The organism is Acinetobacter corruptisaponis (genome assembly GCF_030053775.1).
Taxonomy (GTDB): domain Bacteria; phylum Pseudomonadota; class Gammaproteobacteria; order Pseudomonadales; family Moraxellaceae; genus Acinetobacter; species Acinetobacter corruptisaponis.
In genome coordinates this window covers 3170412-3285754 of sequence record NZ_CP125669.1, presented here as the reverse complement: position 1 = coordinate 3285754, position 115343 = coordinate 3170412, and the positions used below count along the sequence as shown (strand labels likewise).

114 protein-coding genes, 6 tRNA genes, 1 other RNA gene and 1 riboswitch (2 of these 122 cut by a window edge) are annotated in these 115343 nt (G+C 42.2%); of the genes, 53 read left to right on the top strand and 68 right to left on the bottom strand.

The features are described 5' to 3' along the window. Nucleotides 1-6 carry the start of a helix-turn-helix domain-containing protein gene (locus tag QLH32_RS15645; RefSeq protein ID WP_283266969.1) on the bottom strand. 225 nt of this gene lie to the left of the window's left edge, so 6 of the gene's 231 nt are visible here — the first part of the coding sequence; the start codon lies at nt 4-6; its stop codon lies beyond the left edge, outside the window. A gap of 103 nt (nt 7-109) precedes the next feature. On the opposite strand from QLH32_RS15645, the gene QLH32_RS15640 reads away from it, so the two are divergent. The 3 genes from QLH32_RS15640 to QLH32_RS15630 all read left to right on the top strand — a co-directional run bounded on the left by QLH32_RS15640 (nt 110) and on the right by QLH32_RS15630 (nt 2488). After that, nucleotides 110-445, top strand: a complete 336-nt coding sequence (locus QLH32_RS15640) for a hypothetical protein (protein ID WP_283266968.1) — start codon at nt 110-112, stop codon at nt 443-445. 706 nt (nt 446-1151) lie between these two features. Next, a complete protein-coding gene (locus QLH32_RS15635; RefSeq protein WP_283266967.1) occupies nt 1152-1916 on the top strand; it encodes a hypothetical protein in 765 nt (254 codons plus the stop codon). A 128-nt stretch (nt 1917-2044) separates the two neighbouring features. After that, the gene (locus QLH32_RS15630) at nt 2045-2488 is read left to right on the top strand and encodes a hypothetical protein (protein ID WP_283266965.1); all 444 of its coding nucleotides are present in this window, start codon (nt 2045-2047) and stop codon (nt 2486-2488) included. A 111-nt stretch (nt 2489-2599) separates the two neighbouring features. On the opposite strand, the gene QLH32_RS15625 is transcribed toward QLH32_RS15630, so the two are convergent. From QLH32_RS15625 to QLH32_RS15615, 3 genes are all read right to left on the bottom strand, one after another. Beyond that, nucleotides 2600-4126 (bottom strand): DHA2 family efflux MFS transporter permease subunit, encoded by a 1527-nt coding sequence (locus QLH32_RS15625; protein WP_283266964.1) that lies wholly within the window; start codon nt 4124-4126, stop codon nt 2600-2602. 6 nt (nt 4127-4132) lie between these two features. After that, on the bottom strand, nt 4133-5281 hold the full coding sequence (locus QLH32_RS15620) for an HlyD family efflux transporter periplasmic adaptor subunit (protein ID WP_283266963.1): 1149 nt from the start codon (nt 5279-5281) through the stop codon (nt 4133-4135). A 269-nt stretch (nt 5282-5550) separates the two neighbouring features. Beyond that, nucleotides 5551-6048 carry a thioesterase family protein gene (locus QLH32_RS15615; protein ID WP_267980254.1) on the bottom strand — a complete coding sequence of 166 codons (498 nt, stop codon included), beginning with the start codon at nt 6046-6048 and terminating at the stop codon, nt 5551-5553. Between the two features lie 171 nt (nt 6049-6219). On the opposite strand from QLH32_RS15615, the gene hemB reads away from it, so the two are divergent. After that, nucleotides 6220-7233, top strand: coding sequence for a porphobilinogen synthase (gene hemB / locus QLH32_RS15610; RefSeq protein ID WP_283266962.1), 1014 nt, complete (start codon nt 6220-6222; stop codon nt 7231-7233). A 313-nt stretch (nt 7234-7546) separates the two neighbouring features. Next, nucleotides 7547-8668 carry a glycine oxidase ThiO gene (gene thiO / locus QLH32_RS15605; protein WP_283266960.1) on the top strand — a complete coding sequence of 374 codons (1122 nt, stop codon included), beginning with the start codon at nt 7547-7549 and terminating at the stop codon, nt 8666-8668. Here the strand turns inward: thiO and QLH32_RS15600 are convergent. After that, nucleotides 8654-9559 carry a TIGR01777 family oxidoreductase gene (locus tag QLH32_RS15600; RefSeq protein WP_283266958.1) on the bottom strand — a complete coding sequence of 302 codons (906 nt, stop codon included), beginning with the start codon at nt 9557-9559 and terminating at the stop codon, nt 8654-8656. The genes thiO and QLH32_RS15600 overlap by 15 nt on opposite strands. 75 nt (nt 9560-9634) lie before the next feature. Beyond that, nucleotides 9635-10081, bottom strand: a complete 447-nt coding sequence (locus tag QLH32_RS15595; RefSeq protein WP_283266957.1) for an ABZJ_00895 family protein — start codon at nt 10079-10081, stop codon at nt 9635-9637. Nucleotides 10082-10502: 421 nt separating this feature from the next. Here QLH32_RS15595 and QLH32_RS15590 point away from each other — a divergent pair, with 421 nt between their 5' ends. Continuing rightward, on the top strand, nt 10503-11156 hold the full coding sequence (locus QLH32_RS15590; protein WP_283266956.1) for a hypothetical protein: 654 nt from the start codon (nt 10503-10505) through the stop codon (nt 11154-11156). Between the two features lie 59 nt (nt 11157-11215). On the opposite strand, the gene QLH32_RS15585 is transcribed toward QLH32_RS15590, so the two are convergent. Continuing rightward, nucleotides 11216-11998, bottom strand: coding sequence for a crotonase/enoyl-CoA hydratase family protein (locus QLH32_RS15585; RefSeq protein WP_283266955.1), 783 nt, complete (start codon nt 11996-11998; stop codon nt 11216-11218). 166 nt (nt 11999-12164) lie between these two features. Between QLH32_RS15585 and QLH32_RS15580 the strand changes: the two genes are divergently transcribed. From QLH32_RS15580 to QLH32_RS15570, 3 genes are all read left to right on the top strand, one after another. Next, nucleotides 12165-13415 (top strand): exonuclease SbcCD subunit D C-terminal domain-containing protein, encoded by a 1251-nt coding sequence (locus QLH32_RS15580; protein ID WP_432442288.1) that lies wholly within the window; start codon nt 12165-12167, stop codon nt 13413-13415. Between the two features lie 9 nt (nt 13416-13424). Continuing rightward, nucleotides 13425-17021 (top strand): AAA family ATPase, encoded by a 3597-nt coding sequence (locus tag QLH32_RS15575; protein ID WP_283266954.1) that lies wholly within the window; start codon nt 13425-13427, stop codon nt 17019-17021. Between the two features lie 105 nt (nt 17022-17126). Continuing rightward, complete coding sequence (locus tag QLH32_RS15570) at nt 17127-17918, top strand: transglutaminase-like domain-containing protein (protein WP_283266952.1); 792 nt, start codon at nt 17127-17129, stop codon at nt 17916-17918. Here the strand turns inward: QLH32_RS15570 and QLH32_RS15565 are convergent. Then, complete coding sequence (locus QLH32_RS15565) at nt 17915-18601, bottom strand: YggS family pyridoxal phosphate-dependent enzyme (protein WP_283266951.1); 687 nt, start codon at nt 18599-18601, stop codon at nt 17915-17917. The two genes, QLH32_RS15570 and QLH32_RS15565, sit on opposite strands and share 4 nt — an antisense overlap. Nucleotides 18602-18727: 126 nt before the next feature. Here QLH32_RS15565 and QLH32_RS15560 point away from each other — a divergent pair, with 126 nt between their 5' ends. Then, nucleotides 18728-19765 carry a type IV pilus twitching motility protein PilT gene (locus tag QLH32_RS15560; RefSeq protein WP_267980244.1) on the top strand — a complete coding sequence of 346 codons (1038 nt, stop codon included), beginning with the start codon at nt 18728-18730 and terminating at the stop codon, nt 19763-19765. A gap of 25 nt (nt 19766-19790) precedes the next feature. Further along, nucleotides 19791-20909 (top strand): PilT/PilU family type 4a pilus ATPase, encoded by a 1119-nt coding sequence (locus tag QLH32_RS15555; protein WP_279959583.1) that lies wholly within the window; start codon nt 19791-19793, stop codon nt 20907-20909. A 101-nt stretch (nt 20910-21010) separates the two neighbouring features. Here the strand turns inward: QLH32_RS15555 and fur are convergent, their stop codons facing one another. Then, nucleotides 21011-21448, bottom strand: coding sequence for a ferric iron uptake transcriptional regulator (gene fur, locus QLH32_RS15550; protein ID WP_004682786.1), 438 nt, complete (start codon nt 21446-21448; stop codon nt 21011-21013). 111 nt (nt 21449-21559) lie between these two features. On the opposite strand from fur, the gene QLH32_RS15545 reads away from it, so the two are divergent. Beyond that, the gene (locus QLH32_RS15545) at nt 21560-21958 is read left to right on the top strand and encodes an outer membrane protein assembly factor BamE (RefSeq protein ID WP_004676608.1); all 399 of its coding nucleotides are present in this window, start codon (nt 21560-21562) and stop codon (nt 21956-21958) included. A gap of 53 nt (nt 21959-22011) precedes the next feature. On the opposite strand, the gene QLH32_RS15540 is transcribed toward QLH32_RS15545, so the two are convergent. The 11 genes from QLH32_RS15540 to QLH32_RS15490 form a co-directional block, all read right to left on the bottom strand. Next, nucleotides 22012-22335 carry an RnfH family protein gene (locus QLH32_RS15540; RefSeq protein ID WP_283266950.1) on the bottom strand — a complete coding sequence of 108 codons (324 nt, stop codon included), beginning with the start codon at nt 22333-22335 and terminating at the stop codon, nt 22012-22014. Next, complete coding sequence (locus QLH32_RS15535; protein WP_283266949.1) at nt 22335-23417, bottom strand: hypothetical protein; 1083 nt, start codon at nt 23415-23417, stop codon at nt 22335-22337. Before QLH32_RS15535 ends, QLH32_RS15540 begins: the two co-directional genes overlap by 1 nt. A gap of 249 nt (nt 23418-23666) precedes the next feature. Then, on the bottom strand, nt 23667-24122 hold the full coding sequence (locus QLH32_RS15530; RefSeq protein ID WP_267980240.1) for a bacteriohemerythrin: 456 nt from the start codon (nt 24120-24122) through the stop codon (nt 23667-23669). Nucleotides 24123-24371: 249 nt separating this feature from the next. Beyond that, nucleotides 24372-24788 (bottom strand): zinc ABC transporter substrate-binding protein, encoded by a 417-nt coding sequence (locus QLH32_RS15525; RefSeq protein WP_283266947.1) that lies wholly within the window; start codon nt 24786-24788, stop codon nt 24372-24374. A gap of 2 nt (nt 24789-24790) precedes the next feature. Further along, the gene (locus QLH32_RS15520; RefSeq protein ID WP_283266946.1) at nt 24791-25639 is read right to left on the bottom strand and encodes a class II glutamine amidotransferase; all 849 of its coding nucleotides are present in this window, start codon (nt 25637-25639) and stop codon (nt 24791-24793) included. Between the two features lie 98 nt (nt 25640-25737). Then, the gene (locus QLH32_RS15515) at nt 25738-26514 is read right to left on the bottom strand and encodes a GNAT family N-acetyltransferase (protein WP_279961241.1); all 777 of its coding nucleotides are present in this window, start codon (nt 26512-26514) and stop codon (nt 25738-25740) included. Between the two features lie 123 nt (nt 26515-26637). Continuing rightward, on the bottom strand, nt 26638-27537 hold the full coding sequence (argB, locus tag QLH32_RS15510; protein ID WP_004682793.1) for an acetylglutamate kinase: 900 nt from the start codon (nt 27535-27537) through the stop codon (nt 26638-26640). A gap of 14 nt (nt 27538-27551) precedes the next feature. After that, nucleotides 27552-28970 carry a phosphomannomutase/phosphoglucomutase gene (locus QLH32_RS15505; protein WP_283266943.1) on the bottom strand — a complete coding sequence of 473 codons (1419 nt, stop codon included), beginning with the start codon at nt 28968-28970 and terminating at the stop codon, nt 27552-27554. A 151-nt stretch (nt 28971-29121) separates the two neighbouring features. Then, nucleotides 29122-29574: a dUTP diphosphatase gene (dut, locus tag QLH32_RS15500; protein WP_283266942.1), complete on the bottom strand. Its 453-nt coding sequence runs from the start codon at nt 29572-29574 to the stop codon at nt 29122-29124. Nucleotides 29575-29597: 23 nt separating this feature from the next. Continuing rightward, nucleotides 29598-31637, bottom strand: coding sequence for a UvrD-helicase domain-containing protein (locus tag QLH32_RS15495; RefSeq protein ID WP_283266941.1), 2040 nt, complete (start codon nt 31635-31637; stop codon nt 29598-29600). Nucleotides 31638-31861: 224 nt separating this feature from the next. Continuing rightward, on the bottom strand, nt 31862-32515 hold the full coding sequence (locus QLH32_RS15490) for a YiaD family glycine zipper/OmpA-like lipoprotein (protein ID WP_279961236.1): 654 nt from the start codon (nt 32513-32515) through the stop codon (nt 31862-31864). Between the two features lie 387 nt (nt 32516-32902). Here QLH32_RS15490 and yihG point away from each other — a divergent pair, with 387 nt between their 5' ends. From yihG to QLH32_RS15455, 7 genes are all read left to right on the top strand, one after another. Further along, on the top strand, nt 32903-33820 hold the full coding sequence (gene yihG, locus QLH32_RS15485; protein ID WP_283266938.1) for a 1-acylglycerol-3-phosphate O-acyltransferase, YihG family: 918 nt from the start codon (nt 32903-32905) through the stop codon (nt 33818-33820). Between the two features lie 24 nt (nt 33821-33844). Continuing rightward, nucleotides 33845-34906: a preprotein translocase subunit SecA gene (locus QLH32_RS15480; protein WP_283266937.1), complete on the top strand. Its 1062-nt coding sequence runs from the start codon at nt 33845-33847 to the stop codon at nt 34904-34906. Between the two features lie 128 nt (nt 34907-35034). Continuing rightward, the gene (minC, locus tag QLH32_RS15475) at nt 35035-35754 is read left to right on the top strand and encodes a septum site-determining protein MinC (protein WP_283266936.1); all 720 of its coding nucleotides are present in this window, start codon (nt 35035-35037) and stop codon (nt 35752-35754) included. 73 nt (nt 35755-35827) lie between these two features. After that, nucleotides 35828-36640 carry a septum site-determining protein MinD gene (minD, locus tag QLH32_RS15470; protein ID WP_004682801.1) on the top strand — a complete coding sequence of 271 codons (813 nt, stop codon included), beginning with the start codon at nt 35828-35830 and terminating at the stop codon, nt 36638-36640. Between the two features lie 2 nt (nt 36641-36642). Further along, nucleotides 36643-36915: a cell division topological specificity factor MinE gene (gene minE / locus QLH32_RS15465; protein WP_279961232.1), complete on the top strand. Its 273-nt coding sequence runs from the start codon at nt 36643-36645 to the stop codon at nt 36913-36915. A 123-nt stretch (nt 36916-37038) separates the two neighbouring features. Further along, nucleotides 37039-37326: a PA4642 family protein gene (locus tag QLH32_RS15460; protein WP_004676583.1), complete on the top strand. Its 288-nt coding sequence runs from the start codon at nt 37039-37041 to the stop codon at nt 37324-37326. Between the two features lie 287 nt (nt 37327-37613). Next, on the top strand, nt 37614-39596 hold the full coding sequence (locus tag QLH32_RS15455) for a hypothetical protein (RefSeq protein WP_283266933.1): 1983 nt from the start codon (nt 37614-37616) through the stop codon (nt 39594-39596). Between the two features lie 68 nt (nt 39597-39664). Here the strand turns inward: QLH32_RS15455 and rhtC are convergent, their stop codons facing one another. Then, entirely contained in the window at nt 39665-40282 is a 618-nt protein-coding gene (gene rhtC / locus QLH32_RS15450; protein ID WP_283266931.1) for a threonine export protein RhtC, read from the bottom strand. A 126-nt stretch (nt 40283-40408) separates the two neighbouring features. Then, on the bottom strand, nt 40409-43486 hold the full coding sequence (locus QLH32_RS15445; RefSeq protein ID WP_283266929.1) for a DNA translocase FtsK: 3078 nt from the start codon (nt 43484-43486) through the stop codon (nt 40409-40411). Between the two features lie 303 nt (nt 43487-43789). Between QLH32_RS15445 and trxB the strand changes: the two genes are divergently transcribed. The 3 genes from trxB (at nt 43790) to QLH32_RS15430 (ending at nt 46409) form a co-directional block, all read left to right on the top strand. Beyond that, entirely contained in the window at nt 43790-44740 is a 951-nt protein-coding gene (gene trxB, locus QLH32_RS15440) for a thioredoxin-disulfide reductase (protein ID WP_004761805.1), read from the top strand. 93 nt (nt 44741-44833) lie between these two features. After that, nucleotides 44834-45565 (top strand): leucyl/phenylalanyl-tRNA--protein transferase, encoded by a 732-nt coding sequence (gene aat, locus QLH32_RS15435; protein WP_283266928.1) that lies wholly within the window; start codon nt 44834-44836, stop codon nt 45563-45565. Between the two features lie 28 nt (nt 45566-45593). Beyond that, nucleotides 45594-46409 carry an arginyltransferase gene (locus QLH32_RS15430; RefSeq protein WP_279961226.1) on the top strand — a complete coding sequence of 272 codons (816 nt, stop codon included), beginning with the start codon at nt 45594-45596 and terminating at the stop codon, nt 46407-46409. Between the two features lie 2 nt (nt 46410-46411). Here the strand turns inward: QLH32_RS15430 and rimI are convergent, their stop codons facing one another. From rimI to QLH32_RS15390, 8 genes are all read right to left on the bottom strand, one after another. Then, entirely contained in the window at nt 46412-46870 is a 459-nt protein-coding gene (gene rimI / locus QLH32_RS15425; protein ID WP_283266926.1) for a ribosomal protein S18-alanine N-acetyltransferase, read from the bottom strand. A gap of 102 nt (nt 46871-46972) precedes the next feature. Next, nucleotides 46973-47857: a metal-dependent hydrolase gene (locus QLH32_RS15420; protein WP_283266924.1), complete on the bottom strand. Its 885-nt coding sequence runs from the start codon at nt 47855-47857 to the stop codon at nt 46973-46975. A gap of 397 nt (nt 47858-48254) precedes the next feature. Beyond that, nucleotides 48255-49136 (bottom strand): metal-dependent hydrolase, encoded by an 882-nt coding sequence (locus QLH32_RS15415; protein WP_283266922.1) that lies wholly within the window; start codon nt 49134-49136, stop codon nt 48255-48257. 282 nt (nt 49137-49418) lie between these two features. Next, nucleotides 49419-50609, bottom strand: a complete 1191-nt coding sequence (tuf, locus tag QLH32_RS15410) for an elongation factor Tu (RefSeq protein WP_283266921.1) — start codon at nt 50607-50609, stop codon at nt 49419-49421. 93 nt (nt 50610-50702) lie between these two features. After that, nucleotides 50703-52841: an elongation factor G gene (fusA, locus tag QLH32_RS15405; RefSeq protein ID WP_267980222.1), complete on the bottom strand. Its 2139-nt coding sequence runs from the start codon at nt 52839-52841 to the stop codon at nt 50703-50705. A 178-nt stretch (nt 52842-53019) separates the two neighbouring features. Continuing rightward, nucleotides 53020-53490 (bottom strand): 30S ribosomal protein S7, encoded by a 471-nt coding sequence (gene rpsG, locus QLH32_RS15400; protein WP_004638185.1) that lies wholly within the window; start codon nt 53488-53490, stop codon nt 53020-53022. 160 nt (nt 53491-53650) lie between these two features. Continuing rightward, the gene (rpsL, locus tag QLH32_RS15395) at nt 53651-54025 is read right to left on the bottom strand and encodes a 30S ribosomal protein S12 (RefSeq protein WP_004638184.1); all 375 of its coding nucleotides are present in this window, start codon (nt 54023-54025) and stop codon (nt 53651-53653) included. Nucleotides 54026-54195: 170 nt separating this feature from the next. Next, nucleotides 54196-55545, bottom strand: a complete 1350-nt coding sequence (locus tag QLH32_RS15390; protein ID WP_283266915.1) for an EcsC family protein — start codon at nt 55543-55545, stop codon at nt 54196-54198. 290 nt (nt 55546-55835) lie between these two features. Between QLH32_RS15390 and QLH32_RS15385 the strand changes: the two genes are divergently transcribed. Together QLH32_RS15385 and hemJ are read left to right on the top strand one after the other, a co-directional pair. Further along, complete coding sequence (locus tag QLH32_RS15385) at nt 55836-57065, top strand: beta-ketoacyl-ACP synthase II (protein WP_283266914.1); 1230 nt, start codon at nt 55836-55838, stop codon at nt 57063-57065. A gap of 18 nt (nt 57066-57083) precedes the next feature. Continuing rightward, nucleotides 57084-57536: a protoporphyrinogen oxidase HemJ gene (hemJ, locus tag QLH32_RS15380; RefSeq protein ID WP_004805133.1), complete on the top strand. Its 453-nt coding sequence runs from the start codon at nt 57084-57086 to the stop codon at nt 57534-57536. Between the two features lie 23 nt (nt 57537-57559). On the opposite strand, the gene QLH32_RS15375 is transcribed toward hemJ, so the two are convergent. Then, on the bottom strand, nt 57560-58774 hold the full coding sequence (locus QLH32_RS15375) for a hypothetical protein (protein WP_283266913.1): 1215 nt from the start codon (nt 58772-58774) through the stop codon (nt 57560-57562). 203 nt (nt 58775-58977) lie between these two features. Here QLH32_RS15375 and QLH32_RS15370 point away from each other — a divergent pair, with 203 nt between their 5' ends. Further along, nucleotides 58978-59499, top strand: coding sequence for a hypothetical protein (locus QLH32_RS15370; RefSeq protein ID WP_283269363.1), 522 nt, complete (start codon nt 58978-58980; stop codon nt 59497-59499). Between the two features lie 55 nt (nt 59500-59554). Here QLH32_RS15370 and QLH32_RS15365 read toward each other — a convergent pair whose 3' ends face one another. Then, the gene (locus QLH32_RS15365; protein WP_267980216.1) at nt 59555-59725 is read right to left on the bottom strand and encodes a hypothetical protein; all 171 of its coding nucleotides are present in this window, start codon (nt 59723-59725) and stop codon (nt 59555-59557) included. Nucleotides 59726-61133: 1408 nt separating this feature from the next. On the opposite strand from QLH32_RS15365, the gene QLH32_RS15360 reads away from it, so the two are divergent. Both QLH32_RS15360 and QLH32_RS15355 read left to right on the top strand, forming a co-directional pair. Beyond that, complete coding sequence (locus QLH32_RS15360) at nt 61134-62759, top strand: NAD+ synthase (RefSeq protein WP_283266912.1); 1626 nt, start codon at nt 61134-61136, stop codon at nt 62757-62759. Then, complete coding sequence (locus QLH32_RS15355) at nt 62752-63783, top strand: hypothetical protein (RefSeq protein ID WP_283266911.1); 1032 nt, start codon at nt 62752-62754, stop codon at nt 63781-63783. Before QLH32_RS15360 ends, QLH32_RS15355 begins: the two co-directional genes overlap by 8 nt. 106 nt (nt 63784-63889) lie before the next feature. On the opposite strand, the gene QLH32_RS15350 is transcribed toward QLH32_RS15355, so the two are convergent. From QLH32_RS15350 to coaD, 5 genes are all read right to left on the bottom strand, one after another. Then, a tRNA-Met gene (locus QLH32_RS15350) sits at nt 63890-63966 on the bottom strand. A gap of 252 nt (nt 63967-64218) precedes the next feature. Beyond that, nucleotides 64219-64295: transfer RNA gene (locus QLH32_RS15345), tRNA-Met, on the bottom strand. A gap of 61 nt (nt 64296-64356) precedes the next feature. Then, an RNA gene (rnpB, locus tag QLH32_RS15340) (RNase P RNA component class A) lies at nt 64357-64752 on the bottom strand. Between the two features lie 26 nt (nt 64753-64778). Continuing rightward, nucleotides 64779-65042: a YfhL family 4Fe-4S dicluster ferredoxin gene (locus QLH32_RS15335; protein ID WP_283266909.1), complete on the bottom strand. Its 264-nt coding sequence runs from the start codon at nt 65040-65042 to the stop codon at nt 64779-64781. Continuing rightward, nucleotides 65043-65534, bottom strand: coding sequence for a pantetheine-phosphate adenylyltransferase (gene coaD / locus QLH32_RS15330; RefSeq protein ID WP_004676544.1), 492 nt, complete (start codon nt 65532-65534; stop codon nt 65043-65045). 129 nt (nt 65535-65663) lie between these two features. Between coaD and smpB the strand changes: the two genes are divergently transcribed. Next, complete coding sequence (gene smpB, locus QLH32_RS15325; RefSeq protein WP_004682825.1) at nt 65664-66140, top strand: SsrA-binding protein SmpB; 477 nt, start codon at nt 65664-65666, stop codon at nt 66138-66140. A 51-nt stretch (nt 66141-66191) separates the two neighbouring features. Here smpB and QLH32_RS15320 read toward each other — a convergent pair whose 3' ends face one another. From QLH32_RS15320 to rluD, 7 genes are all read right to left on the bottom strand, one after another. Continuing rightward, nucleotides 66192-66854, bottom strand: a complete 663-nt coding sequence (locus tag QLH32_RS15320) for a hypothetical protein (protein WP_283266907.1) — start codon at nt 66852-66854, stop codon at nt 66192-66194. A 32-nt stretch (nt 66855-66886) separates the two neighbouring features. After that, nucleotides 66887-67654, bottom strand: coding sequence for a PDDEXK-like family protein (locus tag QLH32_RS15315; protein ID WP_283266906.1), 768 nt, complete (start codon nt 67652-67654; stop codon nt 66887-66889). A gap of 98 nt (nt 67655-67752) precedes the next feature. Further along, nucleotides 67753-68409, bottom strand: coding sequence for a hypothetical protein (locus QLH32_RS15310; protein WP_283266905.1), 657 nt, complete (start codon nt 68407-68409; stop codon nt 67753-67755). Then, nucleotides 68402-69625: a helix-turn-helix transcriptional regulator gene (locus QLH32_RS15305; RefSeq protein WP_283266904.1), complete on the bottom strand. Its 1224-nt coding sequence runs from the start codon at nt 69623-69625 to the stop codon at nt 68402-68404. The genes QLH32_RS15310 and QLH32_RS15305 overlap by 8 nt, the downstream gene beginning before the upstream one ends. Nucleotides 69626-69729: 104 nt before the next feature. Next, nucleotides 69730-70296: a flavodoxin family protein gene (locus QLH32_RS15300; protein ID WP_283266902.1), complete on the bottom strand. Its 567-nt coding sequence runs from the start codon at nt 70294-70296 to the stop codon at nt 69730-69732. Between the two features lie 82 nt (nt 70297-70378). Then, nucleotides 70379-71119: a peptidoglycan editing factor PgeF gene (gene pgeF, locus QLH32_RS15295; protein ID WP_283266900.1), complete on the bottom strand. Its 741-nt coding sequence runs from the start codon at nt 71117-71119 to the stop codon at nt 70379-70381. Between the two features lie 20 nt (nt 71120-71139). Continuing rightward, nucleotides 71140-72189, bottom strand: a complete 1050-nt coding sequence (gene rluD / locus QLH32_RS15290) for a 23S rRNA pseudouridine(1911/1915/1917) synthase RluD (RefSeq protein WP_283266899.1) — start codon at nt 72187-72189, stop codon at nt 71140-71142. A gap of 70 nt (nt 72190-72259) precedes the next feature. On the opposite strand from rluD, the gene QLH32_RS15285 reads away from it, so the two are divergent. The 3 genes from QLH32_RS15285 (at nt 72260) to QLH32_RS15275 (ending at nt 75997) form a co-directional block, all read left to right on the top strand. Beyond that, the gene (locus QLH32_RS15285) at nt 72260-73312 is read left to right on the top strand and encodes an outer membrane protein assembly factor BamD (RefSeq protein WP_283266898.1); all 1053 of its coding nucleotides are present in this window, start codon (nt 72260-72262) and stop codon (nt 73310-73312) included. Nucleotides 73313-73430: 118 nt separating this feature from the next. Further along, the gene (locus QLH32_RS15280; protein ID WP_283266897.1) at nt 73431-75311 is read left to right on the top strand and encodes a DNA primase; all 1881 of its coding nucleotides are present in this window, start codon (nt 73431-73433) and stop codon (nt 75309-75311) included. 80 nt (nt 75312-75391) lie between these two features. Then, the gene (locus QLH32_RS15275; RefSeq protein WP_432442287.1) at nt 75392-75997 is read left to right on the top strand and encodes a Uma2 family endonuclease; all 606 of its coding nucleotides are present in this window, start codon (nt 75392-75394) and stop codon (nt 75995-75997) included. 5 nt (nt 75998-76002) lie between these two features. Here the strand turns inward: QLH32_RS15275 and hemA are convergent, their stop codons facing one another. Further along, nucleotides 76003-77286 (bottom strand): glutamyl-tRNA reductase, encoded by a 1284-nt coding sequence (gene hemA / locus QLH32_RS15270; RefSeq protein WP_283266894.1) that lies wholly within the window; start codon nt 77284-77286, stop codon nt 76003-76005. Nucleotides 77287-77365: 79 nt separating this feature from the next. Between hemA and QLH32_RS15265 the strand changes: the two genes are divergently transcribed. The 14 genes from QLH32_RS15265 (at nt 77366) to QLH32_RS15200 (ending at nt 86384) form a co-directional block, all read left to right on the top strand. Then, nucleotides 77366-79084 carry a tetratricopeptide repeat protein gene (locus QLH32_RS15265; RefSeq protein WP_283266892.1) on the top strand — a complete coding sequence of 573 codons (1719 nt, stop codon included), beginning with the start codon at nt 77366-77368 and terminating at the stop codon, nt 79082-79084. A gap of 4 nt (nt 79085-79088) precedes the next feature. Next, nucleotides 79089-79670, top strand: coding sequence for a lipoprotein insertase outer membrane protein LolB (gene lolB, locus QLH32_RS15260; RefSeq protein WP_283266891.1), 582 nt, complete (start codon nt 79089-79091; stop codon nt 79668-79670). Between the two features lie 60 nt (nt 79671-79730). Beyond that, nucleotides 79731-79964, top strand: coding sequence for a type II toxin-antitoxin system VapB family antitoxin (gene vapB, locus QLH32_RS15255; RefSeq protein ID WP_283266889.1), 234 nt, complete (start codon nt 79731-79733; stop codon nt 79962-79964). Nucleotides 79965-79978: 14 nt separating this feature from the next. After that, entirely contained in the window at nt 79979-80374 is a 396-nt protein-coding gene (vapC, locus tag QLH32_RS15250; RefSeq protein ID WP_004761825.1) for a type II toxin-antitoxin system tRNA(fMet)-specific endonuclease VapC, read from the top strand. A gap of 23 nt (nt 80375-80397) precedes the next feature. Beyond that, nucleotides 80398-81231 (top strand): 4-(cytidine 5'-diphospho)-2-C-methyl-D-erythritol kinase, encoded by an 834-nt coding sequence (gene ispE, locus QLH32_RS15245; protein ID WP_283269362.1) that lies wholly within the window; start codon nt 80398-80400, stop codon nt 81229-81231. Next, a tRNA-Gln gene (locus QLH32_RS15240) sits at nt 81230-81304 on the top strand. The genes ispE and QLH32_RS15240 overlap by 2 nt, the downstream gene beginning before the upstream one ends. Nucleotides 81305-81330: 26 nt before the next feature. Beyond that, nucleotides 81331-81405: transfer RNA gene (locus QLH32_RS15235), tRNA-Gln, on the top strand. Between the two features lie 18 nt (nt 81406-81423). Then, nucleotides 81424-81498, top strand: a tRNA-Gln gene (locus QLH32_RS15230). Between the two features lie 90 nt (nt 81499-81588). Then, nucleotides 81589-81663: transfer RNA gene (locus QLH32_RS15225), tRNA-Gln, on the top strand. Nucleotides 81664-81944: 281 nt separating this feature from the next. Continuing rightward, nucleotides 81945-82898 carry a ribose-phosphate pyrophosphokinase gene (locus QLH32_RS15220; protein ID WP_004676510.1) on the top strand — a complete coding sequence of 318 codons (954 nt, stop codon included), beginning with the start codon at nt 81945-81947 and terminating at the stop codon, nt 82896-82898. Between the two features lie 96 nt (nt 82899-82994). After that, a complete protein-coding gene (gene rplY, locus QLH32_RS15215) occupies nt 82995-83291 on the top strand; it encodes a 50S ribosomal protein L25 (protein ID WP_004676507.1) in 297 nt (98 codons plus the stop codon). 19 nt (nt 83292-83310) lie between these two features. After that, nucleotides 83311-83892: an aminoacyl-tRNA hydrolase gene (gene pth / locus QLH32_RS15210; protein WP_004676505.1), complete on the top strand. Its 582-nt coding sequence runs from the start codon at nt 83311-83313 to the stop codon at nt 83890-83892. A 145-nt stretch (nt 83893-84037) separates the two neighbouring features. Continuing rightward, a complete protein-coding gene (gene panD / locus QLH32_RS15205; RefSeq protein WP_004655255.1) occupies nt 84038-84418 on the top strand; it encodes an aspartate 1-decarboxylase in 381 nt (126 codons plus the stop codon). A 175-nt stretch (nt 84419-84593) separates the two neighbouring features. Beyond that, entirely contained in the window at nt 84594-86384 is a 1791-nt protein-coding gene (locus tag QLH32_RS15200) for a patatin-like phospholipase family protein (protein WP_283266886.1), read from the top strand. A gap of 9 nt (nt 86385-86393) precedes the next feature. Here QLH32_RS15200 and QLH32_RS15195 read toward each other — a convergent pair whose 3' ends face one another. Both QLH32_RS15195 and QLH32_RS15190 read right to left on the bottom strand, forming a co-directional pair. Further along, the gene (locus QLH32_RS15195) at nt 86394-87575 is read right to left on the bottom strand and encodes a hypothetical protein (RefSeq protein WP_283266885.1); all 1182 of its coding nucleotides are present in this window, start codon (nt 87573-87575) and stop codon (nt 86394-86396) included. Nucleotides 87576-87586: 11 nt separating this feature from the next. Further along, nucleotides 87587-87802: a hypothetical protein gene (locus QLH32_RS15190; protein WP_267980175.1), complete on the bottom strand. Its 216-nt coding sequence runs from the start codon at nt 87800-87802 to the stop codon at nt 87587-87589. 186 nt (nt 87803-87988) lie between these two features. Beyond that, a riboswitch (FMN riboswitch) is annotated at nt 87989-88147 on the top strand. Nucleotides 88148-88243: 96 nt separating this feature from the next. On the opposite strand from QLH32_RS15190, the gene ribB reads away from it, so the two are divergent. After that, a complete protein-coding gene (gene ribB, locus QLH32_RS15185) occupies nt 88244-88903 on the top strand; it encodes a 3,4-dihydroxy-2-butanone-4-phosphate synthase (protein ID WP_283266884.1) in 660 nt (219 codons plus the stop codon). A 51-nt stretch (nt 88904-88954) separates the two neighbouring features. Here the strand turns inward: ribB and QLH32_RS15180 are convergent, their stop codons facing one another. Beyond that, nucleotides 88955-89629: an HAD-IA family hydrolase gene (locus QLH32_RS15180; protein WP_283266883.1), complete on the bottom strand. Its 675-nt coding sequence runs from the start codon at nt 89627-89629 to the stop codon at nt 88955-88957. A gap of 93 nt (nt 89630-89722) precedes the next feature. Here QLH32_RS15180 and QLH32_RS15175 point away from each other — a divergent pair, with 93 nt between their 5' ends. After that, nucleotides 89723-90490, top strand: a complete 768-nt coding sequence (locus QLH32_RS15175) for a hydroxymethylpyrimidine/phosphomethylpyrimidine kinase (RefSeq protein ID WP_283266882.1) — start codon at nt 89723-89725, stop codon at nt 90488-90490. A gap of 78 nt (nt 90491-90568) precedes the next feature. Here the strand turns inward: QLH32_RS15175 and lysM are convergent, their stop codons facing one another. From lysM to QLH32_RS15140, 7 genes are all read right to left on the bottom strand, one after another. Next, entirely contained in the window at nt 90569-91042 is a 474-nt protein-coding gene (lysM, locus tag QLH32_RS15170; protein WP_283266881.1) for a peptidoglycan-binding protein LysM, read from the bottom strand. Between the two features lie 217 nt (nt 91043-91259). After that, entirely contained in the window at nt 91260-91502 is a 243-nt protein-coding gene (acpP, locus tag QLH32_RS15165) for an acyl carrier protein (protein WP_279959463.1), read from the bottom strand. 187 nt (nt 91503-91689) lie between these two features. Continuing rightward, nucleotides 91690-91926, bottom strand: coding sequence for an acyl carrier protein (acpP, locus tag QLH32_RS15160; RefSeq protein ID WP_004655272.1), 237 nt, complete (start codon nt 91924-91926; stop codon nt 91690-91692). An 86-nt stretch (nt 91927-92012) separates the two neighbouring features. Next, entirely contained in the window at nt 92013-92747 is a 735-nt protein-coding gene (gene fabG, locus QLH32_RS15155) for a 3-oxoacyl-ACP reductase FabG (protein ID WP_267980169.1), read from the bottom strand. Then, a complete protein-coding gene (fabD, locus tag QLH32_RS15150; RefSeq protein WP_283266880.1) occupies nt 92744-93730 on the bottom strand; it encodes an ACP S-malonyltransferase in 987 nt (328 codons plus the stop codon). Before fabD ends, fabG begins: the two co-directional genes overlap by 4 nt. Before the next feature lie 197 nt (nt 93731-93927). Continuing rightward, nucleotides 93928-94113, bottom strand: a complete 186-nt coding sequence (gene rpmF / locus QLH32_RS15145) for a 50S ribosomal protein L32 (protein WP_004638135.1) — start codon at nt 94111-94113, stop codon at nt 93928-93930. A 79-nt stretch (nt 94114-94192) separates the two neighbouring features. Further along, nucleotides 94193-94753: a YceD family protein gene (locus tag QLH32_RS15140; RefSeq protein ID WP_283266879.1), complete on the bottom strand. Its 561-nt coding sequence runs from the start codon at nt 94751-94753 to the stop codon at nt 94193-94195. Between the two features lie 96 nt (nt 94754-94849). Between QLH32_RS15140 and QLH32_RS15135 the strand changes: the two genes are divergently transcribed. Next, nucleotides 94850-95512, top strand: a complete 663-nt coding sequence (locus QLH32_RS15135; RefSeq protein ID WP_283266877.1) for an elongation factor P hydroxylase — start codon at nt 94850-94852, stop codon at nt 95510-95512. Nucleotides 95513-95599: 87 nt separating this feature from the next. Beyond that, on the top strand, nt 95600-96217 hold the full coding sequence (locus tag QLH32_RS15130; protein WP_283266876.1) for an L-threonylcarbamoyladenylate synthase: 618 nt from the start codon (nt 95600-95602) through the stop codon (nt 96215-96217). A 15-nt stretch (nt 96218-96232) separates the two neighbouring features. Here the strand turns inward: QLH32_RS15130 and QLH32_RS15125 are convergent, their stop codons facing one another. Beyond that, nucleotides 96233-96793: a hypothetical protein gene (locus tag QLH32_RS15125; protein ID WP_283266875.1), complete on the bottom strand. Its 561-nt coding sequence runs from the start codon at nt 96791-96793 to the stop codon at nt 96233-96235. Nucleotides 96794-96846: 53 nt separating this feature from the next. Next, nucleotides 96847-97323: a hypothetical protein gene (locus tag QLH32_RS15120; RefSeq protein ID WP_283266874.1), complete on the bottom strand. Its 477-nt coding sequence runs from the start codon at nt 97321-97323 to the stop codon at nt 96847-96849. Between the two features lie 308 nt (nt 97324-97631). On the opposite strand from QLH32_RS15120, the gene QLH32_RS15115 reads away from it, so the two are divergent. Next, the gene (locus QLH32_RS15115) at nt 97632-98390 is read left to right on the top strand and encodes a hypothetical protein (protein WP_283266873.1); all 759 of its coding nucleotides are present in this window, start codon (nt 97632-97634) and stop codon (nt 98388-98390) included. On the opposite strand, the gene QLH32_RS15110 is transcribed toward QLH32_RS15115, so the two are convergent. Then, nucleotides 98382-99107, bottom strand: a complete 726-nt coding sequence (locus QLH32_RS15110) for a GNAT family N-acetyltransferase (RefSeq protein ID WP_283266871.1) — start codon at nt 99105-99107, stop codon at nt 98382-98384. The genes QLH32_RS15115 and QLH32_RS15110 overlap by 9 nt on opposite strands. A gap of 243 nt (nt 99108-99350) precedes the next feature. Here QLH32_RS15110 and QLH32_RS15105 point away from each other — a divergent pair, with 243 nt between their 5' ends. The 3 genes from QLH32_RS15105 to rluB are packed head-to-tail and all read left to right on the top strand — an operon-like array spanning nt 99351 to nt 101725. Continuing rightward, entirely contained in the window at nt 99351-100145 is a 795-nt protein-coding gene (locus QLH32_RS15105; protein ID WP_283266869.1) for a segregation and condensation protein A, read from the top strand. Then, the gene (gene scpB / locus QLH32_RS15100; RefSeq protein WP_283266867.1) at nt 100142-100741 is read left to right on the top strand and encodes an SMC-Scp complex subunit ScpB; all 600 of its coding nucleotides are present in this window, start codon (nt 100142-100144) and stop codon (nt 100739-100741) included. Before QLH32_RS15105 ends, scpB begins: the two co-directional genes overlap by 4 nt. Before the next feature lie 42 nt (nt 100742-100783). After that, nucleotides 100784-101725 (top strand): 23S rRNA pseudouridine(2605) synthase RluB, encoded by a 942-nt coding sequence (gene rluB, locus QLH32_RS15095; RefSeq protein WP_283266865.1) that lies wholly within the window; start codon nt 100784-100786, stop codon nt 101723-101725. Nucleotides 101726-101782: 57 nt separating this feature from the next. Here the strand turns inward: rluB and QLH32_RS15090 are convergent, their stop codons facing one another. From QLH32_RS15090 to QLH32_RS15045, 10 genes are all read right to left on the bottom strand, one after another. After that, on the bottom strand, nt 101783-103513 hold the full coding sequence (locus QLH32_RS15090; RefSeq protein ID WP_283266864.1) for an ABC transporter ATP-binding protein: 1731 nt from the start codon (nt 103511-103513) through the stop codon (nt 101783-101785). A gap of 12 nt (nt 103514-103525) precedes the next feature. Further along, nucleotides 103526-104662, bottom strand: a complete 1137-nt coding sequence (locus QLH32_RS15085; protein ID WP_283266862.1) for an ABC transporter permease — start codon at nt 104660-104662, stop codon at nt 103526-103528. A 9-nt stretch (nt 104663-104671) separates the two neighbouring features. After that, nucleotides 104672-105610, bottom strand: a complete 939-nt coding sequence (locus QLH32_RS15080; RefSeq protein ID WP_283266861.1) for an ABC transporter permease — start codon at nt 105608-105610, stop codon at nt 104672-104674. Nucleotides 105611-105622: 12 nt separating this feature from the next. After that, nucleotides 105623-107653 carry a M3 family metallopeptidase gene (locus tag QLH32_RS15075; protein ID WP_283266860.1) on the bottom strand — a complete coding sequence of 677 codons (2031 nt, stop codon included), beginning with the start codon at nt 107651-107653 and terminating at the stop codon, nt 105623-105625. Nucleotides 107654-108228: 575 nt separating this feature from the next. Further along, entirely contained in the window at nt 108229-110040 is a 1812-nt protein-coding gene (locus tag QLH32_RS15070; protein ID WP_283266859.1) for an ABC transporter substrate-binding protein, read from the bottom strand. Nucleotides 110041-110051: 11 nt separating this feature from the next. After that, nucleotides 110052-111848, bottom strand: a complete 1797-nt coding sequence (locus QLH32_RS15065; protein ID WP_283266858.1) for an ABC transporter substrate-binding protein — start codon at nt 111846-111848, stop codon at nt 110052-110054. Nucleotides 111849-112009: 161 nt separating this feature from the next. Further along, nucleotides 112010-112675 (bottom strand): hypothetical protein, encoded by a 666-nt coding sequence (locus QLH32_RS15060; RefSeq protein ID WP_283266856.1) that lies wholly within the window; start codon nt 112673-112675, stop codon nt 112010-112012. A gap of 245 nt (nt 112676-112920) precedes the next feature. Continuing rightward, entirely contained in the window at nt 112921-113571 is a 651-nt protein-coding gene (gene bioD / locus QLH32_RS15055; protein ID WP_283266855.1) for a dethiobiotin synthase, read from the bottom strand. Beyond that, nucleotides 113568-114320, bottom strand: a complete 753-nt coding sequence (gene bioC, locus QLH32_RS15050) for a malonyl-ACP O-methyltransferase BioC (protein WP_283266853.1) — start codon at nt 114318-114320, stop codon at nt 113568-113570. The genes bioD and bioC overlap by 4 nt, the downstream gene beginning before the upstream one ends. Beyond that, a protein-coding gene (locus QLH32_RS15045) for an 8-amino-7-oxononanoate synthase (RefSeq protein ID WP_283266852.1) crosses the window boundary here: on the bottom strand, nt 114317-115343 show its 3' portion. The gene runs 128 nt beyond the window's last position; only the last 1027 of its 1155 coding nucleotides appear in the window; its start codon lies beyond the right edge, outside the window — the gene reads right to left on this strand; the stop codon is at nt 114317-114319. Before QLH32_RS15045 ends, bioC begins: the two co-directional genes overlap by 4 nt.

Below are 115343 nucleotides of genomic sequence, written 5' to 3'. Positions count from 1 at the left end.
GCGCATGACAAGAATATCAAGCAGGAAACATAATACACCAACTTGGTGTATTATTCCTTTTCCACACCTAAAATTCTGAGTGTTAATTTAATAAATAAGGTTTTCCAATATGAAAAAACTTCTACTAGCTACTCTATTTTTTATTAGCTCTAATGTTATGGCTAACAATCATGTTGCTGATGATTGTGATACTTATGGAGATTTTGCAGAGTCAGTAATGCACGCTAGACAATACAAAACAAAAACTAAACAACAGTTAATGGATCTCTCGACAAAAGTAATTTTAAAAGAAAAGAAAAATGCAAATAACTACAGAGTAGCCATATCAATGATTGATACGGCTTATAAAACACCAATTGAAAAAAATAATGATGATAAAAATATGGTCATCAGATTATTCTCATATACATATTGGAAAGCTTGCAATAATCAAGTTCAAAAATAACTTTACTCGTATTACAACAAAGGGCGATCAAGATGCCCTTTCATCAACATTCAACACAACCTAGCTTTTGACTCTCCGAGTCTCATACCATTCACATAATTCTTGACGATCAAAATACACGGCAGCTCTTTGTGATGTACCCATTTTTATCGGGCATGGAAATATAGTAAAGTATTCATTTTGAAATATCACCTTTTGAGTTCAATTCCAAAAGATGAAAATATAGCCCAAAATATTGAAGTACTTTTTGCTAGAAAAACATGTAACAAATACGACTTTGTATAGTGTGTTGTATAGTGGTGAAGAACATTAAATAATTATTTATTTTAATTCAATAACATGAACTCATAGTTCAGTAGTCGCCACCCCACCAAATACCTAAATTTATATGCTATCACATGATGGTATATAAAAGAAAAAGGCTTAAGCTATAATGGTTTAAGCCTTTTTTCTTATCTGTAAAAAATTATTAGGCAATATGTTCAACGATTCACATCATTAGCAAATAATTGAATTATTTAACTAAAAAAGCTGATGAATAGATTGCAACGACAGAAAATGACGTACTTTTTAAAGTAATAATCTGTTATATAGCAAGTATAATTTATAATCGTTTTGTTAAGTCTAGGTTGGCTTCCGAAAGTCTGATACCCAATCGGATTGGCTTAACTATTTTATTGGGATGTTATGGGAGGCTAATAATAAAATGGCAACATTAAAAGAACTGCATAATTTGAGAGGAAGCCCTGACTTCACACACTGGAATACTGTTAAGTTATTTTCTATTGCTGAGGCTAGTTTATTAACTGCTGGGCTTGAACCTTGCGAATATAATCATCTTGCTGATTATGAGCTTCGCCAAAAATTACTTAATGACAAGCCTATAAATTGGCAACATGCTCTAATGTTAATAAGGTCATTGATAGAGGCTCTTTGCACACAAGAAATTAAATCGCCATTAATACGAATTGAGCGTCTGGATTACAATAGCTGTTGGAGCGAAACAATAGAGCAAGCTAAAATTAGCCTTGATGATACTGGCTCAATAATTGCAAATGAAACGAAAATTCATCGGGAAGAACTCTTTAAATGGCTTAAAAAAAATGGCTATTTTGAGCAACCTCAAAAAAATAGTACTACTGCTCAACAAGTCACACATCAACAACCAGAACCAGCACAATATAACAATGTAATCTTATTACCCGAACAGCCTTATACCACTCCACCACTTGAAGCACTGCACGGGGTTATAAATGAGTTTTGGATTAATTATGACCCTGATAAAAATCAACCACCACCCAAACAGGATACTGTAGCAAGTTGGATAAAGGCAAATTACCCAGATGTACAAGGTAAAGAATTATGTGTCTATATAGATAAAATTTGCCGTCACCCCAAAGTTAAAACAGGCGGCAATACTAAGCTAAACCCATCCAACAATATGAAAGACACCACTCCAAAAAAACAATAAAAATCATAATTTTGCTTTGGGGGTATGGCAATTTTTTGAATTTGCTATGCCCCCTTTACTTATTCCTGACCCCAATATCTTTTTGCTTTTATTAATTCCGTTAAATATCACTAAACGGAGCAAAATAAATGCAACCCATCCGAATTACCTACAACCAAGCATGTGAACTTTTAAATATCAATCCTGATACTTTACGCTTGCTCGTTCAACAAGATTCATCATTCCCACGCCCTATCAAATACCATACTCACCGTCAATCCTCTGTGTACTTCGACTATGCCAACTTATTGACATGGCATAATGTACAGGAGCTAAAAAAATTAAATATTTCGAATGCAAATTTTTCGGAATTAATCAGAATTATTTGCAAAATTTATGCTTACTCAGCAAAACAAGAAGCGTATGAAGAATTAAATCTTTTGCACTTGCAAGCAAAAATTCAGAAAGCAATTGGGTCATTTCACGGTAGGGGTTTAAATCAGCATAAATCCACAATGAAATATTTAAATCAAAAAATATCGAAATGTGAGGAAGATTTACAGCTAAAACTTTGGGAAAATATAGGGGAGTAAAACTGTGATGCGTATAAAAAACCCAAAGACCAAATAAACCTCATGTCAGATTTAAATAAAAAAACTCGGATTAATAAGTCCGAGTTTTTTGGAAATAATCATCTATTTAAGTTAATGCGGTGCTGGCCCACCTGTAATCTGCTTCGGTTTGGGACTCATCCAGATCAGGGCACTGGCAAAGATAAATACAATCGCCAAAATCATAAACACATGGTTGGCTGAAATGGTAATTGCCTCTTTATCAACGAGATTCGCAATCACACCTAAGGTCGCATCAGGAGAGAAACCATTTTGCAGCAAGGTATTCTGCACTTCCTGTGGATGTAAGGTATTCACCATTTCACTACGTGCCACTTTGGCATGATCATCCCAAATTGTCACCGCAATTGATGCACCAATCGCCCCTGCCATGGTTCTTAGGAAGTTCATCAGACCTGCGGCAGATGCCATTTCCTGTGGCAGCACCGAACCCATGGCAATATTCGACAGTGGAATAAAGAAGAATGGCACTGCAAAGCCCTGTAAAATCTGCGGCCAGGCCAATGCCATGAAGTCGGCATCGGTCACCCAGAATGCACGCATGACCGTGACAATACCCAACAAGGCCAAACCAAAACTCGCCAATGCCCGTGGATCATATTTGGTTGCCAGTTTTGCCACAATCGGTGACATGGTTAGACTACCAAAACCCATCGTGGCGGTGAGATAGCCTGCCCATGTTGCGGTATAACCAAGATTGATCTGTAGCCACTGAGGAATAAGCACAATACTGCCAAAGAATGAACCAAAGCCAAAGGCCAGTGCCAACACGGAAACCGCAAAGCCCCGATGTCGAAATACATATAAATTAACAACGGGGTGCTTATCAGTCAGTTCCCAAATCATAAAGACAATAAAGCCAACCACCGCCACCAAGGCAAGCATGATAATACTCGTACTATTAAACCAGTCGCGTTCATGTCCAAGGTCAAGCATGAGCTGCAAGGCACCAATCCATAGCACCAATAGCCCCAAACCAACCGCATCAATCCGCAATTTTTCAGTTTTGGTTTCAGCCACAGACAATAGGCGAATTGCAGCCAGGGCACAGAAAATCCCCACAGGAATATTGATAAAGAAAATCCAGTGCCAGGATAAATTATCACTAATCAGGCCACCGAGAATCGGCCCCAGGATTGGCCCAACCACGGTGGTCATGGCCCACATGCCCATCGCCTGTGAATGCTTTTCAGGTGGGAAAATTCGCATGAGCAAGGTTTGGCTCAGTGGCATTAACGGGCCACCGCAAAGCCCTTGTCCAATACGGAAAAAAACCAGCATTTCCAGTGAGGTCGCCAAACCACAGAGGAATGAAAAGATGGTGAAACCAATCAGTCCAAAAACAAAGACCCGAACCGTTCCAAAACGCCCTGCCAGCCAGCCCGTTAAAGGTACACAGATGGCTTCCGCAACGGCATAGGAGGTAATGACCCATGTGCCCTGCGAGCTAGAAACAGCCAGATTGCCTGTAATATGTGGAACGGAAACGTTGGCGATAGTGGTATCCAGTACCACCATAAAATTTGAAAGTGCAATCACAAAAGCTGCAAGTAGTAATCGCCCGCCACTGAGTTCTGCAAAAGGTGTTTGCGTTTTCATGGCTGTTTACTTCGATGCAAGATCAATATCCGCCTGCATCGACAAGCCCACTCGCAATGGATGTTCTGCAAGTTCTTTAGGATCAAGGCTAATGCGCACAGGCAAACGCTGCACCACCTTAATCCAGTTGCCTGTCGCATTCTGGGCTGGAATCAAGGCGAATGCCGCACCTGTGCCGCCTGAGAAACCCTGTACCACGCCGTGATAGACCACATCATCACCATATAGATCAGAGGTTAAGGTGACTTTCTGCCCTGCCTTGACTTTGGCAAGCTGGCTTTCTTTATAGTTGGCATCAACATAGAGTGCTGATACAGGCACCACCGACATCATCACCGTACCTGGTGCGACACGTTGCCCAATCTGAATATTCTTGCGCGTGATGACTCCATCCACTGGCGCGCGAATCACAGTGCGTTCCAGATCAAGCTGCGCCTGCTCCACATGCGCCTTTGCCACCAATACATCAGGCGTGGAGGCTTCGTTGAAGCCTTGAATCAATGCTTCATTGGCAGCCAATGTGCTTTCTGCCGCTTTACGACTTGATGTTGCCTGCGCCAAGCCTGCCTGTGCCAACTCAAGGCTAGCTTTGGCCGTAGATACCGCACTTTGTGCCTTGCTCAGTTCTTCTTTAGAAATCGCACCCGTTGCTGCCAGCTCATTACGGCGTTTGAGTTCCAATGCGGCACGGTCATAATCGGCCTGAGCTTTGGTGACCTGCGCCTGCGCGCTGGTGATTTCATCATTACGCACCACAACCTGAGAGTTCAGGGAACTACTGTTGGCCTGACTCTGTTTGTATTGACGCTGTGCCTTTGCCAGTTCAGCCTGTGCCTGCGCCAGTTGAATCTTGGCATCACGCTCATCAATACGAACCAGCACATCACCCTGCTTAACTTGCTGAGTATCCTTGACCAAAACTTCAGCCACCTGTCCACTGACCATTGAGGTAATCTGCGCGGTTTCCGCACCGACATAGGCATTGTCAGTATTGACCGAATGGTTGAAGAACATCGCCCAAATACCATACAGAATTGCTGCAAGAATGAGAATGAGCGCGAAAAATCCTAAAAACTTTTTACGTTTTGCTTTCATTGCATCATCTGCTGCCAAGTTTGAAGCAGCATCCTGTTGATTTGCCTGGGCGTCAGTCATAAGTTATTCCTGAAAATTAAAGAGACTTTTAACTTTTGGTTTAATCAGCCGATCAGTTTAATTTTAAAAACTTAACCGAATGTTAAAACAAAAGATCAAAATACAAACAAAAATCCAGAAAACATTCTAACGACAAAAAATCATATATCGAGAATAAAAAAAATAACTGATGCGTTCAATTCTCATATTTTGATAATTATTTTTTATATCAACCTTATTTCACATATAAAAAAAGCGTCCAATGACGCTTTAAATGTTTGCTCAATGCCCTAGTACGCATAAGAGGCAATTGCGGTTGCGATTGGCTTGTCTTCATCATTGACCATGGTCATGCGCATGGTACAGCCCTTACGCCCCAGACGTAATGTTTCAGCACGCGCAATAAAGAACTGGCCACGCCCTGGTGCCAGATAATCCACACGCATATCGACGGTTGCCAAACGGGAAACTTTTTTGATGGTATCAGGCAAATTCTCAGGGGTTGAATGACGATAAAGCTGTTCCATCGCGACAATCCCGCCAATACTATCGAGTATGGTTGCAGCCACCCCGCCATGCAGGATTTGAAAAGCCAGGTTCCCCACCAGCTCAGGCTTCATTTCCACATAGGCTTCAATCTGGTCATCGACCACACGCATCACCATGCCACTGTATTTAAAGAATGGACAGGCATTAAAGGATTTACAAAGTTGCTTTAACACCACAGCATGATCTACTTCCACACCCAACTGAATATTACCCGTCCAGTTTTTCTTTACATCATTCATACGCTGCCAACATCCAAAGGAACGATAAACATCCCATTATTTTGTACAAATCTAAAATTATGGGGCTACAATAGTGAGGTTTTTTCATTGGTTCAGGCTGCCAAGCTCTCCCCAGCATGCCTTAAATGAGCCAATTATTCCTATAGTGTAATACTGAACATCGAGATTGTTATGACTTATACGTTCAATCGTCCAGCTTTCCCTGCGACTCGCATGCGCCGTATCCGTAAAAATGACCAGCTCCGTGCCATGGTCAGCGAAACACAACTCACTGCTAATCACTTGATTTATCCAGTATTTGTACTACCAGGACAACAACAAAGCCAGGACATTCCAAGCATGCCAAATGTGCAGCGTCTGTCTGCCGATTTATTGCTCAAAAAGGCGGAAAGCCTGCTGGAACTTGGCGTATCCAAACTTGCCCTATTCCCCGTAACACCACAACAAGATAAAAGTTTAACCGCTGAAGCAGCCTGGCATGAAGATGGTCTGGTTCAAAACACCTGCCGCCTGCTTAAAAAAGAATTGCCTGAAATGGTGCTGATCACCGATGGCGCGCTTGACCCATACACCACACATGGTCAGGACGGTATTATTGATAATACAGGCTATGTACTGAATGATGAAACGGTGGAATGCCTGATCAAACAGGCACTCAGCCATGCCGCAGCAGGTGCGGATGTGGTCGCGCCAAGTGACATGATGGATGGGCGTATTGGTGCGATTCGTCAGACACTTGAACAAAATGGCTTTATCTATACCAACATCATGGCCTATTCAGCCAAATATGCATCCAGCTTTTATGGCCCATTCCGTGATGCAGTCGGTTCAGCCAGCAACCTCAAAGGTGGAAATAAATATAATTACCAGATGGATATAGGCAACCGTGCGGAAGCACTGCATGAAATCGCCCTTGATATTCAGGAGGGTGCAGACATGGTGATTGTAAAGCCTGGTATGCCATATCTGGATATTGTGCGTGAAGTCAAAGATACCTTTGGTGTTCCAACCTTTATTTATCAGGTCAGTGGTGAATATGCGATGCTTGCAGGCGCAATTCAAAATGGCTGGTTATCAGACAGTGTGATTTTAGAGTCCTTAATGTGCTGCCGTCGCGCAGGTGCTGATGGGATCTGGACCTATTTTGCAGAAGAAGCGGCACGTAAACTAAAAGAGATGAAATGATTGATCTGATTTTGGTATAAAACCTTATACTGAAATTGGATACTCGGAAACGTCATCCGCAATTGTTCGAGACAGGACAACATTAAAAGAATGGTGTTTCTGCGATTAACTAAACGAGTTGATGGCAAACAACGAGTTTTGCGGATGACAATGCCTTTGCTTACTTTGGGCGAAACCAAAGTAAGTCCAGCCGAAGGCTTATCCTGAAATATAATGAGAACTCGGCAAGACTCCGCCATGCATATCATTAATAGTAATTCTAAAATAGTTTAAATTAAGCTGAAATTAAACTATGACTTTGGTTTAGATTTTTATGCATATTGCCATCATTGGTGCAGGCATTAGTGGCTTAATGACTGCACTGGAGCTTGCTGAACAAGGCTGCTCAGTGGATATTTTTGATCAGCATCAAGCGGGTCAGGCTGCTTCATGGGCGGGTGGCGGTATCCTTTCCCCCATGTATCCGTGGCGATATGCGTCTGAAGTCAATCAACTCGCCCAATATGGCAAATCACTGTATCAAATGTGGAATGAAAAACTGCTGCCGATCACAGGCATTGATTTTCAAATCCACGATACGGGCATGCTGATTTTTGACCAAGAAGATTTTGCCACTGGGTTAAACTACGCAATCCAATTCAATGAGCCAATGCAGCAATGCGACCTGCTCAATCACAAACAACTTGAACAAGTTAATCCACATATTTCAACACAATTCCAGCAAGCCATTTATTTTCCCCAGCTTTCCAACGTTCGTAATCCACGTTTATTGCAATCGCTGATTGGCTATTTAAAACAGCATCCCTCCGTGCGTTTTTTTGAACATTGTCCCGTTGAAAAATTGATTATTCAAAATAAAAAAATACAAGGCATTCAACTAGAAGATAGCAGAAATCTCTTTGCCGATCATGTCGTGATTACATCAGGCGCATGGAGCCAGCACTGGGCAGAACAGGTACGACGAAAAATCCCTGTGCATCCTGTACAAGGCCAAATGTTGCTATTTAAAACGCCTGAAAATTGGTTGCCTACCATGTGTATGAATCGGGTGATGTACCTGATTCCACGTCAGGATGGCCATATCGTCTGTGGTTCCAGCATGGCGGATTGTGGCTTTAACACCGCAGTGGATGAGCAAACGCAGCAGGATATTTTAACGGCGTGTCTGGAAATGGTGCCTGAGCTGGAACAGTTCCCGATTGTGCAACGCTGGGCTGGGTTACGTCCAAGTTCGCCACACGGTATTCCGTATATTGGCGCAATGCCTGAAATTGAAAACCTGTGGGCCAATTTTGGACATTTCCGTAACGGGCTGTGTATGGGTGCGAGTTCGGCACGTTTACTGCGTCAGTTAATGCTAGGACAAAAAACCCTTGTTTCGCCAATCGCCTATTCACCAGAACGCTTAAAAAAACAGGATTTAATCTCTTCCTAAAATTTCGCTCAAGGCCGATTTTAGGTCAGGATACTGAAACTGGAAACCTTGGTCCAGCAATGCCTTAGACGCTACAAATTGACCATTTAGAATCAATTGGGATTGCTCACCCAAAGCCAGTTCAAAGACACATTTTGGCATTCGAATAAAAGGCTTACGTTTTAAAATCCGCCCTGTGACCTGAACAAATTTTTGCTGATTCGATTGCTCAGGCGCAACCAGATTATAAACCTTTTGCTTACTATTCGATTGCAGCAGAAAAACCATTGCATTGAGTACATCCTGAATATGAATCCAGACAACGGGCTGGCGTCCTGAACCAATCTTCCCTACCACATTTAAGCGAATGGGTAACAGCATTTGCGGTAAAATCCCTCCGTTTCCAAACACAACGCCCAATCGAATAATCCTGGTATTTTGCTGACTAAATTTCAGCGCGGCTTGTTCCCATGCCTGACAAAGTTCAGACATAAAAATTGTTTGAGGCGGTGTGTTTTCATCACAGATGGCAGTCCATTGTTCTTGTGGATCAATGCCATAATAGCCAATCGCTGAACCTGAAAGAATGCATTGCGGGAAAATCTGCTTTTGCTCCAGCCACTCATATAACCTTTGGGTCACAGAAACCCGACTTTCAATGAGTTGTTGCTTCCTCTGTTCTGTCCAGCGTTTTTGCCCAATATTTTCCCCTGCCAGATTGATCACATAATCAATCTGTTGGGAACTCATCTGTTCAAAGTCATTTACCCAAGTTAAATCTGGATGATCAGAAACTTTATTCTTTTGCCGAGTGAAAGCAATGACCTTGTATTGCCTTTCCAATAAAAATGGCAATAGATGGGAACCGATAAAACCACTGGCGCCCGTGACCAGGACAGTCAATTTTTGCATCACACAACCTTTATAAAATGATATGCATCCTAGTCTTGGCAAAATTGGCATGAATTACAAGTGAAGTTTTTTATCCTAATCAAACATCTTGTTTACCATTCTTTGCGCCTGTGGACCATAGAACCAGTAGGTCATTAGAAATAGTGGAATAGCAAGCATCGCCCACATGCCTAACACCGCGATGAGAAATTGCGGCTGTTTTAGATAGAGCAGAAAATTCTGCCAGATTTCAGGGTCTTTACGGGCAAAGATAAATAAACCGAGTAATAAACCAAAAATGTTATATCCCCAAAAAATCAGGGTAAATCCAAAAGTCAGGCGTTTCTTTTCCTGCACAGTTGGGGCACGGCGCTGTTGCTTTAAAAACCTGAATAAGACAAAAATAATCGCGATTAAATAAGGAACAGCGGTAAGCACACCACCAATACTATTGGGTAGAATTGCTGCCAATACCCCAGCAATCAAGGTTGAAACCAGACAAATAATAAAAAACCAAATATAGTACAAACGCAATGAAATCATTAACATAAACCTAGCTAGAGCGGTTTCGAGAAATAATTATAATTTTTTTTCACTTTTTTTTCATTTTTATGTCAACCAATCCTCAACTAGCACCGTTATATAGGGTACAAGGTCGCAGCAACCGAATGTTCATTGCACGGCATCCGCAATATTTTTCGGTGACCTTTCATTATGACTCTCCATCTTTTGCAAAGGTTTTGTTAGCAGCCAAAACCTTGAATAAAGATTTTGACCGACGATTTATCATCACTCGAATCGTCGGTTTTTATTTGCCTGAAATTTACGGTTTCAAACTGGTGCTGACAAGGCTAATTTCTCGATTTGGACAATAATCTCTTTGAAATATACAAAACTGATGTGAATGTAAAATGACAGTGCTATACTAAAATCTCATAAAATTAAAATAGTTAAGTTTTAAAAAATGAAATGTCCAAACTGTCAAATGGAAGTGGCAAACGACAATATCAATATTCAAAGCGATATGGGTAAATGTCAGGCATGCAACCACCTGTTTCGTGTTTCAGAACATTTCGACACGCCTGCATTTGCATTCGACCTGAACCAGCCCCCTAAAGGCGCATGGTACAAAAACAATATGCAGGAAATTAAGCTTGGGGCAACACTAAGAAGTCCAATCGCGTTCTTTCTTGTGCCATTTATGCTGATTTGGTCAGGTGGGTCATTGGGTGGTATTTATGGTACTCAAATCGCAAAGCAGCAGTTCAGCCTTTTACAAAGCCTATTTGGGATTCCATTTCTGCTTGGCACATTATTTTTTGGATTCATTACCCTCATGATGACATTCGGCAAAGTGGAACTAAGCATTGACCGTCAAGGAGGACGTGTTTTTACAGGCATTGGAAAAATAGGAAAATCCAAATCTTTCCAATGGCATGAAGTGACCAGAATCCGTGAGAATTATGTCGCCAACTCATCCAACAAACAGCAAGGGCAAATCTTTATTGATGCGGCTCAACCCATCCGTTTCGGTCTAGGGCTTTCTCAGGAACGACATTTCTACCTGTTCCATGCTCTCAAAAAAATCCAGTCACAATATAAACCTGAACGAAGATAAACCGATTTAAAATTATTCACCGACACTCCCTCATGGCATGAATTGTCAATTCTGGTTTTTTATTGCCCTTTAAACTGTGGCAAACGTCTCTCCAGCATGGCACGTACTCCCTCTTGTGCATCTTCTGATACAAACAGTGGTTTGAGATAACTGTCCATGTTCTGGAATGCAAAAGTCTGTCCCTGTGTCACCGCATCGGTTGCCGAAGCCAATAAGGCCTGTACAGCAAGCGGTGCAGCAATACAAATTTCTTTGGCAATTTCGATGGCACGTTGCAATTGTTTGCCATTCTCAACAATCTCAGACACAAGATTCAGTTGATCAGCCGTTTTGCTATTAAAGGTCTTACCTGTTAACAAATACGGCATGGCCTTTTGCCAACCTGCGGCTTGCACAAAACGTACTGTTGCGCCTCCAAAAGGCATAATCCCGCGTAGCACTTCAAGCTGACCAAATACCGTGTTTTCACTGGCAATCACCACATCGGCATTCAGCATCAACTCCATCCCTGCGGTATAACAGATCCCTTGCACAGCCACCACCACTGGCTTGGTTCTGTGCCGACCACCAACACCCCAGGGATTAATTTGGCTTTCCTCAAAATTAAAAATGCCCTGTGGAATTTTTGGTTGTAATTCAACCAGGTCCAGACCTGCCGTGAAATGATCACCATGTGCAAAAATCACGGCGCAACGTAATTCAGGATTGTTCTCATATTCGGTTAAGGCCAGAGATAAATCCTCAATCATATGACTATCAAAGGCATTTCGTTTTGCGACCCGATCCAAGCCAATCAACATCACATGACCCATCATTTCACGGCTTACTTTTCCTGAACTCATTTTTGTATTTCCTCATTTTTTAATAATAACTTCGATTCTAAATTAGAGGATCGCTTAAAAATGATCAAGCTGCACTATGTATGGCTTTTTCTGCTCAGCAAAGCCCTCCTTTCCATTTAAATACATGCTACCTTATTCCCATACAAAAATAGGGATTTTCTATTTCATGACCGTGCGTTTTTTTCATACTTCTGACTGGCATTTGGGGCAATTCTTTTATAATCATTCCCGCCATTATGAACATGAACAATTTCTGGCATGGTTACTTGAGCAAATCAAACAGAAACAGCCGCATGCCTTACTGATCGCAGGCGATATTTTTGATGTGATCAACCCCAGTTCGCAGGCACAAAAACAACTGTATCAATTCCTTGCCGATACACATGAACTTGCACCGCACATGCAAACCCTGATGATCGCGGGCAATCACGATTCAGGCTACAGAATTGAACAGGTTGAGCCATTATTAGCGAAATATAATGCCAAAACGGTTGGGGTAATTCGCTGGAATGAAGATAATACGCTGGATTTGGAACGTTTAATTCTGCCCATTTATGATGAGCAAAAACAGATTGTCGCGTGGTGTATTGCTCTGCCATTCTTGCGTTCCGCCGAAATCACAGGCTTTAATGAACACACTACCAATAGCCAAAACGCCATTGCTTATCTACACCAACAATTAATCGAAGAAGCCAAACGTCGTAAAACCGATGATCAGGCCTTGATTCTGATGTCACATGCGCATATGCAAGGTGGGGAAACCTCGGATTCAGAGCGACCGATTATTATTGGCAATGAAGAGGCACTTTCTACCAGCCTGTTTGATGACAGTATCGATTATGTTGCGCTCGGACATCTGCATAAACCACAGAAAGTTGGGCAAGATCATATTCGTTATAGTGGCTCTCCAATTCCGCTATCATTTAGTGAAATCAACTATAAGCACCAAGTGGTTGAAGTCACGATTGACTCGACCAAACCAGAAAATAAGCTGGATTTTGAAGCATTGGCCATCCCGCGAAGTATCCAACTGCATAAAATTAAAGATGAACTCACAGCGGTCATGCAGCAGCTTAAAAAGCTACCAAGTGACCCCATCGAAAATATTGACCATCGTGAATATGTCGATATCGAATATCATACCGCAATTCCCCCGCAGCCAAATTTGCGCCAACAATTTGAAGATGCCTTGCCAAAGGATCGCTATCGTCTGGTGCGTATTTCCAGACAATATTTATCTAATGAAAATAATGCTGAAAATAAGCAGACCATTAGCCTAGAGCCACCGACACCAGAAAAATTATTCCAGCAGATCTGGGAGAAAAAGGGTTATCACGCCGATGATGAAGTCACCAAAGATTTCTTAAGTCTGGTGAATGAAGCACAGAAAAAACTAGAAGATGATCAAAGTTCTTAAGGACATGCCATGAAAATTTTATCGATTCGACTAAAAAATCTGGCATCTCTTGCGGGTGAGCACTTTATTGATTTTGAGTGCGATCCTTTGGCCAATGCAGGCTTGATCGCGATTGTCGGGAAAACAGGTGCAGGTAAATCCACCATTTTAGATGCCATGTGTCTGGCCCTGTTTAATAAAATTCCCCGTCTTAAGGAAAGTGATGGCAAGCTTCTGGATGTGGATGGTTCTGAGCTGCTGACCAACTCTCCCCTGACCGTTTTACGTCGTGGTACAGGACACGGCTTTGCTGAACTATGTTTTGTGGCACAAGACCAAAAACATTATCAGGCGCGTTGGGAAATTAAACGTGCCCGTGAAAATGCCAGTGGGAAACTGCAAAGTGTGCAGCGCTCGCTTAAATGTCTCACAGACGGTGTGGTGGTGGCAGACAAAACCAAAGCCGTCGAAAGCCATATCCAGCAAATTACCCAACTTAGTTTTGAACAATTCACTCGTGCCGTTTTACTGGCACAATCGGAAGTGACCGCATTTTTAAAGGCGCGTGATACTGAACGCGGCGAATTGCTGGAATACCTGACCAACTCCAGTATCTTCGCCAAAATTGGTCAACTGGCGTTTGAAAAAACCCGTGAAATAACCAACCAGCGCAAACAACTGGAAAATGTCTTAGGTCATATTGAAATTCGTTCCGATGAAGAAGTTGCTGCCTTACAAACTCAATTTCAACAGACACAACAACAGGTCCAGCAGCTTGAAACCAAGCGAACACAACTCAAGCAACAGCAGCAGTGGTTTGAACAGCAACACAAGCTCGAAAGTGAAATTACTTTCAAAAAGCGACAGCATGAAACGCAACTCAATGCCCATACTGCACTCGCAACAGATCGTCAGTTGCTTGCACAATTGGAAATCTTTTCCGAGATTCGTCCTGTTGTTTTTCAACAGCAGCAAATCCAAAAAACACTGCAACAACTTGAGCCACAGCTTCAACAAAAACAGCAACATTTTAGTCGCTTAACCACAGAGTTCGAGCAGGAAAAAGTCCGCTATACACAAGCAGAAACAGCGCTGCAACAGTTCCAAAATTTTGAGATGCAACATCAAGAGGAGTTGAGTGAGGTTCGTAAATACGTTCAGGAACGTGACTATATTGCCGAGGATTATAAAAAAACCAAAGCTCGACTCACACACATCGAAAATCAGCAACAACCTTTGCTACAACAGCAGCAACAGCTTGAGCAACATCTCCAGAATATAGGTACACAACAGACATCCTGTCTTGAGCAATTACAGCAAAATGCCCACTTTTCAGCTTTAGATAAGGGACTGCATGCCCATGTGCAGCAACTAGAGCAGTTTATTCAACACTATCAAAAAGTTGAAAATACGCTGGGGAATATTCAACAGGCTCAAAGCAAACTTGAGCAAGATAAAAGCCAACTTGAGCAATTAATCACGCAGTTTGGTACAACGCAGCAGATTGATAGCACCCTTGAGCAGAAACAGGCGCAGAAAGAGCAAGTGTTGACTCAATTGAATCAACTGGATGTAATCCAACAAAAATTACAGCATTATTTTGCATTAAAGAATGAAGTTGAAAACCTAAAGCATCAACTCAATACGATACAGCAACACGATCAACAACATGAACAAAATACCAAAAAAGCTGAGGAAGATTATCAATCGGCAAAAACTGAACGTGAAAAATTGCAATATATCTTGCAGCAGCAACGCTTATTACACGCTGAAAATATTGAACATTTGCGTGCTGAACTCAAACATGGCGAAGCCTGTGTAGTATGTGGCAGCACAGAACACCCCTATCGCGAGGATGAAAGTCCAGTTTCGAAAGCATTGTATGAACTACAACAGCAGCAAGAACAACAAGCCATTCAGCAAGAACAGCAATGCTTCCAAACTTGGCAAACAGCGCAGCAACAATTTACCCAACTTCAATCTGAGCAAAAACAGCGCCAAACAGCCTTGCAACAAACTCAGGAAAAATTAAATACTCAAAAACAAGAATTACAGCAGTATTTGACTCAAAGTCATATTCAACTCGATTTTAATTTAGCTCAACACGCGCTTGAGACAGCATTACATCACTTAAGCGCTCAATCTACACAAACAAAACAACAGATTGATCAGGAATTACAACAACTCACTCAGGCCAGTAAACAGCAGTTTAATTTAAACCAGTCTATCCAGAACACGGCCTATCAACTGGAAACTGTACAGCAATTACAGCGACAGATTCAGCATATTGTAGATTGTCTGGAAAGTCGTGAGAAAACACTTTGGCTGGAACAACCACTTAGCCAAGCACAACAGATTGTGCAGCGTTTAAAACAACGCCTGCAACAGCTTGATCATGCGGATGGACTCAGCAAACAACAACAGCACAGCACACAACAACTCAATTTATTAATATCAAATCTGAATAGTTTAAGCACGCAACATACTGAGCTAAATCAGCAATTGCAGGAAATTGCGAAAAAAGGTCAACAAAATAGTGAGGCTGCCAATCAACTCATTCTGGCAATGGCTGGTTCAACTGAATTGAAAGCCAATGAATGGTTGCATCAACATGATCAACAACGTCAGCAAGTGCAGCATCAATATCAGCAGGTGAAACAGAATTTCGAACAGGCACGACAAAACTTTGAGCAACAAAAAAATGAACTAGAGCAACTCAAAGCACAGCACCAGCACAATCAGCATGCATTCACGCAATGTTCAACACAAATCAGTGTATGGTTGACGCAGCACGTGCATTTTGAAGAACAGCAACTCAGTCAATTGCTAGTCATTTCTTCAACGCAGGAACAGCAAATTCGCTTAACGCTACAAAATGCGGATCGTGTCTTGAATGAGGCCGCCTATGCGCTTAAAACCGCACAACAGCTATTCAATGAGCATCAGCAACAACAGCCTGAGATCCAACATGAACAACTGACCGAAATGATTCAATTAAATCAGGACAAACTACAACAGCAACTTGAACAACGCGATCAATATAAAGTTCAGCTTGAATTGCATCAGCAAAACCTTGCCAAACAAAAACAGTTTGCCGATCAAATTCAACAGGTGCAACAGCAGGAACATCGCTGGAATAAGATTTCGAGCTTGATTGGTGATTCTAAAGGTAAAGATTTCCGTGATTTGGCCCAACAATATAATCTGGATATTTTGCTGGAATATGCCAATCAGCAATTAGCGATGTTATCGCAACGTTACACATTAAAGCGCTTGGAAAACTCGCTCAGTCTGGCGATTATCGATCATGATATGGATGGTGAAACCCGTTCAGTGGCTTCACTGTCTGGTGGTGAGTCTTTCCTCACTGCCCTTGCAATTTCTTTGGCGATTGCCAATATGGCTTCGGGTTCCATGAAAATCGAGTCACTGTTTATTGATGAAGGTTTTGGTACGCTGGATGCCTCGTCCTTGCACATGGTAATGAATGCCTTGGATCAGCTACAAAGCCAAGGCCGTAAAGTGATTTTAATTTCACATATTCAGGAAATGCATGAACGAATTCCTGTACAGATTCAGGTGCAGCCGATGGGTTCTGGTTCAAGTCGGATTGAAGTGGTAGGTTAATATGCAGTAGCCCAACGCTTCATTTAAAAACTGGCAAATCCAACTTGGCATTTTGTTTGCTTAGCTTAACCTGTTACGATTCGCTCATTACTTTAGAATTTAACTATGTCAAAATTCCATATTGATTGCCTACTTGAATATTCAGTCTCTCAAGCCACTGAGTTTATTTTCCAAGTCGAAGCAGCCCAACATGAATGGCAACATACGCTTGCAGAGCATGTTTCCATTACACCAGCTCAATTGAACATACAACATTTTGAACGGGATCAGTCTTCCAACCGATTAATACGCATTTCAGCAGCGGAAAACAGTCGTGTGCGCCTACATTATAGCGCCCATGTTGAAACCAACATTCCTCAACGCCCTCTTGATGCCGTTGAAAATACTATTGCTCAACTTCCTGCTGAAAGCTTATTTTATCTTGCACCCAGCCGTTTTTGTGAATCTGATCTTTTGGTCAATATGGCTATCCGTACCTTTGGCAATTCCCCTACAGGCTATCAACGGGTACAGGCCATTTGTGACTGGATTTACAACAATATTAACTATGAATCTGGATCGTCCAACAACACAACCTCTGCAAAAGATATTCTCATCAATCGGGCTGGAGTATGTCGTGACTTTGCCCATTTAGGTATTGCCATTTGCCGTGCCTTGAATATTCCAGCTCGTTTTGTGTTTGGCTATATGCCTTTTTACAAGGCACTACCTGATTTCCATGCCATTTTTGAAGTTTATCTGGGTCAACAATGGATACTGTTTGATGCAACGAATATGGGAACGATTGATGAGTTTGTGAGGGTTGGTACAGGTTTGGATGCTAAAGATGTGCCCTTTGCCTCTTTATTTGGAACAGCCGAACTGATCAAAATATACCCCCAAATTACCAAGCTCTAATGATGATAATCCCGTGCACCAAACAGCGCTGTCCCGACTCTGACCATGGTTGAACCTGCCGCAATGGCAGCGTCCAGATCACCTGACATTCCCATACTCAAGGTATCCCAATCTTGAGGCCGTGCATGTTGTGACCTAACCTGCTCAAACAAGGTTTTTGCATCAGCAAATGCGGCACTATTCTCTGGTGCTGGAATCACCATTAGCCCACGTAAACGTATGTTTGGAAGCTGACTGATATGTTGAACCAATTCAGCAACCTCATCAGGCTGGCAGCCATCCTTGCTGTCTTGCCCATCAATATTTACCTGAATACAGATATTTAAAGGCTTTCGACTTTCCAGACGCTGAATGGATAAACGTTCAGCAATAATCAGGCGGTCCACGCCATGCACCCAATCAAACTTTTCTGCCAAATGTTTGGTTTTATTGCGCTGTACATGACCAATAAAATGCCATTCGATCTCTAAATCCTGTAGTTCATCAATTTTTGTCAACGCTTCCTGCAAATAGTTTTCCCCAAAGCTACGCTGTCCAGCCTGATACATTTTCCGCAGGCTTTGGCTGGGATGGGTCTTTGAAACAGCCAGCAATTGCACTGATGCAGGATCACGCTGAACATGCTCACACGCCAGTTGAATCTGATCTAATACGGATTGGCGGGATTGTTGCGATTGATTCATTGACACAGTTCTCACTTGTAAAATCTTTTTTTACATTGATAGGACTCAGGGTGTTGGTAAGCCTGAATGAAAGCCGTATATTATTCTACAAAATAATGAGACATTTTGGTTTGTTTCGGGGAAATTATGGATATTACAGAACTACTCGCCTTTTCAGTCAAAAACGGTGCTTCGGATTTACACCTTTCAGCGGGTATGCCTCCTATGATTCGTGTGGATGGTGAAGTTCGCCGAATCAACTTGCCAGCACTTGAGCATAAAGATGTACACCGTCTGGTGTATGACATCATGAACGATAAACAACGTCGTGACTATGAAGAAAAGCTGGAAACAGACTTTTCATTTGAAGTTCCCAACATTGCCCGTTTCCGTGTGAACGCATTTAACCAGAACCGTGGTGCTGGTGCGGTGTTCCGTACCATTCCATCAAAGGTTTTGACCATGGAAGACCTTGGCCTTGGTTCAATCTTCAAGGAAATCTGTGATTATCCACGCGGGATTGTACTGGTAACAGGACCGACAGGTTCTGGTAAGTCAACCACACTTGCTGCGATGATCGACTATATTAACGAAAACCGTTATGACCACATTTTAACGGTCGAAGACCCAATCGAATTTGTACACCAGTCTAAAAAATGCCTGATCAACCAGCGTGAAGTGCACCGTGATACACATGGCTTCAATGAAGCACTGCGTTCAGCACTGCGTGAAGACCCTGACATTATCCTGGTTGGTGAGATGCGTGACCTGGAAACCATTCGTCTGGCATTGACTGCTGCGGAAACGGGTCACTTGGTGTTTGGTACACTACATACCACCTCTGCGGCAAAAACCATTGACCGTGTGATTGACGTATTCCCTGCTGAAGAAAAAGACATGGTGCGTGCCATGTTGTCAGAATCATTACAAGCCGTAATTTCACAAACACTCTTGAAAAAGAATGGTGGCGGTCGTGTTGCAGCGCACGAGATCATGATTGGTATTCCTGCAATTCGTAACCTTGTCCGTGAGAACAAGGTTGCCCAAATGTACTCTGCAATTCAGACAGGTGCAAACTATGGTATGACCACACTGGATCAAAGTCTGAAAACACTTGTATCCAAGGGTATTATCAATACTCAAACTGCCCGTACCGCAGCAAAACAGCCAGAATCATTCCTATAAGAATAAAATGAATTAGAGAAATAGCATGGATTTTAATGATTTACTTAATCTGATGATTCAACAAAATGCATCGGACTTGTTTGTCACCGCAGATGTTGAACCGTCGATGAAAATTAACGGGCAAATTGTGCCTGTTGCCAAAACGAAGTTATCGGGTGAAATTGTCGGTCAACTGATCAACTCAGTGATGACTGACAAGCAACGTAAAGAATTTGCCGATACACGTGAATGTAACTTTGCCATCACCAACCGTGAAAAAACAGCACGCTTCCGTGTCAGCGCATTTCAACAACGTGATATGCCTGGGATGATCCTGCGTAAAATTGAAACGCATATTCCAAGCATGGAAGACCTGAAACTACCAGAAGTGCTCAAAGAACTTGCCATGACCAAGCGTGGCATCATTATCTTTGTGGGTGCAACAGGTACAGGTAAATCCACCTCTTTGGCCTCCATGATTAGCTATCGCAACCACAATTCAAAAGGTCACATCATTACCATCGAGGACCCAATTGAATTTGTACACCAACATGCGGGCTGTATCATCACCCAGCGCGAAGTGGGTATTGATACTGACTCATTTGAAATCGCATTGAAGAATACCTTACGTCAGGCACCTGATGTCATCCTGATTGGTGAGATTCGTTCCCGTGAAACCATGGACTATGCCATTGCCTTTGCGGAAACAGGTCACTTGGTATTAGCCACCCTACATGCCAACAACGCCAACCAGGCACTGGACCGTATCATTCACTTCTTTGAGGCAGATCGCCATAGCCAGCTTTATATGGACTTGTCGCTGAATATGAGAGCAATGGTCGCACAACAACTTATTCCAACCCCTGACGGTAATTCACGCCGTGCTGCCATTGAAATTTTGATCAATACACCATTATTGGCAGATTATATTCGTAAGGGCGAAATTCATGAGATTAAAGATGTCATGAAGCGTTCACGCGAACTCGGTATGCAGACCTTTGACCAAGCCTTATTTGACCTTTATAAGGCAGGTGAAATCACCTACAAAGATGCACTTAAACATGCAGACTCGCCAAACGATTTACGTCTCACCATCAAACTTTCAGAAGAAGGTGCAGACCAATTACTCAGTGCCAGCAAAAATATTACCTTTGATGGTCAATAAGCGATTTTTTAATCCATTAAAAAAGAGAAAGTTGCTCACAACTTTCTCTTTTTTATTTGTTCAATTTTGGTTAATTGAAGAAACTTTACAAGCTTGAACACTTATTTCTTACGAAAAGCTTCCTGACATTCAGCATCACTACAATAACCATACAAATTCAGCGAATGGCCAGTTAAGGCAAAACCATGCTGATCTGCAACTGAATGTTGTTCTTTTTCAATCACATCATTCGTAAATTCAACGACTTTGTTGCAGTTCAAGCATACCAGGTGGTCGTGGTGATCTTCCTGCATAATTTCAAAAACAGAGTGATTGTTTTCAAAATGGTGACGCTGAATGATTCCAGCAGCTTCAAATTGTGTTAACACACGGTAAACTGTTGCTAGGCCAACATCTTCACCTTGCTCTAGCAGTGTTTTATAAATATCTTCCGCACTTAAATGGTGTTGCTTTGAATTTTCTAATAATTCCAAAATCTTAATACGAGGAAGGGTGACTTTAAGTCCAGCTTTACGTAAGTCTTGGTTGGAAATAGGCATGAAAAAAGGTCTCTCAACAAATCTTAAGTTGGAATAGGCAATAGAGTTTAGATGCAGTATGATCTATCCTTGAATCAAATGCATCATCATTTATCAGGATAGTGTAGCAAAATGCAAAAAATCATGCTGGCGTTGTTCGTCACTTCAGTACTTAGCGGTTGTTCAGTCTTTGGTGTTTATAAAGTTGATATTCCACAGGGAACACCCTTAACCAAGGCACAGGCATCTCAAGTACAGGTCGGCATGAGCTTTCAGCAAGTCCGTTTCTTGCTGGGTAGTCCAACTGTGACAGATCCTTTAAATCCACAGCGCTGGGACTACATTTACAACTATATACCAGGTACCTATGCAAAAAAAGCAAAAATACCAGCAGCCCATGGTCAACATTTAAAAGTTTACTTTGACGAAAATGGTAATGTACAACGTATTGAGGGCCTGGATACCATCCCTGAATCACAACCTGGTTTACCAGCATCAAAAGAAGCCATTTTGACTGCGCCCCCACTATAACCGCTTTCCCATAAAATAAAACCCCTCATCGAAGCATTCGTGAGGGGTTTTATTTATGACTGTGATGGCCTAAAACGATTACCCTTTACAAATCGACCAACTGGATTCTTTGCAGCTCGCTTACGTCGAATATCCTTGGGATTAATGGTTAAAGCCCGATAGACCTCAACACGGTCCCCCGCCTGCAATATTGTTTCAGCCTCAATTCTTGAACCAAAAACTCCCAACTGCAAAGGTTCAGGTAAACAGACCTGATCAGCCAAGCCACTGTTCTGGATTGCCTGCAATGCAGTCATGCCATCAATAAAGGCAACGGCGATATGAAATTGCTGCTCAGGGCTGGCAAAGGCAACCCAGACTTGTTTGCACTGTTCCATTATAGACTTTGCCCAATAACGGCCACCATCGCAACCACAATGGAAAGGGGCAACACCAGACGCACGGCAATACGCCACAGGTTATAAAACAGTTCATTGCTAAAATTCATGGCTTTACGCAGATGGCTAATCTTCATGATCCAGCCTGCAAAAATGGCATAGATCAGGCAAATTACCAGTCCCCATAACATCAGTAAAACATTAAAGATTTGCTCAACCTGAGGTATGATCCAAACTGCAATAGCGGCAACAATAATCACCCACTGCACAATGACCACAAGTTGACGTTGTGCCAACTGTTCTTTCGCCAATTGAATCAATAACGCGGCTGACATGATTGCAGCAAACACCCAGGCTAGAGCTGGAAACTGGGCCTGAATTGAAAAGAATCCAAAAGCAATCACGGCAAATAACTGGGCTATCCAGATCGGTAATGTGGCTGAAGTTGCATTTTCCTGCTTTTTAATTGTAGATAGGCTGCTCTGCCAATATAGACCCAAGCCTAAACCACTGGCCACCAGAGCCAAAACAGTTGCATTGCCCCATTCCCTAAACTCGACACCCGTCCAGTGCCATGCCTGTAGCTGGGTTCCCATTACATTGGCAAGGATAAATGCGCTAATCACACCAATTGCTGTCAGTGCAATTAAGAATAAACGTGGAATAAAGGACAGGCCAACAGCGATGATTGCCAAAACCGCAAAAATAATTTGGCTGGACATATCAGCTGCAAGTTGCAGACCTACCACATGCGTTGCTGTGGTTAAAACACTACCTGTAAAAAAAGGAACAAAAACCACAGCCAACCAGCCAACCAGACGCCATCTAGGTGAGGCATCCGCATCACGTGTTAAGCTGGAAAGTGCCTGTAATGCTGTGGTCTGTGAACGCTTTGCTAAAGCAATTTCAAGATAGCCAATGGGTAATGCCAACACAAACATGGTGCCCAACCACAACAGCCAGAAGTCAAATTGACGATCAATCTGGATACCAACGGTAGGGGCCAATGTGGTAATCATGACAAAAGATAAGCAAAACGCCATCACTGGAGCCAGCCAGCGTGACAGAGCGGTGTCCTGCATAATGCATTCCTTGAAAAATCCTTGAACTCATTGCAGCTCTTTATGGAGCTTACAATGAAATATTCAATCTATTTTGCCTTTCTCAAGCTTGAAAATCAAAACAAAAGATGCCGAAAGAAAAAAGCAAATCACCCATTCAGATGATTTGCCGCGCACCATTTATTATTTTACTCGTTCGATCCCTTATTTATCATGTCTACTCATCTTATTATTTCTTATCATAAGGGATCTTTTTTTATTGTCTTATTATTATGAGAAGAAACGGGAGAACCAGTTTTTCCCCTTTTTCTTTTCATTTTCCCTAATGATACCCATCATATTTTCTTTGACTGCACCCACATAATCCGCATCATCATGGCGAATATGGTTAATCAGCCATTTTGACAGAACTTCATGCAGTTCCTGGTCAATGTCATGCCCCAACTCAAAACGCTCTCGATAGGACTCTATTTTCTTGATAAATAAGTCATGTACGCGCTTGTGTGGTATACGGTATTTATAGTTTGCCTCTTCCTGCAAGCTTTCCTCAAAGATAAAATGTGACTGGGTATAATCAATAATATTATCCAGAATCCCTTTCATCTTTACCCGATCACTGGCATATTTTAAATCAGCAATTTCATTAATATAATCCAGAATACGACGATGCTGATCATCAATGACGTCTATTCCAGTATTATATTCGACAGACCACTTCATCCCCACACCCCACCTGAAAACCAACGTTATTTAGTGAATAAAAACATCATATCGACAATTTTTTTAAATAAAAACACAGCATTTTTGTCAGATTTTAAACATTTTCACTCAAAAATAATTAACCTATTGTTTTCTATTTAATTTAATATTATGACCGATCAAAACACTCAAGTATTTTTTAACCAACGAGAAAATTAACCGCATTATTTTATTGAAATAAAAATAATTTTTATTATTTTAAATTATACTTTAGTATTAAAACCCAATATTCAGGTTTCCAATGTATTGTACTATCAACTTTAAATCAGAAATATCCTTTTCACGCCCATAACCTGCTTTAAAACCAGCAAGTGTTTTTAAATCTATAAAATGAATACCCTCTACAATATCTGAATGAAATAATAGCCATTCTGTTGTTTTTTCAAATGTTTCACAATTTACATCCAAATAAGCTTCTACACATCCTTTATGTAATCCAGGTTTACCATTCGGGCGTGTTTTCAAAGTCCAGCTCTGCCTTAAGATTGTAAATAAATCTGGAGTTACCACAATATCAATGTCCTCGGTTTCACGAATCCCATGAACAGTAAGCACACCTCCACCAACCACAATAAATTGATCTAGGGGTAAATTTAAATTTCTTAACGCGGCAACAAGTTCTTTTTTATCCATCCCTAATATTGGTCTGCCTTAGTTATGCGCTTTAATGCTGGATTTTCAGCTTCCCGAATAAGACGCTCGACCTGCGTTAAGGCATGTTTAATCGGATGACCATGTTCAAACAAGATCATTTCTCCAGGCTGATACGCTTTCCAGGCTTCATTATGCGTTAAAGGTTCAGTGGTAATCACAGCCACACGGTCTTCTGGTGTGGTCACCTCACTAAAATCAACCTCGACATCCAGATCAATCAGGTGGGCATGCTGAAATGGATATTCACGTACCAGCCAATGTAGCTTAGTGGTTGCATAGCTAAACAGTGCCTTGCCATTGGACAGGCAGAAATTGAACGTACCAAATTCAGCAATCTGTGGCGCAATACGTTCTAACAGGAAAAAGACTTTTTCGATACAAGGCTCGGTATAGCCAAATGTTTCAACCATTTGATCCAGCAAGTAACAGAATGCACGCTCACTATCGGTATTGCCCACAGGTTCAAAACGACCACTGAGTTGGGGATTAAAATCATGTAAATCGCCATTATGCGCAAAAATCCAGTGCCTGCCCCATAATTCACGTAAAAACGGATGTGAATTTTCCAAGGTGATTTTACCCTGAGTGGCCTTACGGATATGCGCAATCACATTGCGGGACTTAATCGGATAGTTGCGAATTAAATCCGCAATTGGCGATTCAACCGCAGATTGATTATCGACAAATAGGCGGCAGGCTTTATCTTCAAAAAAAGCAATCCCAAAACCATCACAGTGATCAGACGTGACACCAGCTCGTTGGGAAAAACCACGAAAAGAAAAAGTAATGTCTGTGGGGGTGGCGCAATTCATTCCTAATAGCTGGCACATATCTTTTAACTTGCTAACATCTATGCCTATTGTGCATGAGGTTCAGATGCCTTGTAAATCTGAATATGTGCGCACTATTAAATCAAGTGTGATAATCCCTACCGTTGCGCCATTTTATTCATCACAAATGAGGTGGCGATCTTGTTCACTTCCAGAAATACAAAATAATCCAGACATTTAAAATCCTCATCATAAAAGGCCTGTTTGGATAGTCTGGACTGCATGCCCAAATAGGTTTGAAATAGCTTAGGCATCTTTTCATCCTGCGGAAAACTGTAGTCAGGACGTTCTGGTTCAAAGGCACGCTTGGAACGAATGTCAATGCTTTGATGATCCGTCAATTGCTGAAGCTGGCGATGAGTATAATAGGCACGTGCCAGATTATCCTCCAGATGAATACTGACACAGCCCATGAGATATTTGGCACGCATCGACCAAAGCACTTTAGGGGCAAGATTCAGCCACAGCATGGATAATGCCTTGCCAGATCGAAACTGTGGATGTACACAGGTACGACCAATTTCCAAAACGTTTGGTAAATGGGATAAATGAGGGATGATTTCAAATTCCTGAGCGCTGTAGCTCTGCCCAATTTCATGCCCCTGAAACAACTTGAGGCGAGTATAGGCAACAATTTCACCTGTCCATTTTTCACGTAATACCGCATGCTCACAACCAAAATCATAAAGGTCCTGATCCAGACCATCCTCAAAGGACAGTCCAAACTGATGGCTAAACTGTGCTGCCCTAAAGCGTTGTACTTGTTGTAATTCTTTTAGGTTATCCACCCACTCAAAACGAAACTGGTTTTGCGATGGTTTCTGGCGTAAAGGTGAAGTCAGTGTATGACGATACTGATTTAATTTTTCTAGCATAATGAAAGCTCCTTATGACTAGAGTTACCTTAAATCGCTTCAATGACACTTCAATGAATAAAACATGAACAGATGATGACGAAAAAAGAGACCTGCATGAGGCCTCTTTTTATTTGCAAAATCCTAGTGTTTTGCTCGATTGGTAATCAATGTTCCAACGCCATGATCGGTAAAGATTTCCAGTAATGTTGCATGTGGCACACGGCCATCAACAATGTGTGCGCTAACCACTCCACCTTTCACTGCATCCAGCGCACAACCCACTTTAGGAATCATACCCCCATAAATCACGCCAGTCTCAATCAGACGGTCAACTTCCTGCGTACTCAGTCCAGTCAACAGGTTTTTATTCTCATCCAATACGCCTGTGATATTGGTCAAGAGAATCAGTTTTTCAGCACCCAAGGCTTCAGCAACTTTCCCCGCAACCAAGTCTGCATTGATGTTATAGGTATTGCCCTCTTCATCCACGCCCAAAGGCGCAATCACTGGAATAAAGTCACCTTGGGTAAACATTTCCAGTACATCTGTTTTAACACCTGTGACTTCACCCACCATACCCAAATCAATTTGAGTGACTGAACCGTCGGCTTCCTGTTTTTCCATCAATAATTTACGGGCACGCAGCAAGTTGCCATCTTTACCTGTTAAACCAATGGCACGGCCACCATGCTGGTTAATCAGGTTGACAATGGATTTATTGACACTACCACCCAAAACCATTTCAACCACTTCCATAGTGGCAGCATCAGTCACACGCATCCCATCAATACGGTCAGATTCCTGCCCAAGACGCTTCAACAATGAATCGACCTGTGGACCACCACCATGGACCACAATTGGATTTAGACCCACTGTTTTCAACAACACGATATCACGAGCAAACGAACTTTCCAGCTCTGGATCAGTCATGGCATTGCCACCATATTTGACCACCAGCGTTTTTCCTGCAAAACGCTGAATATACGGCAAAGCTTCAATCAAAATTTTTGCTTTATCAATGCCGATATGCTCGTGTGGCATGCGCCCTCTCCTTATTAAGCCTGTGCAAGTTCTTGTGCAATTTGTGGATATTGATGTTGCAGCATAGAAACAAATTTCTGGCGAATCTCAGTTAACCGATCTGGATGATCTGCATCAAAGCGGACAGTGAAGTATTCACCTGTGTTGGATGCTCGAATAATGCCAAAACCATCGTCAAAATCAAGCCTTACCCCATCAATTTTACTTAAACGTGCGCCTAAATGATGGCTTAGAAGCTCAATGTCATCCAAAACCTGTTTAGGATTGACCTCATGCGTACTGATATAGGTATCTTCGGTACAATATCGTTCAGGGTAAATACTGAGTAATTCAGACAGACTCTTAGCATTGGACTGGGTGAGGTATTCCATCACTCGTAATGCGGCATACAAACCATCATCGTAGCCAAAGCCACGTCCATCATTAAATACATAGTGGCCTGCATATTCACCACCAAATACTGCTGTACCTTGCGATTTGGACAAATAGGCACGCAGGAAACTGCTGCCCGTACGGATCATTTTGGCCTGACCATCAAGTTGCCCCACCGTATCAGCAACCATCCGAGAGCATTTCACATCAAATACGATTTCTTTATGCGGATGTTGTTGTAAGCACATTTGCGCAAATAAAGAGATGAGGCGGTCAGGACTAATAATATGTGCCTGTTCATCCAGCAATACCACCCGATCACCATCCCCATCAAGGGCAATGCCCATATCCGCTTTTTCAGCAATAATCGTGGCCTGTAATTGCTGCAAATGGGCAGCATGGGATGGATCGGGTGCATGGTCTGGGAAATGGCCATTCGCCTCACAACGCAATGCAATGACTTCACAGCCCAATGTCTGCAAGACTTGTTTGGCGCAGTGTCCTGCTGAACCATGTAAACTATCCAGAACAATTTTCAAGGGGCGCAGCAACTGAATATCATTCAGTAGCGACTGCTGATATTGTAGACAATATTGCGGGTTAAACTGGTGAGAAACAGTCTCTACATGAATATCAGCATTCATGGATAAAGAGACTTGGGCCAACTGCCCCACCTGTTGAATGGTTTCTGGACTTGGTGGTTCACCCTTTAAAATCCACTTGATGCCATTATCCGATTTGGGATTATGGCTGGCAGTCACCATAATGCCATTCCCACCAAAATCACGGGCAATGTAGTACATCATCGGCGATGAACAGCAACCGATATTGGTCACGTTCAAGCCTTGTTGTTCTAATACTTTTTGAATGATATTAGCATAGCTTGGGCTGGTTAAACGTGCGTCATAGCCAATCACAATTTGATTCTGCTCAGCATATTTATAGTGTTGGGCTAAAGCATGGGCAATGGAACATATAATATTCGGTGTCAGATGAGACAACTTTCCACGAATATCGTAGGCACGAAAAATATTCAGAGGAAATATTTGTTGTATATTCACATAAAACTCCTCTTAATAGTCAAAAACATACATTATAAAAAAAGTAACGATTAAAAGGTTTAATCGTTACTTTCATTACCTTTATTCATTTCTATCTAGAATATACATGACTCATCGAAATATTGTTTTAATATTACAGTAAATCGTAAACTTAGTTTTTACCTGTATGCCCAAAACCACCTGCACCGCGTTCGGTTGCAACAAATTCTTCAACTTGTTCAAATTCTGCCTGTACCACAGGCACTAAAACATATTGTGCCAAACGTTCACCTGGTTCCAAACAGAAAGTGTTTTGTCCACGATTCCATACAGAAATCATCAACTCACCTTGGTAATCCGAATCAATTAAACCCACTAAATTGCCCAATACAATGCCATGCTTATGGCCCAAACCCGAACGTGGCAAGATCAAGCCCGCAAAGTTTGGATCTTCAATATAAATGGCCAGACCAGTTTTGACTAAAACCGTTTCACCCGCCGCAATCTCAATCGCTTTATCTAAACAGGCGCGTAAATCTAAACCTGCTGAACCTGTAGTTGCATAAGCAGGCATCGCCCACTCCTGACCTAAACGGGCATCTAATACTTTAACCTGAACTTTCATGACAAATTCCTACTGATGATTTATTAACGTTTCAATAAAGCTCTTAAATTGGCGAGATGCTGTTGAGCCTGTTCTTTTGGATCAACATTAGGGGCAAGTTTCTTTTTACGACCATGCCACTCCAGTTCATCCTGTGGTAATTCATCCAGAAAACGGCTTGGAGTCATTTGACGCATCTGCCCACCATTCTTGCGTTGCTCTGCCAAAGTCAGGGTTAGGCCCTGACGCGCACGGGTAATTCCCACATACATTAAACGGCGTTCTTCCTCAATCGTTTCAGCCGCAATCGAGTTTTTATGGGGCAATAACTCTTCTTCCAGACCAATCATATACACATACGGAAATTCCAGACCTTTTGCCGCATGTAAGGTCAATAAGTTAACCTTGTCGGTATCTTCCTCTTCTTGCTGCTGCTCCAGCAAATCCAGCAACACCAGTTTACGAATCACGCTTTCAATATTTTTCTCATCAACATCATCAGCACGATTAATCAGGTTTTGAATACTGGTATATAGACTCTCGATATTGTCGAGTTTGGTTTTTTCCTGTGCAGGGGTCGCAGCCTGTTCACGTACATAATCAATATAGCCTGCCTCGTTGATCATCTGGCGAACTTTAGGCACAGGTTCATCATCATCCAACAGTTCACGGGTAAAGGTTGCAATAAAATCTGCAAACTCATGCAACTGTGTGGCCGCTTTCTTTGGCAACACCATTGACAGCCGTTGATCCGAAGAAGCAGTTAACAGCGATAAGGTATTTTCCTGTGCAAACAAACCCAGCTTTTCCAAAGTCACAGGCCCAATCGCACGTTTTGGCGTGTTAATAATGCGTAAAAATGCGCTGTCATCTTCAGGATTGATAATTAAGCGTAAATAGCTCATCACATCCTTAATTTCGGCGCGGGCGAAGAATGATTGACCACCTGACAATTTGTAAGGAATCTGCATTTGGCGCAGTTGGGTTTCCAGAACCCGTGCCTGAAAGTTGCCGCGATATAAAATTGCGTAGTCTTTCCAGCTTTTGCCATTCATCAGTTTATGTGTAATCAGGTCTTTTACCACCCGTTCAGCTTCATCATCGTCATTTAAACAGGTGATAATCCGAATGGTTTCACCATGTCCCTTGTCACTCCACAATTTCTTGTCAAAGATATGTGGATTGTTTCCAATAACGGCATTGGCTGCTTTGAGGATACGGCTGGTGGAGCGATAGTTTTGCTCCAGCTTGATCACGTTTAAATTATGAAAATCTTCTTTCAGCAACGCCATGTTTTCAGGCTTTGCTCCACGCCATGCGTAAATGGACTGGTCATCATCACCAACGGCTGTGAATTGCCCCATCACTCCAACCAGAAGCTTGACCAGCGTATATTGTGCGGTGTTGGTATCCTGATATTCATCCACCAATAAATAACGGACACGGTTTTGCCATTTTTCTCGCACCTCAGCATTTTCCTGAAGCAAGCGGGTTGGCATCACGATCAAGTCATCAAAATCAACCGCATTATAGGCACGCAGGTTACGTTCATAGAGTTGATACAAATGGGCAAGCTGAACATCTTCAACCGTTTCACAAACCGAATGCGCCTGTTCAGGAATGATGAGATCATTCTTCCAGTCTGAAATCTTCTTCATTGCCTTGGCAATGAGTTCCTTACTCTCCGCACCAGACAGGTTGTCACGCTGCATCAAGTCCATCAGGATACGTTTGCAGTCATCAGCATCTAAAATGGAAAAATTATTTTTAAGCGGTAAATGTTTAAGTTCCAAACGTAATAAATTCAAGCCGAACGTATGAAACGTTGAAACGGAAAGTCCTTTGGCCTCTTCACGGGAAAGTAGTTTCCCCACACGCTCTTTCATCTCACGTGCGGCCTTATTGGTAAAGGTCATCGCGGTAATACGGTAGGCAGGTATCCCACATTGCTTAACCAAATAGGCAATTTTTTGGGTAATCACAGATGTTTTACCAGAACCTGCTCCTGCAAGCACCAACAAAGGCCCTTGAACATATTTCATGGCTTCATATTGCTTGTCATTGAGTTGACTACCAGTCGACATCCGTACATACCCCTCGTTTTTTGAGCCCGATTTTGCGAGACTAAGTATAGACATCTCCGTTTTAGAATCCTAATCCTAAATCTCAGGATATGTATAAATTATGATGCCTCGCTCACCCCATACGTCGCCACTCGTCGCACCAGTTATATTAAATATTCCACCACCCTAATTTTAGGCAATAAAAAACCAGCCGAAGCTGGCTTCCCACAAATCAGTAAAGAAGATTACTGTTTTGCATAAATGCTGATTTCAACACGGCGGTTTTGTTCACGACCAGAAGCAGTGCTGTTGTCTGCGATTGGGTTTGATGAACCATAACCTTGCGCATCAATACGGCCCGCTGATACACCCTGACTTGCCAAATAGCTTCTTACTGACTGAGCACGCGCTTGAGACAATGGGATGTTGATTGAGTCATTACCTGTATTGTCTGTATAACCAGTTACAAGAATCGCACTCTTGTTATCTTCAGCCAAAGTTTGCGCCACTTTGTTCAAGGTGCCATAGAAGTTTGGCTTGATGTTTGACTTGTTGGTGTCAAATGTAATGCTGCCTGGCATAATCAACTGCACAGAACCATCTGGGTTACGGCCTACTTCCACACCTGTACCAGCCATTTGTTGACGTAGTTTCTTCTCTTTATTGTCGAGATACAAACCACCAGCACCACCAAGAATCGCACCAATTGCAGCCGCACGGTTGTTTTGTGAAGCCTTGTTTGCATTACCCTTGGATACACCATAACCTGCCGCCGCACCAATCAGTGCACCGAGGGCAGCTTTATCATATTCTACGCCACCAATGTTATTACCTGTAGTCTGGCAACCAGAAAGTACCAATCCAGCCCCAACGAGTGTTGAAATTACTAATGCACGCATTGCGTAGCTCCTGTCTATGTATTTTTGTCTGATGAAATAATGAATGAGAAAATTCAGCTAGACCATTGATATTTTGTTAATAATAAACAATTTATTTATCTTTTTGTAATATTTTGATGCATTTTACTTCATAAAATCCTCATATTCTCTCCATTGTTTTCAATTTATCGTATTTCTAAAAATACGAGACATATGTCTCAATAAAAGTTTTTAAGAACTTTATACGTCAAATGCCCGATGCTTCACTTATGATAAAGTGGACTAAAATTGCGGAAAATGGGTAAATCCATAAAAAATGTCAACATCTTCAAATATACAGTTGTATTTCAATTTCCGTTGTTTATAGTTGGAACATCTTTTTAAATCTCTGCACTCAAGGTTAGATTTATGTCTACTGCCCATAAAAAAGCATCCTTATTGCAAAAAGTCAGTAAAGGACTCACGGTTGGTTCGGTCATTACAGGAAGCACGTTTTTACATGGTCCCCCTGTTTTGGCACTCGGTTTTACCAAGCTGTTTAAAAAATCAAAAAAAGTAGACGAAACCAATATTCAATTGGCCAATAGCTGGATTGGCGTAAATAACCAGTTGATTGAACAGGTACTCCCAAACCTGAAATGGGACATCAGCATTGATGAAAAGCTCAACCTCAATTTACAGGGTCGCTATATGATGATCTGCAATCATCAAAGCTGGGTGGACACCACGGTGAACCAGTATTTTGGTTTAACCCGCATGCCCCTCACCCGTTTCTTTACCAAATGGGAACTTATTTTCATTCCGTTTGTGGGTCAGGCATTTAAAATCCTGGGCTTCCCCATGATGAAGCGCCATACCAAGGAACAGATTGCAAAAAATCCTGAACTGAAGTCACGCGATATGTTTGAGGCGCGTAAAGCCTGCGAACAGTTATTGAGCCAGCCATTTACCCTATTAAACTATCTGGAAGGCACACGTTTCACTCCAGAAAAGCATGCACAGCAGCAATCCCCATATAAAAACCTGCTCAAGCCTAAAGCAGGCGGTCTGGCATTAGCCTTGAATATTCTGGGAGATAAGATTGATGCACTGGTTGACATGACCATTGTCTACCCAGACGGCGTACCAGATTATGGGGATTTCTGGCTTGGCGATGTTCCGCGCATTGCAGTGGATTTACGTCAAATTGACATTCCTGACTGGGTGGTGGGTGGTAACTATGAAGATGATCCTGTTTATCGGGAACGTTTCCAAAACTGGGTGGATCAGGTCTGGACTGAAAAAGATCAACTCATTACTGAAATGAAATCCAAATACAAGCCATAATTTCTTTAGGGATTAAACAAGAACATGACCCAGCAGGACTCAGGACAAAACTCTAAATATAGCTATGTGAATCCGAATAGTAAGTTTTTTAAGCTATTCCTCGCCTATGACATTTTCATGGTCTTTATTATTGTTTTCAATCTGTTCTGTCTGGGCATGAACTTTTTCCTCATGAGCAACATCGGGGAATGGTTTTTCAACACGATCCACCTTCCCAGTGTCCTTGAGTTCTATCGTACATATTTACATCCCTGGGTGATTACCACTGAAGCATGGTTTATTATTTTTTTAATCATTGAGCTGGTGGTACGCTGGCTGCTCTCAATTGTGCAAAAACATCATGCACGCTGGTGGTTCTTTCCCTTTATCCATTGGTATGAAATTCTAGCCATCATTCCACACCTGCGTTTTCTACGTCTATTTCGTGCAGGTATCATCGCCTACCGTTTATATGAACTTGGCTACAAGGTCATCCCAGACAATATCCGCATTAAGGCGATGTTTTATTACCGTGTGATCATGGAAGAACTGTCTGACCGTGTGGTGATCACCGTGATTGATGGTGTCAGACATGAACTTGAAACCAGCTCCACGCACAAAAAGATTATCCACGATCTTGTTGATCATCATCGCGAATTGTTTACAGTCACCCTTGCCTCCATGCTACAGGAATCGCTAGCCAAGGCATTGCAGCAGCAACAGCCTGTGATTACTCAGAAAGTGGGCATCATCGTTAATCAGGCGATTGAGGATACACCTGAGCTGACACAACTGCTGCGTTTGATTCCAATTGTCGGGGGACGGATTGAACAGCAGATTCAGAGTATTGGACAACGTCTGGGGGAGAATATTAGTGCGGGTTTAATTGAGCCATTTACAGTAGGTTCCCCAAATCGCCCCAATGAAAACTATCAACTTATCGCAGAAAAGGTCAGTGAACTGAACATTGACAACCAATATCTGGAAGAGCTGGTGGAATCCGTGGTATTTGAAAGCCTTGAAGCGATACGAAAGCAGGTCAAGGTGAAACAGTGGCAGCAAACTTTGCAGGAATACGATCAATTGGATAAAAAATCAGAAAGTTGACAAGAAAATTTACCAATCAAGCTAGAGAATTACTGTAATTTGTTCTAGCATTTGCTCTTATTTACAACATATGCAGGGCAATTGCCCTTATACAATAGAGTGCTTAAAAAAGCCCTGAAGGATAAATTATGGCTGATATACGGATTACGGGCAGAATGGTGAATTTTAGTCGACTGACTTTCGACACAAATGACCATGCTGCAATCCGACAGCAACTGACAAGCACACTCAATGAGGGTTCTTATTTAGGGACGTTGGTCATCATTGACAGTACCGTCGAGCAAGAGCTGATCGCCTTGATTCAACTGTTAATTGATTTGGGTTTACAGCCAATGGCGGTGATCGATGGTATCTTGGGAGATGAGGCACGTGCAATCCAGTTCCCTGTTCTGCCTACGGATCAGCCCTTGCAGCGCATCAGGGCCTCTAAAGAGCAGGTCGTTGACCATGCCCCTGAAAAAACAGCCGATAGTGTTGCAATACAAACACCACAAAAAAACACATCGGTTACGCATGTCACCTCTTATCATGATGAGATTTTGCGTACAGGCCAGTCTTTGGTACAGGATCAGGGCGATATTATCCTGAATGCTGGCATGAATAGTGGATCAGAAGTCATTGCATCTGGAAATATTCACATCTATGGCAATGCCCGTGGTAGAGTCATTGCAGGCGCAGGTGGACATAGCTCAGCACGCATTTTTTGCAATTCTTTGGAAGCGGAACTGATCTCGATTGCAGGAACCTATTGTGTGGCGGATGATATCCCCAAAGATATGATCAAAAAACCTGTACATATTTATTTAAATAACAAGCAAGAGCTTGAATTTGAACCCTTACAGTTTTAACTTAACTGATTAAGTCAAAAAAGCACCAAAAAGCCCTTTTAGGGGCGTATGACCATAAATAGGAGTGGATTCGGTGGCCAAAATTGTTGTCGTAACGTCAGGCAAAGGTGGTGTAGGTAAAACTACAACAAGTGCATCTTTTGCAACGGGTTTAGCCCTACGTGGTCATAAAACTGTTGTGATTGATTTCGATGTGGGTTTACGTAACCTTGATTTGATTATGGGCTGTGAGCGCCGTGTGGTTTATGACTTTGTCAATGTCATCAATAATGAAGCCCGCCTACAGCAAGCACTGATCCGTGATAAAGACATTGAAAACCTGTTCATTTTGCCTGCATCACAAACACGTGATAAAGATGCTTTGAGTGATGAAGGTGTGGCACGCGTCATCGACGAGCTTTCACAGGAATTTGACTACATCATCTGTGACTCTCCTGCGGGTATTGAACGTGGTGCGATTCTAGCCATGTACCATGCGGATGAAGCCATCATTGTCACCAACCCTGAGATTTCATCAGTCCGTGACTCTGACCGTATTATTGGTATGCTTGACAGCAAGACCAAAAAAGTTGAGCAAAATGAAGGTCGTATCCGTAAGCACCTGTGTATCACACGTTTCAATCCTGAGCGTGCAGATAAACAGGAAATGCTGACCATTGATGATATTTCTAAAGATATTTTACGTGTTCCGACTTTGGGCGTGATTCCAGAGTGTCCAAGCGTGCTACAGGCATCGAACGAAGGTAAACCTGTGATTCTTTATCCAGAAGCAAAAGCTGGGCAAGCCTATGACGATCTGGTTGCCCGTTTCCTTGGCGAAGACCGTCCTTATCGACACATTGCAGTGCAGCCAAAAGGTTGGTTGGCTAGACTATTTGGAGCGTAACTATGGCAGGATTCTGGAGTAAACTGTTTAGCGGTGATGAAAAACCATCAAGTGCACAAACTGCCAAAGACCGTTTGAAAGTAATTGTTGCATCTGAACAGGGCTTGGGCCGTCGTCTTAGCCAGGACAAGATTGACCAGATGAAGAAAGAAATCATGCAGGTCGTGAGTCGTTATGTGCGTGGGGTGGATGAACAGCATATCCAAATGCAGGTTCGTTCAGAAGCAAATATCGAAATGCTTGAGATGAATATCAATTTACCTGAAGAACGATAGAAGTTTTTTCATTAGCGATTTTTCGCAAATAAAGGCAGAATACGCGAGTGGATTTGGAAAGCATTCCTTTCATCCACTTCAAGGATTTTGCCTTTATTGTTTTATAAAACTGAGGAGATTGTCATGGCATTATCACAGCCAGCAACTTTCAATGAAGAATGGTCAGATGAGCGTGTGTTTGCCTACCTCAACCAGCTTCCACCAGCGGGTGTAAATGCTGACTTCCATGTGCTCTATCATGCGTTCAAGCATATGCGTCCACATGACTATGAGCGTTTGATTACCAAGTTTCTGGCAGATGGCCGTGACCTGAATGCAACCAATCCAGAGGGGCAACGCATCCACGATGTCATCGCACAATATCCTCGCCAAAAAGAAGGTTTTCTGGAAGTTTTAGCAAAATTCGCTTAAGCCATCTTTCTATTCTGCAATCAAAATAATGATTGTTTTGGTTGCAGTCCCTTATCCATATCCGCTTTTCCACTATCACAACCAAGCCACTCCTCTTTATTTATAATGTTTTTATAAAAAATCTTTATTCCTTTCTCTTTTACAATTAGAAATTCAAATCATAAATTCAGTAAAAATTTCTCAATCATTCCCCATTTGAGGAATAGGCATCCCTCTGTCTCTTGAATACATTAGAAGAGGTATTTAATCAAGAAAACCAAAAAATTATTCCAATTAAGGGGAATACTATGCAAAAACAATTTTCTATTCCAACATTACTCAGTTGCATGCTGACTTTAACTGCCTGCGGTGGAGGTGGTAATGAAAATCAGGCAGCAAACAATACACCTCCACCTACTCCAGAAACACGTATTGTCAGTGTGGATATGTTGGGTGGACGTGTCGCAATCCCTATAGAGTTTATAGATGCTAAAACTGGAAAACCAATTACACAGAAAGTTACCTTAACCGCATCGGATGATGTTACTGGAGACAACCTTTACGAAAGTGCCAACGTTGGTAGTGCCGATAATAAACATGATACAGGTTCAACAACCATTTTTCTAAAAGCGGATGCAGTTAAAAATGCTACTGTAGCAAATCCAGTTAAATTACGGTTAGTTGCCAGTGCAGATGGTTATTTTAGTTCAAGCACTGATGTTATATATAATGGTTCAGATCTAACACTCATACGAATCAACCTAGTCAATAAAGCTGAACCACCAGCTGGAGTCGCAGTAGCTGTACAGAAAGATGCCAAAGCGGATAGCACAGGAACCCTGTCAACCGCATTAAATCTCACTGCGACGACAACTGATACTGCATCTAAAGGTGCAAGTGCGACCTTTACTCTGCCATCAGGCACAGTACTGAAAGACCACAATGGTGAACCATTAACTGGTGATTTACAGGTCAGTATTGGTTACTTTAGCCCCAAAACTGAAAATATTGGTGAGGTCTTCCCAGGTGGTCTAAACCCAGATCGTGTTCGTACTGCATGGAACAGCCAAACCAGTTCATGGGATACACAGGCTGGCTACTTTGTCACGGCGGGCTTATTGGCAGTCGACATTGTGGATAGCCAAGGACGTAAAGCACATTTACTTGAAAATGCCCAAGGTGAAATGACTATTCAGGCTCCTGCTGGCTTAATCAATCCTGAAACCAACCAGCCCATTAAAGATGGCGATAAAATTCCTGTCTGGAGTCATAACGAGGCAAATGGTTTATGGCAGAAAGAATTGGTCGGTACATTCAAGCAAAATGCGACTGGTAATTTTGATGTGACCTACAAGGTGAAACATCTGTCTTACTGGAATCTGGATTGGCATTACAGTGAAGTATGCCCACCTGTTTTATCAATCAACTTTAATAAGGCATTCTCTGTTGCCCCATACGTTCTTCTCAATATTGATTTTTCAGACTATGGCCGATATAACACATTCTATTTAAGAAATTCTACAGACCTAACTGGACTGTACAATGCTCCAAAAGGTAAAGAGATTACTTTCACATTAATCACTACAGATGGTACAGTTGTCGGTCAAGGAACAAAGCCAGCCAATTCATGTAGTACTGTTAATATTAATGTGACAGGTAATTTCCCTAAACCTCGTGATGCATCAGCTCAAATATTACTAACTGCGCCACAGGGCTTTACCAAAGCTGAAATCACAACTTTACTCAGTGGAATGAAGTCATTAACGGATGCTCAACGTACAGCCGTTCTTAAATATACTCATCCAACTGATCCCAATGCCAAATTTAAGCTTGACCAAGCTGCCTATCAAAAACTTATGGATATTGCATTGACACGTGGGCAAGTAGCGAGTTTACAGGCCTTGATGAGTGTGCAGGTCAAAGCTCAAGGTTATTTCTCCGCTTATGATCAGGATTGGTCAGGTTACTATAGCCAACTCTCCAATACTGGCGGTATGACATTCTACAATTTACCAAGCAAAGACATCACTTTTAAGGGAGCAGAACAACAAAGCTATAACTGGTATGATTGGTGGACGGGTCAGACCTATTCATACACCTATACCCAAGAATACGCCTGGCTGTATGGTTATGTCCAAAACAGTAATGGTAGCTGGAAATATTTCCAGATTCCTCTAAAATCCCCACATACCATTAAAAAAGATGATATGCAAACTACAATTATTTTTGAGGATATGGATGCCATGCAACGTATATTGTCCTACTTAAATAGCCAGCAAACATCCAAATAAATAAAATCATTATTTTATATTAGACCTCCTTAGCAAGAGGTCTAATTTTTTATTCAATTAGCACTTTCTTAATTGTTACCAATCAGATAAACACCCAATAAAGTGAATATTCCACCAGAAACGCCATCAATCCATTTGGCAAAGTTTTGGTATGCAGTTCTAAATGCGGGTAAGGAAAAAACAAAGGCAACCAGCAAAAACCACAGGAATGTCTCAATCGACACAATAATAAAAAGCAGGGAATGATGCTGGTCAAATAAAGGATTGGCTAAAAACAGTGAAAATACACTACCAAAGTAAATAATTGCCTTAGGATTCGATAGATTGGTAAGTAAACCTTTCATAAAGAATAGATAAGGTGATTGAGGTAAGGTCATCTGTTTTACTGTTTCATTACCCTTTGAAAAGGCTGAGCGTAGCATCTGGAAACCGAGCCAGCATAAATATAGGCCACCTGCAATTAAAAGGCCCTGCTTTAGCCATGCCATCTTTTCAAAAATAATGTTCAGCCCCATGAGCGCCAATAACGACCACAACATCGCCCCCAAACAAATACCGAGAACCACCAATACCGCATCTTTGCGGGAGCGACTAATTGCAGTCTGGGAAACTAAGAAGAAATCTGGGCCAGGGGTAATCAATGCACAAAAATGAATAAAGATGAGCGTACACAGTGCAACCCACATAGCCAAACCCAATGTTAAAACCTTAAAGGTTTAGCTTAAATAAAAACGTGATTATTACCATATAAAAACAAGAAAATAAAAACGACAAAGCCTCAGAATAGAGGCTTTATTAATGGAATATGATCGTTAAACCAGAATATCCCGCTTACCATTTGCTCCCATTGCACTGACAATCCCATTTTCTTCCATTTGATCAACTATACGGGCAGCACGGTTATAGCCCAAACTAAATTTACGCTGGATAGATGAGGTAGATACTTTACGGGTTTCCAGTACAAAAGATACACACTGATCATATAATGCATCCCGACTTGGATCACCCTCTCCATCCTCAAAACCACGGGATGTTGGTTCTTCGTCAAATGGGGTCAGGATTTCATCAACATAATCAGGCTCACCACGTTCACGCCAGGCATCACAGATACGGTTGACCTCATCATCACTGATAAATGCACCATGTACACGTTCAGGTTCAATCTTCCCAGGTCCAAGGAACAGCATATCACCATGACCAAGCAAGTCCTCTGCCCCACCTGCATCCAGAATGGTACGTGAGTCAATTTTACTGTTCACACGTAATGCCACACGGGTTGGAATATTGGCCTTAATCAGGCCTGTAATCACATCTACAGATGGGCGCTGTGTCGCAAGCAGTAAATGAATGCCTGCCGCACGGGATTTCTGCGCCAAACGGGTAATCATCTCTTCAGCTTTTTTACCAACCTGCATGATCATATCGGCAAACTCATCGGCCACGATTACGATCGAAGGGAGTGGAGTCAATCGCGGTGCGCGCTCACCCACCACTGAATCACTTGCTTTCCAGGTTGGATCAATCAGGTCCTCACCATTGGCTATCGCCTCTTCCACCTTACGGTTGTAGTCACTGAGTTTACGGATTTTCAGGAATGACATCAGTTTGTAACGGCGTTCCATTTCATTGACACACCAGTTTAATGCACTGACAGCATCTTTCATGTCAGTCACCACAGGTGTTAACAGGTGTGGAATATCATTATAGTTGGCCAATTCAAGCTGTTTCGGGTCAATCAAAATTAAACGCAACTGATCAGGTGTATATTTCAGCAACATTGAAAGGATCATCGAGTTGACCGCAACCGATTTACCCGAACCCGTAGTACCCGCAACCAGCATATGCGGGGCCTTGGCTAAATCGGTCAAGACAGGATTACCAGAAATGTCCTTACCCATCGCCATACTAATTAAATTATTCGGATCGCGGTAAGTTGGCGTTTCCAGTAGCTCAATCAAACGCACCATTTCACGCGTGCTGTTCGGCACTTCAATACCGATATATGGTTTTCCTGGAATGACCTCGACCACACGCACCGATGCCATTGACATTGAACGCGCCAAGTCACGCGAAATATTGGTCACTTTGGATGCCTTGACCCCTGGCGCAAGATCAAGTTCAAAACGTGTAACCACTGGACCTGGCTGGGCTTCCACCACCTGTGCCTTGACGTTAAATTCCTGTAGCTTGATTTCCAGAAGCTCTGACAGTCGGGCTAATTGTTCAGCAGTGAAGTTCACCTTTTTATTTGGATCAACGTCATCCAGCAGTTCCAGCCCTGGTAAGGTTGGCAAGTCACGGCGTTTCTGCGCCACTTGCATGGCACGAGACATTGGACGACCAAAGGAATCGGTTAATGGCGCATCCAGATCAAAATCATCCTCAATATCCAGGTCTGCATCAGGTTCAGCCTTACCTGCGGTCTCCTGCCAGGCCTCAATAAAGGCTTCCTTGGATAGTGTCTCTTTTGGTGTGACAATTTCAATTGGCGCTTTTACAAAAGCAGAGGACTGAGCATAACTTGCAGCTTGAGGTCTTATATTTTCCTGCTCATCCTCAACAAGAAGATCATTAAACTCATCAAACGCTTCACTTGTAGAACTGTGCTTCTCTTCCTGAACAACATTTTGAACTGAAGACGCATGTGGCTGGACTACAATGGTTTGTGCCGATTCTGCAATCAATGCCTCTATATCTGCTTCAAACTCCACCTCATCCACTTGTTCATGAAAGTTTGAATGTGCTGGAACCTCCTGTGTAAACGGTGTATGCGTTGCAGTTTTATTATTTGGAACGGCAGCCAACAACTCATCAAAAATCTGGTCATCATTCCAGTCTAAATTGCTACCGCTTTCTCTTTGCAAAGTAGGTTCAATCCGTTGAGACTGCATAGTATTGTAGGATGCCACATGCTGATGAGAATCATCCGCGGCCTTTAACAACTCATCAATCTCCTGTTTATGGCTAATATCATCGCTTTGCAGCGCACGCCATACCTCACCCGTCTGAATCAGGCGTTGGCTTTCCGCTTCCAGTTGATGTGCCTTTTGCAAGGTTTGTTCAAAATCCTCAATGACATGGGCTTCTTCTGACTGGACACTTTGCTGCTCTTTCGCAACCACATCCGCAAATAACCTTTCTGCCACCTGTTGATGATGTGAATCATCCACTTTAGTTGATTGATCATTCCGTTCTAAATCAACCGCTTTAATTTCAGGAGTATTTGCGACCGCAGACTCAGTTTTAGCTTTATTTTTAATGGCAGGTGTTTCTTTGGTCAATTGTTCAGTGAGGTCATAGGCCGACTCGGTCTGTGGTACATTTTTATAAAACAGGTCCTGCAAATAAGCGGGCGTATTTTTCAATGTCACCCATGTTTTATCCCACTGGATTCCAAATGCCAAGGTAATCAATACAATGCCAAATGCCAATAAGAATAAGGTTGCCCCATAAATCGTCAGCAACTGCGATAAACTTTGTCCCAGCTCATACCCAATAATGCCACCCGCCGCATTTTCCAGCGTGTCGGCTGGCATATTCCAGTGTAAATACAACAGGCTTGATAAAGATAAAATCAGGAAAAACTGGGCCGCATAACGAAACGGCCGATTTAGAAAACTTCTTGGCCACCAGACCTGAATCGCTTCCATAAACAGGAATAATGGAATCAGCAGGCTTGCCCAGCCTAGAAAGCCAAACAACAGGTCCGCAATCCAGGCACCTGCCACCCCACTGGCGTTGGAAACCTGCTGGGTATCACTGGAAATATGCATCCATCCTGGATCAAATGGTGTATAGGTCACTGTGGCAAGAAATAGGTAAATGCCAAAAGAAATCAAAAATAATGTCATTAAAAAGCGTTGTGCATAAACACTTGACACCGCAGTCATATACAGTCCTGTAACCCAATTCATTTATCATTAGAATTAATGAAGTTCATCAAGAATCTTCAATCAATACGCTCTCTATTATGCACTCGTTCTTACAAAAAAGATGCACGATTGTTTACTGTTGTTGTTAACATTGTGGGCGTGTTGACTTTATCGCAAAGCACTGGCGAAATATCAACAGCTCCATTGATGGTATAGCCCAATTCGATTGAGTTTATCAATATTATCCTCATGGATTTACGCCACTCCCCTGTGGATTCACGTATAATTTTAGCATTTTCAATATAAAAAGGATGTTCTTTAATGAGCGCTCGTCACTCACGGTTGATTATTCTGGGTTCTGGCCCTGCGGGTTATAGTGCAGCGGTATATGCAGCACGTGCCAACCTCAAGCCAACTCTGATTGCTGGTTTGCAACTTGGTGGACAGTTGACAACGACCACTGAAGTGGATAACTGGCCAGGTGACCCAGAGGGATTAACTGGTCCTGTATTGATGGAACGCATGCAAGCCCACGCTGAACGTTTCGGTACAGAAATTGTCTATGACCATATCAATGAAGTCGATTTGAAAACCCGTCCATTTGTCCTGAAAGGCGACATGGAAGAATACACCTGTGATGCGCTGATTATTGCAACAGGCGCGACTGCGCAATATCTTGGTCTGGAATCTGAAGCGGCGTTTATGGGTCAGGGTGTGAGTGCCTGTGCAACCTGTGATGGCTTCTTCTATAAAAACCAGAATGTCATGGTTGTGGGTGGTGGTAACACTGCGGTTGAGGAAGCACTTTATCTTTCAAACATTGCGGCGCATGTAACACTGGTACACCGTCGTGACAGCCTGCGTTCCGAGAAGATTTTACAGGACCATTTATTTGCCAAAGAAAAAGAAGGCAAGATCAGTATCATCTGGAACCATCAGGTTGATGAAGTGCTTGGTGACAAGACGGGTGTAACCGCTGTGCGTATCAAGTCCACCCAGGATGCCAGCACACAGGATGTTCAGGTTCAGGGCCTGTTTGTTGCGATTGGTCATAAACCAAATACCAGCATGTTTGATGGTCAGCTTAACCTGCGTGATGGTTATATTCAGGTTCAAAGTGGAACTTCGGGTAATGCAACGGCAGCTTCCATTGAGGGTGTGTTTGCCGCGGGTGATGTGGCGGATAGCGTTTATCGTCAGGCCATTACTTCGGCAGGTTCAGGCTGTATGGCTGCACTGGATGCAGAAAAATACCTCGACAACCTGAATTAATTACTGCTCCTCATCTTACGTTGACAGTCCAATGGATTGTCAACGCCCTCCAGTTCAGTTAGTTTAAAATTATTCTGACTAACCTCATTTCTTATGCAACCACTTCCCCTATCCCAATATATTTTTCCAAATCCTGTGGAAGCTGATCCTGAGGGTCATGGTTTTATCTGCATTGGTGCTGATTTATCTCCATCAACCTTATTCGAAGCCTATACACACGGCCTATTTCCCTGGTTTAATGAGGATGAACCAATTTGCTGGTGGAGTCCTGAGCCTCGCTGCATTATCCAGCCACAATCCTATAAACCCAGTAAATCCTTGCTGCGAAATATGAAAAAGCATGACTATCACATTACCATCAATCATGCCTTTGAAGATGTAATCCGTTCCTGCTCGCTGCCCCGTAGCTATGCCAATGAAACCTGGATTAGTGAAGATATTATTCAGGGATATTGTGCATTGTTTACAGCAGGTTATGCCTATAGTGTTGAAGTCTGGCAACAGGAAAAACTGGTTGGTGGTTTGTATGGGGTTACAATCGGCAAAAGCTGTTTTGGTGAGTCCATGTTTAGTACCGAAACCGATGTTTCCAAGATGGCTTTCTATACCTTGATGCTGATTGGACAGGAAAATCAGTTGCCATGGATTGACTGCCAACTGGTTAACGATCATCTCCTCAGTCTGGGTGCCAGTACAATTTCTCGCCAGGCATACTTAAAATCGTTACAAGATGTAATTATTGCCCCCCCTATCAATTGGAAAAACTATCAGGAACGTGTATTTTCAAGTAAAACAATAGCAGTTAATGCAAAATTAGACGGTTAATGGACTAACGCCTTGGAGGGACAGATTCATGAAATCATACCAACCCAAGTCCCTTTTAAATGACTTACAGTATTACATCACGCCACCGCACGACTGTAGCTACCTCGATAATAAATCAGCGCGCATGGTGTTTCTGGACCCAATTCATCGGATTGATGTCGTCACCTTATCTGAACTTTCCCGTGTCGGTTTTCGTCGTAGCGGTGATTTTATCTATCGCCCCGAATGTCACCTTTGCCGTCAATGTCTTTCCTGCCGTGTACCTATCAATGACTTTCAAATGAACAGCAGTCAGAAAAAGGCATGGAAACGCAACCAAGACCTGCAAATGAGTATCCTGCCGACCTCACAGGCCTCACAGCAACATTACGACCTATATGAGCGTTATATCAATGAACGCCATGCAGATGGAGATATGTATCCCGCCAGTCTAGACCAGTTTGAGAAATTTCTGGTGCATAGCTGTACGGAAAGCTTCTTTATTGAGCTTTGGAAAGACCAAAGGCTGGTTGGTGTTTCAACCTGTGACCTGATGGATGATGGACTTTCAGCGGTTTATACTTTTTTTGATCCAGATGAACAAAAGCGTTCACTCGGTGTTTTTGCCATCCTCAAGCAGATTGAATATGTCCGCACATTAAATCTTGATTATCTCTACCTAGGCTATTGGGTGCCGCATTCATCCAAGATGAATTATAAATCCCAGTATACCCCACTTGAGTTGCTGCTTGATGGACAGTGGCGCAGACTTAACCGCCCACTCTCAGACAACGAAATCCAGCAACTTGGAAACTCACTGATGAGCACACTTCCATCTGAATGGAACAACCTGATTATTAAATAACCTTATTGAAATAAGGCTGCAAAATCATCGGTGCATGTCTTGACCATAATCACGGCATGCTCCTTTGACCCATCAATATTTGGATAATAGTTTTTTCGTAGATCAATCTGATGAAAACCCGTTTTTTCATATAAGTGAATTGCAGAAATATTGCTTTCACGCACTTCCAGAAAAACCTGAACTGGATTGTTCTTTAACTGCTGAATTGAATGGTCCAACAGTTCATAGCCTAAACCCTTGCCCTGCTGGCTGGGATGAATAGCCATCAGCAATAGGTTCGCTTCATCCAACACAGGCTGTAAAATACAAAAACCCACCACCTGATTGGCTTTTTCATAAATGGTACATTGATAAGAGACCAAGGATTCCTGAAACTGTTGCCTAGACCAGGGATGTGTCTGCACCAACCGCTCAATCTCAGCTACGCGGTCTATATCACTTTCCTGCATCAATCGAATCACGGACTGTTACCTTATAAAATGCTGGTGCAGATTATCAGCAATTTAATGCAAAATTTGAATAAAAAAAATGGGCAATTTTGCTTGCCCATTTTCTATTTATCATTAGTTCAGGTTGAATCCCAGTTCGGCACGCCACTTATTTAACAGTTCAGTGGTGTCATCATCATTTGGATGGAATTTAGGTCTCAAAAAAGCAAGCAATGTGGGAATCTGGCGCGTCATAAAGCCTTTATAACCATACATGAACTTGATCATATATTTGGTGTCACGCCATGTGAGCTTGCCATCAGTTTTCAAAAGTTTTGCAGTAAAATAGGACTGGGTAATAAAGATTAGCCCCATTGCAATCACAAGCGCCAGCGAACGCATAAAATAGGCCTTAGCTCCCTGACCATACATCGCTTCATACACATCAAAGGCAACAGCCTTATGCTCATTTTCTTCAACCGCATGCCACATCCATAAATGGTACATGGTCTCATCCATAAACATGGACTGAATATCAGGATTACTCAACAGTTCCTCTGCAATGGTGGAGGTGAAATGTTCCAAGGCGCAGGTACCAGTTAAGCTGATCATTTCCTTGGTAAAACCAAAAGGTTTCAGTATTTTTGTGGTAATTCCGATGGTACGGTTAATCAGGTGCCCTGTTTGATCCTCCATCTCACGAATATTGTAGCCATAGGCCTGGGCGGAAGCATTAAACGCCACATGCTCTTTTGAATGCATGGCTTCCTGACCAATAAAGGCACTGATTTCTTTCTGCAATCTTGGATCTGCCAATTTAGGGTCGTTTCGTACTGCACGGGTACTATTAACAAAGAATTGTTCACCTTCAGGAAATAGTGCGGATAAGGCCGTCATAAAATGTGTGAGGGCTGCATCACCATTTGCCCAATAACGGGGAACCTCACCAAATTCAAAATCCATTCGGCGTACAGGGAAACTCGCTCCAGCCCGATTTGAGATATTGACTTTAGCATTCATACTACGCTCTCCTATCGTGAAGATTTCTTTATTAATCATTTATTATTCTTTAGTTATACGCCCTTTCCCATGCGTTAAATAAGTGCAGATAAGGTCAGAAAAGCATCATCTTGGGACATGAGGAGAGAAAAAGGATGATGAGTGAAATCATTTTTCTCGACGCAAGAGAAAAGGAGTGGTAAGTGAAACTACTTTTCTGACGTAAAAGGAAAATTTAATTGAGTATTAAATTTTCCGACGCAAGAGAAGAAAATGATGATAAGTGAAACCACTTTTTCCGACACAAGGAAAATTTGTCCAACAAAAACCTAAAATACAATTTTCTAAAAATGGAAATAAAGAAAGGACGATCAAAATCGTCCTTTCTTTACATACGGTTAACCCTAAAAACTAAAGATTACAAACCAAGTTTTGCTTTCCAATCTTTAAGCAACTGCACCGTATCCAGATCATTTGGATGGAAACGTGGTTTGAAGTAAGCCAACATTTCCCCCGCCATACCCGCAATAATGCCTTTTGATGGGCTATAACCATATTTATAGATCATGCCCAATTCTTTTAGATTAAGCTTATTGTCACGGTTCAATAAACGTAGAACAAAATAAGACTGCAATGCGAAGATCAACACCATCGCCACAACCAGGGCCGTATTGCGTAGCGCATAGGCTTTCACACCGCGACCAAAAATCTCTTCATACACATCGTAGGCAACCGCTTTATGTTCATTTTCTTCAATCGCGTGCCATAACCACATATATTTCATGGTGTCATCAGTCATTAGTTCCTGAATATGGGGATTACGCAATAATTCAGAGGCAATAGTGGCGGTAAAGTGCTCAAGCGCAGTTGTTGCAGTTAGGTCAACCATTTCCTGAGTCATGCCAAATGGCTTAACCACCTTAGCGAAATTCTTACGTGCAAACTGGATATAACTGCCTGTAATACGTTCTAAAGCTGATACATCATGTCCATATTTTTGGGCAGAGGCATTAAAGCCAACATGTTCCTGAGTATGCATTGCCTCTTGACCAATAAAGGCACTGATTTCTTTTTGTAGCGCTTCATTGTCCTTGATGGCTGGGTGATAACGTACAGCACGGACTGAATCAATAAATAATTTCTCACCATCTGGAAACAATGCAGACAGTGCCGTCATGAAATGGGTCAAGCCAGCCGAGCCGTTCATCCAGTATTCTGGAACCTGATCAAAATTAAAATTCATACGACGTACTGGGAAACTTGCACCTGCACGATTTGAAATATTTACCTTAGCATTCATGCTGTCTACTCCTTTTAAGTGAAGCTTTGCTTCACTGAGTCATTTTGTTCATTTTCTTGAGTTTTATATTACGTTTTTATTTGTATCAATTAAGTGCAGTTTAGGACAGGTAGGTATCACTTTAGGACATGAGGAGGAAAATTTAATTAAGTATTAAATTTTTCGACGCAAGAGAGAAAAAGGATGATGAGTGAAATCATTTTTCTCGACGCAAGGAAACTTTGTCTAGCAATAGACATAAAAAAACACTCCAGAGGAGTGTTTTTTTATTACCTTAGAGGCTTATGCAGTTACTTTCGCAACAACACCAGCACCTACAGTACGGCCACCCTCACGGATCGCAAAACGTAGACCTGGGTCCATTGCGATTGGATGGATCAACTCTACTGACATTTCCACGTTGTCACCAGGCATAACCATTTCAACGCCATCTTGCAGTTTGATCGCGCCAGTTACGTCAGTTGTACGGAAGTAGAACTGTGGACGGTAACCGTTAAGGAATGGAGTGTGACGACCACCTTCTTCTTTAGAAAGTACGTATACTTCCGCATCGAATTTAGTGTGTGGCTTGATTGTACCTGGCTTAGCAAGTACCTGACCACGTTGTACGTCTTCACGCTTGGTACCACGAAGTAAGATACCACAGTTCTCACCCGCACGACCTTCGTCAAGAAGCTTACGGAACATTTCAACGCCAGTAACTGTAGTCGTTTGAGTATCACGGATACCAACGATTTCAACAGACTCACCAACTTTAATGATACCAGCTTCCACACGACCAGTTACTACTGTACCACGACCAGAGATAGAGAATACGTCTTCGATCGGCATCAAGAATGCTTTATCGATTGCACGCTCTGGCTCTGGGATGTAAGAGTCAAGCGCTTCTACAAGTGCAAGAACAGAAGACTCGCCATACTGACCGTCGTTACCGTTTAGTGCCTGAAGAGCTGAACCACGGATGATTGGCGTGTCATCACCTGGGAAGTCGTAGGTAGAAAGAAGTTCACGAACTTCCATTTCTACCAACTCAAGCAATTCTTCATCATCAACAAGGTCACACTTGTTCAGGAACACGATGATGTAAGGTACACCTACCTGACGAGAAAGCAGGATGTGTTCACGAGTTTGTGGCATTGGACCGTCAGTTGCAGCACACACAAGGATCGCGCCGTCCATCTGTGCAGCACCAGTGATCATGTTTTTAACATAGTCGGCGTGGCCTGGACAGTCTACGTGCGCGTAGTGACGGATTGGAGAATCGTATTCCACGTGAGAGGTATTAATGGTAATACCACGTGCCTTTTCTTCAGGAGCCGAGTCGATTTGCGAGTAGTCTTTCGCTTCACCGCCGTAAGTTTTTGCACAAATTGTTGCAATCGCAGCAGTTAAAGTTGTTTTACCATGGTCAACGTGACCAATTGTACCCACGTTTACGTGTGGTTTATTACGTTCAAACTTGGCTTTAGCCATGATGATCTTCCTTTATAAACTGCTCATGAGGGTCACCCATGAGCACTTGGTTTTTTAACTAAATTTTAGTTGGGTAATATAGTAATCGAAAGATTACTCGTCGTCACCTTTTTTACCGCCAGCCTGGAACTTAGCGATGATGCCTTCAGCCACGTTACGTGGAGTTTCAGCGTATTTAGAGAATTCCATAGAGTAAGTCGCACGACCTTGAGACATAGAACGCATTTGAGTTGCGTAACCAAACATCTCAGCAAGAGGAACTTCTGCCTTAATCGCTTTCGTTCCACCAGGAAGGTCGTCCATACCTTGAACCATACCACGACGACGGTTTAAGTCACCCATGATATCGCCCATGTAGTCTTCTGGAGTTTCCACTTCAACTTTCATGATTGGCTCAAGAAGAACAGGGTCTGCTTTCATGAAACCATCACGGAATGCATAAGAACCTGCCATTTTGAACGACAATTCATCAGAGTCGACATCATGGTAAGAACCATCAAACAATGTCGCCTTAATACCCACAACAGGATAACCAGCCAAGACACCGTTCTTCATACGTTCTTGAATACCTTTATCAACCGCACCGAAGAATTCTTTAGGTACAGTACCACCTACAACTTCTTCAGCGAATTGGTATTCTTTACCAGCTTCTTCAACATCCATAGGCTCTAAACGAACATATACATGACCGAATTTACCTTTACCACCTGTTTGACGAACAAACTTACCTTCTTGCTCAACAGTCTTTTTGATTGTTTCGCGGTAGGCAACCATTGGTTTACCAATGTTCGCTTCAACACCGAATTCACGCTTCATACGGTCAACGATGATGTCAAGGTGAAGCTCACCCATACCAGCAATGATCGTTTGGCCAGACTCTTCATCTGTACGAACGCGGAATGATGGATCTTCTTTCGCCAAACGACCTAAAGCAATTGACATTTTTTCTTGGTCAGCTTTAGTTTTTGGTTCAACAGCCAATGAAATTACTGGCTCTGGGAATTCCATACGCTCAAGCGTAATGACATTTTTCTCATCACACAATGTATCACCCGTGGTTACGTCTTTAAGACCTACACACGCTGCGATATCACCTGCACGAATTTCTTCAAGGTCTTGACGCTCGTTCGCGTGCATTTGCACGATACGGCCAATACGTTCACGCTTAGACTTCACTGGGTTATAAACTGGGTCACCTTGTTTAAGTACACCAGAATAAACACGTACGAAAGTCAGGTTACCTACGAACTTGTCGTTCATGATCTTGAACGCAAGTGCAGAGAATGGAGCTTCGTCAGATGCTTCACGAGACGCTTTAGTTTCGTCTTTGTCGTCAAGAATACCTTCAATTGCCTTAACTTCTGTTGGAGAAGGCAGGAATTGAATTACAGCATCCAACATACGTTGAACACCCTTGTTCTTGAACGCTGAACCACAAAGCATAACCTGGATTTCAGACGCCAATGTACGAGCACGAAGACCAGCGATGATGTCTTCTTTAGAAAGATCACCCTCTTCAAGGTACTTGTCCATTAACTCTTCAGAAGCTTCGGCAGCAGCCTCAACCATCTTGGTACGCCATTCGTTAGAAGTATCAACGAGATCAGCTGGAATATCGCCGTATTCAAACTTCATACCCTGAGATGCTTCATCCCAGATAATCGCTTTCATTTCGATCAGGTCAACAACACCTGCGAATGTATCTTCAGCACCGATTGGCACAACGATTGGCACAGGGTTGCCGCCCAAACGTGTTTTTACCTGTTCAACGGCACGGAAGAAGTTGGCACCTGTACGGTCCATCTTGTTCACGAATGCCAAACGAGGCACTTTATATTTGTTTGCCTGACGCCATACAGTTTCAGACTGAGGTTGTACACCACCTACCGCACAGTACACCATGCACGCACCGTCAAGTACACGCATAGAACGTTCAACTTCGATTGTGAAGTCAACGTGTCCTGGGGTATCAATCACGTTGATACGGTGTTGTTCAAACTGGTTGCCCATACCAGACCAGAAACAAGTTGTCGCAGCAGAGGTAATTGTAATACCACGCTCCTGCTCTTGCTCCATCCAGTCCATTGTTGCTGCACCATCATGTACTTCACCGATTTTGTGAGATACACCTGTGTAGAACAGGATACGTTCAGTTGTAGTTGTTTTACCTGCGTCAATATGCGCAGAGATACCGATGTTACGGTAACGAGTAATTGGGGTTTGGCGAGCCATGATGTCTTACATTCCTAAATGTTATCTTTAAAACAGGACGCATCAATTAGATTGATGCGCACGAATATCCATGCAGGCAACCTAAATACCCGCAAAGCTCCCACTTTGATAAAGAGCGATGTTGAACCGAGCCGCAGTACGCATGAATATTCTCCTGATTAGGGACTGTTTTATCCGTTTAGAAACGGTAGTGAGAGAAGGCTTTGTTGGCTTCAGCCATACGATGCACGTCTTCACGTTTTTTGATCGCAGCACCTTTACCTTCAGCTGCATCAAGCAACTCACCAGCAAGACGTAAAGCCATCGTTTTTTCAGAACGCTTAGCAGCAGCATCTACTAACCAACGCATAGCCAAGGCAGTACGACGGGATGGGCGCACTTCCATAGGTACTTGATAAGTAGCACCACCAACACGGCGTGCCTTTACTTCAACCATAGGACGAACTTTTTCAAGAGTAGTCTCGAAAAATTCAACTGGGTCTACTTTGTTTTTTTCCTGAACACGTTCCAAAGCACCGTAAACGATACCTTCAGCAACAGATTTTTTACCATCCTGCATAACGTGGTTCATGAATTTAGCGATTGTTTGGCTGCTAAATTTCGGATCTGGAAGGATCTCACGAGCAGCGACTACGCGACGTCTTGGCATTTTAATACACCTAATATTATGACACTTCAGGATGATCCAGCAGTTGTACTAAGTGTCGTGTACATGACGCTGGCCTTACTATACGTCGCCTGAATTACAAATCTATGAAGAATTCAAACAAGCGAAACGCTAAAGGGTTGCTTGGGCTATTTTCCTAGAATTACTTCTTAGGACGTTTCGCACCGTATTTAGAACGTGACTGGTTACGATCTTTAACGCCAGCACAGTCCAAAGAACCACGAACGGTATGGTAACGTACACCTGGTAAGTCTTTAACACGACCACCACGGATAAGAACAACACTGTGCTCTTGTAGGTTATGACCTTCACCACCGATGTAGCTAGACACTTCAAAACCAGAAGTTAAGCGAACACGGCAAACCTTACGCATTGCAGAGTTAGGTTTTTTAGGAGTAGTCGTATATACACGTGTACATACACCACGACGTTGTGGACAAGCCTTCAACGCAGGAACTTTTGATTTTTCAATCAAAGTTGTACGACCCTTACGGATCAACTGATTTGTTGTTGCCATTTGGCAATTCTCCCGTTATTAAACAACCTCAAAAAGAAAAACACCTCTTTTTAAGGGCACACAATTGTAAGCCAAGAAGTAAAAATGGTCAACATTGCACAATAGAGCAAATGCTGACCATTCCTAGTGTTTTTGTTGCGTTCTGATGTATGAATACATCATGAAACAAATTAGCTGTGTTTTGTTGAAGCTGGTTCCATCTCAATTGGTTTTTGTTCAGCCACGATTTCAGGTTCATCTTCTGTGATTATCTCATCCTGCTGTGCAGTCAAGGCAGGTTGTTGTTCAGCATGTTCATGCTCTTCAACATACTGGCTTGCCAGTTGCTGGATACCATTTTCCACCTTTTCCTCCACAGATTGCTGATCGGCAGCATTTTCTTTTGCCTGAACCTCAACATGGGTAATCACATCATTTTTAGTTGCTTCTGCTGTGAACGGTTTATGTGATTCAGTTTCAGCCGCATTTAACAGCTTTGGACTTGCCTTGCGAAGCAAGGCTTCGGCCTTGTAATAAGCCGCCAAGGGGGAAATATTTTCATTTGGGTGCTCATTTAAATAGAAACGTGCGGCACCAAATACTGACTGAGACTTATGCCCCACATCCTCAAGCAGTTTCCAGCTATAAAAGCCACCCAATGCCGCACCCGCCACAGGAGTCAGCTTGCCAATCACAGAGGCTTGGGGGATATGGTTGAGCCATCCCCACTTAAACTGTCCCTCATCATCAACAAGCCATTTCCTGATCATTTCAATATCATTGTTTGAACCCAATAATTGCTGGAACTGTTGCAGGTCATGGGTTTCCAGCATGGATTTCAATGCTTTTAATGCAAGTAACAAGGTTTGCTTTTCCGCCACAAGGCTCAAATCAATTTCCTTGAAAATAAATGCGACTATTTCCTGATCTGCATCCTCAGTGAGGTCAAAGCCATGAGAACGACCAGTTTGATACACGGTTCTCAATGCCAGAACGATAGAGGCAGGAATGTCTATTACGGCACCCCACACCCCTGTTGCACCTGTAATCAAACCCTGTGCCGCAGCCAAAAGCTTGTTCTGTTCAATCAAGGCCTGACTCAGACGCTGGGAACGACCTGTATCCTTGGTGAGTTCAGCAATGTCTTTCACCCCCGCCTCCTCAAGAATTTTCTCTGTTAGTGAGGTGTTTGAACTAAACTCATTTAGCCACTGAAACAGGTAATCAGAGACTTTTTCACCCAGGTCTGGCGATATAAAGGAAGCCACATTATTAACCCGTGTGTAATGACGACCCAACAGTTGATTTGACAGCTTAGGCAACTGTTGGCGCAGCATCTGTTGTGGCGTTTCATACTTCTCCACATCAAATGGACTTTTGAAGCGTGCACTGCCCTCAACCACATTGGATGAATGGGCGAGTTCCGCTGCGGAAGTCGTTGGGGCAACCTGACGTTTTTGTAATTCTGAACTGAGCTTTTTAGCCACTCCAAAGGCCTGTGCTAATAAACCTGAAGATTGCTTATTTTGGGATTTTGTCATCAAGTACCTCTGCTCTGTAATTGTGTGCATTTCTAGGTAGATACTAGGTTGAATATCTATTTATCTCAACTTTTATGTGTGTACTTTCATTACGTTTCGTCACAACATGACTGATATTTACCAATATTTACACAACTGGAAATAGGCATAAAATTTGCCATAAGAAATAAAAAACCTTTCTGCTATCATGGTGTCATTCACTTATAAGCCGTTTTAATCGTTATATTCTCCTGATTTATGAATAACGATCATCGCACATGGCTTAGCATTACCATAAAAGGGATCTGTAAATGAAACGTGTTGTAATCACTGGTATGGGCATTAACTCATGCATCGGTAACTCTTTGGAAGAGGTCACTCATTCTTTAAAAAATGGAATCTCTGGGACACGTTTTAACCCAACTTATGCTGAACTTAATTTCAAGAGCCATGTCAGCGCGGCAGCTGTTCAGGATTTTGATGGCATTGACCGTAAAATTAAACGTTTTATGGGTGTCTGTGCCATGTATGCCTACAATGCGGCGATTGCGGCGGTAGAAAATGCAGGCCTCAAACAGGAAGACCTGGCCAATAACCCACGTTATGGTATTGCAGGTGGCAGTGGCGGTAATTCAACCGCCTCTGTTGCTGAAATGGTGAAACTTTTAGAGGAAAAAGGCGCACGTAAAATCGGTCCTTTTTATGTTCCCCGCAATATGAGCAACACCATTACTGCAAACGTTGGTGTGTCATTAAAACTTCAGGGGATCGCCCACTCAATTACCAGTGCATGTGCGACATCTGCGGATGCGATTGGCTATGCCTACAACCTGATTCAGCTTGGCAAACAGGACCTGATGCTGGCAGGTGGTGGTGAAGAAGATCACTGGTCTCAAAGCCTGTTATTTGATGCAATGGGCGCATTGTGCTCTAAATATAATGACAGCCCTGAAACAGCTTCACGTCCTTATTCAAAAGACCGCGATGGTTTTGTGATTGCGGGTGGTGGCGGTTTTGTGATTCTTGAATCACTGGAACATGCTCAGGCCCGCGGTGCTAAAATTTTGGCGGAAGTTGTCGGTTATGCAGCGAATAGTGATGGTGCTGACATGGTTGCGCCAAGTGGTGAAGGTGCGACCCGCTGTATCCTCATGGCACTGGAAGAAGCCAAACAACATGGTGTTGAGCATATTGATTATGTCAACACGCATGGTACCTCCACCCCTGCTGGCGATGTGACTGAGCTTAAGGCAATGGAACGTGCTTTTGGTGAGGGTCAGGTTCCACCATTAAGCTCAACCAAATCCATGACAGGTCATAGTCTGGGTGCCGCTGGTGTTCAGGAGGCAATTTATTCTGTACTGATGATGCAAAATGACTTTATTGCACCAAATATCAACGTCACAGAACTGGATGAGGGCGCACAGGGTTTCGATATTGTACTTGAAAAACGTGATGCAAAACTGAATACTGTCATGAGTAACAGTTTTGGCTTTGGCGGTGTAAACGCCTGCCTTATTTTCAAGAAATGGGATGCATAATCCCACCTAGGATGATCGATGGATGCACCTTCTGATGCTTTCTTGTGGGTAAAAGCATTACATATTATCGCTGTGGTTTGTTGGTTCGCTGCGTTGTTCTATCTGCCTCGTCTTTATGTTTACCATGCGATGAGTGAAGATGCTGTCAGTCATCAGCGCTTTGAGGTCATGGAACGTAAGTTGTACCGTGGCATTATGTGGCCATCCATGATTGCCACACTCATCACCGCCCATTTCCTTGTGGACTGGGGGGATGCCACCCGACACTATCATGAAGCGTTATGGTTTTATCTTAAAGTCGGTTTGGTGGGTTTACTGGTGATTTACCATTTTGTCTGTGGTTATTACCGTAAAAAACTGATTGGCAATGCCCACTACAAATCACATAAGTTTTGGCGGTTCTTTAATGAAATGCCTACACTGATCCTATTTGCAGTGGTCATTTTAGTTGTGGTAAAACCTCAGTTCTAACTGAGGTTTTTTCTTTTATACCGCTATAAACTCATACAACGATCTTCATTCCATACTGTCTTTTCAAGATAAGGACTTTTGATACAAAGCCTTGTATCTGTTTGATAAAATTCATAACCCTCCTTATTTTGATTTAAGCTCTGAACATTCCAGGTTTGCTGGCTATTCAACACATTAAAAAGCAAAATTGTATGGTCTAGCTGTCTCATTTTAATTAAATATTTTTGCATACTCGGCCCTCCAATCTGCATCAGGATGTTCCCTACAAAATTTTTAACCACGATATGATCAGGTTTTATTTCAGCTAAATGACTAATATCTTTTTTAAAATCAGCATAGTTCATTTCTGACAAAACGATCACTTGCTGTAAATCCCGCACATATTGGTTTGTGGTCATATGAGGAAGATAGACAAAAGGTAAAGCTAGCCTTTGCCAAAACGTCACTCCATCACCACTTTCAGATGAGTGTGTCACATTAAATGGATTGACCAACACCATTATGTTGGCTTCCATGGCCAGCGTTTTACGCATGGAAAGCTGTTGCAATGACAATCCATCTAAACTCAAGTGATGATGTTCTTTTCGATTTAAATCGTGCAAAAGCTGAGTGCTTGTATTGATCTTTTCGACCAACACCATTTGATCAACAAGATGATTGCTACGAGACATACTTTGGGTTAAATGCTCAATATATTGTTGTAGTTGTTCCGCAGGCTGGTTGGAAGTTAATACATTCATTAAATATAAGTAATGCACATTCATAAGCAATCCATAATTTGCCCACACGGCATCAGGTGGCTGCAACAATTCCAATTGAGGAGATTGCTGTAATAAAGTTTGATAACGTTCAATCCATCCGTAGTCTCGCTGGATGGCTTGCTGGATTTGTATTTTATGTTGCGCAATCCATTGCATATCAAAACTTTGCTCTGTTTGATACTGACGCTTAAAGTCACTGAGCAATTGTTTGGTTTCAGCAGATGTACCTGACGAGGTCAGTTTCAGCTCCAAAGCAGATGGCTGCCCAGAAAGATTCTGTTTGTGTTGAAAATAGTTCGCCCAATCTTGGTGATAACGCAGTCGCCCTAACACCATTGGATCAACATTCTGTTTTGCATCAAATCCCAGCATGAAAAAGTAAGGATGTGTTTTTAATTCAGGTTTATAGCCCTCTTGTAGGCTAAGTAATTGTTGTGTCTCCTGACTAAGTGGCGCGTCATGACGTAACCACAGCATAAAAAAAACCAATAATAAAAAACCAACTCCCCCAAACCACTTTAATTTTTTCAAGCTACCCTCATAAATAATAATGATAATTATTCTCAATGCATAATATCCTGCATCTTGATTAAATCAAGTTGGCTTAATCAGGTATGCTTATTTTCAAGTCTCATATTCTTCAATAATATATTTATCAATATATAAAGTAGGACCTGATGATGTGGCAATCTTTCAGCTCAGCCTGCCAACAAATAAAGTTAGGGCTTATTGGCTATCTTTTTGTGGCATTGAAAATAAATGAATTTCAATACCGCGGACTTACACAAGGTGAAATAGAAATTGCCCAATCTGTGTTTGGCAACCTCATCAACTATGATCAGGTAAGAATTTTTAATATCCCTTATTTACCTTGGCAGCCAGCCAATATTTTTATCGCACCCAATGGCAATTTATTCGCACGTCAACCCTCTTTCAGTCCAGACTATTCAAGGTGTTCAATGGCGTTACAAGGTATTTTTATTCACGAGCTAACACATATTTTACAATACCAGCAACAGACCAATGTCATTCTGAAAGGTGCAATCCTACAACTGGGCTATTATCTAAGTTTTAAAAGATACAATCCTTACCGTTATCAATTTATTCAGGGTAAAGCTTTCGAGGACTACAATATTGAGCAGCAAGGCGATATTGCGCGAGATATTTTTTTCAGGAAAATTCCAAATATTATTAAAAAATAAAAAGCCCTATAATTTTATCTACAGGGCTTTTTAGGTTATTAGACCGCAATCTACTTTAGGCAATAGAGCCTTTGCGAGTTTCAGCATCGAGTTCATGACGGGTGTCCAGGTCAGTCGTAAAATCCATATCTTTGCGCATATCATCCATAATAATCGTACCTATACGCCCCACACCGATTGCCAATCCAAAAGCAATCACAGGAAATAAAATTGTTGAAATCACCATATTTTTACCTCTCTTGTTTGAAAGTTTAGTTTTAACTGGTTCGCTTTAAACCTATTGATCCTGTTCCTGAAACATCACTGTACCAATGCGACCTACAACCACTGCCAACCCGAACGCAACAACTGGAAATAATAAAACTGACATGATATTTACCTCATTAAAATGAATACAAAATTTGCTTAACAATTAAGCCTGTTGATCCTGTTCCTGGAACATCACTGTACCAATGCGGCCTACAACCACTGCCAACCCGAACGCAACAACTGGAAATAATAAAACTGACATGATACTTACCTCACTAAAATGAATACAAAGTTAGCTTAATAATTAAGCCTGTTGATCTTGTTCTTGGAACATCACTGTACCAATACGACCAACTACCACAGCCAAACCAAATGCAACTACAGGAAATAATAAAACTGACATGATACTTACCTCACTAAAATGAATACAAAGTTAGCTTAATAATTAAGCCTGTTGATCTTGTTCTTGGAACATCACTGTACCAATACGACCAACTACCACAGCCAAACCAAATGCAACTACAGGAAATAATAAAACTGACATATCTGTTACCTCTTTTCTGCATGATGCTTTCATGCTTGATTTAAATTAAAGTGTACAAGTGTTCACATTGATTAGGATAATAGCAGTGCACATTTGTACACTCAAGTGTTGCAAAGATATTCCAGACGAACGGTATAAAAAACAAACATAAAATCACAACCAATTGAATTAATTAAATTAAACAATTTAATTAATTTCTTTAAAAACCATTTTCTTTTTATTTACCCAGTTTTTTTACTGTTTTATTGGACAAATCAGCACTTCTTTTTCTTGTAATCCGCATGTCATTTCTATCTGTAAAGATGGGTTGAAAAAAAACTTTATATGACTATATGAAATTTCTTCACAATCATGCACCATTTAGGGTCTGTTGATATTTCAGCCATGCCTTGCGTTATAGGCTAAAACGACATAAACAAGGCATGAAACGCAGGCAATGGCATCCCCTTGTCAAGTTTCATAACGCAGTTTAGGGAAGTTTTAGCCATAACCCTGCGGGACAGGGACATTTTTTGCCGCTACTGCGTTATGCCTTATTCATTTAGAACAGCTAAATTTCATAAGTCATGCCTTGTACCGTCTAAAAAATGTCCTCTGTCGCAAGCATCTGTGAAATGTCAACAGACCCTACGCAAACATTGAGAAATGTTGCCGTTTTATACAGAAAAACTTGTTATTTTTACGCAGAAAAATGTGCATTTAGTATATATTAGTAAACTTGTCATTTTTCTTTAAGATATAGAATGTTTGGCGCCATGATATAGCAATGTTTTTAAAACTATACCTATATAAATCAAAAACTTGTATATCATAATTTGTTAAAACTCAGGATTAGGTTTGAATGAAAAATTTTAAAGTTGCCCTTGCTCAGTTCTCTCCACATATTGGCAATATTGATGCAAATACTCAAAAGATGGTTGAACAGGCAAATTCAGCGAAACAACAACAGGCTGACTTGATCATCTTCCCAGAACTTTCCACGCTGGGCTACCCTGCTGAAGACCTTATACTTCGTCCGAACCTACAAAAACGAACCCAAAAGGCGTTTGCCCAGTTAAGCGAAGTCAAAGATATTGTGATGGTATTCGGTTTTGTGCACCAAACTGAGGATGGGCATCGCTACAACTCCGCCGCTGTAATGAAAGACGGTCAGGTTTTAGGTGTTTACAATAAACATAACCTGCCAAATTACGGTGTGTTTGATGAGAAACGTTATTTTCAGGGAGGTCACCAACACCTGGTTTTTGAATATCTAGGGCATAAGTTTGGTGTCCTGATCTGTGAAGATGTGTGGTCACTCAATACCGTTAAGCAGTTAAGCCAGCTTAATGTTGAAACTGTGCTGATCTTAAATGCTTCACCATATGAAGTCGGTAAACCTCAGCACCGTGTACAAACCCTGAATGAGCTGGCAAAACAGCTTAGCCTAAATATTGTTTACGTGAATCAGGTTGGTGGACAAGATGACCTGATTTTTGATGGGTCAAGTTTTGTAAGCAATCATAATGGGCAGCTTGCCTTACAGGCTCCAAGTTTTCAGGAATCTGTTTATTTCGCTGAATATGATGCAAAACAGAAGCTGTTTAAAACCGCAGAAACCACGCCTACCCTCGACACTTTTGCTGAAATTTATCAGGCATTGGTCATGGCAACCCGTGACTATGTGCAACGTTCAGGCTTCCCTGGTGTGATCCTGGGGTTATCAGGTGGTATTGACTCCGCACTCACCCTTGCGATCGCGGTGGATGCAATTGGTGCAGATAAGGTACAGGCTGTGATGATGCCTTATACCTACACCTCTCAAATGAGTGTGGAGGATGCAACTGAACAGGCACGCCGTATGGGTGTAACCTTTGGCATTGCTGAAATCCATCCAATTGTGAACAGTTTCATGCAAACCCTTTATCCATTCTTTGGCAATAGCCCTGCCGATGCAACTGAAGAGAACTTGCAGGCACGTACCCGCGGTACTCTGTTGATGGGCTTATCGAATAAGTTTGGCAACCTTGTCCTTTCCACAGGCAACAAGTCTGAAATCTCGGTGGGTTACTGCACATTGTATGGTGATATGGTGGGTGGTTTCTCTGTACTCAAGGATGTCTATAAAACCATCGTGTTTGAGTTGGCGAAATATCGCAATACTTTGAGTGAAACGCCTGTTATCCCTGAACGTGTGATTACACGTCCACCATCAGCAGAGTTACGCCCAGACCAGAAAGACCAGGATTCTTTACCAGCCTATGATGTATTGGATGCGATCCTGTACGCCTACATTGAGGAAGATCTCAGTCAGGCAGATATCATTGCCAAAGGCTATGAAGCTGAAATGGTCGAGAAAGTCATTCGTCTGGTTGACCGTAACGAATACAAGCGTCGCCAAGGGGCAATTGGACCACGTATCAGCTCACGTGCGTTCAGTCGTGAACGCCGTTACCCTATCGTCAATGGATGGACTGCGAATGACTGAACACATTGTTTCTGAAAAGTCACAACACCTTGCTCAAGCACTTTTGCTTGAGCAAGTAGCATTTTATAAAAACCAACTGACTACCCAGCTTTCTGCTGAGTTTTTTCAACAGTTTATCCAGCTTTTTATACAACGTGCGCCAGACATCCAACTCAAGGAAGTTGTTGAGCTGGAACAAATTCAAGCGGTGGTTAGGCGTTATGCCTTTGAAATGCAGCTTGGTGCAGGTTTACTGGAATTTATTGGCGAAATTGCGCAAAGACTGCATGTTTTTTCTTTACAGTCTTCAGCAGAATTACAGGACCTATTTTCAGATCAGCAGTTTGAAATATGGCTTTCCAAATTTCTGGAACTGGAAAATATCCGCCACTATCTCAACCATTTCCTAAAAGAAAGCCCGTCTATTCAGCAGTTGTGCCAGTACATTGCCACCACAACCTTACAGAATAAGTTGCCAAAATTGTTTTCACATTCTGATGAAGACAGAATGCCTGAAAGCAAGTATGAATGGCAGCAAAAACTAAAAAGCTTTTCATACCGTCAGCAACAACGAATTGAGCAGAAGCTGGAAGAAAGTATTGCCAAGTTTATTCAGGAGCAACTGGTTGATTTAAGCCTATTGTCTAATGATGATCTGGAAAGCCTTGCCCGCAATGTCTGGGATGATAACAAGGCCAAGCCACTATCAGAGTACACCAAACAGGTAACTCCACTGGATGTGGAAGAATTCTTTGTCATGATCTATGAATACTGGAAAGAATTACGCCAGTCCTCTTTCATACAGGACCTGATCCTGTACGGTGTAAAAGTCTTTTATGACTTTTATAAAGATGAAAGTCTGGAAGATGTTTTTGCTGCAATCGGTCTGGAAGAGACAGATTTACTCAATGAGGCTATACGTTTTTATCCAAAAGTTGTAGCCGCTTTAGATGAGCATGGCGTATTAGAGCCAATCATCATATTGATTTTAAAACCTTTCTACGAAAGTCCCCAGACTCTGGCAAGCATCGAAAAACATTTATAGCTGGTGCATATAAACCAGAACAACGCTGTTTTGGCTTAAATCACAACAATGACAAGCAGTATCATACAGATAAAAAGAAACCACGCAGGAGCGTGGTTTTTTAAAATGGTGGCTATGACGGGACTTGAACCTGTGACCCCCGCATTATGAGTGCGGTGCTCTAACCAACTGAGCTACATAGCCATAAACTGTGAGCGCATTATCTAGTGTTCCGTATAGCTGGTCAAGTCTATGGTTTTGAAAATACGCAACATATGCACAGTTTTTAGTCTTTTAATTTCCAACTGATCAAATTTCAACAAACATTTAAACCAGCCTAAATATCCAGAGAAAATATGTCTTTTATACAGTAGGAAAATTCATATCCTGAACAACACAGAATATTTTGAAAAACAGCAGATAAAAAGAGACCACGCAGGAGCGTGGTCTATAAAATGGTGGCTATGACGGGACTTGAACCTGTGACCCCCGCATTATGAGTGCGGTGCTCTAACCAACTGAGCTACATAGCCGAAAACTGTGCGCGCATTATCTTAACTTTCAACACACACGTCAAGCACAATTTTAAAAAATTTGAGAAGTGGGCCTATAAGCCGGGTTCTGTCGAGGACGATCATTCCTCTAGGCGTACAATCACTCATACGCTCAAGCGACCTACCCGAATCCAGCACGGGCCGTGCCTCAGGATTCCTATTTGGTCTTGCTTCAGGTGGGGTTTACCTTGCCGTGAACTGTTACCAGACACGCGGTGCGCTCTTACCGCACCCTTTCACCCTTACCCACACCTCTTGATCCCCTCGCCCTCTGGGAGAGGGTTAGGGAGAGGAATAGGCGGTCTACTCTCTGCTGCACTTGCCGTCGACTTTCGCCGCCCAGGCATTACCTGGCACCTTGCCCTATGAAGCCCGGACTTTCCTCCCCTGCTTCAGTCACGGAGACCTCCACAGCAGCGACCGTCCAGCCCACTTCGTGGCGCATCTTATCAAAGTTAGCAATTAATTGCTCGCATTTTTTTGTGCAGTCAGCTTTTTATATTTATCCATGAGCTCATCATGGGATTCAGCATGCTGAGGGTCAAGGGGAATACAATCGACTGGGCAAAACAACTGGCACTGTGGCTGGTCATGATGCCCCACACACTCCGTACAAAGCGTGGGGTTAATCTCATAGATCAGTTCCCCCATATAAATGGCTTCATTGGGGCATACAGGTTCGCAGACATCACAGTTAATGCATTCATCTGTAATATATAAGGACATTTACCAACCTTGCTGATGTTTTCGTTCAAATGCCTCAACCACGACAGCAGGCACAAACTTGTTCACATCACCTTTTAAACGGGCAATCTCCCTTACCAATGTTGATGAGATAAATGAGAATTGCTCTGATGGCGTTAAAAATACCGATTCAAAATGTGGATCAAGCTGACGGTTCATATTGGCCAACTGAAACTCATATTCAAAATCTGAAATTGCTCTTAAACCACGGAGTACCGCTGTTGCACGCTGCTCACGGAAGAAATTGACCAACAAGCCATCAAACCCCACAAACTCAACATTATTCAAATGGCTCAGCGATGCTTTTGCGAGCTCAACACGTTCTTCTAAACTAAACACTGGATTTTTATGATGTCCAATTGCAATGGCAACCACAACTTCATCAAACATTTTTGATGCCCTTGCAACCAAATCAACATGTCCATTGGTAATTGGATCGAAAGTCCCTGGATAAATCACACGTGTTTTAGACATGCGTTGTACTCTAGTGAATGAGATAAGGTGTGTATTTTAACAAATGTTCGGGCTAAACGCGAAATTCCTAAACGATGGAAAAAGATTGCGTTTTACGGCACAATGTTCCTAATTGTGGAAGTTTGAATTATGGTTAAAGCAACAGTCGTAAAAAAACATAGTGGTGGCACGATTGCTCAAAATAAAAGAGCACGCCACGATTATTTTATTGAAGAAAAATTTGAGGCAGGCATGTCCCTCCAAGGCTGGGAAGTCAAGTCCTTGCGTGCTGGACGTATGACACTTTCCGAAAGCTATGTCATCTTTAAAAATGGTGAGGCCTTTTTATTTGGTTCACAAATTCAGCCGTTATTGTCTGCATCGACGCATGTGGTTCCTGAATCAACACGTACCCGTAAATTGCTTTTGTCTCGTCGTGAGCTGGAAAAACTTTTGGGTGCAGTCAACCAAAAAGGCTATTCATGTGTGCCGCTTGCCTGTTATTGGAAAGGTCATCTGGTTAAGCTGGAGATTGCGCTGGTGAAAGGTAAACAGTTACATGACAAGCGTGCCACCGAAAAAGATCGTGACTGGCAGAGAGATAAAGCGAGAATGTTGCATAAGTAATTTTCTAAAAAAGAGCTTTGCATAAAACAAAGCTCTTTTTAAAATTATGATTTATACAGTTTCTTCTACTTCAACACGTCCAAACTTTGCAATTGCAGCTTGAACGATTTTATCAAAATAAGGATTCGTTTTTTGAATAGTTTCTAGAGCTTCAGCAATCGGTGTTAAAGCATCTGCTAAATTGCCATTTTCATAACTTTCGATAAAAATTTCAGGCTCAATACCATTTACAGCTAAATACCACCCACCACTTGTAGCATTATATTTAAATCCAGATTGTTCAATTTGAGGATTCAATTGATTTTGTTCATTTGCAAAAGCTTTCCAATCTTTAGTTGTACATTTAGCAAAATTAGGTTGCCATGGATAGAAATTAAAGATAATACGATCAACATCATTTTTTAAAAAACTACTTAACCACCAATGATTATAATCACCATTTGTTTCTTCATTTTCACAACTTAAAGAATATCTCGCAAAATAATTTTGGTGGAATTTATTAGAATCTTTGACTTTCCATTGACTAGGTGCAAATGCTAGATAATCTTCTGAGAATTTATAATATCCATCCCATTCTGCATCCATATAATTTTTAATGACTTCATCCACAGCCTCAAATAATTCCACGCTGATTTCATCTTCAAGCAGTTTTTTTGACTGCTCTAACAATTGAATATTTTCAATAATTAACTTTGCTGCATTAACATTGCTCATTGTTTTCTCCTAAATAAAGCAATTTAATTTATTTAAAATGTTTTAATATGATCAGAAAATTGTTTTACTAACCATGCACTACGATTATTTATATCACTCTTTTTTGTATATACAGACAGGATTTTAGAAATCCCCATCCAAGACATGCCCTTTAGATTTTTATGAGCATTATACTTTTCAGGTAACTTCCCATCTCTAGTTAAATATACAATCAGCCAATCCCGATTTTTAGCTTTGGCTTGGGCAATATCAATATAACGTTGTAATTGATCTCTCCCCTCCATTGCATTAATTTTGATCTCGATAAAAAGTAAAAATTCATCTGCATCAATTTCAATATCGACCCGACTTTCCTGATTGCCTAAAGGACAACATTCCTCTGTGGTAAAATAACGTTTAGGCTGATATTTTTCCAACAAAGGCAGTTCTTTTAACAGGTGCAATAAAATCGCATTGCCTTGTCCATGATCGCCCCGACAATCTAAAAACCATTTCAGTACCTTACTATGACGTACTTCATCATTTTTTAGACCTGCGGTTTGCCAGACATTCACTGCCAATCCTTGCTGTTGTGCTGCAAGAATTGGAGCTTGTACTTCATCTGACTGATATTGGGCAAAAAAACGAGCGAGTTGCCTATCATTGATAAATACCTTACGCCAGTCTTTAAAAAACTGTCCAAGATTTTCCTCAAAAGAAAGTTGTTCTTGAACAACATCCTGTTGCTGCTGTTCTATCCTTTTCCAATTATTAAAGAAGTTTGCTAATTGATTAGAAAATTCTGGTATAGCCAACTCCATATTTTTACCTCCCCATCACTTTTTATTAAGACATTTCTACTTTAGTCATTCAAAAACATAATACTTTTAATTGTTTAAACTTATATCATTCTCCTTATCTAATCTGCAACGGTATATAAAATAAAAACTTCTTCTGGAAAAATACCCCCACAGTCTTTTACTCCAAATAAGATATCACCCCAATGTTCATCAACTAACTTTTCCCCAACAATACTCATTACCTCAGTCATTTTCTCAAACTTTAAAGACTTTAAATTCATGTGAATAATAAATGAAGTATTATATTGAAAACGATCAAATTCTATTTCATCCAGAACTTCCATTTTTATAGAACTATATTCAATATTTAAATATCCCCCTTGCTTAAAAGATAAAGCTTTTTTTAGTTCCAAAAAATCTAAACTATAATCTCGATCAAATATAAAAGAAGCCAAACTTACCAGTATTTCTTCTATCGCAACCTGATAGGATTCATTTTGTTTATACCGATAAATAATTGCATTATATAAATTAGTATTTAAAGGCATTACAACATTTTCTGGCACAACAATGATCAAAAAGTTAAAATGATCCGCATTAATTTCTGCTAAAATATCCCAATTTTCCGTCACAATAATTGTGACTGTATCTTTAGACTGAGTTGGTAATACATCAATCAATGAAGCGGTAATACGCAAATTTCTATAATACAATCTGGTATGTTCTAAACAGATCATTTTGTCAGCATCAGCATAGATAGAAATATCTTCACTCATGATCTAGCTCAACTGAATCCTGATCTATATCCTCAATTTCAGCATCCGATTCATCATCAAAAAATGAATCAAGATCACTTTCTTCTTTTTGATCAACTCGATATTCTGCTAAATCATCATAGTCCACGTCATAATAATTCCGTGCAGCCAAGACATGTACTTTAACTTTTTCAAACAACTCTTGTGGTTCAATCACTTGTATGGAATGTGATTTTTCAATCAGCCAATTTAAAACACTCTGTGTAATCATACAGTTTGCTTCAAGGATAAAATAATCTTCATCCTTACCAATAATATCCTGATATTCATCAATTGGATAAGATTCCAACTCATCTCTCAAATAATTTTCACAACGCAGCTTGATTGAAAGCTCTTCCCTCTCAAAATGGGCATTTTCATATTCTTTTTCTTCAACCAAATCATCTAAATCAAATGAATCAACGTCTACACTAATATGCTGTTTAGCAAATTTTACATTATCAAAACGCTGCATATTAAATGTACGTAACTCACTATATTGATCAATAATCTTACTTGCCATAAGATATTGCTTATTTCCATATTGGATAATACCATGTGGTTTAAGCATATATTCCGTTTGCTCAAATTCGCCTTCTTTTCGATATAAACATTCTATCCATTGTTCATTATTTAATAAGGCAGTATAAATATTTTTAACTTTTTCCATATGAAAACCATCAACATTCGCATTATGGTAACCTGCGGGTACAAAACGAATCCTTTCTTGCCAATCTTGTAATTGGGTATTTTTTTCTAGTTGTTTAGCAGCAGATTCAAAATGACCTTTGACATTATTATAAACTGTTTCAGGTAAGTATTGATGTAAATAACTATTTGCCATAACAAGCACTAAAGCCAATTCAGCATCCATTTCTTCGATTGCAGCATCTTCGCTTAGATAATATTCACTCGGTTGATTGCCCTTTTTAGGGATACAATTTACTGTCCCTGTCACTAAAATACTTTTGAGCTTATCCAAATCCCGTTTAATGGATTTACGCATGGATTGATCATCAATTTCATCGTTATACCAAGACCGTACTTTTAGCTGTAATTGATCCATTGGACAAGGTTGTTTAGGTAGACGTGGTAACTGATAATATAAATTCAATACTCTATTCAATTTATTGATTTCAATATTTTGATGATACTGACGACGATTCTTTAGAAAACCTTTTGGTTTTGTCATTTTCATGGCTTATTTCGACTTTAACTATTGTTGTTAAAGCCATCATAGCAGCCTTGCCAGACATTGGCTGTCTGATAGAAAATTTTTATTCTTCTTATATTCTATTGATTTTAATTACTTTTAACTTTTAGTTCTGCCAGATATTTTCCAAACTTGCGTGCAGTTTCCAAATCACCTTCTGGCGGTGTAATTTCCACACTGGCATTATCAGATTGCGTCATTAGCCCCAAGAAACTCGACATACGGTTAATATCCAATGGACTGCGTCCCGTTGGCATAAACGGTAAACCTGCCCATAGCATGCCATGCTGCATCGCAAATAAATTAATTTGCTGGAGCACTGCCAGCTTATCGCCACTCAGTCCACCACCGTTGGTAAAACCAGCCGCAAGCTTGCCCTGCCATGTTCGTGCCAGCCAACGTTTGGAGGAGTCCTCCATAAACTGTTTCAAAGCAGAAGTTAAGCTTCCCATATAGGTTGGACAACCCATCACGATCACATCGGCCTGGTCTAATAAATCCCACTGCGGCGCAGCCACAGAAAGCAGATGCACTTCCGCACCCGCCTGCTCGACACCCTGAGCAATGTATTGTGCAACTTTGGCTGTATGTCCATAAGGACTATGGTAAATCACACAAACTTTAACTTGGGAAGTAATTTGCTCAATAACAGACATGGAAAATTTAAAAACCAATGAATTAGATCAAGTTTAACATTTTTAAACCAAACAAGGCGAATCGACCATGCAAGGATGCAATTTATTGCATAAATACAAATGTTGCCATCCGTCCAGTTTTTGCATTACGGCGATAGGAAAAATAATCTTGTGACTGTAAATAAGAACACTGATCACCACCAAGCACGGTTTCTACACCTAAACGATTTAAAATAAAGCGTGCAATGGCATAGAGATCTGCCTGATATTTACCCTCAACCTGACCAGTAATAAAAGCGCTTTCCAGTTCAGTATATTTTTCGCAGAAAGCCGCTTTTACTTCCGCCCCCACTTCAAAACAAGGCTGGCTAATAGCTGCACCCAGCCATGCCCAAGTGGGTTGAGACTTCATTTCAGCAATCGTATTTTCAATAATGCCACTCGCCAAACCACGCCAACCCGCATGAAGATTGGCAACTTCGGTTCCCTCCGCATTGCCCAAGACCACAGGAAGACAATCTGCAGTCATCATCATCAAGGCATGACCTACGCGTTGCGTAACTAAACCATCGCCCTCAAGGGGAATAAATGGAATTTGTTCATTGATGGTATGGCAAATGGTGCTGTGGGTTTGCGTCATCCAGGTGATTTTATCAACACCATATGCAGATAATTCATTTAGCAAGATCATACGGTGCTGCTGAACCCGTTGAGCATCATCATTGACATGCAGAGCCAGATTAAAACCAGAGAGTTTTTCGTTCGACGTTGCAATGGTTTGAGGATGTTCAATACGTGTTTGCCCTACATACACACCTTTAGGCAAACCCTGTACAAATTCCATGTTTATTCCCTAAAAATTGCTTAATACGCTTCATTTTCACGGCGAAGCACTTCCACCAATTGGCTAAAGTCCTCTGGCCACGGTGCTTCAAACATCATCTCCTCACCTGTACGTGGGTGGACCAGACCAAGTTTGGCTGCGTGCAATGCCTGACGTTTAAAGCTACGCAGCATGTCTATCAACGCTTCCGATGCCCCCGCTGGAAAACGCACACGATTGACATACACAGGATCACCGACTAAGCCATGTCCGAGGTAACTAAAGTGCACACGAATCTGATGGGTACGCCCTGTTTCCAGTTGTGCCTGAATACGGGTGAAGTCACGGAAGCGTTCTTTGACATTATAATGTGTTACAGCATCACGCCCACCTGGCAAGATCGCCATTTTGACACGGTCTACAGGATGACGCTTGATTGGTTCATCAATGGTGCCACCCGCAATAATATTGCCATATGCCACCAGATCATAAACACGGTAAACGGTTTTCTTTGCCAGTTGTTTACTCAATGAAAACTGGGCTTCAAGGTTTTTGGCAACCACAAGCAAACCACTTGTATCTTTATCAATACGATGCACCAAGCCAGCGCGGGACAGTTCCGCCAGTTTCGGTGCATGGTACAGCAAGGCATTGACTAAAGTGCCTGTTGGGTTGCCTGCACCTGGATGAACCACCATACCTACTTCTTTGTTAATTACGATAATATCGTCATCTTCGTAGACAATATTGAGTGGAATATTTTCAGGCTGACTTGAGGTTTGTGTCTCAAGCTCAACGTCAAGGGTAAGCAGTTCATTGCCCTCACAACGGTACTTCGGCTTTACGATGTTACCATTTACCAACAGATGACCATCTTTCATCCATTGCTTGAGTTTTTCACGGGAAAACTCGCTCCAGACCATCGCTGCAACCTGATCAATACGTTGGCCTAAATACGTTTCATCAAGTTGAATTTGCAACGATAAACGTGTTGCAGTTGAATCAGAATTATGATTATCTGCATCGACAGAATCTTCGAGTAAGAAATCTGTTTCAGAGAAGTTTGAATTGGAAGATTGTGCTGAAGTCATTTGATGATCGGTACAAAAATGGTTTAATAGCACCATTGTAGCTTATTGTCCCAAAAACAGAGGAATTTTTATGTCGCTACCCCATTATAAAATTACGATACTGGCACTATCTTTAGGCGTAGCGTCTGCATTTGTGGGCTGTAGCAGCAATCCAAGCAAGAAGGATGTGGTTGATAAAGGACCACAATCCAGTGAACAGGTTTATTTTGAAAAAGCACAAAAGTCACTTGAGCGCAATCAATATACCGATGCGGTAAAGTCGCTTGAAGCCCTGGATACCTATTATCCAACTGGACAATATACACAGCAGGCACAGCTTGAACTTCTTTATGCCAAATTCAAACAAAAAGATTATGAGGGCACGATTGCACTGGCGGAACGTTTCATTCGTTTAAATCCGCAACATCCAAATGTTGATTATGCCTATTATGTTCGTGGTGTCGCCAACATGGAAATGAACTACGATAGCCTGATTCGTTATACCTCACTACAACAGTCACACCGTGATGTCAGCTACATCAAAGTTGCCTATCAAAACTTTGTGGATTTGATCCGCCGTTTCCCAAGTAGCCAATATTCTGTCGATGCGGCGCAACGCATGAAATATATTGGTCAGGAACTGGCTGAGAGTGAGATGAACGCGGCGCGTTTCAACATTCAGCGCAAAGCCTGGCTGGCTGCTGCTGAGCGTGCACAGTGGGTGGTTGAGCATTATCCACAAACTCCACAGACACCTGAAGCTTTGGCAACCCTAGCCTATAGTTACCAAAAGCTTGGTGATACAGCGACCTCCCAACAATATGTTGACATCCTTAAGCTCAACTATCCAAACCTTGTAAAATCAAATGGTGAGGTCAATTTACGTGCGGCACGTAAAGATGGCAGCTGGGTCAACCGTGCAACTTTGGGCTTATTAGGTCGTCAATCCAAAAATGTGGATAGCAAAAATATAGATGCCAATACTGAGACTGAAAAACGCAGTCTCACCAACCGTTTGAGTTTTGGTTTACTGGATAAGCCTGAAACATCAGTACCCGTTGAATCGGCAGTCCCTGCACCTGCAAGCAATCCTGCCCCTGCTGTTATTGACAACAATCCAAGCGAGGAAGATGCCGCAAATTAATTTGCAGTCATCTGATGCACAAAACAGGCAAGCCAACTCTTGCCTGTTTTTCATTTTATGCAACAATGATTCTGACAGATAAAGATGTCCCACTCCCAGTTTTAAATGGTTAAACCTTATGGCAATTCCACAGCATACGATTGATCAAATTCTGGATCGAACCGACATTGTCGATTTGATTGGTCAACGTGTGAAGTTAAAAAAGACTGGGCGTACTTATTCAGGCTGCTGTCCTTTCCATCAGGAAAAATCACCTTCTTTCCATGTCTACCGAGACAAGCAGTATTATCATTGCTTCGGCTGTCAGGCCAATGGCAATGCCATTCGTTTCCTGATGGATATTGATGGACGTAACTTTGTTGATGTGATGAAAGAACTGTCCAACAAGACAGGCATCGACCTCCCCAAAGATAATCAGGACAATAAAAAATTGTCCTATAAACGTAGTCCGCAACAGGTTGCTGCACCACAACCTGCACCAGCACAGAATAATAGTCCAACCTCACCAGCCATCCCTGAATCGATCGACGATCATTTTGTTGATATGGATCGTTATATGGATGACCCTTTTGCACAGTTTGACCCATCATTTACGATGGATGAACAGGTACAGGAAGGCAATCTCTATGATCTTTTGGAAAATATTGCACTATTTTACGAACGCCAACTTCCCAACAGCCAGAAAGCACAGAATTATTTCAGGCAACGGGGATTATCTGCCCAAACCATTCAGTTTTGGCGCTTGGGTTATGCACCAGAAGATTGGCAGCATCTGGAAAAAGCTTTTCCCCAAGATATTGAGGGGCTAAAACAACTTGGCTTGATTCGTTCAAGTGACAGTGGTCGGGATTTTGATTTACTGCGTGACCGCGTGATTTTCCCAATCCGTGACCATAAAGGTCGTGTGGTGGGTTTTGGTGGTCGCGCCTTAAACGATGAAATCAAGCCCAAATATATCAACTCACCTGACTCGGAAGTGTTCCATAAAAACCAGCTCCTTTATGGTTTATATGAAGGGCGAAAACTCAAAGCCAATGACTGGCTGATGGTGGAAGGTTATATGGATGTCATTGCGCTACAGCAATATGGCATCTCTGGTGCAGTGGCAACCCTGGGAACAGCCAGTAATGCAGATCATTTAACCACCCTGTTTAAACAAAACTCACGAATCACCATTGCATTTGATGGTGATGCCGCAGGGCAAAAAGCGGCACGCCGTACTTTGGAAATTGCCCTGCCCCTGCTTAACGATGGCCGTGAGTTAAAATTCTTTGTATTGCCAAATGAACATGACCCAGACTCACTCATCCGTCGAGAGGGTTTAGAAAACTTTCAAAAGCTACTGCAACAGGCTCCTTTATTGTCAGACTTTGTGTTTGCGCATTTAACAGGACAACATGATGTTAGTTCTCCCGAGGGTAAAAGTCTGGTCATGGGTGAACTGCGTGAACTAACCGAACTATTACCTAAACATGGCTCATTTCGTTATTTGCTGACCCAGTCTTTCCGTGAAAAACTTGGCTTGGGTAAACGCTTTACGCCTCAAATCAGCCATGATGCATCCCTGTCTTTTAACATTCACACCAAGGATGAGGATTTTGCAATTGCGATCTTGATGCACCACCCATTTTTATATATTCATTTTGAAGAATTACGAGCAGTCATCGACCAAACTGAACTATTAGCCAAGATCTTAGCTTCATTAAATATTGTGTTTGATGATTTACCTGATGATCAGGAATTGGCAACTTATTACGTGCTTGGTGCTTGTAGTAGCTATAGTCATGAAATTGCGGATATTATGCAGCGTACCAATATTCAGACACTTACACAGGCACCTGAAATTGCAGATAAACTTGCGAAAGAATATGCGCTGGGGCTACAAGAGAAGTATTTGCGCTTAAAACTAAAATCGCCAATTTCTTTAATTGAATCGCGTAATTTACGTCAACAACTGAATGAATTGACCAAACAGATTAGTTTGAGGTTGTTGTCTTAATCCATTGCGTAATGATCGTTTCCTTTTATCAAATCTCTGTTACACTGAATGCAAACCAGCCCTATCAATACAGGTGTATGATGTCTAACCGAGCTCATCAACCTCTTATTTCTGAACAGGAATATTTAGAGGGTGAACTTCATAGCGACATTAAACATGAATATATCGATGGTATGATCTATGCCATGTCAGGGGCAAGTGCAGCACATAACCGTATTGCAGGCAACATATATGGTGAATTTAGAAATCACCTAAAAGGTAAGCCCTGCCAACCTTACTCTGCGGATATGAAAGCCAAAATCGGTAGTAAATATTTCTATCCCGATGTCTTGGTTGATTGTACTGATCTTGCGGATGATCAATATTTTACTGATAGCCCGACAATCATCGTAGAAGTATTATCCAAATCCACCAAACAAATTGATAAAACAGTTAAATTTAACACCTATATCCAAATTCCAAGCCTACAGGAATATCTACTGGTTGAACAAGATACTGCTGAAGTTGAAGTACTGCGTCGCCGTACCAATTGGAAAGCTGAGCACTATTTCCTTGGTGATATCATTAAACTGGATTCAATTGATTTAACCATCAAGGTGGCAGATATTTATGATCGGGTTAAAAATACTGATGTATTGGAATGGCTAGAAAAACAAGCTAAACAAACAACCACTGAACAAGAATAGAATATTTATTGTCTCGGCTTACGCTCATGTTCAAAAACATCCTGTAGATGCTGCTGTAACCACTCAAAATAATCAGGATTTTCAGCCTTGGCAGCCTCTCTTAATAAGATAGAGGTTGGATGCATGAGCTTTTGTGTTAAGCGATGCGCAAATTCCTGTAATACCTGCTCTGCTTCATGCCCATGCTGTAACGACTCCAAGGCATGCACCAATTCTTTTTGGCTGACTTCCTCACTGTGCTGGCGATAGGCTTGAATGGTGCCACTCGCTTCCTTGACCTTTTGCTGGGTCATCAATTGGGTTGCCAACTGATTGACCATAACCTCAGCTTCTACCGCCGCTTGACGGCGTTGTGCCAGATTCTCATCAATCACGCTTTGCAGATCATCAACGCCATATAAATAAACGTTGTCTAGTGATTCAACCTTTGGATCAATATCACGCGGAACGGCCAAATCAACCATGAGCATCTGTTGATAACGGCGTTTTTTTAACGCCACCTTAACATCTGAATAACCAATCACCTGATGCAAACTGCCTGTACAACTTGAAACCACATCGGCTCGATGCAAATTCTGTACAAGTTCTGTAAAAGATATAATTTCAACGTCTACCTGATGTGCAATATCCTGCGCGAGCAAATCAGCGCGTTCACGACTACGGTTACAAATGATAATCTTGGCCACCCCCATTTCAGCTAAATGCTTGGCAACCAGACTATTCATTTCCCCTGCCGCAACCACCATAACGGTGAGCTTTTCTGGATGACTAAACACTTGTGAGGCCAACTGGGCCACGGCATAGCCCATGGAAACTGCATGACTACCTACAGAAGTTTCCGAGCGAACCCGCTTTGCCGCATAAAAGGCATATTCAAAAACACTATTCAGCTCAGGCGATACCGTTTCCGCATCTTTGGACAATGCCAACGCACTTTTAACCTGCCCCAAAATCTGTGGTTCACCCAACATCAGTGAATCCAGACCACTGGCAACACGCATGAGATGTGTAACCGCCTGAGCATTCTCGTAACGATAAACATGATGAATTAACTGTTTTACATCAATATTATTCACCTGGGCCAGCCAATTCAGGACGCTATCCGCATCCTCCGTCATGGCATAGACTTCGGTTCGGTTGCATGTGGAGACCACCACCATGTCTTTTAGCGAAGAATGCTGGCGTTGTTTAAGCAATAGCTGGGCTAATCGCTCTGCATTGAAAGCAATTTGTTCACGAAGCTCAACAGAAGCTGTCTGATGGTTGACACCCAATGCAAAGAAAGACATATCAGATCATCATTTCGCTAAATTTATGTTATTGTGCAACATCGGTGTCATAAAAAGCATTACTTTGGATCAATAAAAATTGCGTCAGCTACATCGCCGTACCTATTTTAACGGCAAGACGATTAGACGGTATTCTACCACAATCTTGTTGTTAGGTAGTATGAGCGCTTATGTCTCCGCACAAGCAATACACGATATGTATGCTGACCAGAGCTTCGAACATGCCCTACAACAGAGCATGGTCGCCGAATTTTCCCTTGCCTATGACGATATTACAACAGCCCTGCACAACTATACCGTACTTGCCATTCGCAGCAATTCCACCATCATTAAGCAACGTGCCTTAGATGTTGCTCTGGAATACAACGATCTACAGGCAGCCCTGGACATTGCCACCCACTGGGTTGAGCAGGAACCTAAAGATGTGCCTGCTTTGTTCTATTTATCGCATATTGCCCTGAAAACACATGAATATGAACTTGCGGCCAAGACACTGGACAAGATTTTAAATATTGACCCAACCGCCGATTTGGAACAAATTCTCGCAGGTATTGCACCTGAACAGGCGCAAGATCGCGAAGTCCTGCTCAATGCCTTACGCGCAAGCAAGGAAAAGGACAACCCCTCTATTTTAGCGTTAATCGCGGGATTAGAGGCACAGGATGGCTTATATGAGCAGGCACTGGGCAATATTAACCGTGCCTTACGCAAACGTTCAAAATCCACCAGCTTTATCCTGATGAAAGCCAACTTACTCATGGCTTTACGTGATGATGCCGCCACACAAAAATGGTTTGCCCAGGCCAGCCGTAAAAATAAGAATAACCTTGATGTCCGCTTGGCGGAAGCACGTTACTACATCCAAATCAATCAGCAACAGGAAGCTTTAGACAAGCTTGAAAATATTATTAAAGACCATCCTCAGGCTGAGGAGGCTCTGTTTATTGCGGGCTTAACCAGTATTGACCTCAAGCAATATGAGAAAGCGGAACAATATCTGGTTGATTTACGTTCTTCGGCAAAATACCAGAATGAAGCCTATTATTATCTGGCGATTAATGCACAGCGCAAACAGCATTATGAAACAGCAAAGGCCTATTATCGCCTTGTTGATGGCAGCCTGTATATCGTGTCCCGCCGAAACATGATTGCGATTTTTGAGAAACAGGAACAACTGAATGATGCATTGCGTTTCCTGACTCAGGAACGGGTCAACTACCCTCAGCACGCCAGTTTTCTTTATCAGGCCCAGGCCGACATTTTAAAGAAAATGGACAATAAAAAGGCTGCTCTGACCCTGCTGGATGAGGCGATCAAGAACATTCCAGATGACCCAGAGCTGATCTATGCTGAGGTGTTATTGCTCGACCCATATACAGATCGGGATAAGCTGGATAAGACACTCAAACAGCTATTGGCAATCGAACCAAATAGTCCAACCTATTTAAATGCCTATGCCTATACTTTGGCATTGCAGAATCGCCGCTTAAAGGAAGCGCGCAAATATGCTGAACTGGCACTGGAATACGCACCAGAACAGGCCTCCATTCTGGATACACTTGGCTATATTGCCTTTTTACAAAATGATTTTGATACTGCAGTTCAGGCGCTGCAACAGGCCTATAGCATCAGCCAGAATGTGAATATTGGGATTCGCTATGCCAAGGCGCTGTATATGCAGGGTTCACTCGCCCAATTTAGCGATGTGTTACAGCAACTGAAACAAAAACATGCAAATGCCCCACAATTACAACAACTTGATGGCTTAATCTTACCTGTAACCGTAAAAAAGAGTTAACCCAATGCGTTTGTTTGCAAAAATATGTCTGGCCATGTGTAGCAGTAGTGTGTTGTTTCTCACTGGATGTCAACATTTAAGTCAACCGAATAAAGTGATTGCCTCACCACAGCTACAGGATGAAAACAATTTTAGCTTACAGGGTAAAATTGGAGTGCGTACCCCACAGCAGTCAGGTAGTGCATTCTTTACATGGCTACAGCAACAGGATCAGTTCGATATTGAACTCACAGGCATTTTGGGAGTGGGTAAAACCCAGATTCAGGGTAAGCCTGGCGAAGTGACATTGAATAGCGCAAAGACAGGTTTAATTACCGCGGTATCACCTGAAGAATTGCTGGAAAAAGCCACAGGCTGGCAAGCACCAATTATGCATCTGGCTTATTGGGTTCAGGCCAAGCCAGCCACAGCAAATGCGCAGATCATTAAAGATGAGAACAACCGTTTAAAGCAACTGACTGAAGATGGCTGGACAGTTGATTTTAGTTATAACGATACGCAGACCTTGCCCAACAAGCTTTTATTGAAGCAGGCACTTGCAGAAGATAAAGAAAACCGTATTACAATGGTTATTCAGAACAGATAGTGTTTCATTCAACATTTTGGGATATACTAAAAACATATACTTCCAAATAGGTGTATCACGATGGAAAAAGCAACGATCTTTAAAAATAATCGCAACCAAGCGGTACGTTTGCCCAAAGCAGTTGCTTTTCCTGAACATATCAAACAGGTGGAAGTGATTAGTATTGGGGATACACGGATTTTAACCCCTATTGGAAAACGATGGGAATTATGGATGAATACGCCATCACAACTGACCGAAGATTGTTTTCAGGAACGTGACCAACCGATTGCGCAAGAACGAGAAAGTTTCTAATCATGCTTAAATACATGCTGGATACCAACATCTGCATCTATGCGATTAAGAAAAAGCCGATTGAAGTCATCCAACAGTTTTCCAAGTATCAGGATTATCTTTGTATCAGCTCGATCACCTTAATGGAGTTGTATTACGGTGCAGAAAAATCATCCAATCCCCAAACTAATCTGACTGAAATTGAAAAATTTGTGGCAAATCTGATCGTCCTTGATTATGACAATTATGCCGCAGCACATACCGCACAAATTCGGGCTGAACTATCAAAAACAGGCAAAACTATTGGCAGTTATGATGCCATGATTGCAGGGCATGCCCGTAGTCAGGGATTCATTTGTGTCACTAATAACATACGTGAGTTTGAACGTGTGGCTGGATTACGTCTAGAGAATTGGTGGGTGCAGTCTTAAATATTACGGAAGCAAATATGACCATTTTACGCGTCCCATCCCCTGCCAAGCTTAATTTATTCCTGCATATCGTGGGTCGCCGTGACAATGGCTACCATGAGTTACAGAGTATTTTCCAACTGATTGATCTTTATGACTGGATCAGTTTTGAGGTCATTGAGGAAGATCAGATTCAGATTGAGGGATTAGCAGAAGTAAAACTGGAACAAAACCTGATTTATCGGGCTGCGCAATACCTGCGCCCACATGCCAAGACACCCTGTGGATTAAAGATTTCAGTGGAAAAAAATATTCCGATGGGTGCAGGTCTGGGTGGCGGCTCATCCAATGCCGCAACCACATTGATTGTACTGAACCAGTTATGGCAGTGTGGACTAAATGATGAGCAACTTGCAGCCTATGGCGTACAGCTTGGCGCTGATGTTCCGATTTTTATTTTTGGGCAAAATGCATGGGCTGAAGGAGTGGGTGAACATTTATCATTCATAGACTTAGCTCAAAAACAATTCATTGTTTTAAAACCTGACTGTTTTATCAGCACTCAACTGCTTTTTTCACAAAAAACATTGACAAGAGATACTAAGCCCACTACATTTTGCGCCTATCAGTTAGAACCTTCTCTTTTCGGAAATAACTTTGAACCTCTGGCTCGACAGTTATACCCTGAAGTTGAGGAAGCAATGCAATATCTGGATCAGTTTGGTCAGGCAAAGCTTACAGGTACAGGTGCCTGTGTTTTTACTGAAGTAATCCAGGAAATGAATGTAAAGCAAATTTTGCAAAACGCGCCTTGTAAAGCATACTTGGTGAATGGTTTGGCAGAATCGCCATTACGGCATTTCAAGGTTACCGATTAGGGGCGTCGCCAAGTGGTAAGGCAGCGGGTTTTGATCCCGCCATCCGTTGGTTCGAATCCAGCCGCCCCTGCCAATTTTCACCTGTAGGATGTTTGTAATAGGGGCGTCGCCAAGTGGTAAGGCAGCGGGTTTTGATCCCGCCATCCGTTGGTTCGAATCCAGCCGCCCCTGCCATTACAGATCATCAAATTTAGGGGCGTCGCCAAGTGGTAAGGCAGCGGGTTTTGATCCCGCCATCCGTTGGTTCGAATCCAGCCGCCCCTGCCATTTCTCTTTGTTCGTCAGGCTTGTTTTATATCGGTATTTGATCAATCATATTGACAAAATCATATAAAACCATTAAAGTTCTGCCGCATTAGGGGCGTCGCCAAGTGGTAAGGCAGCGGGTTTTGATCCCGCCATCCGTTGGTTCGAATCCAGCCGCCCCTGCCATATAATAGATTATTCTTTAAACTACCCGTTGGGGAAATTTTGAGTTTCCTCTTTGCGCTTGGGTGAGGTGTTGTTTCGCTTAACCTCTATGAGGAAGAGTTATAGATTTTCCATACTTGAATCAAGCGTTGTTTCACTTGATTTCATTTTGAAGAATTATAAATTTTCCCTTTATATTTTGGCAAAGCGTTGCTTCATGTAATCCTCTTTAGAAAAATCATAGATTTTTCACTTGCGCTCGGGTGAAGCGTTGCTTCACGTAATCCTCGCTCAGGTGCTTCATGCCCAATCTCGTCGTTTTTAGTGGAAGTGCTCATCCACAGTTCGCCCAAAAAGTCGTAAGCCATTTACATATCCCTCTAGGTGCCGCTGCTGTAAGCAAGTTCTCTGATGGTGAAATTTCAGTTGAAATCACTGAAAATGTACGTGGTAAAGACGTATTCATCGTTCAGTCCACTTGTGCCCCAACCAATGATAACCTGATGGAAATCCTGGTGATGGCAGATGCTTTGCGTCGCGCAAGTGCTGGTCGCATCACCGCTGTCATCCCTTACTTCGGTTATGCACGCCAAGACCGTCGTCCACGTTCTGCTCGTGTGCCAATTACCGCCAAGGTTGTTGCAGACATGCTGACCACTGTGGGAATTGACCGTGTGGTTATGATTGACCTGCATGCAGACCAGATTCAGGGTTTCTTCGATATTCCAGTGGACAATATCTACGGTACACCAGCGTTATTGGCTGACCTGCGTCAGCAACAACATGACAACCTCATGGTGGTTTCACCTGACGTGGGTGGTGTTGTTCGTGCCCGTGCTGTTGCAAAGCAGTTGGGTGACATCGACCTGGCCATCATTGACAAACGCCGTCAAAAAGCCAATGAATCTCAAGTGATGCATTTGATTGGTGACGTCAAAGACCGTGACTGTGTCATTGTCGATGATATGGTGGATACTGCTGGTACGCTTTGCAAGGCGGCTGATGCCCTGAAACAGTTTGGTGCCCGCCGTGTGATTGCCTATGCAACCCACCCTGTTCTATCTGGCAAGGCACTTGATAACCTGCGCAACTCTGTGATTGATGAACTTGTGGTGACTGACACCATTCCACTTTCAGATGAAGCATTAACTTTAGGCAAAGTTCGCCAGGTTTCCGTTGCCAGCATGGTTGCTGAAACAATTCGTCGTATTAATAACGAAGAATCTATTAGCGCAATGTTCGATAGTTATCTATAATACCCCAGCTTTTTTCAAGCCCTGCCTTATGGCGGGGCTTTCTATCACTAAACTGGTCGCAAGTTTAGTTTCTTAAATCTCAATGAGGATATGCCCATGGCAAACTTCGTATTAAATGCTCAAGCACGTGAAGCTGCTCAACAAGGGAAAGGTGCGAGCCGCCGCCTTCGTCACGCAGCGCAAATTCCAGCGATTATCTATGGTGGTAGTGCTGAGCCTGTAACTGTTACTTTAGAGCTTCGTGAAATCGTTAAGGCTTTAGAAAGCAATGCTTTCTTTGAAGAAGTAATCGAAATCAAAATCGGTGACAAAGTTGAAAATGTTAAAATCCAGGCATTGCAACGTCACCCAGCTAAAAACACTCCAATGCACGCTGACTTTAAACGCGCATAAGTGTTAAAGGCATAAATTAGTGTCAAGTATTTCGCTAATTGTTGGTTTGGGCAATCCTGGAAAGGAATATGCCCAAACCCGCCATAATGCAGGTTTCTGGTTTGTTGAACAGCTTGCAGACCGTTATGGCATCAATTTAAAAGCTGATCCCAAGTTTCATGGATACAGTGGTCGTGGCCAAGTTGAGGGCCATGATGTACGTTTACTCCTCCCTACCACCTTTATGAACCGTTCTGGTCAAAGTGTTGCCCCTTTCGCCAAATTCTATCAAGTTGCACCTGAGTCAATCTTAATTGCTCATGATGAACTGGATATGGACCCTGGCGTGATTCGCTTGAAAACAGGTGGCGGACACGGCGGACATAATGGTCTCCGTGACATCGTTCCCCATATGGGTCCCAACTTCCATCGTTTACGCATTGGAATTGGACATCCTGGTTCCAAAGAACGTGTTTCTGGTCATGTGCTTGGCAAAGCTCCCAGCAGTGAACAAGATTTAATGGATGCCGCAATTGCCCATGCCTTATCACAAGTCAAAATGCTTGTGAGTGGACAGGTTCCACAGGCCATGAATCAAATTAATGCATACAAACCCGCTTAAACTTAAACTGAAATTGTTGATCAATCACGCTTGCCATATTGCAGTTTTAGGCGCAAAATGCGCATCAAACCGCCTACAGCCTGCGGAAACGTGACAAGTCAACCATAAGATATCCGTCTTAGGTCTTACTCAGGAGACGCTAGCCATGCTATCTCGTTTATTAAAATGTAAAATTCACCGCGCAGTTGTGACACATGCGGAACTTCATTATGAAGGTTCCTGTGCAATTGATGGTGTGTTAATGGACTTAGCAGGGATTCGTGAATACGAAGAAATCCACGTATGGAACGTAACCAACGGCAAACGCTTCACAACCTACGCAATTCGTGGTGAAGATGATTCAGGCATTATTTCAGTGAATGGTGGTGCAGCCCATCAGGCTGATGTTGGTGACTTAGTGATTATTGCAACTTTTGGTGATTTCACTGAAGTTGAGGCAAACCTGCACAAACCACGTTTGGTCTATGCAAACCCAGACAATACAGTAAACCACACAGCAAACTGTATTCCTGTACAAATTGCATAAGCAGAAAACATCAAGATTCCTAAAAGCCAGTTTAAAAATAAACTGGCTTTTTTCATGTTATGAGAACATACAAAACATCTAAAATTAATGCATTATTTTTACGCAACCCAACTTGTAAAGTATGTTCCAGTATTGCTTTATTAAATAGATAGAAAATAAAGATAATTTAATCAATATGGATATGATAACAACCCTGAGCAAGGTCATGCCCTTTGCCGAACTGGATCATGCCACTCTAGAGACGTTGGCCAGTTATTGCCAGATTTGTCATCTACAAACAGGTCAGCAGCTTTATCAGGTCAATGATATTGCCAACGATGTTTATGTCATTGCCTATGGACGGGTGAAACTCAGCAGTGCTACAGGCTTGTCCACCTATCTGGGACGTAATGAGCTTGTAGGTGAAATGGGAGCGATTGCCAATCAGCCTCATCATGGCACGGTGCATGCCACACGGGACACCACATTGCTCAGTATTCCCCAACCACAATTTATCGAGTTTATCCAGTCTCATCCTAAAGTGCTGTTTGCGCTATCCCGTCTGATCATTGCCCGCTCCCAGCCTGAACTCCAGCACACCCATGCCATGAGTAATAGCCGAACCTTGTCCGTTGTTCCTGTCTCAGCACACATTCCTGCGATTCATTTAGCTGAAAAATTGACAGAGCATTTACTACGCTGGCCCCACGTGCGTCTGGTTACGGCAGCGCATGTGGATGCGCTGTTTGGACATGGCTTTAGCCAAACCCCACTTGATTATGGTTACAATGACTTAAAGTTGAGGCACTGGTTAGCCAGTCTGGAAGAAAAGCACTGTTATGTTCTTTATGCAGCCCATCGCAATGATGATGAATGGTCAAAACGTTGCCTGCATCAGGCTGACCGCATCCTGATCCTTGCTGAAGCCAACCAGACGCCCATCCAGACCAAACTCGTTGATGTACTGAATCAATATGATTGGCAAAGCCCCATCGAACTGGTGCTGTTACGCTCTGACGGTGATCCATCTCCCCATACCTTGCAATGGAAACAGCTTTACCATGCCCGCGCCCATTATTTTATTCATCCGTGGGCACAGGCAGATATCTGTGCGGTTGCCAGACAGATTTCCAGTAAAGGCGTGGGCTTGGTACTTGGCGGCGGTGGTGCGCGTGGTTTTGCCCATATTGGTCTAATCCGTGCACTGGAACAACTGCATATCCCTGTTGATATTGTTGGTGGCACCAGTATGGGTGCCTTTGTGGCCGCACTGGTCGCCTGTGGGTTTGACAGTGTGGAAATGGCGCATATTGCCTATGAAACCTTTGTGGCGCGCAATTATCTGAATGACTATACCATGCCCAGAGTCTCACTGATTCGGGGGCAGCGCTTTCACGCACGGCTGCATGCCATTTTTGGGCATCGACGCATTGAGGAACTCAAACAGACCTATTACTGCATCTCGACCAATCTCTCCACAGGGCAAGCAGTCATCCATGATCAGGGAGAACTGGCAACATGGGTCGGCACCAGTATGAGCGTACCAGGCGTTGCCCCACCTGTAGCCTGGCATGAAAATCTGCTCTGTGATGGTGGTGTCATTAATAACCTACCCACTGACGTGATGCAGAATCTGGAAAGAGGCACCATCATCGCTAGCAATGTGAGTCTGCATGACGACATTCGGGTGCCTGGTATAGGTTTGGAAGAACCTGATCAAAGTGCCCTGCTCAACTGGAATAAAATTATTAAGGACAAACTGCTTCCTGCACCACGACTGGCAGAAATTCTCATGCGCACCGCCACCCTTGCCAGCGACACCATGATTCAGGCAGCCGCCATTGAACGCGCCAATTTACACATTCGTATGCCAATCGCAGGGATTGGTATGTTTGACTGGCACAAACTGGATGAGCTGGTGGAACGGGGCTATGAACATGCATTGGCAACACTCGAGCCTATTCGGGATACCCTACCATCTTCCTAAAAAGTCATTTTAATGTACAGTCGCAGCATGAATCTGATAACGCTCAAGCAAGCGATCTAAATATTGATAGGTCTCTGAATCCAATTGCTGCATATAGGCATCCAGAATTTTCTGGCATTGCTGCTGTTTCTCAATGGGCATACGACGCACGATGTCAAAGGTGACTTCCCATTGCGAACGCAACAAAGATGCATAGGCAATATGATGTAACACCTCTTCATCAATTTGGGCAATCGCGCTTGCAACTGCCTGTCTGGCCTCATCCTGCATATAGTTGACCACCACCAGCATATCTGTCCATAAGTCACAACGATCCGCTGCGGCAACAATACTCTGGATAATCTCAACCTGTCGCAAGGCAGGTAAATTGGCAACATAATGCTGAGCCTGTTCAGATAAACAGGCCACGACAGGCAGCATATCCTCCCACAACTGATCTTCCTGTGCAGCCTGAATGATGGCATTGATTACGTTCTCACCCTGTTGAACCGCAAGATCACCCAACTCCTGTTTGAGACCATAACCAATATGGCTCATCAAGGCCAATAATTTTGGCCAGACCAATCGCTGACCTGGATCAGTAATAATCAATAAAGCCTGCTCAATACGCTGTTTCGGCAACACATGAACCAGATGATCAATCTGTTCTCTGGACTCAATATAAAAGGCAATTTCCAGTAGGTCACTTTCCTGTTCAACAATCTGCGCGACATCCTGCACCACCTCATCAGACAACATGCTGACAAATCGCCCCATCGTCACAAAGTCACGTTGTTGCAACAGCACTTGGGCAATATCCATAATCTGATGCGTGGTGAAGTAAGCCAATAATTCCCTTGCCAATCGTGGGTCTAAATAAACTGAAATGGCGGCCAGTGTTTTGGCAGATAAATGTTTGGCGATGCGATATAAATTTTCAGTGGATAAATGAATTGCGATTTGCGCCACGATGAAAGGGTCTAAAAAACGCTTGACCATCAAAACCGTAAGCCAACTCGGTAGCCAGTTCACCCATCTGGCCAAATATCGAAAGCGTGGCTTTTGCTGATCCTGTAATAACTCAATGATCGCAAAACGAAACTGCCTAAGACTTTCTGGTGCCAGTGTCTGCAAGAATGCCAGTTGTTGTTCTGAGACATTTAGGATATGGGCAAGCTTGATAATTTCTGCATGCACAGCGAGTCGGGTCATCATATCCCCCTTTATTTGTTATTTTTAAAAAATAAACGCAAAAAGAATGGCATTTGAAACAAGCTTTGATTGATTCTTCGATTTTCCTGTTGAATGGTTTGTTGTAACTGTTGATTTAATACATTTAAATCCTGTTCAGATAATTGTGAGAAATCTTTAAGGCTCATCACAGGCCGATGTAACTGTTGCGCCAGTTGCTCCAGCTCAGTTTGATTCATCTTCTCCATCAGCAAACTCTTCCACTTTATTGTTGTTTTATCTTTTGAGTGTATGCTCAATTCTAAAGTATTACCAGTTCAACTCATCAACAGAAAAATGCCAATCAGGTTTCAGCTACTTTTTTCATTTTGATAGAACGATTGATTCTATAAAAAGTTGTCTTTTTCACACAAAATTTGGCTATAATCAGGGCACATCGCTTCAGGGCGGGGTGAAATTCCCCACCGGTGGTAAGTTAGACATTTTTTACTGAATGATCTAACCAGCCCACGAGCCTGTATATATTTTTATATACTCGCAGATTTGGTGAGATGCCAAAGCCGACGGTATAGTCCGGATGAAAGAAGACGAAACCACCGAAACACTCTTTTGGGTTGTTTTTGTGCACGCTTATTTTTACATCAGTCCTGAAATGTTCAACCGTAGCCTATTTACGAGAGCGTTTCATTATGTCAAGTTTAATCCAACCCGAACTTTTCTTTTCAGCCCTTTCCCCTGCTGAACACCGTATTCAACAAGCTTTAGAAGATATCCGACACGGCAAACCTGTGTTGGTCATGGATGATTTTGACCGTGAGAATGAAGCTGACCTGATTATTGCCGCTGAAACACTAACAGTCGAAGTCATGGCACAAATGATTCGCGATGGTTCTGGTATCGTTTGCTTATGCTTAACCGAACAACTGGCTGATCATTTAGAGCTTCCACCTATGGTCGTGGATAATTCCAGTCAATTTAAAACAGCTTTTACCGTCACCATTGAAGCAGCGCAAGGCGTGACCACAGGTGTATCAGCTAAAGACCGAGTAACCACTGTTTTAGCCGCGACCAAAGACGGTGCTGTTGCCAGTGACCTCAGCCGTCCAGGTCATGTTTTCCCCTTACGTGCGCGTGATGGCGGTGTACTCACCCGTCGTGGACATACTGAGGGCACTATTGACCTAGCACGTTTGGCAGGTTTAAAACCATCGGGGGTATTGTGTGAATTAACCAATCCAGATGGTTCAATGGCTTCAGGCATTCAGGTTTTGGCTTATGCTCAAACGCATGATTTAACCGTGATTAGTATTGAAGAGTTAGTACAATATCGTTTAAAGCATAATATTTAGTTAAAACATAAAAATGCCTCGAAACATCGAGGCATTTTTATCAGTGACACTTCAAGAAACTTTTCGCTCTGCATTTAATTCAGCCATACATCCAATCAACTCACTAAACTGGGAAATCTGTGTGATGGGTTGTGCTTGGGCGAGTTCCTCTGCCGTTCCATAACCATAATTCACCGCAATGGTGTCAATACCATTGGTACGCGCGCCAATAATGTCATACTGACGATCTCCGACCATGATACATTCAGCAGCATTCAAATTTTCCTGTTCCAGAATATAAGCAATTAAGTCTGCCTTATTGGTACGCTCACCTGTCAACTCACTGCCATACATTTCAGTAAAATATGAATCGAGCTGAAAATGCACAAGGATTTGTTTGGCAAAAATCGTTGGCTTCGCTGTCGCTAGAAATAAAGCATAACCTTGTGCTTGCAATTGCTGTAAAGTCTCGGCAACTGTAGGGTAAACTTCATTTTCAAATAAACCCGTCACCGAAAAACATTCACGATAAGCAAGTAATGCCTGTTCAGCCAAGTCATCATCCTGAGTATTCAATAATTTTGCCAATGACGCTTTCAGCGGTGGTCCAATGGTCCAGTCCAGATCAACTTCATCAGCTAAGGGGTGACCTAGTTTTTCTAAAGCATAACGAATTGAACGATGAATCCCCGCTTTCGGGTCAGTTAATGTTCCATCCAAATCTATCAGAATATTTTTGATCGTCATTCGTTCAATCTCTTACAGCCCTACACAACATCATCGAGAGTTTCTCAAAACTCCCCTATACTAGCCTAAATGACAACATAAAAGGAAATTGCAGTGCGTCCAACCGTACTTTGTTTTTCAGGTTTAGATCCATCAGGCGGTGCTGGTTTACAGGCAGATATTGAAGCGATTGGGCAAAGTGGTGCGCATGCAGCGATTGCCTGTACTGCCCTTACCATTCAAAACTCGCAACAAGTATTTGGTTTTGAAGCCACCTCAAAAGAATTATTGCTGGCACAAGCCAATGCTGTAGTGGGTGATTTACCGATTAAATGTGTTAAATCTGGCATGCTTGGTACAACGGATAATATTGCTGCTCTGGTTAAGTTTTTACGTGAACACCCTGACTATTTATATGTGCTGGATCCTGTACTTGTCGCCAATAGTGGTGGCTCATTGGGTGATCAGGCAACATTGGTCAAAGCCTTTGTTGAGTTAATCCCTTTGGCAACAGTGATCACGCCCAATACAGTTGAGTTAAGGGCTTTAACTGGCCTGAATGATATTGAACAAGCCACGCAAAAACTATTTGAGATGGGCGCAAAAGCGGTCTTAGTGAAAGGTGGACATGAAGATACGCCTGATCATATCCGTAACGTGCTCTATGCTGATGGTAAAATGATTGCGGAAAGTACTTGTCCTCGTTTAGAGGGTCAATATCATGGTTCAGGTTGTTCTTTGGCGAGCTTTATTGCAGGTCGTTTGGCTTTGGGAGATTCCCTTAAAATTGCAGTTCAACATGCAGAAACATGGTTATTTGGTGTTTTGAAAAATGCGGAATCGCCTGTAGTGAATGGTCAAAAGATTCCGAAGCGGTTTTAAGCTATTTTCAAATTGATAAATCGTCTAGAATTTATTAAATAAAAAAGGCGCCTATGCGCCTTTTTTACAATTCACAAATTACTGCGGAATACGCAACACCTGACCAGGAAAAATGTCATCGGCATTTTTTAACAACGGTCGGTTTGCCTCAAAAATTTTGTTGTACTGGTTTGGATCACCATAATATTCTTTTGAAATCTTAGATAAGTTATCTCCTGATTTCACTGTATAGAATTTGCTTTCAGGTTCAGGTGCTTCAACTGTCATCTGGTCATCAACTTGTGCCACATGGTCAACATTTCCAACTGCAAGTACAATCTTTTCTTTATCAGCCTGACTTTTGACTTGCCCTTTAATTGTTGCCAGATCAGTTGTACCGTTATAGGTAACGGATAAACCCTCAACACCCAAACCTAGACTTTTAATTAAACCTAATAACTTATTTGCAACTTCTTGAGCTGAGGGTTCAGCTGGCGTTGCTGGAGCAGCTTGTGGCTCTGCTGGTGCCGTATTTTTCTTACCAATACCTTTAACAAAATCAAAAAGACCCATTTGTTATTTCCTCTATAGTTATTTAATGATGCTTAGCCAGAATCGACCTACTTATTAGTTATACAGAAAAAATAAATGACTCGAGTTTCAATTTAACGAGGTCTTGTAACTATATGTATATTCATTAGAATCAGGTTAAATATGTTTATTCATTTCTCTACATACACAAAAAAGCCACCTTACGATGGCTTTCGATCAACTTAAGGCATGATGCAATTTAGGCATTTTCTCCCACAATATTCGCCATATAATCAATTGCGGATTGGACTGTGATAATTTTCTCTGCCGCTTCATATGGAATTTGAATACCAAACTCACTTTCAAGAGCCATAATGAGTTCAACCACCCCCAATGAATCGGCCCCTAAATCCTCTGTAAAAGTTGCATGAGGCTTAACCTCCTGCTCATCTACACTAAATTGCTCAATGATGATTTGTTTAATACGTTTTGCTATATCCATAAAATTTCCCTTTATTTTTTATGATTTAATTCGTTATTTTAAATCGAATAAATTTTATACACTCAAATCGTTATTTTTCATATCCAGAGTTTATTTTTTCTTGTAAAAATATGTATATGTTCTCTCCAGCGAAAAGTTAAGCCCATAAAAAAGCCACCTTGCGGTGGCTTTCGATCATGCAGGATGATTAACCAAGTTTCTTGGTTACATAATCAATTGCAGATTGAACTGTTGTAATTTCATTTGAATCTTCATCTGGAATGGTGATGTCAAAATCATTTTCAAAAGACATTACAAGTTCAACCAAATCCAAAGAGTCAGCACCTAAATCATCCATGAAAGATGCTTCATTCTTGATCTCTTCAGCACGCATACCTAATTGTTCAGCTACAGCTTGTTTGATGCGTTGTTCGATATCGCTCACAGGAATTCTCCTCATTGCTTGTGGCGTTTTAATTTGCCACTAGTTTAATTGAATATAAAAATTTTTAAAAGTTTATACATCACCACTTAGGCCATGTATAAACCACCATTTACGTGTAAAACTGTACCAGTAATGTAACTAGCCTTATCGCTGGCAAGGAAACTCACTGCATTCGCAATATCTTGTGGTTCACCCAGACGATTTAAAGCTACTTGATCACTCATCTTTTTACGAACATCTTCGCTTAACTGATCAGTCATTTCTGTTGCAATAAAACCAGGTGCCACACTGTTGACCGTAATCTGGCGGCTGCCCATCTCCTTGGCTAGGCTACGGCTGAATGCCTCAATGCCTGCTTTCGCTGCGGAGTAATTGGCCTGTCCTGGATTGGCAAAATGTGCAACCACTGAACTGATGTTGATAATGCGTCCAAAACGTGCCTTGGTCATGCCCTTGAGTACCCGCTTGGATAAACGGTAAACAGCTTTCAGATGAATATTAAGAATGTCATCCCAGTCATCTTCAGACATGCGAAGCAACAAGTTGTCCTTGGTGATTCCAGCATTATTGACCAATACAAGAACCGCACCATGTTTTTGCTCGATGTCTGAAACCAGCGCATCAATGGCCTCACCGTTACGGACATCAAGCACAGCGCCTGTTCCGTTTTCAGCAAAGCTTTCTGTCAGTTTTTGTGCGCCTGATTCAGAGGTCGCAGTTCCAACCACAAAAAAACCGTCTTGAATGAGTTGCTGTGCAATTGCTGCGCCAATTCCTCGGCTTGCTCCTGTCACCAACGCAACCTTTCGTTGTTGTGTCATGCAATTTTTCCTTCTGCCACCAAGACCGCGCTTAGGGCATCTTCCATACGTGCTTTGCTATCAATTGCAAATGCTTTTTCTATGTTCGGTAATCGCTTGGCAAGATTGCTGAGCACCGTACCTGGTCCACATTCAACCACATACTGAATACCCTGATCCTGTAGATATTGCATGGTACGTGTCCATTGCACCGACTGGTACAACTGAGCAGTGAGCGCCTGACGTAACTGGGCAACATCCGTTGCGATTTCCGCGTTGACATTTTGTATTACAGGAATGCGGGGTAGCTCAATGGCAGTTTGTTCCAAAGCTTCAGCAAACTGTTCAGCAGCAGGTTTCATGAGGGAACAATGAGATGGGACAGATACAGGCAGGGCTATCGCCTTACCAGACTGCTCTTTTGCCTCAGCCATGACTTGCTGAACCAATGCCGTGCTACCCGCAATGACCACCTGCCCCTGCGCATTATAATTGGCGGCATCAACTGAACCCTGACCAGCGGCAGACGCATTTTTACAAAGCTCAATCACTTTCTCATCGGCCAAGCCTAAAATTGCCGCCATTGCCCCCTCACCTTGAGGAACTGCATTCTGCATCAATTTACCGCGTAAATTGACCAGTTTCACCGCATCGGCAAGGGTCATGGCTTCTGCCGCAACCAGTGCGCTATATTCTCCTAAAGAATGGCCAGCAAGGAATTTTGGTGCAACACCACCCAGTTCCAGCCAGACACGCCATAAGGCAATGCTGGCCGTGAGTAATACAGGCTGGGTATTCTCAGTCTGATCCAGCCCCTCACCACTTTGTGCAATCTGCCAAAGGTCAAAGTCAACTGCTTCTGAAGCTTCTGTGAATGTATCTTTAACGACACTAAACTGCTCTGCGAGTTCAGCCAGCATACCCACTTTTTGTGAGCCCTGACCTGGAAAAACAAATGCTGTTTTTGTTGCTTGAGCTACCTGCCCAAGTCGTTTAATCGACATATAAAAATCCTTAAAATGGTCTATTGCCAGTTTGATCCATACCCACGATATTACATGAGAATGGCAACAGACTCTTTCCCGATGCGGCAATTTACCATTGATTAAATCGTTTTTTAATTGCGAAAAACAACAAAAAAGGGAGCTTTCGCTCCCATTTTTTCTATACTTTAAGCTAACGCTTAATGCATATGACTCAATTATTCAGCATCAGCTGCTTTAGCGAATAATTGACGACCACGGTAAATACCGTCTTTAGTCACATGGTGACGACGATGAGTTTCACCAGTAGTTTGGTCTACAGATAATGCATTCTCGGTTAAAGCGTCATGTGAACGGCGCATGTCACGGCGAGAGCGACTTTTACGGTTTTGCTGAACGGCCATGATGGCTCCTTACAAAGATCGAAAAAATGGATCAGAACAAATTCAGTTGTCTTAACTCAACATGATAACACAATTTGTGTTATGAGTTAAGTTTGCCTTTCAAACTTGCCAAAACATCAAACGGATTGTCCCGTTTTTCTTCAACAACTTCCTGAACGGCAGGTTGATGCTTATGCTCACAGGCATCATGCTTGGGAGACAAAGGCATCAACAATAACAATTCATCTTCTAGCAATGCGAGCAAGTCAATGGAAGCAGGCGTATCAAAATCACCTTTTTTCGAAGACTCACTTTCACCTAAGACGATGAAATCAGCATCCTCATCCAATCGCTCTATCAGTGACTCATCATCAACCAAGGCTAAATGAAAATCTGAAACCAGTTCAATTTCAACAGGCCCCAAACAACGTTGGCACTCCATTGGAACTTTGGCGTCAATATGTCCATCCAGCCATACAATACGATGATAGGCATCCATTGATAGCTTACAGTCTATGTTGATCAATTGATCATCAATTGAACCAACAGCTTCTCGAGCAATACGAGCAAAGCGAGACAACGGCAGTGTTCCTGACCATGTATAGCCCTGTTCAGCCCATTTAAATGGCTCGATTTGGCTTGGAAAAGTGTTTGCTGACATAATTAAGGCGGCAATTCTACAAATTCATCGGTACTCTGTCAAAGATTAAGATACAATTTTGCACTTCTTTAGACAGAACTTGGGGTAAGTTAAGCAATGCACCTGTTGCAGCCGCAACCTGAAGTAACAACTTCATTACTTGTTGGAACCCATTCAACCCTTTCGCCTGTGTTATCACCAGATCAAGTGCAACGCTCATCCTGGCAAAACTTAACAACAGAACCAGAGCAGGTTGATTGGCTTATTTTACACTTTAATCACTGGTTTTCCCACCATAATGTCACCTTGGTTAAAGGTGATTTTGAACCAGAATATTTCCCAGCCACCGCTGAACAGCCTGCACGAATCCAGTTTGCCCATGGTTTCTTTAACAGTGCCCTGCATGAAATTAGCCACTGGTCTATTTCTGGTGAGAAGCGACGTATTTTACCTGATCTGGGATATTGGTATGCACCCGATGGCCGCAGCGCCGAGCAACAGGCTTTATTTGAACAGGTTGAAATCAAGCCACAGGCCATTGAATGGTTATTTGCAACCGCTTTTGGTCGGAAATTCCGTGTGTCTCTGGATAACTTGACAGGTGATGGTGGCAATGGGCAAAAGTTTAAAGACAATGTTTTTGCCCAAGTACAGCGTTATTTTTCGGGTGAAGCAAAGCTACCTCGTGATGCAGCACATTTCATTCATTATATCTGCCTATGCACACGTCAAGGCATGCCGTTACAACTCGATGAATTTAAACGTGAATACCTTGATTAAATGACAAAATTACCACATCCAGACCTTGCGCCCCAGTAAAATTACGTTTCATAATTAATTCAGCCACTTAGATTAGGGAGCTACAAAATGTTGCATTTACATATTCATCCTGAAAATCCACAGGCTCGCTTAATCAATCAGGCGGTTGAACGTATTCGCGCAGGCGATGTTGTGGTCTATCCAACCGATGCAGCTTATGCAATTGGCTGTCAGATTGGAAACAAGAATGCGATGGAGCGGATTGCCCAGATTCGTGGCCTGGGTCCAAAGCATCAATATGCGATTATGTGCTGTGACTTATCCGACATTGCGACCTATGCCAAAGTGGACAATGCCATGTATCGGCTGTTAAAAAATAATACCCCTGCTGTCACCACCTTTATTTTGCCTGCAACCAGTGAGGTGCCAAAGCGTTTAATGCATCCGAAGAAAAAAACCATTGGTTTACGCATTCCAAGCAATCCGATTGCTCAGGCATTATTAAAAGAACTGGGTGAACCTTTATTGACCAGTACCCTGATTTTACCTGATCAGGCAGACCCGTTGGATGATCCATTTGATATTGAAAACCAGTTGGGTAAACGGATTGATGTATTTGTGGATGGTGGTTTTGGCACCTTATCCACCACCAGTATTGTGGATTTATCGGGAGAAAATCCTGTCGTTGTACGTCGTGGTGTCGGTGATGTCAGTGCTTTTGAGTAAACCAGAACACGTCACTTAGTGAAGCGATGCAGCCCGCTCACTTGAAGAACCTTGAACCGCTGGAGCAGCGCTTGGCACACGAGTCACTTCTCTAGGTTCTTCAATGATTTCACCCTGTTTTGCAGTCCGAATTTTATCAAAATTAGGACAGGCTGAAATTCTTTGCTGAAAAGAAAATATTTCCTTTCCAAATTTATCCTTGGTTATTAAATAAAAAGTGACTTTATCTTGCTCCAATACATTTAACATCGCCAAACGTGGCTTAATCTCCATCGCTGTCAATCCATTCAATTGACTACACCAAGCCTTTTGGAATGTTTGTTTATTTAACAATTCAGGAATAGCCACGGCATTAACTAAAAAGTTTTGATAAATACGAATATTGGGATATTGATTTAAAAGATCAATTTGCAAACCTGGTGGCTGCCTAGATGCAATTTCCTTTTTTGTATCATCAGACCAAGTTGTTTTTAAATATTCTCTAGCCTGTTTTTCATATTTATAAGACTGATATTTGGGATAGATGACTTGCCAAAATATCATCAATATCGCAATAACGATCATTACATTTTTCATGTCAATTCAGATTCCTAACCCTGTAATTCTCAATATTTCAGTCTGAGAAAATCCTAAGACACACTTTGTTTAAGTAGTTGAAATTCAGGACATTGTGTAAGCACCTGTTTATGTTCCATTAAAACCTTACCAAAACGAGCTTTTACGATATAGGTCATGGCAACATTATCTTCTTCTATAACATTTACAATAGCTTTTGCCTTATCTTTATCCTCTTTTTCAGGAAGCCTCGAAAAAACCTGGCAAGCTATTCTCTGGCTATTTTCCATAAGTTTAGTCTTAATTATCGCTTCTGCCTGTGCTGGAAGCTCTTGAGTAAAATCAACGTAAAAAAACAGGTTAGGATATTGATTGAGAATATCAGCCTTAATAGGTAAGTCTTTCATGGCATCTTTCATTTCTGGTGTATATGAAAAGTTTTTTAGACCATTTCGTGCTGTCTCCTCAAATTCATGCTGCCAGTATTTTTCTGTTCCATAGAATAATCCACCAATAATCAGAAGCCCCACCACAACAAATTTAACATTCATATTTTTCCCCATATTTTCATTATTTAGTCTATAAATACATAAAATAGAATATAGCGTTATTATTTATAAATATTTATAAAATTCAATAAAATAATAATTCCAATAGTAAAATAAACTCTTTTTCCGATAAAAGGTTCAAAAACAATAAATTGATGAAAATATAAGATGATTTACAAATTTTTATTTAGAAAACTTTATCAAACCTTATTGAGCTTGAAGTCAACTTATATTGATACGCTGAGTTGAATGTATTGACGAATCAATAATTTTTCTTATGCTAGTGTCAAAAACAAAAATGACATATATGTATGAAAAACGGTGACACGCAGCAACACATTGCAACATTAGAACAGATCATTCAATTTGGTGTGGGCCAAGACCGTACTGATGGCAGTCTTGATATTTTTATTGATAAATTGTCAGGGAAATTACCACTTGGTGCAGATGCGCCCACTTTCGAATCCCGAAAACGTATTATCTGCCTTGGGTTACGTTCTAAAATTGCCCAGTTCTCAACGATTACATTTTTATGCGGTTTTCTTACCCTTATCTCTGCATTAATGGCATGGGCACTGATTCCTGATTTAACCCTGTTCAGCTATGCCCTCATCAGTTTAATGTATGCTTGGGGTTGTATTACAGCCTATCGCCAGTCTAAAAACTATTATCAAATTTTGAATGCAATAAAAATACTGCAACAAACTCAACCTGATCCAGCAGTATTCCACCCTGTGATTGATCAATATGCTTTAGATGCCCAATTTTTTAAATCTCGACAACAAACCCGCATAATTGCCTGTGTGATTGTTCTTATTTCGAGTGGATGTCTATTTAGTATTTATCAGAATCCGCCTAAGGCATTATTTCAAATTAGTTTTATATTGCCTTTCATGCTGATGTTAGGGATTGGTTTATTATTTCATCCTATTTCCAGAAAAGAGAGTTTGTATCTTTATGGAACAGCACAGTTACCCTGGAAGCATTTTCCAGTTTTTCTTAAACTGTGCTGCATTTTGGGTGGAATTCTTTCAATGACAATGATGATAAGCTATGAATTTTTATCCTAGCCTAGAGGTCAATTCAGATAACCGCTGTTTCTGAACACCCCGCTGATCAAAATTTTCTGGACTTAACCATTGTTGATAAGCATGCGCTAATTCTGGCCATTCATCATCAATCATCGAGAACCATACCGTATTACGATTTCGTCCTTTAATAATGCGGTCCTGACGAAACAATCCCTCGTATTGAAAACCAAACCGTAAAGCCGCTGTCTTTGATGGTTCATTACAATCATCACACTTCCATTCAACACGTCTAAAACCATTGTTAAGACATTGTTGTAACAATAAAAAGATGGTTTCTGTGGCTACCCTGGATTGCTTCATCTTATGCGAAAAGTACACATTGCCAATTTCAACCGCACCATGTGCAAGTCTGGGATTTAACAAGGCAACCCAACCCTGTACCTCTCCAGCAACCTCAATCAAAAAGTGGCTGGAATCCTTGAAGCCAAATAAATTTTGTAATGAATCTTTTAGGCTTTGCTGGCTCTGTGGTGCGGAATAAGGCAAATAGGTCCAGCATCGTTCATCAGGTTCAGTTGATACCGCTTCCCATAACTGCCCTGCCGCCTGATCTGTTATGCCATGAGCCACATCGACCAGCCTGACATATCGTCTCGATATATCACCCTGAACAGTAAAAGCAGTCACATTTTCCTCAAGTGAAGAACCAGTCATTTGCCCAAACTGATTCTGTTGTGTTTTTAAATAATTTCTCATTGGCTGTTATCGTTTAATTAAAGTCTTTTTGGAAACCCATTTAAACATAGGTTTAGCTCTGTTCAATGTGGAATTGCATCACAATAAAAAATACCCTGAGAACTTTAAGGTTTTTGTAAGTGAGTAATTTATTAAATTTGCTATTTCGATTAGAATAGCCAAGCTCTTGGTAGCATTGTGTCGTCCTTGCACACAAAATTATATCTTTCATGCTTTTGAAAATTCGCGTGGCTTATAACGGTAATGAATCAAACTCTCCCCTCAGTTCTGGAGTCTACTCCATCCATTCGCGTGCTTGACGAGTGGCAGAAGACTATACCCGAAGATTTGTACATACCACCTGCTGCGTTTGAAATCTTGCTTGAGCAATTTGAGGGCCCCCTGGATTTTCTGATTTACCTGATTCAAAAAAATGGTTTTGATTTATTGCAGCTCGACATCTCCCCAATCGCGACTCAGTATCTTTCCTATATGGACAGCATGAAGTCGCTGAATATTGAGCTGACTGCGGATTATATGGTGATGGCAGCGCTACTTGCCGACTTGAAATCACGTTTATTACTTCCTAAACCCAAAGTTGCTGATCAATTTGAGAAAGATCCTAAACAGGAACTGATTGACCGTCTGGAAACCTATTTACGCATTAAACAGGCGGCTGAACGTCTGGGGCAAATGCCAATTTTTGAGCGGGATACCTTTAGTACCAATGTCAGTATTGGTCATATTGCCCCAATCTACGAGGGTTATGATGTCGATGCCCTGCGTGACGCATTATTCTGTATCTTTAACCGTCCTGAACCCATCACCCATGTGGTTGCACAAGAACCTGTATTGCTTGAAGAGCGTATGGCCTATATTGAAAGCCAGCTTGCATCTGGTGAAAGTTTAAGTTTTATTGAACTGCTCAATCCCAAACAGGGTCGTATGGGGATGGTGGTGACTTTTATGGCGGTGCTGGAACTGACACGTCAGCAAAAAATTCAAATTATTCATACAGGCATTGAAGCCCCTCTGACTGTTCAGGGGATTGCCGTATGAGTTTAGACCAGTTCGATGCCAATGAGGGAATGTCACTTGAAGACATTCATCATGATGTTTTATTGCAGATTGAAGCAATTATATTTGCCAGTGACTCAGCCGTTTCACTTGCACGGTTAAAAGAAGCCTTTCAGAACCAATACTCCAAGCAGCAATTACGCACGTTTTTACAACAGCTTGCGATGTTGCAGCATGGCCGCTCCATTGAACTGATTGAAACGGCACAGGGCTTTCGTTTTCAGGTGCGAGCCAAGTACCGTAATATTATTGCCCAAGTCTGGCCAGAACGTCCAACCAAGCTATCGCCATCGCTGCTCGAAACAGTCGCCGTGATTGCCTATCATCAGCCTGTCACGCGTGCCGATATTGAACAGATTCGTGGTGTATCGAATAATAGCCAGATTTTAAGAACTCTTTTTGACTGGAACTGGGTTAAAGAAGCTGGTTTCAGGGATTTACCTGGAAGACCTGCGTTGTTGATTACAACGCCCCAATTTTTAAATGCTTTTGGTTTAGTGTCATTGAATCAATTGCCTCCCCTACAGAACGCCAAGGAAGCATTCATGGCTCTCGATGCACATGCACCGAAGTCTTGAGAGAGGTGAACTGTTGATCATTATGTCTAAGGTTGTGCTGTCATGAGTGAAAAATTACAAAAGGTGTTGGCGAGAGTCGGGTTAGGCTCACGTCGTTATATGGAAGAGGTGATTGCTGCTGGCCGTGTCAGTATCAATGGTCGCATTGCCCAGGTGGGTGAGCGTATCGAACCAACTGATGAACTGCGTATTGACGGTCGTAAGGTGCAGTTCCAGATTGAAGATGAAATTCGCCGCCGTGTCCTGATTTACTATAAGCCAGAGGGTGAGATTTGTTCGCGCAATGATCCTGAAAATCGTCCGACTGTCTTTGAACATTTGCCTCAAATCGCCAATGATCGCTGGGTAATGGTGGGTCGTCTGGATATTAACAGTACAGGCTTGTTGTTATTCACTAATGATGGCGAGCTTGCTAACCGTTTGATGCATCCCTCCAATGAAGTTGAACGTGAATATGCGGTGCGTGTGATGGGTGAAGTCACTCCACAAATCCGTAACAATATGCTAAAAGGCGTTGAACTTGAAGATGGCCCTGCCAAGTTTGAATCATTCTCCGAAATTGGTGGCGATGGTATCAACCGTTGGTATCAGGTCGTGGTGAAAGAAGGCCGTAACCGTGAGGTGCGCCGTATCTTTGAATCACAAGGCTTGAAAGTCAGCCGCTTGTTGCGTACCCGTTATGGTACGGTGATCCTGCCGCGTGAGTTGCGTACAGGTCGCTGGATGGAGCTGGATCGAGCCGATATTGATAATCTGGCAAAATCAGTTGAGTTGAAGCCACGTCAGGGGACTGGCCTGTTTGGTATGGCAAAACGCCGTACTGAAAAAATGACGGAAAAACCATTGGCTGCACGCCGTGGCGGTTATTTACGTCAACAGCGCCGTGATGATGAACAGCAAGATCAGCAGCGTTCCAGCCACAACGGTAATAATAACAATGGCCGCAAAACCATTGGTTTTAACAAAGGCTTTAAGAAATTTTAATCCCTTGCCTTGAAATAAAAAAATGCTCTGATTAGAGCATTTTTTTATGGCTCAACTTTAATGATGGTGACCGATCCCCTGCGGAATCGCATTGAGCAACTTCTTGGTATATTCATGCTGCGGATGCAAATACAGTTCATCCGAATTGGCAATTTCTACCACTTCACCATGATTCATCACCATGACCTGATCTGAAATATATTTCACCACCGATAAATCATGTGAAATGAAAATATAACTCAGTCCAAATTCGTCCTGTAAATCCTGCAACAGATTCAGCACCTGCGCCTGTACCGACACATCCAGCGCAGAAACCGACTCATCACAGATTAAAATTTCTGGCTTTAAGGTGAGGCAACGGGCAATCGCGATTCGCTGGCGTTGTCCACCAGAAAATTCATGTGGATAACGGTCATAGGCATCTACAGGTAAACTGACTTTCTCCAGTAACTCCAAAGCCATCTTTTTACGTTCTGCATCATTTTGCCCAATGCCATGAATCCGCATCGGTTCAAGTAAAATCTGCCCAATGGTAAAACGGGGATTGAGTGATGCATAGGGATTCTGGAAGATGATCTGAATCTTGCGCTGATATGGGGAAAATTCTTTTTCAGTCATGGACAAAATATCTTTACCATTTATCAAGGCTTGCCCACCTGTGGCTTGATGCAATCGCATCAGCAATAAGCCAATCGTGGTTTTACCTGAACCCGACTCTCCCACCAGTCCTAAAGTTTTACCTTTCGCCAACTGAAATGAAACACCCTTAACCGCCTGAAACTCATCTTTGCCCCATAATCCTTTACGGCTATAAAATGATTTTTTCAGGTCTTTGACATCCAAAATAATCGGTTCTTCGCCTGTCAGTCCTCTACTACGTTGCTTTAGGTTAAGTTCGGCTAAATTGCTGACCTCAACCAATTGTCCATTTTCCTGTTGCATAAAATCACTGGTCACAGGTAAACGATATGGACGTGAGGACAACTGTGGACGGCAATGTAACAAGGCTCGGGTATACACATCTTTGGGTTGCTGCAACACCTGCTCAACCTTGCCTGCCTCACGGATTTCGCCATGACGCATCACGATCACTTCATCGGCGATTTCACCGACCAAAGCCAAATCATGGGTAATAAACAGCATCGACATTTGATGACGTTGACGAAGTGATTCCAATAAATCAATAATCTGCTTTTGAATGGTCACATCCAATGCTGTAGTCGGCTCATCGGCAATCAGAAGTTTGGGTTTACAGGCAATTGCCATTGCAATCATCACCCGTTGCTGCTGACCACCTGAAAGCTGGCTTGGATAAGCATCTATTTTGCTTTCAGGTGATGGCATACCGACTTCATGCAGCAATTCCAACACTCGGCTTCTTGCCTGTTTACGATTCATCCCTAAATGAATACGAAGCACTTCGGCAATCTGATCTCCGACCGTGAATACAGGATTGAGTGAGGACATCGGCTCCTGAAAAATCATGGCAATGTCTTTGCCGCAAATCTGGCGGATTTCCTTTGCGGATAAATTGAGTAAATCCTTACCCTCAAAGCTGATCTTGCTTTGATTGGCAATCTGGCTCTGCCCTTTGGGCAATAAACCCATAATCGCCAATGAAGTCACGGATTTGCCACTACCCGACTCACCGACCAAAGCAACCGTTTTATTTTTTGGAATATTAAATGAAATACCCTTGACCGTTTCAATCCACTGCTGGTTTTCACCCTTAAAACTGATATAAAGATTTTCGACTTCCAATAACGGCGTTTCATGATTATTTTGCATCTGATTTCTCCGCTATTTTAGTTTGGGATCAAGTGCATCACGCAATGCATCAGTAAACATTGAAAATGCCGTGACCAAAACCGCCATCGCAATCGAAGCCGCAGCCAATTGCCACCATTTCCCTAGAATCAATTCACTTTGTGCTTCATTGAGCATACTCCCCCATGACACCACACCAACAGGTACCCCAAAACCCAGAAAGCTAAGGATGACTTCGGATTTGATAAAAGACACCACCAGAATCGAAATCTGTACCAAGGCAATATGGCTGACATTTGGAAAAATATGCACAAACATTCGACGCATATTGCTGACGCCAATGGCTTTGGCTGCCAGCACATATTCACGCGATTTGTGCTTCATATATTCGGCACGAATCAGACGGAATACCCCCGTCCAACCCGTTAAGCCCAGAATGAGTACAATCGAAAGAATGCCTTTTTGCTGCAACACCGCAGCAATCGCCAGCACCAATAACAGATAAGGAATCGAGGTGAAAATGTTATAGAACCAATTCAGTACATCATCGACCCAACCGCCAAAATAACCTGCAATTGCCCCTAAAAATGTGCCAATCATCACCGATAATAAGGCTGCCAATAGTCCCACTAAAATTGAAGTTTCAGCTCCTTTAATGGTTTTAAGCAAAACATCCTGCCCCCATTTATCTGCTCCAAATGGCAAGGTAGTTTTCAGTTGCTGTTGTTGATCGAGTAAATGTCCGCCCAACTGCTGATCAATTGCCTGCATATCCGCAGCTAATGGGTCAATCATGCCATAGTTGTCTATGGCTGAACTGCCATGTTGTTCCGCCTGAATTTCCGCATTGAGTTGTTGAATCACATCTTTGAGTGGGTCGACTGGGTTTTCAGGTAGTGCTGCTGTCGTTTCAGTGGTTGCTGTCGCTGGTTCAGCATCCGCACCCTGAAAAGTGGGGGGCGCATAACTGACTGCCACTTCCTTATTCCAGTTCGATGCAATCACGCCCGTCATGGATAAAGCCAGCAAAATGAAATAGAACAACACCACCAAAAAGGAAATGACGGCAATGCGGTCTGCTTTTATTCGGTTTAATGCCAGATGCCATAATCCATTTGACTTTGTAGATTGATCAATAGAGGCCTTATTTTTAAAAATTGTACTGAGCATGATTCCCTCCTATTTCAACTGAACACGAGGGTCAATGGCTTTGTAAATCAGATCAGCAATCAAATTAAAAATCATGGTGACGGCTGCCACATAGACTGTAATCGCCTTAATCACAGGAAAATCACTGCGTTCCACCGCAATAATAATTTCCCGCCCAATGCCAGGAATCCCAAAGAAACGCTCAATCAGAAATGCACCGATTAATAAAGCTGGCAAGCTTGCCATCACCTCAGTGACAATCGGAATCGAAGCATTACGCAACACATGAACGCCCAAAACCCGTGTTTCAGGCACACCTTTAGCACGGGCCGTCCGCACATAGTCCTGATGAATTTCATCCAGCACAAAGCTACGATATAAGCGTAAGGTCGGTGCGATGCTCACCACCAGCATAATCAGGATGGGTAATAAGGAATAATAAAATAGATTTTCGCGAAAGCTGTCGCTCCAGCCCTGCACAGGAAACCAGCCCAACTGGTAAGCCAAAACATACTGGAAAATGATGATATAGACCAAAATACTGATCGACATGCCAATGGTACACAGCATCATGACCATACGGTCTGTCAGTGAACCACGTACCGATGCCACCGCCAAGGCCAGCACAATCGAGATCACGGTTTGCAGAATCACCAGTGGAACCAATAAGGTCAGTGATGGCCCCAAACGGGTCAAGATAATCTGCGATACCGATTCACCTGTACTCCAGCTTGCGCCATAGTCAAAGGTCAGGATTTGCTGAATAAAAATCCAGAGTTGCACGTAATAAGGCTGATCCACGCCCAACTGTTTACGGATATTTTCAATCTGTTCAGGATTGGACATTTTGCCTGCCAGAATATAGGCAGGGTCGCCACCAACCCAGTTAAACAGGAAAAAAATCAGCAAAATGACACCCAACATGGTTGGAATCATTTGCCAGAGTCTACGCACGACATAAGCAAACATCTTGGCACATCCTTATTTGACTCGTTGTCCTGTAATTTCATCCAGAAATACCTTGTTGTCAGGCGCTCTACCCAGAAAATCTTTCACCAGTTCAGCCGCTTTTTTCTGGCTGCCCTGTGACAAAATAGTCTGGCGATAACGTTGTCCAACTTCTGGATTATTCAGGTTATCCCCAAAGGCAGATAACATATCCAATGCCAATACTTCAGACCACATGTAGCCGTAGTAACCTGCCTGATAGCCCATTAAATGTCCGAATTGCCCTGGGAATTGGGTATTTTCCACATAGCCCAATGCGGTTGCCGATTCCATTTTTTTCCAGACATCCAATGGTTGCAGTTGGCGAGGGTCTTTGTCATGCAATGCCATATCATATTGTGCATACAGGGTTTGGCGAGCATAACGTGCGCCACGTCCATAGTTGTGTACTGCATTTAAACGCTCAATCAGCACATCATCAACACGAGGGCAAGCAGGCTCACAATAGTCCGCTACTTTGGATAAGGTTTCTTTACGTCTCGCCCATTCTTCATACATTTGCGAGGGCGCTTCGACAAAATCGCGCTCGACTGAAGTGCCAGATTGCCCCACATAACGGGTATTGGACAAAATGCCATGCAAGGCATGTCCAAACTCATGTACAAAGGTTTCCAGCTCATTGCTATTTAAACCCTTACGATTAAAATTGGTCACCAACACTGAAATTGGTTTACGCCCTGTTAAGCTGCTACCGCCATACACGCCCCACACTGCCGCATGTCCATATTTGCCCTCACGCGGAAATTTATCCATATACAAACCGCCAAGCAATTGCCCAGTTTTCTGGTCGGTCACATCGTAATATTCAACTTCATCCTGCCATGTATCCACTTTGACAGGTTTAAATTCTATCCCATATAGATTTGATGAGATCGCAAATAACCATTTCTGTGCCGCTAAGGTCGGGAAATAATCACGCATTTTTTCCTGATCAATCTGGTATTTATCCTTGCGTAATTTTTCTGTCCAATAGCCCACGTTCCAGCGTGTAATCTCTGCCTGTTCTAAAGGAATATTCAGTGTTTTTGCCTTAAATTCCCTTAATTCCTGCATTTCCTTTTGCTCAAGTGGCGTCACAATCTGGTAAATGTTATTCAGGAAATCATTCACCGTTTTTGGATTTTTCGCCATGCGTTTTTTTAAGGCGAGATCGGCATAGCTTGGCTCACCGAATAACTGTGCCTGTTCATAACGCAGGTCAATAATCTGTTTGAGCAAGTCCAGATTCTTTGCTGTACCCCGTCGGGTAAAAGCAGTCTGGTAACGTTTACGTGCTGCATCACTCTCAGAAAGTTCCATAAACGGCTGATAGGCAGGATAATCAAATCCCAGCAAATAGTTACCCTTATCATTTTTCTTGGCATTAGCAAGATAGCTCTCTGGCAAACCTTTTACTTCATTTGGGGTAAATTCCAGTTTTTCAGGATTATCATTAATATTGCGAGTAAATTGCTGTGAGAGTTGGGTTTGTTGATTACGGATTTCCTTTAAGCGTGTTCTTTTTGCCGGTGACAATTGCACGCCTGTATTCTCAAAGTCAGTTAAAATATCCTGACGGTATTTCACATCAATTGGATCAGTCGCTTTGCTATTTTTAATACGTTGATAGAGTTTTGGGTTCTGATATAAATCGGTCTGCAACTGTTCCATTTTGACAATACAGTCATCAGCCGCCTGACGAAACTTCGTATCAGGATAGACATTACGATATAAGCTGATCGGATTGGTCAAGTCCTCAAACATCGCCATAAAAGCATCCCATTCTGCTAAAACAGGTGCAGCATTGGACTCAGCTTTGACTGGCTTTTTTTCGAGCTGGGAAATACGTTGCTGGAGTTTTTGAATGCTGGCATCACACCATTGCGGTTGGTCGGCGAGTTTTAGAATAGGTAAGGTAGCGCGTGCTGGTTCTGCCCATGCCGTTTGGTTGATTCCACAAAGACCAATAAAGCACAGCCCCAAATTTGTTAATGTCTTTTTTGCCACACGCTTTCTCCAATTCATTTCAATTCTGTTCAATTTAATACTAATTTTCAAAAGATTCTTACTTTCAAAATCTATATTTAAGTTCGTTCTATACAGCTAACGAATTTATGAAAAAACAATTATCTTGGCGGAGTCCTGCCAAGTTCTCATCCTATTTCAGGATTAGCCTGCGGCTCGCCCTACTTTTCTTTCGGGAAAAGTAGGCAAAACCATTGTCATCCGCAAAACTCGTTCAATACCATCGAGTTTCTAATCTATCGCAGAAATAACATCCTACAAATGAAATCCTGTCTCGGACAATTGCGGATGACGTTTCCGAGTATCAAATATTACGATTATTCCTATATTAAAAGCCCATCTTATCCAAATCTTGCCTAATAGCCTCAACCCCCATTATTTACTATCGTGCTAGGCGGCATGGATGCCGCCCCGTCGGACTGCGGTAACAGGGACGTACTGTCAGTCCGACAAAGGATTTTTGCTTACTTTTCATCCCTGAAAAGTAAGGTATTGCCTATGCGAAAAATAAAAACTTTACACAACATTTATGGCTGTGCCATGTTGTGATGATAATGTCTTTACAAAAGTTAGTATTATTTCCTTTCCTCAATATCAATATACATCCATTCCGCAGGCAAAATCGGATGCTTTTTATAGCCAATCACACGCGGCTGAGCCAAGACATTACGATAACGACTCGAAATCATTTGTACAGGAGAATAAAACTCCAGCAAGCGTGCCATCTTCCGATATAACTGATCCCGTTCAGGCCCATCTGACAATTTTAATGTCCGCTCATATAAACGGTCATACTCAGCTAACTTAAAACAGGAATTATTGGTGGCATTAACATTTTTGCCATAAAACAACTGCATAAAATTATCGCCATCAGGATAATCCGCAATCCATGCAGAACCCTTGAACATGGTTTTACACTGCTTTTCTGCTTTTAAACCCTCAGCAAATGGCACAGGTTTGGAGACCATATTCACTTTAATGCTGGCTAAATTTTTCTTTAATAATTCAGCCATTTGCATACTACGTGCGCTATTACTGGATGGCATAAACTCAATCAGCAAAGGCTTGCCATTCGGTAAAGTACGCCAGCCATCCGCCCCAACTTTATAATGATAACGATCCAGCAACAAATTGGCAGCTTTCACCGAATAAGGAACACTACCCTTATAGTTTGGATCATGCCCTGCAACGCCATAAGGAATGGGGAACTGCAAACGCTTGGCATCCCCTTTCATTAAAATCTGAATGTCTTTTTCAGGTGAATGCGCCATTGCCATTGCACGGCGTAAGGCAATTTTTTCCTTACTCAATCCACCCACTACAGGGTTTTGCATATTCCAGTATAAATAATCAATCGAGGGATCAGAAATACGGGAAAGCTGAATGCCTTTCTGCTCAAATTCAGGTTTTAACTTACCATCTTTGAGTGCCTGAGCAGGCAAATCTCCTGTTAAGGTCAATAAATCCAGCCCGTCTTTTTGAAAAGATAACCAACCCGACTGTGCTTCCTCAATCACCTGAATATTCACCACACCAATCTGTGGCATTTTTTTGCCTTGCATCTGCTGGACAATTTTCTGATCTTCAGGATTGCTGGCTTTAAAATCCCAGACAAAGCCACGATAGTCAGGATTGGCTTTTAAAATAATTCGTGAAGCGGGTATCCAGCGAGCCAATAAATAAGGTCCTGTGCCAATCGGATGCCCCATGACAAAACCAGCCTTGTCCCGATAATGTTCAATCACTTCACGCGCCACTGCCCCTGTTGGCTGGTGTGCCAGCAACATCGGAAAATTATGATTTGGTTCAGTCAGGCGAATCACCAGCGTATAACGGTCAGGCGTTTGCAAGCCTGCAATCGGTTGATCGTAATTAAACTTCCCCGTTTTATTCGCTTGCTGAATGGCACTGTCCATTCCTGCGATGCGTCCCTCAAACAGCCAACTACTTGGTGAATGCAGTTGCGGATCAAGCAAACGCTTAAAGGAATAAGCATAATCTGCTGCTGTGAGTTCTCGTGGCTTCCCCTTAAACACAGGGTCTGGAGAAAAATAAATCCCTTTTTTAAGACGGATAGTATAAGTCAAGCCATCCGCACTGACTTCTGGCAAGGCAGCCGCAGCATTGGGAATCAGCTTGGCAGGTGAAGCCAGATAATCATAGGTATATAAGGTATCAAAAATGGAATACAGTACATGCGCTGAATACAAATCCTGAACTGCGGCAGGATCAAAACCCGTTTCCGCCACAGGAAAGGCATAGCGCAGCACCTTGTTTGGATCGGCTGGACTTTTTGCCATTGTCCCATTGCTTATGCCAATCGACATTGTGCCAAGCAAAACCGCCATCCCATACTGCTGCAATGAAAGTTTAAAATTCTGCTTCATACGTGTTCACATTATTTCTTTTGTGTTGGAACAATATCCAGATATTGCCAATTGGTATTCATAATCGGATGTGCCTTAAAGCCCTGAATTTCAGGCTGAATGACCCAGTTACGGATACGGGTATCCTGTAGCACCCACGGATTATCCGCTTCAATTTGTCGGCTCATTTTTTCATAAAAAGGTATACGTTGATCAGGCGGTTGCTGCATGGCTTGTTGATAGAGTGCATCATAGGCTGCGGATTGATAACAGGATAAATTGCCTCGACCAACATTCGCCCCATAAAGCAGTTGAACAAAATTCTCTCCCTCTGGATAATCGGCATGCCACGCACCGCCCCACATCATATATTGACATTGAAAAGCGGCCTTGAGGTTATCGGCAAAATTACTGACCTTAAAATCTACCCGAATGCCAATCGCATCCAGCCCCTTTTTCCACAGTTCTGAATAAATCACAGAAGACGAACTACTTTCGGTATTGATTTTGAGGGTTAAAGGCTTGCCATTTGGAAAAGTGCGATAACCATCTGCCGCCTTTTTATAGCCAAAATGATCCAGTAATTTATTCGCCAAGACAGGGTTATAACCAATGCTACTGCGATAATTCGGGTTATGACCATTCACGCCAGCAGGTACCAGCATTTCTGCCTTAACCGCCTGCCCCTTACGAAGAATACGAATATACTCATTCATATTCAATGACATGGCAATCGCTCGTCTTAACGCAATTTTATCCAGACTACTGCCACCGACCACAGGATCACGCATGTTAAACATGGTGTAGGTGACTTCTGCTTCCTTATTGGCATATAGGCGAATGCCCTTTTTCTGCATCTCCGCATTCAGTTGATTGTTTTGATCTAAGGCTTTGGCAATGGCATTGGCCGTTAAGCTATCAAAATCAAGTTGTCTGGACTGAAATGCCAGCCAGCGTGATTGTTCTTCTTCAATAATGCTGACGGTCACTCTGCCAATTTGTGGCATGTGTTTACCACTCATTTGCTTGACCAGTTGATTATCCCAAGCCGTGCCTGTGGATTTAAAATTCCATGTAAAACCACGATAATCAGGATTGGCGACCATCTCAATTTTACTGCGAGGCACATATTTACCCAGCATATAAGGCCCTGTGCCAACAGGATGCATCCCGATACGATCTTTATAGTATTCAACCACTTCCCGAGCCGTTGCGCCAAAGGTGCTATAGGCAAGAATATAGGGAAAATTATAATCAGGCTGGGTTAGAGTAAATTGAATGGTGTATTTGTCAAGCGCCTTTACTCCCTCAATCGGTGCATCGTAATCAAATTTTCCCGTCTTGTTGGCTTGCTCAACCAGCGCATTTGCACCAAGCAATTTATTATCAATAAAGGAAAAAGACGGTGCATGATTTTTGGGGTCGAGAATACGCTTGACCGCATAGACATAGTCTTCAGCAACCAACTCTCTACGCTTGCCTTTAAATGCAGGATCATCAGTAAAGTAAATGCCTGACTTGATTTTAAAGGTATAAACCTGCCCATTTTTTTCGATCACTGGCAGGCTTTCTGCTGTTGCAGGCACTAGCCTGACTGGATTTGCCAAGTAATCGTATTGAAGTAATCTTTCAAAAATCACATCGGCAATATTGCCACTATAAAAGTTGGAGGTTTTGACCATATCAAAACCATCATCAGGCGCAGGAAACGCCACCCTCAGCACCTTGTCAGCTTGGGCAGGACTCTTTGCATGGCTGACTGGCATCCCTGCAATCATGACCGCAATTAAGGCGACCTTTAAAAATTGAGGCTTCAATGTAATGCTCATATCCTGATTTTTAATCCATATCCAGCTTTTCGCCAGTATTCAGGTGTATTGATGAATTTGCTTTTATGGACTCCATCATTCTATATTTTTGCAAAAGAATCAATGAATTAATATTTTCAACATTTGATTAAAATAGAATGTTGTTTTATCAAAATAAGTTGTTATTTTATTTCATTGATCACGATTGGGATGATGGTGCTATTCACCTTATAGCCTTTGGGTTTGTCATTACAGGCATTTCCCGTTACGGTGGTTTTCACCACATAAGGCGAATAAGACATGACATTTAAATAACCTGTATCATCTGAACCTGTACGACAATCTTCTGCATCCAATTTTTCATCGTAACGTCCTGCATAAGAGGATTCCTGTACTTCTGTAATCAACCTAGTATTCCATTGACTCAGATACACCAGACTTTTGCTCGATTCAACCGTTCCCTGTCCTGAACCAGCACTTTCAATTTCAACCAGATCAACAGGCTTGCCTTTATAAACCGTTGAGTGAATTTTAAATGTATTGGATTGACCACCAAATTCTTTTAAGATTTTAGCTTGTTTTAACTTTGGGCGAGTCAGTACATAACCAGCCCAAAAATTACGTCCTGCATTCTCAAAACTTACACCCGATAGATAAGCTTCTTCACCTGAAACCAATTTCACTTTTTCAGTATGATCAATCAGAATCGCTTTGGGTGGATTAGCATTTGAGTCATTTAGATTGGTAATCCAATTTACAATCGTTTCAGCGGGTGGGGCAGCAGCATAAGCTGGCGAGATTAGGGCTGATAGGCATAGAGCCACACATATAAAATTATTTTTATTCATTGTTATTCACCTTAAATTTGTTAAATGGCTTCTAAAATCCATTAGCTATCGCGATGGCGGCATGGATGCCGCCCGTAGGGCTGCGGTATAAGGATATACCGTCAGCCCTACAAAGGATTTTTGTCTTGCGCTGTTTCAGTCACAGCTCATCATCCCTGAAAAGTAAGATAATGTGGCCTTAATTAGAAAAAATCGGGAAGACACTGCGACTCCCCCTATTGAATAAGATTCTAAATTTAATGGATTCATTTAAAATAAAACTTTTCCAATTCAATCCATTGAGCATCAGGAAAATGCTTTGCCAAATAAGCTTTTAGATAATCAGCCGTATCTTTTGAAATAATCGGATCTTTCGACTCATCCTTTAAGTTATACACCAAAGCATGCAAACTCAAACCACGCTGCTTTAAAGCCTCTAAACTCAACAAAGTATGATTAATACTTCCTAAACGCCCAGAAGTCACCAAAATCACAGGAAATTGATGCTGCACAATATAATCAATGGTCAACAACTCTGTGGTTAAAGGCACCATCAAACCGCCAGCACCTTCCAAAAGTACCACATCAAAACGCTGGGCAAGTTCTTTAGTCGCAGCTTCAATCCTAGCAAAATCTAAATCTCGCCCGTCCAAACGTGTCGCTAAATGGGGCGAGGCTGGATACGTAAAAATTTCAGGCATGGTCAGCTTTTCATGGTCTTCCTGAAACCAGCCACTGCCCATAATTTCACGATGTTTTTCGATATCTTCCGAGATCTCGACATTACCCGTTTGCACCAACTTCTGGGTAATAACGCGCTGCCCCTGTTCTGTCCAAAGCTTGGCGAGATAGCCTGTGGCATAAGTTTTACCAATCTCAGTATCAATACCACTGACAAAATAAATTGCTGCACTCATGCTGTTCTCCGTGCAATCACATAAATCGGATGATAAGTCAGACAAAAACCCTGCTCATCATAGAACTGTTGATAATCTGAATAAAATTGCTGTAAAGATTGCTTAGTCCAGCGATGCGATTGAGCTGTTGCGGTCACGCCTGTGGCTTTTAAATGCTGCAATACCGATTTTGGATGATCAAAATAACGCTGCTTATGATCTTGGTGCATGAAGAGTACTTCAAAGCTTTGTTGTTCAAGCTGCTGTTGCAAAGTATCCAAATCGACATAATTTAAACCTTGTCCTGTTAACTGCTTAATTTCGTTCAAATTGTCAGGACCAAAGCTAGAAAAACAAAAATAGGCATTCGGTTTTAACGCAGAATGAATCCGTTGTAATAAAGCAGGTAAATCAATCATCCACTGTAATGCCGAACTGGAAATCACTGCATCCAAGGACTGCGGTAAATTCAGCTGTTCAATATCACCGATCAACCAATTGACGTTCTCAAAATCAGGGAAGTGCTGATCCACATCTGCATATAAGTCATTTAAAAACAGTTGCTCAACCTGAAAATAGGACTCACATAAATGGGTTAAGTTGCCTGAACCACAGCCAATCTCAAGGACTGATGGCAAAGATTGAGGACAATAGATTTTAAGATATTCAAATAACTGCGTACTAATCTGTTTCTGTACCACAGCATGCTCAACATAGCTTTGCCCTGCTTTGGCAAAACGTTGGGCAACCAGTGCTTTATTGATGCTCACAAGCACTCCACCAGTTGTTCCAATTCGTTTTTTTGCACCAAAGCGGTGAGTGAAATGCGTAGCCGTGAACTATTTTGCGGCACAGTCGGTGGACGGACGGGCATGGCATAAAAGCCCTTTTCTTGTATATAACGAGCTTTTTCAATCGCCGCTTGGCTTTCTCCGACAATAATCGGAATGATATGACTGCTCGATGGGCTTGAAAAACCTTTTGCAAGCACTGCTTGTTGTAAATACTGACTGATCTCAGCCAAGTGCTGACGGTGTTGCTGTATGCTCAACACTTTATTAAAAATAAAATCTGCCCAAGCGATCGAAATGGGTGGCAATGCCGTACTAAAAATCAGCGGGCGCATTTTATTGATCAGATAATCACGAATGATTGAATCACAAATGATATAGCCGCCTACCGAGGCAATTGCTTTGCCAAAGGTACCCACCAAGAAGTCAATCTGATCCAATACGCCATATTGTTCAGCACAGCCCAGACCTTGCTCCCCCCTGACGCCAATCGCATGTGCTTCATCGACATACAACATGGTTTTGACATAACGCTGTTTTAACTGCGCCAATGCAGCTAAATCCGTCTCGTCGCCATCCATACTAAAAATACTTTCAGTCACCACAATAATGCGTTCAACTTGCTCATCTTGGTGATACTTTTGCAATAACTGTTCCAGATGCTGCAAATCATTATGACGATAACGTACATATTGAGCAGTCGAAAGTCGAATGCCATCAATCATACTGGCATGTACCAATTTATCAGCCAGAATCACGGTTTTACTGTCAGCTAAGGCTGGCAAAATACCGATATTCATGTGATAGCCGCTATTAAAAAGTAAGGCCGCACGGCCAAAAGCTTTGCTTAGGCTATTTTCAAATTGTTCATATTCTGCAAAATTACCCGTGAGCAAGCGTGAAGAAGATGAACTAAAGAGTGCTCGTTCGATTTTCAGCGTATCAAGAAATTCTTCTCTTAAGCGCAAATCAGCGGCCAAACCTAAATAATCATTGGATGCC

What these genes read in the sequence shown, in the direction of transcription:
- QLH32_RS15130 (WP_283266876.1), top strand. Translation starts at nt 95,600, where the DNA reads ATGTTGCATTTACATATTCATCCTGAAAATCCACAGGCTCGCTTAATC.
- rpsL (WP_004638184.1), bottom strand. Translation starts at nt 54,025, where the DNA reads ATGGCAACAACAAATCAGTTGATCCGTAAGGGTCGTACAACTTTGATT.
- ribB (WP_283266884.1), top strand. Translation starts at nt 88,244, where the DNA reads ATGTCAAGTTTAATCCAACCCGAACTTTTCTTTTCAGCCCTTTCCCCT.
- QLH32_RS15275 (WP_432442287.1), top strand. Translation starts at nt 75,392, where the DNA reads ATGTCTAACCGAGCTCATCAACCTCTTATTTCTGAACAGGAATATTTA.
- QLH32_RS15625 (WP_283266964.1), bottom strand. Translation starts at nt 4,126, where the DNA reads ATGAAAACGCAAACACCTTTTGCAGAACTCAGTGGCGGGCGATTACTA.
- QLH32_RS15300 (WP_283266902.1), bottom strand. Translation starts at nt 70,296, where the DNA reads ATGTCTGTTATTGAGCAAATTACTTCCCAAGTTAAAGTTTGTGTGATT.
- QLH32_RS15445 (WP_283266929.1), bottom strand. Translation starts at nt 43,486, where the DNA reads ATGACTGCGGTGTCAAGTGTTTATGCACAACGCTTTTTAATGACATTA.
- QLH32_RS15620 (WP_283266963.1), bottom strand. Translation starts at nt 5,281, where the DNA reads ATGACTGACGCCCAGGCAAATCAACAGGATGCTGCTTCAAACTTGGCA.
- QLH32_RS15490 (WP_279961236.1), bottom strand. Translation starts at nt 32,515, where the DNA reads ATGCGTGCATTAGTAATTTCAACACTCGTTGGGGCTGGATTGGTACTT.
- scpB (WP_283266867.1), top strand. Translation starts at nt 100,142, where the DNA reads ATGAGTTTAGACCAGTTCGATGCCAATGAGGGAATGTCACTTGAAGAC.
- hemJ (WP_004805133.1), top strand. Translation starts at nt 57,084, where the DNA reads ATGGATGCACCTTCTGATGCTTTCTTGTGGGTAAAAGCATTACATATT.
- rplY (WP_004676507.1), top strand. Translation starts at nt 82,995, where the DNA reads ATGGCAAACTTCGTATTAAATGCTCAAGCACGTGAAGCTGCTCAACAA.
- acpP (WP_279959463.1), bottom strand. Translation starts at nt 91,502, where the DNA reads ATGGATATAGCAAAACGTATTAAACAAATCATCATTGAGCAATTTAGT.
- QLH32_RS15455 (WP_283266933.1), top strand. Translation starts at nt 37,614, where the DNA reads ATGCAAAAACAATTTTCTATTCCAACATTACTCAGTTGCATGCTGACT.
- QLH32_RS15080 (WP_283266861.1), bottom strand. Translation starts at nt 105,610, where the DNA reads ATGTTTGCTTATGTCGTGCGTAGACTCTGGCAAATGATTCCAACCATG.
- QLH32_RS15540 (WP_283266950.1), bottom strand. Translation starts at nt 22,335, where the DNA reads ATGGAACAGTGCAAACAAGTCTGGGTTGCCTTTGCCAGCCCTGAGCAG.
- QLH32_RS15385 (WP_283266914.1), top strand. Translation starts at nt 55,836, where the DNA reads ATGAAACGTGTTGTAATCACTGGTATGGGCATTAACTCATGCATCGGT.
- QLH32_RS15430 (WP_279961226.1), top strand. Translation starts at nt 45,594, where the DNA reads ATGAAATCATACCAACCCAAGTCCCTTTTAAATGACTTACAGTATTAC.
- fusA (WP_267980222.1), bottom strand. Translation starts at nt 52,841, where the DNA reads ATGGCTCGCCAAACCCCAATTACTCGTTACCGTAACATCGGTATCTCT.
- QLH32_RS15565 (WP_283266951.1), bottom strand. Translation starts at nt 18,601, where the DNA reads ATGAATCAATCGCAACAATCCCGCCAATCCGTATTAGATCAGATTCAA.
- fur (WP_004682786.1), bottom strand. Translation starts at nt 21,448, where the DNA reads ATGCCTATTTCCAACCAAGACTTACGTAAAGCTGGACTTAAAGTCACC.
- QLH32_RS15360 (WP_283266912.1), top strand. Translation starts at nt 61,134, where the DNA reads ATGAAAAATTTTAAAGTTGCCCTTGCTCAGTTCTCTCCACATATTGGC.
- QLH32_RS15060 (WP_283266856.1), bottom strand. Translation starts at nt 112,675, where the DNA reads ATGAATAAAAATAATTTTATATGTGTGGCTCTATGCCTATCAGCCCTA.
- argB (WP_004682793.1), bottom strand. Translation starts at nt 27,537, where the DNA reads ATGCCACACGAGCATATCGGCATTGATAAAGCAAAAATTTTGATTGAA.
- lysM (WP_283266881.1), bottom strand. Translation starts at nt 91,042, where the DNA reads ATGGGTCTTTTTGATTTTGTTAAAGGTATTGGTAAGAAAAATACGGCA.
- QLH32_RS15545 (WP_004676608.1), top strand. Translation starts at nt 21,560, where the DNA reads ATGCAAAAAATCATGCTGGCGTTGTTCGTCACTTCAGTACTTAGCGGT.
- QLH32_RS15575 (WP_283266954.1), top strand. Translation starts at nt 13,425, where the DNA reads ATGAAAATTTTATCGATTCGACTAAAAAATCTGGCATCTCTTGCGGGT.
- QLH32_RS15085 (WP_283266862.1), bottom strand. Translation starts at nt 104,662, where the DNA reads ATGCTCAGTACAATTTTTAAAAATAAGGCCTCTATTGATCAATCTACA.
- aat (WP_283266928.1), top strand. Translation starts at nt 44,834, where the DNA reads ATGCAACCACTTCCCCTATCCCAATATATTTTTCCAAATCCTGTGGAA.
- QLH32_RS15495 (WP_283266941.1), bottom strand. Translation starts at nt 31,637, where the DNA reads ATGTCGACTGGTAGTCAACTCAATGACAAGCAATATGAAGCCATGAAA.
- hemA (WP_283266894.1), bottom strand. Translation starts at nt 77,286, where the DNA reads ATGTCTTTCTTTGCATTGGGTGTCAACCATCAGACAGCTTCTGTTGAG.
- QLH32_RS15320 (WP_283266907.1), bottom strand. Translation starts at nt 66,854, where the DNA reads ATGAGCAATGTTAATGCAGCAAAGTTAATTATTGAAAATATTCAATTG.
- QLH32_RS15335 (WP_283266909.1), bottom strand. Translation starts at nt 65,042, where the DNA reads ATGTCCTTATATATTACAGATGAATGCATTAACTGTGATGTCTGCGAA.
- QLH32_RS15180 (WP_283266883.1), bottom strand. Translation starts at nt 89,629, where the DNA reads ATGACGATCAAAAATATTCTGATAGATTTGGATGGAACATTAACTGAC.
- QLH32_RS15075 (WP_283266860.1), bottom strand. Translation starts at nt 107,653, where the DNA reads ATGAATTGGAGAAAGCGTGTGGCAAAAAAGACATTAACAAATTTGGGG.
- panD (WP_004655255.1), top strand. Translation starts at nt 84,038, where the DNA reads ATGCTATCTCGTTTATTAAAATGTAAAATTCACCGCGCAGTTGTGACA.
- QLH32_RS15515 (WP_279961241.1), bottom strand. Translation starts at nt 26,514, where the DNA reads ATGCTAGAAAAATTAAATCAGTATCGTCATACACTGACTTCACCTTTA.
- vapC (WP_004761825.1), top strand. Translation starts at nt 79,979, where the DNA reads ATGCTGGATACCAACATCTGCATCTATGCGATTAAGAAAAAGCCGATT.
- QLH32_RS15585 (WP_283266955.1), bottom strand. Translation starts at nt 11,998, where the DNA reads ATGAGTTCAGGAAAAGTAAGCCGTGAAATGATGGGTCATGTGATGTTG.
- rluB (WP_283266865.1), top strand. Translation starts at nt 100,784, where the DNA reads ATGAGTGAAAAATTACAAAAGGTGTTGGCGAGAGTCGGGTTAGGCTCA.
- QLH32_RS15595 (WP_283266957.1), bottom strand. Translation starts at nt 10,081, where the DNA reads ATGATTTCATTGCGTTTGTACTATATTTGGTTTTTTATTATTTGTCTG.
- QLH32_RS15640 (WP_283266968.1), top strand. Translation starts at nt 110, where the DNA reads ATGAAAAAACTTCTACTAGCTACTCTATTTTTTATTAGCTCTAATGTT.
- QLH32_RS15370 (WP_283269363.1), top strand. Translation starts at nt 58,978, where the DNA reads ATGTGGCAATCTTTCAGCTCAGCCTGCCAACAAATAAAGTTAGGGCTT.
- rpsG (WP_004638185.1), bottom strand. Translation starts at nt 53,490, where the DNA reads ATGCCAAGACGTCGCGTAGTCGCTGCTCGTGAGATCCTTCCAGATCCG.
- QLH32_RS15570 (WP_283266952.1), top strand. Translation starts at nt 17,127, where the DNA reads ATGTCAAAATTCCATATTGATTGCCTACTTGAATATTCAGTCTCTCAA.
- trxB (WP_004761805.1), top strand. Translation starts at nt 43,790, where the DNA reads ATGAGCGCTCGTCACTCACGGTTGATTATTCTGGGTTCTGGCCCTGCG.
- QLH32_RS15110 (WP_283266871.1), bottom strand. Translation starts at nt 99,107, where the DNA reads ATGAGAAATTATTTAAAAACACAACAGAATCAGTTTGGGCAAATGACT.
- QLH32_RS15525 (WP_283266947.1), bottom strand. Translation starts at nt 24,788, where the DNA reads ATGGATAAAAAAGAACTTGTTGCCGCGTTAAGAAATTTAAATTTACCC.
- lolB (WP_283266891.1), top strand. Translation starts at nt 79,089, where the DNA reads ATGCGTTTGTTTGCAAAAATATGTCTGGCCATGTGTAGCAGTAGTGTG.
- QLH32_RS15285 (WP_283266898.1), top strand. Translation starts at nt 72,260, where the DNA reads ATGTCGCTACCCCATTATAAAATTACGATACTGGCACTATCTTTAGGC.
- QLH32_RS15460 (WP_004676583.1), top strand. Translation starts at nt 37,039, where the DNA reads ATGGCATTATCACAGCCAGCAACTTTCAATGAAGAATGGTCAGATGAG.
- QLH32_RS15420 (WP_283266924.1), bottom strand. Translation starts at nt 47,857, where the DNA reads ATGAATGCTAAAGTCAATATCTCAAATCGGGCTGGAGCGAGTTTCCCT.
- QLH32_RS15120 (WP_283266874.1), bottom strand. Translation starts at nt 97,323, where the DNA reads ATGAATGTTAAATTTGTTGTGGTGGGGCTTCTGATTATTGGTGGATTA.
- pgeF (WP_283266900.1), bottom strand. Translation starts at nt 71,119, where the DNA reads ATGGAATTTGTACAGGGTTTGCCTAAAGGTGTGTATGTAGGGCAAACA.
- QLH32_RS15520 (WP_283266946.1), bottom strand. Translation starts at nt 25,639, where the DNA reads ATGTGCCAGCTATTAGGAATGAATTGCGCCACCCCCACAGACATTACT.
- QLH32_RS15195 (WP_283266885.1), bottom strand. Translation starts at nt 87,575, where the DNA reads ATGACCCGACTCGCTGTGCATGCAGAAATTATCAAGCTTGCCCATATC.
- QLH32_RS15590 (WP_283266956.1), top strand. Translation starts at nt 10,503, where the DNA reads ATGAAATGTCCAAACTGTCAAATGGAAGTGGCAAACGACAATATCAAT.
- hemB (WP_283266962.1), top strand. Translation starts at nt 6,220, where the DNA reads ATGACTTATACGTTCAATCGTCCAGCTTTCCCTGCGACTCGCATGCGC.
- QLH32_RS15200 (WP_283266886.1), top strand. Translation starts at nt 84,594, where the DNA reads ATGGATATGATAACAACCCTGAGCAAGGTCATGCCCTTTGCCGAACTG.
- fabG (WP_267980169.1), bottom strand. Translation starts at nt 92,747, where the DNA reads ATGACACAACAACGAAAGGTTGCGTTGGTGACAGGAGCAAGCCGAGGA.
- QLH32_RS15480 (WP_283266937.1), top strand. Translation starts at nt 33,845, where the DNA reads ATGACCCAGCAGGACTCAGGACAAAACTCTAAATATAGCTATGTGAAT.
- QLH32_RS15355 (WP_283266911.1), top strand. Translation starts at nt 62,752, where the DNA reads ATGACTGAACACATTGTTTCTGAAAAGTCACAACACCTTGCTCAAGCA.
- QLH32_RS15310 (WP_283266905.1), bottom strand. Translation starts at nt 68,409, where the DNA reads ATGAGTGAAGATATTTCTATCTATGCTGATGCTGACAAAATGATCTGT.
- QLH32_RS15140 (WP_283266879.1), bottom strand. Translation starts at nt 94,753, where the DNA reads ATGTCAGCAAACACTTTTCCAAGCCAAATCGAGCCATTTAAATGGGCT.
- QLH32_RS15365 (WP_267980216.1), bottom strand. Translation starts at nt 59,725, where the DNA reads ATGGTGATTTCAACAATTTTATTTCCTGTGATTGCTTTTGGATTGGCA.
- smpB (WP_004682825.1), top strand. Translation starts at nt 65,664, where the DNA reads ATGGTTAAAGCAACAGTCGTAAAAAAACATAGTGGTGGCACGATTGCT.
- QLH32_RS15580 (WP_432442288.1), top strand. Translation starts at nt 12,165, where the DNA reads ATGACCGTGCGTTTTTTTCATACTTCTGACTGGCATTTGGGGCAATTC.
- QLH32_RS15065 (WP_283266858.1), bottom strand. Translation starts at nt 111,848, where the DNA reads ATGAGCATTACATTGAAGCCTCAATTTTTAAAGGTCGCCTTAATTGCG.
- QLH32_RS15415 (WP_283266922.1), bottom strand. Translation starts at nt 49,136, where the DNA reads ATGAATGCTAAGGTAAATATTTCAAATCGTGCAGGTGCAAGTTTCCCA.
- QLH32_RS15280 (WP_283266897.1), top strand. Translation starts at nt 73,431, where the DNA reads ATGGCAATTCCACAGCATACGATTGATCAAATTCTGGATCGAACCGAC.
- rpmF (WP_004638135.1), bottom strand. Translation starts at nt 94,113, where the DNA reads ATGGCCGTTCAGCAAAACCGTAAAAGTCGCTCTCGCCGTGACATGCGC.
- QLH32_RS15105 (WP_283266869.1), top strand. Translation starts at nt 99,351, where the DNA reads ATGAATCAAACTCTCCCCTCAGTTCTGGAGTCTACTCCATCCATTCGC.
- minE (WP_279961232.1), top strand. Translation starts at nt 36,643, where the DNA reads ATGGCAGGATTCTGGAGTAAACTGTTTAGCGGTGATGAAAAACCATCA.
- tuf (WP_283266921.1), bottom strand. Translation starts at nt 50,609, where the DNA reads ATGGCTAAAGCCAAGTTTGAACGTAATAAACCACACGTAAACGTGGGT.
- QLH32_RS15600 (WP_283266958.1), bottom strand. Translation starts at nt 9,559, where the DNA reads ATGCAAAAATTGACTGTCCTGGTCACGGGCGCCAGTGGTTTTATCGGT.
- QLH32_RS15090 (WP_283266864.1), bottom strand. Translation starts at nt 103,513, where the DNA reads ATGCAAAATAATCATGAAACGCCGTTATTGGAAGTCGAAAATCTTTAT.
- QLH32_RS15070 (WP_283266859.1), bottom strand. Translation starts at nt 110,040, where the DNA reads ATGAAGCAGAATTTTAAACTTTCATTGCAGCAGTATGGGATGGCGGTT.
- thiO (WP_283266960.1), top strand. Translation starts at nt 7,547, where the DNA reads ATGCATATTGCCATCATTGGTGCAGGCATTAGTGGCTTAATGACTGCA.
- dut (WP_283266942.1), bottom strand. Translation starts at nt 29,574, where the DNA reads ATGAAAGTTCAGGTTAAAGTATTAGATGCCCGTTTAGGTCAGGAGTGG.
- QLH32_RS15555 (WP_279959583.1), top strand. Translation starts at nt 19,791, where the DNA reads ATGGATTTTAATGATTTACTTAATCTGATGATTCAACAAAATGCATCG.
- vapB (WP_283266889.1), top strand. Translation starts at nt 79,731, where the DNA reads ATGGAAAAAGCAACGATCTTTAAAAATAATCGCAACCAAGCGGTACGT.
- yihG (WP_283266938.1), top strand. Translation starts at nt 32,903, where the DNA reads ATGTCTACTGCCCATAAAAAAGCATCCTTATTGCAAAAAGTCAGTAAA.
- QLH32_RS15375 (WP_283266913.1), bottom strand. Translation starts at nt 58,774, where the DNA reads ATGCTGTGGTTACGTCATGACGCGCCACTTAGTCAGGAGACACAACAA.
- bioD (WP_283266855.1), bottom strand. Translation starts at nt 113,571, where the DNA reads ATGAGTGCAGCAATTTATTTTGTCAGTGGTATTGATACTGAGATTGGT.
- rluD (WP_283266899.1), bottom strand. Translation starts at nt 72,189, where the DNA reads ATGACTTCAGCACAATCTTCCAATTCAAACTTCTCTGAAACAGATTTC.
- QLH32_RS15135 (WP_283266877.1), top strand. Translation starts at nt 94,850, where the DNA reads ATGCACCTGTTGCAGCCGCAACCTGAAGTAACAACTTCATTACTTGTT.
- QLH32_RS15615 (WP_267980254.1), bottom strand. Translation starts at nt 6,048, where the DNA reads ATGAATGATGTAAAGAAAAACTGGACGGGTAATATTCAGTTGGGTGTG.
- QLH32_RS15390 (WP_283266915.1), bottom strand. Translation starts at nt 55,545, where the DNA reads ATGACAAAATCCCAAAATAAGCAATCTTCAGGTTTATTAGCACAGGCC.
- QLH32_RS15635 (WP_283266967.1), top strand. Translation starts at nt 1,152, where the DNA reads ATGGCAACATTAAAAGAACTGCATAATTTGAGAGGAAGCCCTGACTTC.
- QLH32_RS15190 (WP_267980175.1), bottom strand. Translation starts at nt 87,802, where the DNA reads ATGGAGAAGATGAATCAAACTGAGCTGGAGCAACTGGCGCAACAGTTA.
- rhtC (WP_283266931.1), bottom strand. Translation starts at nt 40,282, where the DNA reads ATGTGGGTTGCACTGTGTACGCTCATCTTTATTCATTTTTGTGCATTG.
- coaD (WP_004676544.1), bottom strand. Translation starts at nt 65,534, where the DNA reads ATGTCTAAAACACGTGTGATTTATCCAGGGACTTTCGATCCAATTACC.
- QLH32_RS15125 (WP_283266875.1), bottom strand. Translation starts at nt 96,793, where the DNA reads ATGAAAAATGTAATGATCGTTATTGCGATATTGATGATATTTTGGCAA.
- QLH32_RS15535 (WP_283266949.1), bottom strand. Translation starts at nt 23,417, where the DNA reads ATGCAGGACACCGCTCTGTCACGCTGGCTGGCTCCAGTGATGGCGTTT.
- QLH32_RS15560 (WP_267980244.1), top strand. Translation starts at nt 18,728, where the DNA reads ATGGATATTACAGAACTACTCGCCTTTTCAGTCAAAAACGGTGCTTCG.
- QLH32_RS15315 (WP_283266906.1), bottom strand. Translation starts at nt 67,654, where the DNA reads ATGGAGTTGGCTATACCAGAATTTTCTAATCAATTAGCAAACTTCTTT.
- QLH32_RS15630 (WP_283266965.1), top strand. Translation starts at nt 2,045, where the DNA reads ATGCAACCCATCCGAATTACCTACAACCAAGCATGTGAACTTTTAAAT.
- minC (WP_283266936.1), top strand. Translation starts at nt 35,035, where the DNA reads ATGGCTGATATACGGATTACGGGCAGAATGGTGAATTTTAGTCGACTG.
- QLH32_RS15220 (WP_004676510.1), top strand. Translation starts at nt 81,945, where the DNA reads ATGCCCAATCTCGTCGTTTTTAGTGGAAGTGCTCATCCACAGTTCGCC.
- QLH32_RS15305 (WP_283266904.1), bottom strand. Translation starts at nt 69,625, where the DNA reads ATGAAAATGACAAAACCAAAAGGTTTTCTAAAGAATCGTCGTCAGTAT.
- QLH32_RS15115 (WP_283266873.1), top strand. Translation starts at nt 97,632, where the DNA reads ATGAAAAACGGTGACACGCAGCAACACATTGCAACATTAGAACAGATC.
- fabD (WP_283266880.1), bottom strand. Translation starts at nt 93,730, where the DNA reads ATGTCGATTAAACGACTTGGGCAGGTAGCTCAAGCAACAAAAACAGCA.